This is a genomic window from Domibacillus sp. 8LH (genome assembly GCF_038806185.1).
In the GTDB taxonomy this organism is placed as follows: domain Bacteria; phylum Bacillota; class Bacilli; order Bacillales; family Domibacillaceae; genus Domibacillus; species Domibacillus indicus_A.
In genome coordinates this window covers 1-115,343 of the sequence record NZ_JAVJNG010000002.1, presented here as the reverse complement: position 1 = coordinate 115,343, position 115,343 = coordinate 1, and the positions used below count along the sequence as shown (strand labels likewise).

Here is a 115,343-nt window from a genome sequence, read left to right as displayed (position 1 = left end):
AAAACGGCCGTCTGATGAAATACGGATGGCACTGCCCTGGCTGTTTGCTGTAAAATCAGCCGGGATTGTTTTGTGGGCGTACAATTGTTCAAACGTCCCATCCTGCTCGTTAAGTTCCAGAACAAGCACTTCGTTGCTCAGCTCTGTCATCACATAAGCTACGCACTCCGTCGGGTGAAACACGATATGGCGCGGACCTGCTCCCGGCTCTGTTTTGAAAACCGCTTTTTTCAATAGGTCTTCTCCAGCCACTTCATAGGTGATAATTTCATCCGTTCCAAGATCCACCGCCACAACAAAACGCTCGTCTTTTGTCATACCGAAAAAGTGAGTATGCGCTTTTTCCTGGCGATCTGGATTCGGGCCTGTCCCTTCATGAGTCGCTACATCAAGCAAATCAATTAATTCGCCTGTTTCTGCATTGATGCTGTACATTTCCGCTGTCCCCGTATGGTACTGAGCTGTGAAAGCACGCGTGCCATTTTTATTCAGGGATACGTGACAAGGCACGCCTTCGCTGTCGAGTACGTCATTCAGTTTGTGAAGCTTTCCATTCTGAATTGAAAAAGCTGCAAGTCCGCCGCCTTTTCCGCCTTTCTCTACCGCGTATAAAAATTGTTCGTTTTCACTAATCGTGATGTATGTTGAATTGTTTACTTCTGCTGCCACCGCAGCATGTAAGAGTTCGGCTTTTTCTGTATCAAGCTCGAACGTATGAATTCCTTTTCCGTCCTGCTTTGTGTACGTTCCTACAAACCCTGTATAGATCGTCATGAAAGTGCCTCCGTTTCGTAAGTCGCTCCTCTTGTCTATGTATACGACACTTCTATTATATACTATGAACCGTAAATAAGTCTTCATGCTAATTTGTCCAAAAAATCTAAAAACGCTGAATAACAAAAAAGCACCTCCATCTGTGGAGGTGCTTTTGTTTATACATCGGCTGTTTGTTTAGCCAGGTCTTCGTTAAATGTTCCTTTGTCCAGTTCTCCTGTTACGCGTGCAGTTGTGACACCTGCTGTAATCGCGCCGTTTACGTTAAGAGCTGTCCGTCCCATATCGATAAGCGGTTCAACTGAAATGAGCACACCAGCAAGCGCGACGGGAAGGTTCATCGCAGATAGAACCAAAATGGCCGCAAATGTGGCACCGCCGCCTACACCTGCTACACCGAACGAGCTGATCACGACAACCGCGATTAACGTCACGATAAAACCAGGATCAAGCGGATTAATGCCTGCTGAAGGAGCAATCATTACGGCAAGCATTGCTGGGTAAATACCTGCGCAGCCGTTTTGCCCAATGGACAAACCAAATGAACCGGCAAAATTGGCTACTCCTTCCGGCACGCCAAGGCGCGTCGTCTGCGTGTTTAATGTCATTGGCAGTGTTCCTGCACTTGAACGTGACGTAAAAGCAAAGCTGAGTGTTTCCCCTACTTTTTTCACGTAAGTAGCCGGGCTCAAGCCGGATAAAGTCAAAATCAACAAGTGAATAATAAACATCACAATCAGCGCTACATAAGAAGCGATGACAAACTTGCCAAGATTATAAATAGCTCCAAAGTCAGACAATGCAACCGTACGGGCCATAATAGCTAAAATGCCGTATGGCGTCAAACGGAGCACGATCTTCACCACATTGATCACAAGCGAATAAAGAGCATCAATGCCTCGTTTTAGTAAAGCGGCATGCTCAGGCTCTTTCCGGGCTACCGTTAAGTATGCAAAGCCCAAAAAGGCAGCGAAAATTACAACGGCAATCGTCGAAGTCGGACGCGCGCCTGTAAAATCCAAAAATGGATTTTGCGGAAGCAGGTCTACAATTTGAGACGGCAGCGGTTTATCTGCCACTTCAGTCGATTGATCCGCAATAGACTGGCCGCGTTCTGTTTCTGCCGTTCCCTGGACAATTTGAGATGCATCCAGGTTAAAGCCGATAGCAGATGCAATTCCAACCGCTGCTGCTACAGCCGTTGTGCCAAGAAGAATACCAAGAATAAGCGTCGCCACCTTGGCAAAGTTCTTTCCGATCGTAATTTTTGTGAACGCTCCTAAAATTGAAATAAATACGAGCGGCATCACGATCATCTGAAGCAAACGTACATAGCCTGTTCCAATTAAATCAAACCAGGCTGTAGAACTTGCCAGCGTTTCTGATTCTGTTCCATATGCAAAGTGCAAAATAAGTCCATACACGATACCGAGACCAAGTCCGGTAAATACCCGTTTCGAAAACGAAACGTGGCGGCGCTGCATGAAAAACAAAAGAGCAACAAGAATCAGAAGGCCGATGATATTTAAAAGGATAAACCCGTTTTCCATAAAAAAAGCCCCCTAATAACTAAAATGTAGATTCTTACTTTAACTCCTTAATTCCGATAAGTCAAGTCGGGAATATTGTCAGAATTTTTAAATCAAATAGCTGTACATATTTTCTTTTTGAATGGACAGAAGAAATAAAGGGCAGTCTACGGACTGTACTGCTCGAGACTTCAAAGGAGGAATACACATGACACGCAACAACCGTCCAAAACCGGATAACCGTTCCGACAACGTTCAAAAGCTTCAGGAAATGGTGCAAAACACAATCGGAAACATCGAGGCAGCGGAAGAAACAATGGTTTTTGCAAACGGGAAAGAGCGAGCGGCCATCAAAGCGAAAAATGAACGCCGCGAAGAAAGTATTGAAGGAATGCGTGAAGAAATCCAAGACGAAGCGGCTGCACGCAGAAAAGACTAAGCCTAAACATGACAAAGAGGAGCGGGCTTGCTGCACGCAAGACCGCTCCTCTTTTTTTAACCGAATGGACCTTAGGACAGTTTTTTAAACTGCCCCGGTGAATGATTGGTGTACTGTTTAAAGCAAATACTGAAATACTGTGGATTACTGTAGCCGACCATGCTTGCCACTTCATAAATCTTCAGCTGTTCCTGCCTCAGCAGCTGCATGGCTTTTTTCATTCGCAAATCAAGTAGAAAATCGACAAAGTTGATTCCTTTTTCCGCTTTAAACTGCGCACTTAAATACGCTGCATTCATGTGAACATGGCTGGCTGTTTTTTGAAGTGTTAAGTCTTCTTCACAAAAGTGCTCTTTAATATAATCGACTGCCTCATCCACAACAGACCGTTTTTTGCGCTGCCCTTCTAAGGACTGTGCCATTTGTATAAATGTATGGTGAAGTTTTTCAAAAACCTCTTGAATCGTCTGAAGTCCGTTTATATCTTGCACGTAACGAACGATTTCTTTTTGACGTTCTTCTCTCCAGCTCTCTACTTCCCGTGACAGCATAATAAGCAGGTGAACAGCCGCCATTCGAACCTCCTGAAAAGGCAGATAAGCTTTTTTCAGCTGCTGAAGCCGATCCTCCGAAAAAAATTGCTCTACTTCCGACAACATTCCCATTTTGACTTTTTCGATCACTTTTTCCTGAACGAACTGCTGAAGAAAAGGCTGGGCTTCTTGAACGGACTCCCCTACATCTTCAATTGTGAAAAAGCGGTCTTTTCCGATGATATGCCGAAATTCCATAGCAGCTGATGCCTCCGAGTAGGCGTCCGATATACGCTGAAGCTCATCGCAAAGCCCTCCCGCCGTAACGGTTACAGATGTATGCAGAGACCCGCGAATAGTCGATTGAAATGCTTCAATCTGCATTGTCCAGTTTTCCATATCAGCTGGTATCGGCCAGATTACAGCAAACTCACCCGGCCTCATCTCCGTTATCGCACTTGCCGGAAAGTGCTGCTCGGCTAACGATAAAATTCGCTTCTTGATCCGTTTATTTCCAGACTGCTGATGCACCGGTTCATCCAATTTCACCAGCAGTACAGCAAGGACCGGGCTGTGCAGGGCCAGCCCCAGCTCTCTTATTTGGTCTTCCAGCCCGGTACTATCTACTTTTTTATAAAGAAGTGCCCGGATAAAATGCTGACGGCGCATAGGAAGATGATCATCAAGCTGGCGCCGGTCGTTTTGTTCTTTTTCCCATTCCGCCCGTGCTTCTTTCGCTTTTTGGAGCAGGCAATCCCGGTTGACTGGCTTTAGTAAATAATCAAATGCCCGAACCGATATGGCTTTTTGCGCAAAGGAAAAATCCTCAAAGCCTGTTAATAGAATGACTTTAATACCCGTATTCATTTCTTTAATTTTCCCGGCCATTTCAAGGCCGTCCATGTAGGGCATTTTAATATCGGAAATCACAATTTGCGGATTTGTTTCCTTAATTAACGCTAAGCCCTTTTCTCCATCTGCCGCTTCGCCTGCCAGCTCAAAACCGTGTTCCTTCCATGGAATTGCTGTCGACAAGCTGCGCCGGATAATCCGGTCATCATCTACAATTACTATCCTGCACGTCATGCCCGCTTCACTCCTTGTTCACGTTTTGGTATCGTTAATGTAATAGCCGTGCCTTTTCCTTCTTCGCTTTCTATAACGAGTCCATAGGCCGGTCCGAAATGCAGGCCAATGCGCTCATGCACGCTGTTTAGCCCGATACCAGTCGTCTGCTTTTCTGACCCCTTCTGGTAAATTTCACGTCGGATAGCCGCCAGTTTTTCCGGTGGTATCCCTTTGCCATTATCCTGTACAGAAAGAATTAACTGCTCTTCTTCTTCGCGGACCAAAACCAAAATCTTTCCTTCTCCTCTTGTCTGCTTAACCCCATGATAAAGCGCATTTTCAACGAGCGGCTGCAGGGTAAGCTTCATAATTTGATAGTGTCCCAGTCCTTCGTCCATCTGGATCTCATATGAAAAATCATCACCGTAGCGCATCTCCTGTATAAAAAGATAACTGCGAATATGCTCGATTTCCTCTGCAACAGTAATCAGTTCGCGGCCCTTGCTGATGCTGATGCGAAAAAAGTTAGACAGCGCACTAATCATGGCACTGGCTTCTTCGTTCATGCCCATATCGCTTAAGCTTTTGATCGAATATAAGGTGTTATATAAAAAGTGCGGGGTAATTTGCGCGTACAAAATAGCGTATTCAAGCCTTCTCTTTGCCTCCTGCTCGACTTTTACCTGTTCAATGAGTTTGTTTAGCTTTTGCATCATTTCTTCCATACCGTGGTTTAAAATTTTCATTTCTTTCATGACATGCCCGGAAGGCTCAGCGGGGATCGCGATATTTTGCTCGTTCACCAGCCTCATATTTTGAACGAGTGACCGGATGGGCCCGGTAATGTAGCGGGCAAAAACATTTGAAATGGCAACAGCGACAATCATTAAACAGAGGATCAACGTAATCGTTACATATTTAATGTAATTCACTTTTTGAAGTACGTCCTCCTGTGGAAATACAGCGGCCACTTTCCAGTTGTTTAACGCCATCGTATCGTAAATGACGACCATTTCTTTACCGCCTGGCTTTTGAAACTCAAACTGCCCCCGTTCAGCATCCGCTCGTTGTGCGTATTGAACAACCGTTTTATCGATCATATATTCTTCTTCAACCTGCTTGGATAAAACCGATCCATCTTCGCTAATCAAGGCGAGGTAGCCGTTTTCACCAAGCAGCGATTCATTAAAAATGCGTTCAAAATAATCACCGCGCAAGTTAAAAAGAACAATGCCGTGTGCTTTTGACTGGGCCGTTCCAACCAGCTTAAATACACTGATCACATTGTTGGGTTCGCTGTTGGTTCCATAAAAAATATCGTCTGCATGTAAATTCCGCCAGTAATAGCCCTCTTTGCTTCCTGTAAACTTTTGTGCATACTCTTCAAACTGAAAGTGGACAAAATTCGTTTGGCCGTCGTTTTTCGTCAGTTGGAATTTCCCATCATGCATGTCAACCAAAATCGCTTCAATCATAGAATTATAATTGATAAAAATTTGGTTTAAGTGATTGTTAAAAGAAATATAATCTTTCGGATCAATATCATCCGGATCATTCGCAATGATTGCATTCATTGTTGGATCATTCGCCAGCGAAACCAGCTGCTCAAACACATCGGTAAAACGGTTTTCCAAATAGCCCGTCGTCTGAAATACAGTATCATCGATATTTTTGTATGCGTTTTCTTTTATCTGGTCAGCAGCGAGAAAATAAGATACCCCGCCCATAATCGCTATAAACAAAATCATAACCGGCAGGTAAAGGCTGATAATCGTTGATTTAAAGGAAAAAAAGAAGTGTTTTTGAATAAACGCTTTCCATTTTTTTAACTGCATGCGTATTCAAGCCCTTCTCTCATGTGAACTATACTTTAACGATATCATCTTCCTGCCGGTTTGGATATTTTATTTTTTCGCTTGTTCAAGAGCCATGACTGCTAATAGAAACGCACCGACTCCGTGCAGGTCATTAGCGGACGCGGGGCGGGAAACGTAATAATCATATACGCCGGCAGAGGTCCCGATGCAAATGCCGTTCAGCTTCCACTGCCCCCCGCTTGTATCTACCATATGCTCCATCAAGCCGTTAAACGCCCGTTCCGCCTCTTTTAAGTATGAAGCGTCTGCCCAGCCGTTTTGAACCGCTTTGGCAATCGTGTAAATAAACAAGCTTGTGCCGGATGACTCCAGCCAGTTGTCCTCCTGTGCCCCCTTATGGGTAACTTGATACCATAGCCCTGTTTGTTCGTCTTGAAAAGCGAGCAGCGCCGGGATAAGGGCACGCAGTTCTTCTATTAATTCCGTGCGGGATGGATGATAGTCCGGCAGCCGTTCTGCTATATCGATAAGAGCCGTTCCATACCAGCCAATAGAACGTGACCAAAATTCCGGTGAACAGCCTGTTTCTGGGCTTGCCCACGGCTGCTGTTTTTTCTCATCCCATGCATGATAAAAGAGCCCTGTGTTCTGATCTTTTGTATGGATACGCATCAGCTTTTCCTGATAAAGAACCTGCTGAAGCAGCTCCGGCTCATGGAAATGTTCATTGTACATAAGCGCAAACGGTCCGGCCATATACAAGCCGTCCAGCCACATTTGATACGGATATTTGTCTTTATGCCAGAAGCCGCCTTCTGTCGTTTTATTGAATGACCCATACAAGCTCCGTAGTTTTTTCGCCGCAATCATGTATCTCTTGTCTCCCGTTTTCTGATACAGCGGAAACAGAAGAATTCCTACCTGTATAGCATCCAATTCTTCTCTAGCAAATAAAAAATTTCCTTCTTCGTCAACGAGCAGGTCAATATAGCTCTTTACATAATTGAAATAGTCTTCGTTTCCGGTTTGCTCATAGACACGCCGCATCCCTTCCAAAAACACACCTTGATGATAATGCCAAATACCAGCTGGCGGCAGCTCAGCCGGTGTATACGTATTCATCACAGCCCGACACGCCTGCTCTGCCGTTTCAATCATTGAAATCGTCTTCATTTCCTTTAGCCCCCTTAATAAAAATCTTCACGCTGCGGCGTAAATACATCTAAGATAATGGAATGATCCTCAAGTGCTGTAACACCATGCTGGATATTTGACGGAACGTACACGCTGTCTCCTTTTTGAAGCAGGCGAATATCACCGTTTAAGTTAAATTGGAACCGGCCCTGCACGATATAACACACCTGCTCATGTTCATGTGAATGCATTTCTCCAACTGCTCCCTTTTCAAACTCAACTTCCGCCATTGTCAGCGTGCCGCCGCAGCCAAGCAGTTTCCTCACTGCACCTTCTCCCGCATGTACTGTTTTTGTTTCGCTCCCCTTAACAAACATGGTTTCACTCCTCCAATGAAAGTAAATAAATCTGGCATTCGCCTTCCCTGTCCGAGGTAAATAAAATATGCCGGTCATCCCAGCTGAACGTCGGATGGCAGTGTGTTTTTTGTGACTGCCAGCTCGTTTTGTGCGTGCAAAGAGTTTCAATTGAAGGCTTATTACTGCTTATATTAATTAAAACGAGATCCTCTACTTCATCGCCGACAAGCAATGTACCTTCTTGGTTAGCATGATAGTGGTTGCAATAATAAGGCAAATCCATAACCCGAATCACATTTCCTTTAGAATCCGCCAGGCCGACATAAGGAACTTGACCCGGTTGCTCCAATTCAATTGTTGCCTGTGTTTTATGGCCGGTGATCGTTCCATCATGACCTTTACGCCGGTTGTCAAAAAAAATGCGGCCATCTGCTGTCCAAAATTCGTGGCCAACACAATCATCCTCTGACTGTCGAAAACAAGGCTTCACATCCCGGCTGGCTATTCGAAGCAGCCAGATGCGCTGGTGAACAAGATTCCAGGGTCCCTCGTGACAAAACATGGCGAGATCGCTGTCATGCGGCGAAAATTGAAAATGGCCAAGCCAATGGGTATCTTCAAATACATTGGTTACCGTCTCTCCATCCATTGAAATCAATGTGATCCAGCCCTTTTTTGTTGCATACATTGTTTCTTTAAATCCTTTATAATTGGCGCCGCGCTGAATAGGCGCACGCTCATTTCGCGCCAGGCCGATATATGTGCCTTCCGCGTTAATGTGCGGGTGGCCAAGGTGTATATCGCCTTGCTCCTCGTACAAAACCGTCAGATCCATCGTATCGGTCTCCAGTTTTTTCACCTTGTTCCCTGTTACATACACAATGATTTTGCTGTCGGGCGTTTTTGTATGGTAACTTGGTGTAATTCCATCCGCCTCATCTGTCAGCTGTGTCATGAGCCCTGAGTCCATATCCATTTTAAACAGGTTGTAGCAGTTTTTCGGGCCGCTTCGGTCAGATAAAAAATAAATATCTCCGCTGTTTTTCGTAAACGAGTTATCTGTAAAGTAGAAGTGGAAATTAGATGAAGATGCTGTTAGCTGCCATACTTTTCTGCCGGTTTTCTCATCCATATAACTTCTTTTTTCCGACGGATATGTTGTGCCGATCAACCTTCATTCCTCCAGTAAATGAAGGAAAAGATGCCTGACCCGGCATCTTTCCTTTTTTATTTTTTAAAGTGTTCGTCATATTGCTTTTGTGATTCTTCAATCGCACCGGCCCATTCATCTAAAAATTCTTTTACGGTCACCTTGCCGCTCATTACATTTTGAATGCCGGAATCCACAGTATTATCAAGAATAGATCGATAGTCAGGCAGATAAAACGGCGGTTTGTACAGGACAAGATTTGGGTCTTCATAGACTTCAAATGCTACTTTAATATGATCAGCATTTTTCACCCAGTCTTCCTGCAGCACGTCTGAATTGGTTGGAATCTGGCCGACCTTTTCATTCCAATAGCTTTGACTTTCGGCCGAGTTAATGAACGCAGTAAACTCCCAGGCTGCTTCCGGATACTCCGTTGATTTAAAAATAGACATACCAATCGTATTGCCGCCTTCTGCTACATATTTACCGTCTTCTGATTCCGGAAGTGCAAGCGCTTTAAATTGCCCCGGCTCAAGTGATTCGTTATGCTCCCCGTATGAGCCGACATTATGCTGTACCATCGCAACAGCTCCTGTATCAAATCCTGCGATCATTTCTTTGTAACCGTTTGTTATATCACTTTTCGGTGTAAACTTTTGATACATATCAAAATATTTTTCCAAAAACTCAACGTGTTTCGGATCGTTGATTGTACTTTTGCCATCTTTATTTACATACTCTTCAATGCCGGAATAAGCATACATAAGGCGCTGCAGCTGAAAGGAGCCCCCTGCTCCGCCACGAATCGTATAACCGTACCGATTGTTCGCTTTGTCAGTCATGTTTTCAGCAGCTGTGAAAAATTCATCCCATGTTTCCGGTGCTTTTACATTTTTCTCGGCGAACCAGTCTGGCCGGTACCATAAAATATCCAGGTTTTGTGTATACGGAACTCCGTATAATTTTCCGTCTATGACAATTTCTTTATTAAAGTCAACCGCGCTTTTATTGATTTTGCTTCCTTCTTCCCAGCTATCAAACTGCTCATCGAGCGGCAGCAGAGCTTCGCGCGCTGCAAATTCCGGCAGCCAGCTTGTCTGCACACTGCCGACATCCGGCATATCATCTGCGGCAATGGCAGCGTCCAGTTTTTGCTTCGCTGAATCCTTTGGAAGCCCTACATACTCTACATCAATGTTTTTATGCTCTGCTTCAAAGCGTGTAATCAGCTCTTCCCAAATCGGTGTCCGCTGCGGGCCGGCATTTTCATCCCAGAATGTAATTGTAATTTGTTCATTAGGATCAGATTTTGTGCCAGGACTTGATGAGCTCTCAACTTTTGTATCACCACTGTTGCAGCCCGCCAGCAGCATAGAAGCCAGCACAAATGACGTTGACATACCGTGAAATAATTTTTTTCTCATCTCAATTCCCCCCTTGTATATGTTAGCCCTTGACCGCGCCGCCCAGGCCGCTGACCAAATGCTTTTGTGCGTAAACGAACAGCAGAACCGCTGGAACAAGCGCAATGACACTTCCTGCAGCAAGAGCGCCGTAGTTTACATTAAATTCACCCATCATGTAGCTGAGCCCAACCGGGAGCGTAAACTTGCTTTGCTGATTAGTCAGCATAAGCGCCAGCAGAAACTCATTCCATGTATAAATCAAAGTGAACACACCTGTAGCTACAATGCCCGGCACAAGAAGCGGGAAGACAACATGGCGCAGCGATTGAAGCCGATTGCATCCGTCAATCATAGCCGCTTCCTCCAGCTCTTTCGGCACGTTGGAAATAAAGCCGCTCATGAGGACAGTTGTAAATGGAATTTCTACAGCGGCATACGTAATAATTAATGAAAGCGGGCTGCTGATCAATCCCAGGTTTTTGAAAATAATAAACAATGGGATAATAAGCATTGCTCTTGGAATAAACTGTGTACAAAGAAGCATCACCATAAAAGCACGTTTTCCTTTGAATTTGTACCGGCTGAGTGCGTATCCCGATAAAATAGACAGGACCAAAACAAGGGCAACCGTGCTTACACCAACAATTAAACTGTTTTTAAAGTAAGTCGCAAAGCCAACATTGCTCCAGGCAATCACAAAGTTATCGATAGTGGGTGCAGTTGGAATGTATTCAACCGGACGTTTGACAATATCTCCATCCATTTTAAAAGCGGTATTGATTGTCCAGTAAAACGGAAACATGGTGAAAATAAGCATTACCGCAAGCGGAAGCCGGAGTGTCAGCCAGCGATCCATCGTTTTATTCATCGTTCCGCCTCCTCTTTTTCATACTTCGTTACTTTCAAAAAGACAACCGCAAAAATGAGCAGAATAGCGAATGAAACGACCGTAAGCGCTGAGCCATAGCCAAAATTGCTGCCGTGCACCGCCTGTGATGCGATGTACATCGTCAGCGTCGTTGTAGATTCTGCCGGTCCGCCGCCTGTTAAGTTAAAAATCAAATCAACATTATTAAACTCCCAAATCGTACGGAGCAGCACGGTTAGGATAATTGTGTTTTTCAGCTGCGGCAGCGTAATAAAGAAAAACGTTTTTCGTCTTCCCGCCCCGTCCACTTTTGCTGCTTCATACATCTCATTTGGAATGCTTTGCAGGGCGGCTAGAAGCGTTATCGCAAAAAAAGGAATGCCGCGCCATAGTTCAGCGACCACAATTGAGCCAAAAGCTGTGCTGACATCGGATAACCATGCCTTGCTTTCGCTGATTATTCCAATCCGCATAAACAAATCATTCAGTACACCCATATGTTCATTGTACATAAGTGACCACATGACCGATGCAAGAACGCCTGAAATGGCCCATGGAATAAAAGCTGCTGCCCGAAACACACCGCGGAATTTGAACGTTTGATTTAAAAGAAGTGCTACGGCCATGCCAAAGACAAGTTGAAGGCCCACTTGTGACACGACCCATTTTAATGTAATAAGCAGACTCGGCAGAAAGGTTTTGTCCGCCGTAAAGATTTCTTTAAAATTTTCAAGACCGATAAATCCATTGTAATAAGGCGCTGATAAATCATAATTAAACAAGCTGTAATAAAACACCGTGCCAATTGGATAAAACAGAAACGCTACGACAATGAAAACGGACGGAGCAATCATCAAATATGGAACCCAGTTGATTTTGTTTCGTTTTTTTTCATGTACTTCAAATGGGTGGGCACGTCTGGCCGTATTGACATTAGACGGAGCACTCATAAAATCATCCTCCCTGATTTATTTTTCTTAGTGTAATTGAAAACGCTATCATTGGTAATTGAATATTTTTAGTAAAATGTTTAAATTTTTTGGGATTAAAAAAACGATCCGGCTGTTGACCAGCCAGATCGTTTTTTTTATATAAATGAAATGGTGTAGTTGGCTTCGAACCGGCCGCCCGGTTCAAGCTCGTTTATGCCCAGCTTTTCATCCAGCTTGCCGCTGGCATCAACTGTATCAGCGATGCCGTACCACGGTTCGATACACACAAACGGTGCCATCGTGCCGGTTTTTTTGTTGTAGCTGGACCAAATGCCGACGAAGGGAAATCCAGCCAGGTCCACTTCTACCCCGTGGCCGGTCCGGTTTGAGCGAAGTGAAACGCGGTCAATATGGCTGTATATAAAGGCGTCCTGTTCAAACAAGGAGGACTGAATGGAGATCGGCTCGATGGTTTGAACCGTCTTTTTTTCCTTTGCCATTGAATTTACCAGCTTATACTGCGTTACCTGTCTGCCCGCGGCGGGTGTAAAATTCAATGTATAGTCTTCCGCTTTTTCTTCCGCTTGAAGCGGTACGTTAAAAGCTGGATGGGCCCCGATCGAGAAATACATCTTTTCTTGATGCTCATTCTTAATTTCCCAGCAGACATTTAAAGAGTCCTCTTTTAACGTGTAATAAATCACCACTTGAAATCGAAACGGGTAAATATCTAAAAATGAATCAAGCGGGTCAAAACAAAAAGCCGCATACTCTTTTTCCTGATCCTGCACGGTAAACTCCACATCCCGCAGAAAACCATGCTGCGGCATTCTGTAAGATCTGCCTTCAAGCGCATACCGGTCTCGTTTCAGACGGCCGACAATCGGAAACAGAACCGGTGACACACGTCCCCAATACTGGCTGTCTCCGCTCCACATATAATCCAGACCTGTTTTTTTGTGAAACACCTTCCGTACTTCCGCTCCAGATGGAGAAATATGCACGGTCAGCAGTTCATTTTCGAGAACAATCATTTCAAGGCTCCTTTCCTTATTGCGGCTGCCCATCCGCTTCCCATTGAGCGATTTCTTCACGTACAACCGGCGCCACTTCTCTGCCAAGCAGTTCGATCGCATTCATTACTAAATCATGCGGCATTGTGCCAACCGGAACATGCAGCATAAAGCGGGTAATCCCGACTTTCTTACGAAGATGAATGATTTTTTGGGCCACTGTTTTCGGATCTCCTACATACAAAGCACCCTCAAAGCTGCGGGCGGCATCAAAGCTTGCCCGATTGTATGGCCCCCATCCGCGCTCCCTGCCCAGCTTATTCATCGCTGCCTGTGTAGACGGGAAAAATAAATCAGCCGCCTCCTCTGTGCTTTTTGCTAAAAAGCCGTGCGAATGCGACGCTACTGGCAGAACAGCCGGATCATGCCCGGCATGCATCGCCGCCTTTTTATACAGCTCTACAAGCGGAGCAAATTGAACCGGGCTGCCGCCGATAATGGCGAGCACAAGCGGCAGGCCGAGAAGCCCGGCGCGAACGACCGATTCAGAATTGCCGCCGCTGCCGATCCAGACTGGAAGCGGTTTTTGCACCGGACGCGGGTATATGCCGAGATTTTGAATCGCCGGCCGGTGTTTTCCCTGCCACGTTACTTTTTCAGCACTCCGAATGTTCAGCAGCAGATCCAGCTTTTCATCAAATAATTCGTTGTAATCCTTTAAATCGTATCCAAACAAAGGAAAAGACTCAATAAATGACCCCCGCCCGGCCATAATTTCTGCCCGTCCGTTTGACAGGGCGTCAAGCGTAGCAAAGTCCTGAAATACGCGTACCGGATCGGCCGAAGACAACACCGTCACCGCACTCGTCAGCCGGATTTTTTGGGTCTGGGGTGCCGCTGCAGCCAGGACCACAGCCGGAGAAGACGCCGCATAATCTTCACGGTGATGTTCCCCTACGCCAAACACATCAAGACCGACCTGATCGGCTAACACAATTTCCTCTACTACCTGGCGCAGCCGCTCAGCGTGACTGATGACACTGCCTGTCTCCACATCCGGTGTGGTTTCAACAAATGTGCTGATTCCAATTTCCATAAAAAACCTTCCTTCCGCTGCATCTAGCTCTCTCCTTTTAAAGTACCATGATCGGTTTGAGCAAGGAAATGATATGGTCTTTTTACATAAAAAAAACCGGGCAGACAGCCAGATTCTCCTTTTCCTGCTGTCTGCCCGGTTTTTTTTAACCGCTGCATTGTATTTATGAATAAAAGCCATGCCGGCAAGTTTTTTCTACAATTTCCCGTTGAATTACTGGAATCAAAGCGTAACCGCCGCCAAACGTAATGGGTGACAGCTTAAAAAAGGTTAGAAAAATATCGAATAACTGCTTCACCTTATCACCCCTGTTCTATTTTACCACTGCGTTATTCCAATTTCCCGGTTTTCTTCCGCCGCGTTAGGGAAAAGGAAAACCAGATCTTATGAAGAAAGGACTGTTTGGATGAGTGAGACGATTTACGGAAATACGCCTTGTTTTTTAGGGGCACAAAATTTAGCAGCTGAAAACCGTTTGGATGAAGTTGACGCTGTTGTGTACGGGGTGCCGTGGGAAGGCGCTGTAACATGGGGCGATTACACGGGGTGTGAACTTGGTCCAAAAGTGATGCGGTTAAGTTCAGGCCGCTATAGCGGCTATTTGCCTGAACTTGATCATATAGATGTGTTTGAACATATGAAGCTCGGAGATATAGGAGATGTAGATGTTGTACCAGCCGATGTAGAAGAAACGATGAACCGGATCACGCAGTTTACCGATCCGCTATGGAAAAGCGGCAAGTTTTTAATCGGGCTTGGCGGTGACCATGGCGTCACATTTCCAATTGTGCGGTCCCTGACGAATCAAGGAAAAAAGGTAGGCATTATTCATTTAGATGCCCATTACGATAACCTGCCGTCTCATGAAGGCGATCCATATGCACGGTGCAGTCCATTTATGCGGCTGTATGAACAGGAAGGTGTACGAAACGAAAGCATCATTCATACTGGTATTCACGGTCCCCGCAACAAGCCTGAAAGCGGCCGGAATGCCCGCGATGCAGGTGCCATCACCATTACGATTAACGATATTCGGGAGCATCCAGACTTAAGGGCACTGGCACGCCGTCTGCATGAGCTTGCATCTAGAGAAGTGGACTGCGTTTATTTGAGCATTTGCAGCGATGTTCTGGACTATGCGTTTAATCCAGGCGGTCCGGTTGATGGAAACGGGCTGACATCCTATGAATTGTTAACGCTTGTTCATGAAATTGCTAAACAGGGCATTGCCGGCATGGATTTTGTAGAAGTATACCCACAGCAAGACCCTTCACAGCTTTCTGCTCATTTGTCTTCAACTATTGTGTTATATGCGCTCGCCGGCCACATTTTAAACAAGCAGCAATCTGAGGGAGATGGCGCTGTTGGCGAAAACGCTCAAGGCCAGGCTTAAATAAATCAGTTTGGGCTCGGAGGCAGACGCTTTCTTTGGCTGTCCGTACAGCAATGATGCTTTTGTGCTCCTTTGTCCGTGCACAATCCAATTTTATTAATACGACTCACTCTATTTTAAAATATGCGTTCATGTTATTCGTCATTCTTTCTACAATGATCGGCGCCTCTGCGCCCATTGTTAATGGTCTTCTTCGTGCTTTGATCTTCATTTTTGCTTTAGCCATTGTTTATTTTATTATGCTGGCCGCACTCATCTTTAAAAGCATTTGCTTACAGCTTCATGACCCGGTCTGCTCCTTTTAAATGCTTAGACTGCCTGCATGCAAAAAGGAAGCCCCTTTACATAGGGGCTTCCTTTTTATTTTATCTTGATCGTCATCACAGGCGTTTCGCCGGCGACGGCTTTTACATGTTCATGCTTTGCCATTTGCTTTACAAGATCCCCATTAGAGATGATCAGCGGGGTGATGGTGCTCGCTGCTTTTTCGCGAACGAGTTCCAGGCTGTATGTAAGCAGCACATCCCCCTTCTTTACTTGATCTCCTTCTGAGACTTTTACATCGAACCCTTCGCCTTTCATGTTAACCGTATCAAGCCCAACATGAATAAGAAGCTCAAGGCCTCCGGCTGTTTCCAGGCCAATTGCATGCTTTGTCGGAAACACATTTAGTACTTTTGCATCAGCCGGCGCCACTACTTTTCCTTCCGATGGATTCACCGCTATGCCGTCACCCATCATTTTTTGTGAGAATACCGGGTCTGGTACTTCTTCCAAACTGATCACATCTCCGCTCATCGGGGAGACAAGAATGATTTCACCCGTATTTTGTGCTGTATTGCCTTCTTCTTTACCGCCAAAAAGCTTGCTTAAAAAACCCATACAGAACCCTCCTTTTTTGTTTGTATTCCCTAAAACACCGTCTTTAAAAACGCTTTTATTTCTTTACTAGATGGCATAGACACAGCAGTGCCTGCTTTCGTAACAGAAAGAGCCGCAGCAGCCTGTCCAAATTGAACGGCTTCTTCGATATTCATACCGCTGGTGATGGCATGCGCAAATCCGCCGTTAAAAGCGTCGCCTGCGCCAGTTGTATCGATCGCTTTAACCGAAAACCCTTCCATTTGCCGGCCTTTACCCGTTCCTTGCGATAAAAACACCCCTTTTTTGCCCATGGTAATCATGACCACGCTGGCGCCTTTTTCATGCAGGATATCGGCTGCGCGCTGGGCGGATGATTCATCTTCTACAGCAATTCCCGTTAAACCGCGGGCTTCTGTTTCATTTGGCGTTACGTATGTAACATGCTGAAGCCACTCCATTGGGAAAGCCGTATAGGGAGCAGGATTTAATAGAATGGGCACACCGCAGCGGGCGGCTTTTTGAATGGCCGCCCCAATCGCCTCAAAATGAATTTCAAGCTGAAGCACCAAAAGATCCGCTCGTTCGATTGCTTCTTCTGCCCTTTCTACATCTGCACCGCTCATCGCTCCACACGCGCCCGGTGCGATGACAATACTATTTTCCCCTGCGTCATCAACGGAAATAAGAGCCGTTCCTGTTGCTTCTTTTTCGCTTCTCTGCATAAACCGAATATCAAGCCCTTCCCGCTCGAAGTGCTGGACCGCTTCCTGTCCAAAGATGTCTGTGCCAATTTTGGTTACAAACATCACATTTGACCCGCTTCTCGCCGCTGCTGTTGCTTGATTGCCCCCCTTGCCGCCAGGACCGATTTGAAAAGGACCTCCCAGAACGGTTTCTCCCGGTGCCGGCAGATGCGGCGTCCGGATCATGACATCTGTTACGTAACTCCCTACTACGGTTACTTGCCCCATTTTATTCACCTCTATGTAAGCATAAAAGAAAGCGGCCTCAAATGCCACAAGGAGGCAGACGAGACCACTTGTTTAAGCTGGAAGCTCTTTATGGAACGCTTTCATTTTTTGAAGAAAAAAGTTCTCCTGTTCCCTTCTTTTTCCCTCTAAAAATGTATCCCGGCTAATCTCTATCACAGACGTAACCCCATTATGCTTCACACCCGGCATATGAGCAGCCTGATCCATAACCAGCACCGGTGTGTAGTGAGCTTCTGTTAATAAATATCGTGCTACACTAACCTCATTTCGCTTGCCTACATGACCATAGCGTAAAACCACCTTCCAATATTTCCATCTCATGTAAATCCCTCCGATTTTATATATTATGTGCTCTATACCCATTTCAGTCCAAAAAATAAAGATTTCATTGATAAAAACAAGCTTAAGATCAAAGAGGGACTGACAAGATCATTAAAAAAATGAAACTGATAGGTACAATATACCTACAAAAAGCAGCAAGTGAAAGGATTGAAGTCCATTGTTAAACCATTTGCATGATTTTTCGTCAATCGTCCGGGCTCTAGACCAGCGCTTTTCCATTTCGGTTACCGGTCGAGACGGCATTATTTTGTATGTGAATGACCGTTTTTTGCGCGCTTTGTAAATACGAGCAGGAAGAAATTATTGGCCAAAAGCATTCCTTATTTGACTCGGGCATGCATCCGGACGATTATTTTGATGAGATGTGGCATATGTTAAAGCGGGGACAAGTTTGGCAGAGTGAATTGCATAACCGTGCAAAGGACGGGTCTATTTACAGCATTCATGCAACGGTTGTACCGATCCAGGATGAAAATGGGCACCTTGCAAAATTCCTTTCGATTGATATGGATATTGCCGATAAAATTCAAGCAGAAGCCGCTTTAAAACAAGCATTAAAAAACGAATTTCAAACGACAGCCAGACATTTGCAAAATGCTGTATTCAAGTATAGAAAAAATGAAGACGGGCAGATTGTGTTGACGATGCTTGAAGGAAAGCTGTTAGAGAAAATGGGGCTTGCAGCTGATTGGGCCGACAAAAGTCAGCTTAAAGATATCGTTTCAAAACAGGCATCTACATACATATCCGGTTATGTGGAGCGCGCTTTTACCGGTGAACAAGTTAATTTTGAGGTAAATATACTTCATTTCTCTCTTCTCGTTCATCTTTCTCCTCTTTTTGAAGGTGAAAAAGTCACAGAAGTAATCGGCACGGCCACCGATATTACCGAGCGGAAAGAAACAGAAAGACAAGTATAAAAAATGGCTCATTATGATGATTTAACGGGGCTTGCCAACCGGCGTTAGTTTCAAAAAAACCTGGATGAAGCTCTTTCCTCTTCGTCCCGATATAATCAGTCTTTCGCCCTCATGTTTCTTGATTTGGACCGATTTAAAAATGTAAACGATACTTTAGGCCACAATACGGGAGATCTTTTACTCAGCAAAGTGCTGCCCGGCTTGGCGGTGATGAATATGCGATTTTGCTTCCAGCGATTTCACGTGAATCGGCCCAGCGCATTGCCGAACGAATACAAGAAGAGCTGAGTCACTGTTTTCTGATTGAAAACCTGGATATTTTCATTAGCACAAGCATCGGTATCAGCATGTTTCCTGAGGATGGGCTGGATGCAGAAACACTGATTCGCACTGCGGATGCTGCCATGTATTTCACCAAAGAAAGCGGCAAAAACACCTACAGGTTTTTTACAAACGATCTGCATCGCGATATGAGCAATAAAATGATGCTTGAGCGGGAAATGCACCGGGCCCTTGAAGAAAAACTTTTTCATCTGTATTACCAGCCCCAGATCGACATGAGAACAAAGCAACTCATTGGCGTGGAAGCGCTGATTCGCTGGAATCATCCTAAAATTGGGCCAGTTTCTCCAGCAGAATTTATTCCACTCGCGGAAGAAACAGGCTTAATTCTTCCGATCGGCACATGGGTGATGGAAACCGCCTGCGCCCAAAACAAAGCATGGCAGGAAGCAGGCCTCCCGCCTGTTTGTGTTAGTGTGAACGTGTCGCTTCGGCAGTTTATGCAGTTAGATTTTGCTGAACAAGTTGAGCGGATTTTAGAGCGAACCGGCCTTTCACCCGAGTGGCTGACGATTGAAATTACGGAGAGCATGACGGCTGATGCAGCTCACGCCCTGCAGATTTTAGACCGGCTGCGCAGCATCGGCATTCAGGTGAGTATTGATGATTTTGGCACCGGCTACAGTTCACTCAGTTATTTAAGCCGCTTTCCTATTACAAAGCTGAAAATTGACCAGTCTTTCGTCCGGGATTTAACCGAGAATCGCCAGGCGATCGTAAAAGCCATCATCGATCTGGCGCAAAATTTAAATTTAAAAGTGATTGCCGAAGGCGTAGAATCAAATGAGCAAGCGGAGCTGCTGCTGGCACTTAATTGTACCGAGGCACAGGGCTATTTGTATGCAAAGCCGCTTTCTCCTGAAGAAATAGAAAAACGGCTGTCCAAGTGTTAAAGGACAGCCGTTTTTTAATTAGCCTGCGCCATACGGTCGATCGCGTTATTGACCGTATACCATTTGTCGTCTGCACTATACCCATTTGTCTGTCCCGCTACTTGGTCACGCGAAAAGTAATAAAGCGGATATCCTTTGTACGTGGACTGCTTTTCCCCTGTATCCTCACGTGTAATCTCGCCAAAATCATTTGGGCTGAACCCTTCCGGCACTTTACTCGATCCAAGATAAAAAGGCGGCCATTCTTCCAGACAATGATTCGTGCAAGTAGAAACGCCTTCTTTATCCTCTATGGAAAAGTAAAGTGTCATACCGGCCGAATCTGCCAGGTACTGGCCCGTTTCTTCTTTTTTCATAACACGAAGCTGACCTGTTGGGTTTTGAGCGGCGTCCTGCGCTTCATTCATGGGTGCTGACATTTCTTCCGGTTCTTCATCTGCCATACAGCCTGCCAGCAGAGTAACCGCAATGATCCATTTCCACATTTCATCCATCTCCTTTTTAACAAGAGGATATCCCGAAAAGAAGTACTTTATTCTCTGCTTTAAATAGAACATTTGTAAGAATTTGCATAAGGAAACATTTGGATATATACTTATTTATGGAAATATAAGGGTTGGTGAAAGGGGCACTTATGAATACCTTTCCTGTGAAAATGATGGTTTTCTTTGGCTTGTCCTCTGCACTTTTAACAGCTGTCCTGTATACCGCTATTCTTCTATGGAATGGTGAAGCTCTTTTTTATTGGATGACACTTTCGTTTTTAAGTGCTGCTTCCCTTCTGCTTACAGGGTCAAGGAGGAAATGGGTGAATGCTTTACTGATTATGCAGATCATTTTGTTTCTATATGGGTGGTTTTCTTTGTTTTCTTTGGACCATTTCGCCTGGCTTGCCCTGTCAATCCTCGTTTGGATCTTTATTGGGTTTGGCATTTTTCTTTTATATCGATTGAACGTGGCTGGAAGAGAGGAAAAGGAATTAAAGCGAATCCATGCTTTTTATATTACAGCAGGGCTTTTGAGCAGCGCAGTCACACTTTTTGTTGCATTCAGCTTTTGGATCATGGCAGGTCCTTCCGTTATTCTTATTGTGTTTCTTATTCCTTTTCTGCTCTGGGCTGCGCTTTATAAAATGAGGCTGTCTGCGTTTGAAAAAAGAAGAGGTTCAAGAATTGGCTGACGGCTTTCCGTTGGCTGTCTTTCATGTCCAGCTCAATGACTGCTTTTGTTTCCCGGCTATTTCCCCAGAAAGAAGGCGATGGATTGAAAAGAAAAACAGGATGGGTGTTAGGTGTTTTTTTCACAGCATGGGCCGCCTTAATTTCGGCTGGCGTGGCTTTTCAAAAAACAGATGACGAGAAACAGAACGGCTTGACGGATGTGTTTGATCTTTCACCTGCTGAAAATATATTTTATGTGAAACATATAAACGGTATTCCTTCCTTGCGAAGCTTTTCAGAAAACACCCAAAAAGACGAGGAAATCACAAGCTTGCCAGCCGACCGGCTGATCACGGATATAGACGTGTCACCCGACGGGTCAGCTGTTGCATTTATTTCCATTCGTGAAGGCGATGTGATTGAAACGGGGAACATTAGAACCGAGGTGTATATACTGAATCTTTCCAGCGGCAGAAGAGAGCTTTTATTGGAAGGAAACCAAGCTGCTTCAAGTCTCCAGTTCTCCAAAGATGGAACCAGCCTTTACTATATTGGCTTAGCCAGTGAAAGAGCTAATTTGGACATTTTTCGGTACAACTTGGCTGACAGAACGAAAAAACGGCTGACTGCATTGAACTCATACAGCATGAGCAGCCTTCATGTCCGTTCAGACGGAACATCGGCTTTTATACTGATGCAGGATGAATCCGTAGACATGTTTCAAGGCAAAGCATCTGTTTACACAGTTTCACTTGATGGAAAATCCGTCCTGAAGCCATATACAAAGCCTGCAACATACCTTGAAGTGACCGGTTATGCTTTCCATGAACAAAACGGCGATATGGTTTATCAAGCTGTAGCAAACGAAGAAACCACCGGTATTTTTGAATATGAGCTGTTCCGCTACAACAATCAGCTGAAACAAAGACAGGCGCTGACATCTTTTGGCACATACGCGGGATCTCCTGTTTTTCATCCTTCCGGCAAAACCATTTACTTTATGACAGATCCTAACTTTGGAAATGGAGAGGCGGATTATCATTTATTTAAAATGGATCGTAACGGCTCAAACAAGCAGGAGATCGAATTACCTGAGTAAAAGCCGGCTTTTTATAAAAGTCCAACTTTTTGAAGAATAAATACCGTATACTGTTGTTCCTCCTCAAGCTGGAACACAGGATAAGCGGCATCTGCTTGAGGCAGATCAATCCAGCTGATCGCACATTGAATATTTTGAAGCTTTAAAAGCGGTAAGTCCTCCGGTGTGCGAATTAAAACTGCTTTTGGGTATGCTTCCTGTTTGTATCCTTCCACAAAGATGCAGTCCACTGAAAAGGATCGGTACAAAGCGAGGATGTCCTCCAGCGCCCACTGATCTCGCGTAATGGATACCTGCAGAATCCCGCCTCCTTCTACACCAGCCAGAACGGCGCCGGCCTGCCGGTGTCTGTCGCTGTCTTTTTGCCCGTCCGGCGCGCCCCCGTGCCCGTGGTGCTTAATCGCTGCAACGCGCGCTCCCTGCTTTGCAGCCGCTTGTATTAGTTTTTCCATCAGTGTTGTTTTGCCGCTGTTTTGATAACCCACTACTTGAAATACATTTTCCATGACAACAACCTCCGCGTTATAATAGCTCCAGGAGTGATAAAGATGAAAACAGCCGGCATTGTACTTGCCGGCGGCCAGTCATCACGATACGGCCGCCCTAAAATGTTTGAACAGTATAAAGAAAAGCCGTTTTACCAGCATAGCGTAGACGCCCTTAACGCCAACGGGCTGCATCCTATTATTCTTTCGACAAACCGCTTTCTTGCTGATAGGTTTGATTTATCCGGCGTTGAGTTGATCGTGGAGCCCACTCCTCATCAAGGACCACTTTTTGCCCTGCATCACGCCATCTCACAATTTGGGGAACCGGAGTGGTTTTTTGTGCTTTCTGCCGATATCCCGTTTGTAAGAGAAGCTTTTATTGATCAGCTGCTCCTGCACTGCCACCCCGATTATAACGCGGTTGTGCCGGCAGAAGGAGAAAAACTGCAGCCGCTTCTCGCTCTTTACCATAGACGCTGCCTTCCTTATATGAACGAAGCGCTCGGTGAGGGAAGAAGAAGTTTAATGGCGCTGTTACACAAGATTCCATTCAAGACCGTTTCATTTGAGAACGAACCATCCTTTATCAACATTAACACACAGCTTGACTTCCAAAAACATAACGAAAACAACTAAAAAAGCACTCACGCGATGTGAGTGCCTTAACGTACAGACAAGCGTCCTTTAATACCGGGCGGACAAGGGTGTTACCATTGCGGCACAAACTTTGAAGCCGGGCATTTTACAGGCCGGGTCCAAGGCTTCACTGGTCAGTTTATTGACGTTTTGAATGCCGTCCCAGTGCATCGGCATGAAAATTGTATCCTCACGAATGGATGCGGTCAGCTTGCTGCGAACAACGACTTCCCCCCGGCGGGACCGCACCTTTACAAGCGAATCATCTTTTATCTTCAAACGCCTTGCTGTTTTTGGGTGAATCTCCACGAAGGATTCAAACTGCTGGGCTTCAAGCGTCGGGCTTTGATGTGTCTGCACACCCGTTAAATAGTGCCCCAGCACCCGGCCGGTCGTTAAATAAAGGGGATAGTCTCCTCCTGCCTGTTCTTTCGGAAACTCATTCGGCACCGGCACCATGGCGGCTCTTCCATCCGGACGAGGAAACGATGCTTCGAACAAACGAGCCTCACCTGGATGCTCCGGGGAAGGACAAGGCCAATAAACCCCTTCTTCTTTCCGAAGCCGGTCGTACGTAATTCCGTAATAATCCGCAATGCCGCCCTTGCTTGCCAGGCGAAGCTCTTCAAAAATCCCTTCGGCATCTGTATACGAAAAATGAGCGGCTTTTCCTAAAGAAGCAGCAATGTCAGATAAAATCTCCCAATCCTGCTTTGCAAGACCTGGTGCCGGCCGAGCTGCTTCCCGAAGCAACACGCGGCCTTCCAGATTCGTTAACGTTCCGGTATTTTCCAAGTAAGCTGCCGTAGGCAAAATAACATCAGCCAGCTGGGCCGTCTCCGAAAAAAGCATATCGGCCACAACAAGAAAATCCAGCTTCCGCAGACCTTCTTCTACGAAGTTTGCATTGGGGTTGGAAACGATCGGGTTGGATCCCATTAAAAACAACCCCCGGATTTCCTGCGCATGCACTTTTTCCATCATTTCGTATGCAGATACACCTTTACCTGGAAGACTCTCCGCGTCAACGCCCCATATTTTCGCGATGTACGCGCGATGCTCCTCATTTTCAATCGACCGGTATCCGGGCAGCTGGTCTGCTTTTTGGCCATGCTCGCGTCCGCCCTGTCCGTTCGCCTGGCCTGTCACTGCTCCGTAGCCGCTTCCTCTCTTGCCGATTTTACCTGTGGCAAGCAATAGATTAATAAAATTCCGTACAGCCAGCGATCCGTCTGTTTGCTGCTCTACACCACGGGCAGTTAAAACCATTCCCGATGCCGCCTGCCCAAATTTCCGCCCTGCTCGTTCGATATCTTCTTGGGGCACACTTGTTAAGGCGGCGATCTCTTCGATTTTACATGAATCGATATGTGCTTTTACTTCCTCAAATCCTGTAGTGCGTGCTGCCAGAAATGCTTTGTCGATATACCCGTTATCTATAATCACTTTCAGCAGTCCATTGGCAAGCGCTGCATCCGTACCCGGCTTGACTTTCAGATGCATATCGGCCATCTCTGCTGTAGCCGTGCTGCGCGGATCGATTACAATGATAAAAGCGCCATTTTCTTTTGCATCTCTAAAGTACGGCATCAGTGTCGGCTGGCATTCGGCAATGTTGGTTCCTGCGAGAATTAAACAGTCTGATTCTCTTACTTCCGAAAGCGGATTTGTTAATCCCCGGTCAATGCCAAATGCTTGATTGCCGGCCGCTGCAGCCGCAGACATGCAAAACCGCCCATTGTAATCAATGTACTTTGTTTGCAGGGCCACACGCGCAAACTTACCGAGTGTATAGGACGTTTCATTTGTAAGCGAGCCGCCTCCATACACCCCGATCGTATTCCGGCCAAATTGATGCTGCAGAGCGGTAAACCGCTCGGCAATTTGCTTGTACGCTTCCTCCCATGAAACGGGTACAAATTCACCGTTTTTTTTCATTAAAGGTTCCGTGATTCTCTCGCCGGTCAGCGCATGCTGATAAGCGTTCATTCCTTTAATACAAAGACGGCCCTCTGAGGCTGCATTTTGCTTGGGCGCCACGTGATAGGTTGTATGTCCCTGCTCTTCTGTCTCTGTAACCGTCATTTTACATTGAACACTGCAAAAAGGGCACTGTGTTTCCATCACTGTTTTTACGGCTGTTTCCATTTTTTCACCTGCTTTACAAGGCAGTGGCTGCCTGTTGATTTTGAATGGATATCCCTTGTCGTTTTCTTTTTAATACTTCTTCTCGAATCGACGTTAAGCCAAGTCGCCCGGTCCAGCTGTCCATCTCTTCTCCATAAAAAGCGGATATACGATAATAAGCAAGCAGCGCTTCCGTCATCCAGACAGCATCGTCCGGCTTCATTGATGCGTAAAGCCGCTCACCCGACACGTACAATTCCCAGCCGCCCGGTGCCCCGATCAAGCCGACGTTTTCCCCGAGTGATCCCGCTTCATCCTCAAGACCTGAGGAAACAGCGACTGTTACCTCTGCGGGGAAAACGAATGATTCCAGCCGTTCTTCCAGATTCCTGCCAAGAGCCAGCGAGTCGTGAAAAGCGTATTTTGCATATCGGATGCCGGCACATGTACCGACAGCGCGAAGGGATGCACCATAGGAAGGCATGGAAGCAGAAAGAGCTGCTCTCACCTCAGAAATTTTCTCTTCTTTAATGCCATACAGCTCCATTCGGGGTCCAGCTGCCAGCTTGACGAGTGGAATGCTGTACTTTTCCACCACATCCGCAATCGTTCGAAGCTGGTCTGCTCCCGTTATACCACCGTACATGCGCGGAGCGGCCATGTACGTACCGTCCGCTGTCTGTTCTTCTAAAATATCCGGCACGCAGCTGCTGTGCACACCCATGTAATAGTAAAGAGCCGGCCGGCATACCGCGCAGCCTTCTGTTCTCCATCCAAGCCGGTGCATCATCTGCACCATCCCCTCATTTGGGTGAGCTTGAACCGCCTGGATGATATCTCTGTGATCCGCGTCTGTACAAGCGCAAATCGATGCTTTTTCCGCTTCCTTTTCGACTCCGTTTCTTTTAATAAAATCCAAAATATCCGCTACAACCGGGCGACAGCCGCCGCAGGAGCTTGAAGCTTTCGTGCAGGCCTTCACATCCTCCACGCTTTCGAGCGCCTGCTCGCAAACCGCTTTTACAATGGCTCCTTTCGATACACCATTGCACGCGCATACTGTGTCATGATCCGCCATAGAAGCAATGCGTTCATCTTTGCTGCCGCTGCCCTGGGCCGTTTCTTTTTCCAGGACGGCATAATGGTCTTTCTTTTGAATCATCCCGAACAGCTTAGCGCCTTCAGTAATGTCGCCAAATAGCACGGCACCTGCGATTTTGCCATCTCTTACGACGATTTTTTTATATGTGTTGTTTATTCCATCTATCCATTGCATGGACTGCGTTTCATCACTGTCCATGAATTCTCCCGCTGAAAAAACGTCCACGCCGGACACTTTCAATTGAGTAGACAGCACCGAGCCTTGATAGCCCGGATGCTCCTCTTTGCACAAAGCGGCTGCCAATGCTTTTCCCTGTTCATACAAAGGCGCGACAAGACCGTAAACAAAGCCGCGATGCTCTGCACATTCTCCAACTGCGTATACATGTGGGACGCTCGTGCGCATATAGTCGTCTACGACAATAGCCCGGTTTACTTCGATCTCTGTGCCGGCAGCCACTTGTGTATTCGGGCGGACGCCAACCGCCATGACGATCAAATCCGCTTCACGCCAGCTTCCGTCTGAGAAGCGTAAGCCTTTTACCCGTTTATGGCCGGTAATTTCTGCTGAGTTTTTTTGCAGCAGAAAATTCATCCCCTGTGCTTCTAAATCCCGTTGAAGCATGCGAGCCGCGACAGGATCAAGCTGCCGGTCCATAATGTACTCCCCGATATGCACAACGTCTACTTTCATTCCTAAATTAAGAAGACCACGGGCTGCTTCCAGTCCAAGCAGCCCGCCGCCGATGACAATGGCTTTTTCGTACTTTTTGGATGCTTCGACCATTTTCTCACAATCATATATGTCCCGGAACGCCGTTACGCCTTCTTTTTTTGCACCTGGAAGCGGCAGCATAAATGGCAGTGAACCCGTGGCAATTACCAATTCATCATAGGATACAATGCGTTCTTTAGAGGTCACCACATATTTTTCGCTTGTGTGAATTTGAACAACCGGCTCTCCTGTATAAAGAGTAATGCCGTTTGCTTCATACCATGCCCAGTCATTTAAGGTAATGCTTTCAACCGTTGTATCGCCTTGAAGGACTTTAGACAGTAAAATCCGATTATAGTTTGGATGCGGCTCTTTCCCAAATATCGTAATCTCAAATTCATTCGGCTGAATCTTTAAGATTTCTTCAACTGCACGGACACCCGCCATCCCATTTCCGATCACAACCAGTTTTCGTTTATTCATAGAAAAGTCCCCTTCCTTCTTTTTAGTCCGCTTTGAAGGCCGGGTTCTCATCCGCTTCGTTCCCCGTAAACGGTTTATGCATTGATTTGGCTGGCTCTTTGCGGGCGCTCCTATTCGTTGTCCGTGCCAGTATAACCGTTGTGATTTTCATAGCGATCACTCCTTTTATTTCGTGTCAGCTTAACTAACACAATATAAAACGTTTTTTGGAAAGTCAATCAGATTTTTTTGATTTTTTGAAATAGTTCGTAAGGTTTTCTAACAAGTATATGGAAAGTATCTTTTCACCGCCCTACACTAACGGTAAGCAACATATCACTCATTGAATGCAAAGGAGAGGAACACATGAAACTAGCGGAATTGCGAAAAAGCGGCCACGCGCCGTCTCTATTGGCGTCATTCTTGTATTTTGACATCAGCTTTATGATTTGGGTTATGCTTGGGGCGCTTGGTGTGTATATTACACAGGATTTCGGTCTTTCTCCTTCTCAAAAGGGATTAATTGTAGCAATCCCTATTTTAGCTGGTTCTTTTTTCCGGATTATTCTCGGAATCTGTACGGATCGGATTGGTCCGCGTAAAACGGCAATAGGCGGCATGCTGATCACTATGGTGCCTCTTTTATGGGGATGGCTTTTCGGAAATTCGATGACAGAGCTTTACTTCATTGGTATTCTGCTTGGCGTTGCCGGCGCAAGCTTTTCTGTTGCCCTTCCAATGGCAAGCCGCTGGTACCCGCCGCATCTTCAGGGGCTCGCGATGGGAATTGCCGGCGCCGGAAACAGCGGTACAGTGCTTGCTACACTGTTTGGTCCGCGCCTGGCAGAAGTATTCGGCTGGAATGGCGTGATGGGCCTTGCCCTTATTCCTCTTACACTTGTTTTTATTACTTACGTGCTGATTGCCAAAGACGCTCCTACGCAGCCGGAGCCACAGCCTTTAGTTAATTATTTTAAAGTGTTTAAACAGCGTGACACCTGGTATTTCTGCTTGCTTTATAGTGTAACGTTCGGCGGATTTGTTGGGCTGACTAGTTTTTTAAGTATTTTCTTTGTCGACCAGTATGGGCTGACCAGCGTCCGTGCAGGTGATTTTGTGACACTCTGCGTGATTGCAGGCAGCTTGTTCCGTCCGGTCGGCGGCATGATTGCCGATAAAATTGGCGGAGCAGCACTTCTTAAGTTCTTGTTTATTGGTGTAGCGTTGATGATGTTCGGCGTCAGCACGCTGCCTTCTTTGACAGTTGTGACAATGATGCTGTTTGTCGGCATGATGTGCCTTGGCATGGGTAATGGGGCGGTATTCCAGCTTGTTCCGCAGCGTTTCCAAAAAGAAATTGGCATGGTGACGGGGGTTGTCGGTGCAGCCGGCGGTGTAGGCGGCTTTTTTGTTCCAAATATTTTGGGTACACTCAAGCAAATGACCGGAACATATGCGGCTGGATTTACTGTTTATGCAGTAATTGGTATTGCTGCTCTTATTCTTTTAACCGTGGCGCAAATTTCATGGCGCAAAGCCTATGCTTTAAAAGAAGAATCTGCTTAATTACTTTTTCCAATACTGGCTGGCCTGTCATAGGCCTAGCCTTTTTTGTTTTGGTGCCATGTTACAGGGGGAACAGATTCATATAATAAGGAAATGATTTGATTTTTTGGAAAAGCAATCTGTTAAAGAAGCATTAAGAAAACGGGCTGTTACACTTCCGGACAGGGCAGTCGTTCCGGCACTCGGGCAGGGAACGTGGCGTATCGGAGATGATCCAGCCAAAAAAGAAGCGGAGGTGCGGGCGCTGCGACTCGGCGTTGATCTCGGCATGTCACTGATTGATACGGCAGAGATGTACGGAGAAGGCCGGTCGGAACGGGTCGTCGGCAAAGCCATTCGAGGCATCCGGGATGAAGTGTTTTTAGTATCGAAGGTTTATCCGCATAACGCAGGGCTTGATCAGATTGCTGCTTCATGTGAAAAAAGCTTACAGCGGCTTCAAACAGACCGGCTCGATTTGTATCTGCTTCATTGGCGTGGACAGGTGCCGCTTGAAGAAACGATTGAAGGAATGGAACGGTTGAAGAAAGAAGGGAAAATCGTCCGCTGGGGTGTATCAAACTTTGATACACCCGATATGAAGGAGCTTCTGCAAAAACCGGGCGGAAATGAATGCGCTGTTAATCAAGTTCTCTATCATCTTGGTTCGCGCGGTATTGAATTCGACCTGCTTCCATGGCATAAGGAACAGGGAATACCAGTTATGGCTTACAGTCCGCTTGCACAGGGCGGCTCGCTGCGAAAAGAGCTGATGAATGATTCTCTTGTTCAAAAAATCGCGCAGGCGCACGGAGCATCTCCCCTTCAAATTATGCTTGCCTGGACGATTCGCTTTCCCGACATGATAGCCATCCCCAAATCCGCACAGGAGGAGCATACAGCCGCCAACGCAAAAGCTGCTTAAATTGTGTTAACAGAACAGGAACTGGCCGAGCTGAACGAGCGATTTTCAGCTCCTGGTCGAAAAGTACCACTTGATATTATTTAAGTTTATTTGAATAATTGGATGTTTGCCGTTGCGGAGGGGACAGCAGATGCATTTACTAGTTGTATAGAAGCGTGGAGGTGAAAAATATGCGTCGTCATGTTCGTCCGATCGTCTGCCCGCCGCAGTGTATTGTAAAAGATACGTATATTAAGCGTGAAATTCCAGTTATTCATCCAGTTGTTACGATTAACCGTCAGCATATCGTCAATGTGCCACGCCACATTTATCAGCCGATCACAAGAAACGAAGTTGTGGATCCTGGTTATCCAGGAAAAGGCTGGGGTTGCGGCTGCCACTGCAAACGTTAAGAAAGAAAAATCCCGGCCTGTTCAAATAACAGCCCGGGATTTTTGAAGTTTGCTTTCAATTAAAATACCGATTCAAAAACAGCAGGTGTTTCACGTGAAACATTTTCTAGATTCTTATAAAGGCTTTAACAATATTTCGTCTTCTTTTTCAAGGTTTGCCACCATATCGTGCCACTCCTGCGGCTTATTCGATAAAACGGAATAATAACTGGTGATAAAATCGCGGATCAAACTTGCTTTAAGTGACTGAATATTTTCTTTGAATGGCTGGAAACAAAGGTCCAAATGACTGACTGCTTCCCCTTCATTTGTCCACGCAGGATGAACATACGGGAAATCAAGACGCATGTAGCCGAGGTGGGAAAGTACTTCGCGCCGTACAAATGGGTCCATCACTTTAATGCCGGCAAAGGAATGATTCTTCATACGGTACGGGTCATAAATTTCCGCAAACATGCCCATTAAATCGAGGTCGTTTTCTTCTGCCAGGCGCATTAAATCTTCATAGCGTTTTTTCGCTAAAAACGGGCCGACCCCAAGCCCTTCTTTTACGATAATCGTGAAATCGGTCATCGCCACGTTTAATTCTTTGTTGTACCGGTACTCCGTTATTCCTGCTACTTCATCGCCCTGAACTGCCAGAAATACACGAATCGTCGGGTCTTTCAGCGGCTCCGCCCACAACTCATATTCCAGTACTTCCTCCGGTGGAAACACGTCCTGCATTGTTTTATGCAGGCGCGCAAACATTGGATCATCGATGCTGTTCACTTGTACATATTCCATTTCAATACCTCCTTTTTGTTTATCAAAATGATGGTTTTGCTGCCACCAATCATACCATAAATCTAGATGCCGCCTGGACATCTCTGCTTATTCATTTTTCATATAGACGTTTACTTTCTTTTCTTCACCGCTGCTAAAAAGCGCGCCATTTCATAAAAAAAAGCTGAACCCAATAAAAGGTTCAGCTTGAGAGTGTAGACAAACTAAGAAAGCGGGCTGATTGAAAACGCCTGTCTTTCCAGGAACGCCGCCGGCTGGGAAGCGGAGTGACCTTTTCGGGGTCATGAGCATTCGCAGACGGCAAGTGACGCCGAAAGCGGGCGTTTGTCAACAGCCTGAAGCTGAACCCAATAGAAGGTTCAGCTTTTTTATACCTCTTCACTATTCATGTTATATAGAAAGCCGCGCTTATTTAGCACTTAACAGCTTTACAAAAAGAAACAGGCTAGAAAACATTCATCATACTGCTTTTTTTTGCCGTTTTTTTATTGGGCTGCTTTTTGAATTTGTTTACTTCGCAGCTGCCCGCATGCTGCATCAATATCTGTTCCGTGTTCCTGGCGTACAACACAGTTCAAGCCTTTTTTCTTCAGCGTATCATAAAATGCCATAATCGCTTCCGGCGTGCTCCGCTGATACTGGCTGTGTTCATCAACTGGATTGTAGGGAATTAAATTCACATACTGCTTTTTATCGCCAATTAATTCTGCCAGCTCAAGTGCGTCTTCCACCCGGTCATTCACGTCTTTTAACAGAATATATTCAAAGGTGATACGGCGGTTTGTATTTTCCAGGTAGTAATCGACCGCTTCCATCAGCTTTTCAATCGGAATCGCCCGGTTGATTTTCATAATTTTTGTCCGCAGCTCGTTGTTCGGTGCATGCAGAGAAATCGCCAGGTTAACCGGAATTTTTGTATCGGTAAAGTCGTAAATTTTATTAGCCAGGCCGCTCGTTGAAACGGTAATATGGCGGGCTGCAATGCCTAATCCTTTTTGGTCGATGACGACTTTTAAGAAATCGATCAGATTGTCAAAGTTATCAAACGGCTCCCCAATCCCCATCACGACAATATGGCTTACTTTTTCTCCGTTACCTGCTTCATCCAGTGCGTGCTGCACATTCATAATCTGCTCCACGATTTCACCGCTGGATAAGTCACGCGTTTTCTTTAATAAGCCGCTTGCACAAAAACTGCAGCCAATGTTGCAGCCGACCTGCGTCGTTACACAAACAGATAAGCCGAATTTATGACGCATCATCACGGTTTCAATTAAGTTGCCGTCTGTTAATTTAAACAAAAATTTAATCGTTCCGTCCGCTGATTCCTGTTTCACGTGTTCTTTTAGGGTATGAAGAACAAAATGCTCTTTCAGCAGTGCGATGCAGTCCGCGTTTACGTCTGTCATCTCGTCAAAATCGGTTACCCGTTTCCGGTACAGCCAGTCCCACACTTGCTGCGCCCGGAATTTCTTATGTCCAAATGGCAAAAGCCATGCCTCCAGCTGCTCAAGCGTCAATCCGTAAATGGATTTTTTGTTCATGTATTTATAGCCTCTTTTCGTTGCTTAAATTAAAAATGTACTACCTTCAAAAATAACGCAAATAAGCCTCCTGCACAAGTGGTAAGTTATACAGGAGGCTCTTTGCTATACGGGTTAGTTGTTCACAATAAGCGCAAGCCGCTTGTTTCGCACGTCCCGCTCTTCTTCGGATACAAGATCATATTTTTTCAGGAGATGAAACAAATCATTTAACAAATCCTGCGTCCGCTCTTCCTGCAGGTAATTGTATAAGCTTTCATAAAGATCTGACGGAAGAAATGTTTTCTGGCTTTCCACTTTTTTGATTACATCTGCATGTGAATGGTCAATGCTGCATTCGCTCATGTTCAAGCACTCCTTTATGATTGGTATTGAAAAAGAACAAACCGTTCATGCTCGTTTTTTTCGTACATTCCGCCCAATTTCACTTCATCGAGCCAGTCAAATACCGTCTGATGCTCCAAATAATACAGGTATTCGTCTGATGGATAATACAAAATGAGTGTCACCTGGCGCGGGAAGGCTTCCATTGACGCCAAAATCCGCTGTACGACCCGCATGAAAATTTGCACTGAGAACGGATTAAAAAAGTAAAAAACAGTATCTTCTGCTTTTACTTCATACTCCTGCGCCATCACACATTGAAAATCGATCAATCCGTGCCGGCGCTTTCTTTTTCTCATATACCCTATTTTGTTTTGAAGACACACATCAAAAAAAGCAGGGTTCATTTCAATCCCCGTAACCGAAGTCCGGAATCGGTCATGCACGTAAAAGGCGACCCGCCCTTTTCCGCAGCCGACGTCAACAAATCCGTCACTTGCATCCAGTGTACAGCGTTCAAAAAGCTCATCAAGCCCCGCATAGGGTGTCGGCTCGTAGCGATGATAGTGGGCAAGCTGGGGAAACCCCTGCTGATCACCCGTTGTCTGAATGGACAGCTGCTCATCATACGCTTTTTCTAGATGCTTCTCGTCCATTACCAAAGACCAAGCACCTTCCACCAGGCGCCGCCGACTCCAAGCCAGACAATTAAATGAACAATGGAAATGATCAGCCCGAGCGTCCACCATTTACTTTGTGTTACATAACCCGCACCAAAAAATACAGGTGCCGGCCCGCTGCTGTAATGAGTTAAGCAGCCGAACAAATTACTGAATACGCCAAGCAAAAGAGCAGAGGCGACCGGCGGAGCTCCGGCAGCCACGATCACAGCCAGAAAAGCGGCGTACATGGCACTGACATGAGCCGTGTTGCTCGCAAAAAGATAATGAGAGTAAAAATAAACGACAGCCAAAACGACCAGTGTCCATAGCCAGGACATGCCGCTGACGGCCCCTCTCATTGTATCCGTAAACCATGGAATCATACCGAGATCGTTTAAGAAGCTGGCCATCATAACCAAAACCGCAAACCAGACGAGCGTATCCCACGCACCTTCTTCTTTTTTAATATCCGACCAGCTCAGCACTTGAGTGATCAGCAGCGCGACAAGTCCGATAAAAGCCGTTGTTGTAGCGGTGATACCAAAGTTTGTTCCGAAAATCCACAAAGCTAAGATCAGGACAAACACACCGATCATAAACCACTCTTCTCTTTTTAAAGGACCCATCTCTTTTAATTTCTGGGCGGCCATTTGGGGTGCAGCCGGTGTTTCTTTTACTTCCGGCGGGTACAGCTTGTACAGCACATACGGAACAAGCAGCAGGCTGAGCAGACCTGGCACAGACGCAGCTGCGGCCCAACCGACCCACGAAATCGGTTCACCGGTAATGTCTCCAGCAATTTGTGCTGCAAGCGGATTGGCTGCCATCGCCGTTAAAAACATGGCGGATGTTACCATATCTCCATGAAAGGAAACCGTTGTTAAAAACGCCCCTACCTTTCGTTCCGTTCCATCTCCTGACCGGGAACCGTACGCTTCAGACAGCGACCGGACAATTGGAAGCAAAATACCGCCGGCTCTGGCTGTGTTGGACGGCATCGCTGGAGACAGAATAAGATCACTTGCCACAAGCGAATAAGACAAGCCAAGTGTTTTTTTACCGAATTTTTTCACAAACATGTACGCAACCCGGGTGCCAAGGCCGGTTTTGATAAATCCTCTTGAAATAAAAAAAGCAATGACAATCAGCCAGATCGTCGTGTTTTGAAACCCACTGAGCGCTTCTTCAATGGTCAGTGTCTGTGTTAAAACCGTTGCGGTCAGGGCTAAAACAGCCACACTGCCCATAGGCATGGGCTTAACTACAAGCCCGATAATTGTGGCTACAAAAATAGCGAATAAATGCCATGCCTGAGACGAAAGTCCAGACGGTGCAGGAACAAACCAAATAAGTGCTCCAATTAAAAGCGTTAAAAAAAGAAGACCAAGCCTTACTTCTCCCTTTCCCCGAGCAGGCATCTTGTTTTTACTCATCATTCTCTCTCCTTTCTTCTTACATTGTAAAATACTTCACAAACATAGTCTAAAAAATCTTTCCACTATATTCTTATCCTTTTGGGAAGTACCCTTAAACGCGCTTTCCAGCTGTTCCTTTTTACCTTGTCCGTTTCCTGCTGGTGATCATTCATCATAAAAAAGACCTTATACAAGCAGAAAAGACTGCAATCCGCTATGGCTTGCCAGGATTCGCACATAAAACGAACATACATTCTTGTATATGTTATACTGGCAGAAAGGAGCTGACGAATGATGGCAGATTTAAAAGATATATATAATGATGACTTTATCGATTCATTAGCCGATGCGCTTGAGCGGGCTGACTTGTCCTTTAACCGAAAAGCATTCTTAAACTGTGTGTATCAAGAAGAATGGGAGTCTCTGGCTCTTAAACAACGCGTTCGCCAGTTATCGACTGCGATGTATAGGGGGATCAATAAACCTTTTCCAAAAGCGCTCCCTGTGCTGCTAGATGCAGCTCCTCCGTTCAAACAGCTGGCAGGACTTATATTTCCGGATTATGTAGAGCAGTATGGGCTTGCCTTCTGGGAGAAATCGATGGACGCGCTTGCCCAGTTAACCGTATACTCCACTTCTGAGTTTGCCGTCCGGCCTTTTCTGCTGCATGATCAAGAACGCATGCTTTCTCAGATGATGAAATGGACAAAAAGCAGCAATGAACATATACGCCGGCTCGCAAGCGAAGGCGCCCGCCCGCGGCTGCCATGGGCACAGTCGATTCCAGCTTTTAAACAAGACCCCGCCCCGCTTTTTGCACTGCTTGAGCCGCTTATGCAGGATGATTCATTGTATGTACGAAAAAGTGTCGCGAACCATTTAAATGATATTTCCAAAACACACCCGGACCTTGTTATTGAGTTTATCCGCCAACGGTATGGACAGCATCCTTATACCGACTGGATCCTGCGCCATGCCGCCCGTACATTGCTCAAGCAGGGAAATGCGGATGTCCTCCGCCTGTTCGGTTACCCAGACAGTGAGCACGTTTCCGTTCAACGGCTCATCCTTGAAAAACAGACAGTTGTGATTGGCGAATCTCTGCATTTTTCAGTAGAACTCCATGCCATACTAGATACAAAAGTACGAGTTGAATATGCGATTGACTATATGAAAAAAAACGGCCGTCCAAGCCGGAAAGTATTTCAGCTTTCAGACACTCACCTTGCAGCTGGACAATCCAAAGTAATCGTCCGTACCCAATCTTTTCGCGATATGACAACTCGCAAGCACTATGCAGGTGAACACACTCTTGTTATTCTCGTAAACGGAGTCTCAAAAGAAAGTATGACTTTTCAGGTTACAAAATAAATATAATCAATTGGACTATTTTTCCTTTTTTACTTTTTATCATGTAAACATAGAGGCAAGTGAATCTCTAATTGAAGGAAACGGAGAAACCATACCGTTGCAGAATTAAAACAGGTGAAGGAGCCCCACACCGTTCGCTCCGTTAAAAAAAACGTTCAACTGACCGCCGCTTTTCGATACAATAAAAGAAAGATAATTGGAAAAGTGTGGTGATTCTTTGTTTAAACTGCTGCTGATTGAAGATGATGAAACACTGTTTAAAGAAACGAAGGAACGGCTGACGCAATGGTCATATGATGTTTACGGGGTTACCGATTTTGGACAGGTGATGAAAGAATTCACAGCTCTAAAGCCTGATTTGGTCATTATTGATATTCAGCTGCCGAAATTTGACGGCTTTCATTGGTGTCGAATGATTCGTACCCATTCCAATGTGCCAATTTTATTCCTGTCTTCACGCGACCACCCGACTGACATGGTCATGTCTATGCAGCTTGGAGCGGATGATTTTATTCAGAAGCCGTTTCATTTCGACGTACTGATCGCTAAAATACAAGCTGTGCTGCGGCGTGCCTACAATTACAGCACTGCCCCGTCCCTTCTTAAAGCCTGGTGCGGTGCTACAGTCGATTACGATAAAAACCTTCTTCAAAATGAGTGCGGGTCGGTCGAACTAACAAAGAATGAAATGTTTATTTTAAAACAGCTCATTGAACAAAAAAACAACATTGTCAGCCGGGAAAAGCTGATTAAAAGCCTGTGGGACGATGAGCGGTTCGTCAGCGACAATACATTGACGGTTAATGTGAACCGGCTGCGAAAAAAGCTGGATGAACTCGGGATCGGCCACTTTATTGAAACGAAAGTCGGCCAGGGGTACATGGCAGTCGAAGAGGAAAGCGTATGATCGGAACCTACATAAAAGAACGGCGCAGCTGGATTGGCTTTTTTCTCGTTCAACAGCTGCTTTTATTTCTGGTTGCATTCGTCGATACGACCATTCCCTTTTCATCCATTTTATATGTAAACTTCTTGTCTGCCCTTCTTTTCCTCGTTTTTTTCTTTGTCCGCTTTCAAAAAGAATCGGCTTTTTACCGGGAGCTGCAGGAACGGGATACCTCACTGGACGGAGAACCGCTGGCTGAGACGGAAAGCCCGTTCCAAAAAATCGTTCACACGTACTTCACAAAGCAGGTTGAACAGTATAAACAGGAGGCTTCCCGCCACCGGACAGAGCTTGAACAGGAAAAAGACGATCTGATGTCCTGGGTTCATGAAGTGAAAACCCCTTTAACCGCCATGCATTTAATGATAGACCGGATAGAGGACGAGAGGATGAAAGCGCAGCTTACGTACGAATGGCTGCGCATTCATCTGCTTTTGGACCGGCAGCTGCATCAAAAACGGATGCCATTTATTAAAAATGACTTGTACGTTGAGCACGTGGTGCTGGAGCCGCTCCTATTTACCGAAATACGGTCTCTCCAGTCCTGGTGCCTGCAAAAAGGCATCGGCTTTGATGTTGAGATAACCGGTCCGCCCGTACTGAGCGATGCGAAATGGCTGGCGTTTATTTTTCGGCAGCTGCTGACAAACGCGGTGAAATACAGCGATTCAGGCGATATTATGATTCGCAGTATTCAAAGAGGCAATCAAACAGCCATTACGGTTACCGACTTTGGCCGTGGCATTTCGCCACAGGATCTTCCACGTATTTTTGATAAAGGATTTACGGCAACCGGCAGCTTTCATCAAAACGATTCTGCCACAGGGATGGGACTTTATTTGGCCAAAAAAGCGGCTGATTCTCTATTGATTGAATTAGAAGCCGTTTCTAATCCCGGCTCTGGCACAACCTTTACACTTACGTTTCCTGAGCCGAATGCGTTTGTCCGCCTGACAAGCATGTGACGAAAATGTCACATGCTTTTGCTTTTTGTTCGCCAAATGAAAGGACTTTCTCTTCTCATCTTTTTACAATAAATGTATCAATTAAAGGAGTGAATCGATATGAGTATGTTAAAAGCGGCGAAGCTTCGCAAAAGCTACGGAAACAAATTCAATCGCCAGGAAGTGTTAAAAGGCATTGATATGAATGTGGAAAAAGGCGAGTTCGTCAGCATCATGGGTGCATCTGGTTCTGGTAAAACAACGCTTTTAAATGTCCTGTCCTCCATTGACCAGGCAAGCCAGGGAACGATCTGGATTGACGGCCATGAAATGACTCAGATGAAAGAAAAAAAGCTGGCCGAGTTCCGCAAGCACCACCTTGGCTTTATTTTTCAAGACTATAACCTGCTCGATACGTTGACGGTCAAAGAAAATGTCCTGCTGCCGCTGACGATTGCCAAAACCGGCCCAAAGGAAGCGACAGAGCGTTTTAATGTCATTGCCAATGAGCTTGGCATCTATGAAATCCAGGATAAATATCCGAATGAGATTTCCGGCGGGCAAAAACAGCGGACATCCGCAGCACGGGCATTTATTCATGAACCGAGCATGATTTTTGCAGACGAGCCGACCGGTGCCCTTGATTCTAAATCGGCCTCTGACCTTTTAAATAAATTAACGACACTTAATAAGAAACGAACCGCTACGATTATGATGGTTACGCATGATCCAACCGCGGCAAGCTTTGGGAGCCGGGTTATCTTTATTAAAGACGGACAAATGTATACCCAGCTTAATAAAGGAGAGCAGTCGAGGCAGGCTTTTTTCCAGGACATTATGAAAACGCAGGGTTTACTGAGCGGGGTGCAGCATGAGCATTAATGGTCTGATTCTCCGAAATTTAAAAAAGAATGTAAAAAACTATTATTTGTACGTGTTTGCTCTCGTGTTCAGTGCCGCGCTTTACTTTGCGTTCGTTACGCTTCAGTATGATCCGGCGATGGACGAAGCAAAAGGCAGTATGAAAGGAGCTGCATCTATTCGGACGGCTTCCATTCTTTTGATTGCCATCGTGACGGTTTTTCTACTGTATGCCAATGCAATTTTCATTAAGCGCCGCAGTAAAGAAATTGGGCTCCTGCAGCTGATTGGGCTGACGAAAGGGCAGATTTTCAGGCTGTTAAGTGCCGAAAACCTGCTGCTTTATTTCGGCTCCCTCGTGATCGGCTTGTTTGTCGGATTTGCCGCTTCAAAGCTCGTCACGATGATTTTATTTAAAGTAACCGGCGTGGATGCTGCGGCTTCCCTGTCTTTTTCATCACAGGCACTTTTACAAACCTTGATTGTCTTTACGATGATTTATGGATGTATTTTGGCCGTGAACGGGCTGTTTTTAAAGCGGCAAAATATTTTATCCCTCTTCCGGGTGACAGGTACAAGAGAAGAAAAAGGAAAACGTATTTCGATTTGGGAAATTTTCATTGGGCTTCTTGGTATTCTTTTTATCGCAGCCGGCTACTTTGTTTCCTCTAAATTGTTCGGCGGCGATTTTAGTTCGATGAACGAGCTGTTTGCAGCGATGGCGTTTATTCTCGCTTCGGTCATTATTGGGACCTATTTATTCTATAAAGGGTCTGTCCGTTTTCTGTTTCATCTCGTCCGCAAACGGAAAAATGGCTATTTACATGTGAAAGACGTACTGTCGCTTTCTTCTATTATGTTCCGAATGAAATCAAACGCCCTCATGCTGACGGTTATTACAACGTTGTCGGCACTGGCGATTGGCCTGCTGTCACTCAGCTATATATCGTACTACTCGGCGGAAAAATCAGCCCAGCAGCAGGTGCCGAATGATTTTGTCGTTCCGAATGACCAAGATGCCGCAAAGCTGAAGCAGGCGTTTGACGCAGAAAATATTGCCTATGAAGAGAAACGGATCGAGGTTATACAGGCAGTAGTGAATACGTCTGATATTCTCAGTACCAAACTTGATGAAACAACGTTTGATGCGGATAAAATGCAAATGCCCATCATTAGCGATAAAAGTATAAAAGGCATGAATCTGTCGCCAGATGACACTCTTTTTTCCGGTTATGTAGATATGCTTAGCAAGGTGATGCCGCTTGAAGATTCAGGTACTATTGAGCTGCTTGGCAAAACAGAAACCATTCCGCAAAACTATATCGGGCTCGAGCGGGACTTCCTGCTTCCGTATACCTTCACAAGCGGCGGCTTGCCGACTGCCGTTGTGGATGATACGGTATTTCATCGCTTAAAGCAGGACGCCGATCCAGCTCTTCAGAATGGTTCTTCTCTTTATATTGGACTGGATGTAACCGACGAATCGCAGCTGGACAAAGCAAATGACGTATTTTCTCAAGTATTTAATAATCCGTCTTTTGGCAGCGCTCAGCTTTCCCAGGCACAGACCGCCGAGATCCAAAAACAAAATATGGGGCTGATGATGTTTGTCGTTGGCTTCCTGGGCTTAACGTTTCTCGTGACCTCCGGCTGTATTTTATACTTTAAGCAAATGGACGAAAGCGAAGAAGAACGAGGCAGCTATACCATTTTACGCAAGCTTGGCTTTACGCGCGGCGATCTTGTGCAGGGTATCCGCATCAAGCAGTTTTTCAGCTTCGGCATTCCGCTTCTGATTGGCCTTTTGCACAGCTACTTTGCTGTGCAATCCGGCTGGTTTTTCTTCGGCGGCGAATTGTGGACACCGATGCTTATTGTGATGCTTTTATATACGGTGCTTTACTCAGTATTCGGTATTCTGTCCGTTCTCTATAGCAAAAAAGTCATCAAAGACGCGCTTTAATACCATAAAATCCTGCTCTGAAAATCAGAGCAGGATTTTTCCATTCTATCATCTATTTTAGACGGGCAAGCGTTTTTCTAAAAATTGCCTCAAGGCCTGCTGAATCGGTTACCGACTGGATCATCGCCTGCATATATTCATCATAGTCAAGCTTCTCGTAAGCCCATTCGAAGCCGAAACACTTTGCATAATGAAATAAAAAAATACGGGCCGTCCGCCCATTTCCCTCGCGGAACGGATGCAGCATGTTTAACTCGGCTTTGTAATAAGCGAGACGTTTGGCCGCCTGGACCGTCGTCAGCCCCTGCAGCGAATCATTCGTTAACTCATTGAAAATGTGAGCGGCCATGCTGCCCAGGTAAGAAGCATGGCAAAAAACCGTCGTTCCCTTTGAAATGTTCACGTTCCGGTATACACCGGCAAACGGATAAACATCTTGAAACAGGAAATGATGAAGCTGTTTAAATTCCTCTTCCGTAAAATGCTTCAGGACGAAGCCGCCTCTTTCCATTTGAGCAGCGCGTACCGTAAACGCAAAAGCTTCGGCACTGCTCAGTTCCTCCAGTGTTCTTGCACCGATTACATTGTTTTGAAGCAGATACTCGTCGTTGAGGCCGTCAAAGTACTTTCCCATGAAATTGTTCCTTAACCGATTCACTTGTAATTTCTTTTTTTGAATTTACCAGCTGAAGAGCCCTTTCCTGCAGGTGTTTACTCAGCTCTAAATTTTCAAGAGACAAGTTTTTCAAAATGCGGTTAAATTCCTTTGATGTTGCGCTTAGCTTTTTCACTTTTTCACAACCCGCCATATCCAGTTTATTTCCTTCTATTATACCACACGCACTACTCTCCAGCATGCGGCTGAGCCGGGTATGAAATTTTGACAAACTTCGACAAAAAAAGACTTTGTCACTTGTTCGAAATATTGATAACGCTTACTATTTGAAAATATCTTACTATTTAAAAAAAGCTGTTGACCTGTACGACAGAAACCGTTAGAATCTTTACATGTTTGCAGAAAGAATGAGGGTTAAGCGTGAAAAATACAGTATTTAGAAAGAAAAGTGTCGAATCGTTGTTAGGGAAAAATGGCCCTGGGCAGCTTCAGCAGACGCTTGGAGCGTTTGATCTGACGTTGATGGGTATAGGTGCTATCGTCGGAACAGGAATCTTTATCCTTCCTGGAACAGTAGCTGCTACCCACGCTGGACCGGCTATCATCTTTTCCTTTGTCGTTGCTGCAATTGTTTGTGCTTTGGCAGCTATGTGTTATTCAGAGTTTGCTTCAGCTGTACCGGTAACGGGCAGTGCGTACACATATAGCTATATTGTCTTTGGAGAATTGGTCGCCTGGCTTGTCGGCTGGGCATTGGTATTGGAGTATGGATTGGCTGTGGCAGCAGTCGCAACCGGCTGGTCTGCTTACTTCTCCGCGCTTTTAGAAGGATTTAATATTCATCTGCCAAAAGCGATTTCAGGTTCCTTTAATCCGGCAGAAGGAACGTACGTAAACGTTCCAGCTGTGGCAATTATTTTCATTATTGCCGTTCTGCTGTCGCGGGGTGTGAAAGAATCTGCCCGCTTAAATCAGGTGATGGTATTTATTAAAGTGGCGGTTATCTTACTGTTTATCTTTGTTGGTGTATTTTACGTAGAACCTGCCAACTGGCAGCCGTTTATGCCGTTTGGCGTGGGTGGTATTATGACCGGTGCTGCACTCGTATTCTTTGCGTATCTAGGATTCGATGCTGTATCATCTGCAGCGGAAGAAGTGAAAAATCCGCAGCGGAACATGCCAATCGGGATTATTGGTTCCCTGTTCGTTTGTACACTGCTTTACGTATCTGTTTCACTTGTCCTGACAGGCATGACGCCTTATACGACGTTAAATGTAAGTGACCCGGTCAGCTTTGCCATGCAGCTTGTCAACCAGGACTGGGCAGCCGGTGTGATTTCACTCGGTGCCGTTATCGGGATGATTACCGTTATCCTTGTAATGATGTATGGCGGAACGCGTCTTCTTTATGCGTTCAGCCGCGACGGCTTGCTTCCGAAAATGCTTTCTGAGGTCAATCCAATTTCCAAAACACCTGTGAAAAACACATGGGTTTTCGCCATCATTATCGCGTTTTGTGCAGGCGTTACCCCGCTTTCTAAATTGGCGGAGCTTGTCAACATGGGTACGCTCGTTGCGTTCACGATCGTTTCACTTGGTATTTTGTATTTGAGAAAAAACAAAAACATTCCATCCGGCGGCTTTAAAGTACCGTTCTACCCGGTCCTGCCGATTTGTTCATTCTTTTTGTGCTTGTTCCTTATGACCCAGCTTTCCAGCCTTACATGGATCGCATGCGGCATCTGGTTTATCATCGGTCTGTTGATTTATTTCTCTTACGGCCGCAAACACAGCACGTTGAATACAAAATAAGTATATAGAATATGCAAAAACAGCCTGTCCCTGCAGCTCAACCGCTGCAGGCCAGGCTGTTTTTTTATGCTCTCTTCCTCCCGCTGGAAATGGTTAGAAGCAAAATGAGCGGGTAGAATAAAAAAGCAAGCCTTATTTCCAGGGAGGGACTTACTTTGAATGAAAACCAAACCAGCCAAAGCAGTCAGCTCAACGACTCGAATAAGGTGCTCACACATGAACTTGAGCCCGGGCGCCCCTTCACCGAGCTTTCCTTGAAAAAGTTAAAGGATCAAGTGATCGTCATTACAGGCGCTTCAAGCGGGATCGGCCTTGTGACAGCAAGGATGGCTGCTTCCAAAGGCGCGAAGGTCGTCCTGGCAGCCCGAAACGAACATGCTCTAAAGCAGGTGACGGAAGAGCTTCGCCAGAAAGGTCATGAAGCGATATGGGTAAGAGCAGATGTTGGACATGAGGAAGATGTGAATCGTATTGCTGACACGGCTATCAAGGAATTTGGCCGCTTTGACACGTGGGTAAACAATGCAGGTGTTTCGATTTTTGGCCATGCAACCGATGTAAGCATTGAAGATATGAAAAAAATGTTTGATACGAACTTTTGGGGCGTTGTCTATGGTACACGGGCGGCTGTCCGCCATTTTAAGGAAAGAGGTGTTCCAGGTGCGTTAATTAATGTGGGAAGCCTGTTTGGTGATCGCGGGACCGTGCTGCAGTCGACTTATGCTTCTGCCAAGTTCGCCCTGCACGGCTGGACAGAAAACATTCGGATGGAGCTGGAAAAAGAAAAAGCACCTGTTTCTGTCACGCTCATTCATCCTGGACGAATTGACACACCCTATAATGAACATGCACGCAGCTACTTAAACAAACAGCCCGCTCACCGCGGCATGGTGTATCCTCCTGAAGCGGCAGCAGAAGCCATTCTTTATGCAGCCGAGCATTCAAAACGGGATATATATGTGGGCGGGCAGGCAAAGCTGTTCGCAGTGCTCGGACGGTTGGCACCGCGATTAACGGACAAGCTGGTCGAGCGCACTTTGTATGCGACCCAGCACGATGAGCGGTCAAGAAATCCCGAGAAAGATCAAAGCGCTCTGTACCATGCAGGCTATGGCCTTCACGAGCGGGGAAAGAATAAAGGCTGGATTCGAAATGGCAGCTTTTACGTAAAAGCCGTTAAACATCCGGTGCTTTCTTCCGTGGCGGCCGCCGGTCTTGGCACGCTTGCATTAGCGGCTGTTAAACGAAAATCATAACTATAACCGAACTCTTAGAAAGAGTTCGGTTTTTCATTTTTCCTTTAATCTTTTTGCCTGTCACACTAAATAGCTTAATGAAAAAGCATGCGCATATAGATAAGTGACTACTTTTCATGAGGAGGAACTTATGTTTAATGCGAAAAAGCATACAGCGAAGCCTTATTTGCGGACGCATCGCCTGCAGCCAGAAAACCAGGAAACACCCATTCACTTTTTGCAGACAGATACGGTAAATCACCCATTGTTTTACCGGAGAAACCATTTTTCTTATCCTTCCCTTTCCTATTCTAATTACTGGCTCTCTATAAATGGATGTGTGACTAAACCTGCCCTTCTTTCCATACAAGATCTTCTCCAACTTCCATCTAAAACGGTTCAAGTTGTGCTGGAGTGCTCAGGGAACAAACGAAGTTTATTCCATCCTAAAGTATTCGGTGAGCAATGGGAAAAAGGAGCGATCAGTCAAGGTATGTGGAAGGGTGTTCCGCTGCGCCTTCTGCTTGAAAGAGCCAGAATAAAAAAAGGAGCGAAAGAAGTAATAGTGGAAGGGTATGACTATGGAAAAAGAGCCGACTCAAGTAAAGTGTATACGTATGCCAGGAGTTTACCTATCGAAAAGGCCCTTCACCCTGATACCCTCATTGCTTATGAATATAATCACCAGCCGATTCCTTTTAAGCACGGGTATCCATTGCGGCTCATCGTTCCACAATGGTATGCGATGGCTTCCGTTAAATGGATCAAACAAATCACAGTTATAGACGATCACTATACAGGTCCTTTTCAATCCGTCGACTATATGTATTATCCGCACAAAGAAACAAACAAAGATGCGTTCCCCGTTACCCATATCAATGTCAATTCGACGATTCAAAAACCGCTGAATATGGATATCTTAAACGCTGGAACGCATATGATACGAGGAATTGCCTGGACCGGCAAAGGCTTGATCACAAAAGTAGAAATCAGCTTCGACCGCGGGCAAACATGGCTGACGGCAAAAAAGGAGGCTGCCCAGATGGGTTATGGATGGGTTTCCTGGTCATATGAATGGAAAGCACAGAAAAAAGGAGAATATACGATCATGTCAAGAGCGGTTGACTCCTACGGACGAACACAGCCGGCCTCCCCGTTTTGGAACCGGAAAGGCTACGGATACAATGCCATTGATCACATTAAAGTGAAAGTCGAATAATGAACTGCTTACAAGTCAATAGAGCAGATTCAGCGGATACTTTCTGCTCTATTTTTTTATTACATATACGTTGTATGGACCTGAACAGGTTGGAAATAGTAAGAGTATCGTTTTTTACACGCAGGAGGAAACAAATGAACTTACATTCTGGAACGTATTACTGGCCGGCCACTTTCCCTGATGCCCCGTCCTATCCTTCTCTGGACCAGGATCTTAACTGTGATGTCTTAATTATCGGGGGCGGAACTTCTGGTGCCCAGTGCGCTTACTACCTTGCTTCCCACCGTTTAGATGTAGTGGTGGTGGAAAAAGGAAAAATCGGCTTTGGCAGCACGATTACGAATACAGCCTTGATTCAATATTCAGGCGAAAAAATGTTTACAGACCTGATTTATACATTCGGAGAAGAATATATCAGCCGGCATGCCCGCTTGCTGAAAGAAGCCATTGATGAAATCGAAGAAGCCTCCAAAACGGTCGACCTTGATTTTGAATTCAGCCGGCGGGACACTCTATACTCCGCCAGCTCCAAAGAAGACGTTTCACCCTTAAAGAAGGAATATGAATGGCTGAAGCAGCAAGGCTTTAAACTGGGTTTTTGGGATAAGGAAAAAATTGAAGCTCACTATCCGTTCAGCCGGGAAGCCGCGATTTATTCTTACGACGATGGCGAACTGAATCCATTTAAATTTACCCACGCCCTGCTCGGGTGGGCAGCAAAAAGAGGCACTGAGGTTTACGAAGAAACAGAAGTGAATGGCCATCATTACGACCGTGAGCAAAAACGTATGGTTGTGTCCACAAAAACGGGGCACTCGATCCGGGCACGCCGCGTTATTTTCGCAGCGGGATATGATGGCATAGACGTGAAAAAGGAGAAAAAAGCTTCTTTCGTAAGCACCTATACCGTTACAACCAGCCCGGTCGATGACTTATCCGCCTGGCATAACCGTACGCTGATTTGGGAAACCGCCCGTCCCTACTTGTACCTGCGGACAACAGCGGATAACCGGATTTTGATCGGCGGTCTCGATGACAATACAACGTATCCCGAAGACCGTGACAGCAAGCTGGTGCATAAAAAGAAAAAGCTGATTGAGGAACTGGAAACGTTATTCCCGGGCCTGAATGTAAAGCCTGAGTATTATTCCACGGCTTTTTATGGAGGAACTGTCGATGGTCTGCCGATTGTCGGCCGATACGATGATTACCCGGACAGCTACTTTTTATTCGCCTTTGGCGACAACGGAACTGTATACAGCCAGCTGCTCGCTAAACTGATTGCCGAGGATATACGGGATGGCCACAGTGCTGATTTAGACCTGTACCGGCAGGATCGGCCCCTGCTTGGGAACCAATAAAAAAAGGAGCGGCTCCGCTCCTTTTTTTATTGGTCTTATTTTTAAAAAATCAGTGAGAGTACAAATGTCCAGATGCAGACAAATGCCAGCAGGCCGAAGCTGTATTTGATCGTCATTTTTGTCAGCGCAGCTTCATTCCCCGTTTCACCAACCGCAGCTGTTGCAATCGCAATGGACTGTGGCGACACGAGCTTTGCCATGACTCCGCCCGCTGTGTTTGCTGAAACGAGCAGAGATGGATTTGTACCGATAATATGACCGGCTGTAGCTTGAATCGGCGCAAACAGTGTGTTGTTGTTTACAACAGATCCTGTCATAAACACGCCGACCCAGCCCAATATAGGCGATAACAGCGGGAACACCTGGCCGGTTGTTGCCACCGCTTCCCCCAGTGCCACCGTTAAGCCTCCGTATGTCATCAGCTTGGCAATCCCAATAATGGCACAGATCATCAAAATGGGAATCCAAAATTCAGCTACTGTTTTACGTAACAGCCCCACACTTTCTTTTAATGAAATCGCTCCTGTTGAAGCGGTTGTTGTTAATCCAGCGAGCAGGATCGCTGTCCCTGTTGCACCAATCAAATCAACACTCATTCCAATAGATGATCCTGGTATCACAAATTTCAAGACCGATTGGGCCAGCATTCCTCCTTCGGCAAACAAACCTTTAAAAACAGGCAGGCTCCAGATCAGGACAAAAATCGTTAATAAGTAAAATGGCGACCACGCTTTGATCACTTCACCTGCAGAATGCTTTTCTGTTTTCATTTCCCGGCCGTTCAGAAGGAAAATATGTTTTGGCTGCCATTTTTGCAGGAATAAAGCAAGTAAGCCCATTGCCAGTAAAGATGGAATAATATCAGCAAGCTCCGGTCCTACAAAAACCGTCATCAGTGCCTGCGCGACGGTATACACCGTTGATGTAACCAAAATAGCTGGCAGTACTTCTTTAATCCCTTTGAAACCATCGATCAGCCAGATCAAAAGAAATGGAATCGTAAAGTTGATGATAGGCAGTGTCAGAGCTGTCATCATCGATACATTCATGGATGTTACCCCGTCAAGGCCAAAGGTGCCGACAATACCAACCGGGATGCCAATGGCGCCAAAAGCGCCGGAAGCCCCATTTGCGATCAAGCAGAGCATCGCTGCCTGCAGAGGCTTATAGCCAAGTGAAACGAGCAGCACGGCACAAATGGCAATCGGTACGCCAAACCCTGCCGCTCCTTCCAAAAAGGCGTTAAAACAAAAGCCGATCAGCAGCAGCTGAATGCGCTGGTCCTGCGAAATCCCGACGATACTGCCGCGCAGCACATCAAACTTTCCTGATTTCACAGCAATTTTATACAGCCAGACTGCCATGACGATAATATAGCCAATCGGCCAAATGCCCTGAATAATGCCTTGAATCACACTGCCAACAGACTCGCCGATGGGAAGCTTGAAAACAAACAGGGCGATCAAAAAGGTTACTGCTAAATTCACCAGCGCTGCATGAATGCCTTTCATCTTTAAGACGGTCAAGCATAGTAAAAACAATAAAATTGGAATCGCAGCAACAGAAGCGGAAAGTGCCAGATTATGAAACGGATCAAACGTGCTGACTAACATAAGAAGGACTCCCTTGTGTAAAATACTTAGACGTTACTCTCCTGCCAAATAGCTCCTTGAATATCTTTTAATGTTTGAACTGACCGGGCCAGCTTTTCCCGTTCACTTTCGTTCAAGTTAAGTTCAACCACCCTTTTCACGCCGCCACGGTTAATCACAGACGGAATACCGATATATACGTCGCTGTGTCCATTCTCACCTTCAAGCAGCGCACCGACTGGCAAAATCACATTTTCATTTCTCAAAATCGCTTTTGTAATCCGGGCAAGCCCTGTTGCAATTCCGTAGTAAGTCGCTCCTTTAGCATTGATAATGTCGTAAGCAGCATCACGCACGGCCACTGCCATTTCTTCTTTTCTTTCTTCTGTTAACAATGGTGCCACTGGTGTGCCGGCAATACTTGCTGAGCTCCAAACTGGAAGCTGGGAATCACCGTGTTCCCCAATAATGTAGCCGTGAACGCTTGCTGGTGCTGTATCAAATTCTTTTCCTAATGCAGAACGGAACCGGGCAGAGTCAAGCACTGTTCCTGAACCGATAACCCGCTCTTTTGGAAGGCCGGAAATTTTCCATGTTGCATAAGCCAAAATATCGACCGGGTTTGTTGCGACTAAGAAAATACCGTTAAAACCCATTTGCATAATACTGCCAACGATGGATTCAAAAATTTTCACGTTTTTGCTGACAAGGTCTAATCTTGTTTCTCCCGGCTTTTGCGGGGCGCCTGCACAGATGACAACAAGGGCTGCATCTGTGCAGTCTTCATATGTGCCGAACTTAATCGCCATTTCCCCAGGTGCGTATACAACACCGTGATCAAGGTCCATTACATCGCCTTTTGCTTTTTCTTCATTTAAATCAACCAGCACGAGCTCATCGCAAATGCCTTGATTCAACAACGCATATGCATAGCTTGATCCAACTGCACCTGTTCCAACTAAAACGACTTTATTACCTTGTGTAAAATTCATGATAATGTCCTCCGGTTTTATTATTTGTGAAATATTTCACATGTTTTTGTATAAAAAATTGTATGATCGCTGTTTTGAATGGTTGACCTGAGAAATGATCAGCCGTTCCTTTTCTTTAAGTATTGTGAATCTTTTCACATAAACTGATAAAAAATATAATTTGTTTCTTCGAAATTGATTGTGAACCATTTCACAATTAGATTGTACTACAGGAATTCTTTCTGTACAATAGGCAAATTCATTTTTATTGAGAAAAAAATAAAGCCTGCCTACAGCCGAAAAAAAGTGCAAAACAGGCTTTCTTTTCTCATCTTTATTAATCAAAAAACGCTTCATTCATACGGATAAGCAGATCGCCAAATAGTTTTTTTTCATCGGCTGACCACTCACTCGTGATGCTTTCAAATCGTTTCAGCCGCATTTTTTTATCCGCTTTCAATTTTTGCTTGCCAAGCTTGGTAACCGTAAATAAACTGACTCTCCCGTCTGCAGGATCCGAAAAACGGATGATCAGCTCCTTTGCTTCTAAAGCCGCTGCCTGCCTTGAAACGGTTGAAATATCTAATTTAAATGATTCTGCCAGCTCTTTTACACGTGCCGGACCAAACTCATCCAAGTGCCTTAATAATAAGTAAGAAGATCGCTCCAAGTTTCCGATTTTCTTTTCCGAGTTATCGAGATAAACCGCCCGCCGGATAAATGTAGTCAGTTCATACTCGATGCGTTCAACCGGGTTTCGCTTTTCCACTTTTCTTCACTCTCCTCCCTGAGTATACAGGCTTTCCCTTCGTTGACAAAGTGTTATATAGTTGTATAATGCAACTATATATATTTGTATCGTACAAGTAAATAAACAGAAAGTAAAGAAAATTCTCACATTATAATTCAAAGGCCCGGACGGCCGGAAAGGAGGACGTTGTTCTTCATCTAAAGAGCAGCATCTTACATTGAAAGCTATAAAAGTTGTGTTGCAGATCGCCATTTTATATGTCTTTTCCGTACTCGGAGAAACCATTCATCAGCTGTTTCATATACCGATTCCAGGAAGTATTATCGGTTTAGTGCTGATGCTTCTTTGTTTAATTTTTAACATCATCCCGGTTAAAATGATTGAAAATGGCGCTGGTTTTTTGTTGTCGTTTCTTCCTCTTTTGTTTATTCCGGCCATGACGGGTGTCATCAATTATCCGTCTCTTTTTTCCAGCAGCGGCGCTGTGCTTCTTTTCGTTGTAGTGCTGAGCACAATCGTTACCATGGCCGCAGCAGGAATTGTCAGCCAGCTGCTGGAAACGCGGGCCAATAAACGAAAGGAGAAAAAAACATGCCGCAATTCTTTCTCGCAGTCCTGATCATTTTACTTACCGTTGCTGCTTATTTAGTAATGATGAAGGTGTATCAGCGGTTTCCTTATCCATTTTTTCTCCCAGTCCTGACAACGACCGTGTTGATTATTGTACTGCTGAAAGCTTTTCACATTTCGTATAACGGCTATATGGTCGGCGGCCAGTGGATTAGTTCCCTGCTCGGCCCAGCCATTGTGGCCCTTGCGTATCCACTTTACAAACAGCGTTATGTGCTGCTTCAATACGGCTTTCCCATTCTCGGGGGCGTACTGGTCGGACTTTTTTCAGGAATGATGAGCGGGCTTTTATTTGCCGAGGTATTCGGAGTGGACCGTGATTTAATTCTTTCGATTATACCGAAATCTATTACCACACCCGTTGCGATTCAAATCGCCACCGGAATTGGCGGTGTGCCATCTATGACCGTTGTATTTGTAATGATTGCTGGATTTTCCGGTGTTTTGCTCGGACCGATGGTTTTAAAGTGGGTGCGTATTCGCAGTTCGTTAGGAAAGGGGATCGCCTTTGGGAGCGCCTCTCACGCTTTAGGCACTTCAAAAGCATTTGAATACGGGGAACTTGCCGTGTCCATGAGTTCGGTCTCTATGACGCTCAGCGCTGTGCTGGGCTCCCTGTTTGGGCCCATTGTCGTCTGGCTTTTTCAAATTTAAACCAACACGCAAAAAAGGAGGTCTCTAAGCCGGAAAAACCGACTGCTGAGACCTCCTTTTTGTATGGCCGGAAAAAAGAGAAGCCGGTCATACTGCAACATTTTCCGGCCCAAAAGAGAAGCTTTGAAATCATTTCTTCAATTTCTTTAAGCGGTTTACGCTTCCAGCACTGTTTTTCCGGTCCATTCTCCTGTAAATTCCACTTCATCGTAAGCAAAAAAGCGTTTTAAAATCGTGTCTTGATCATCAAGAAAAAGCTGGTCAGCTACCGCGGAGACAATTTTAGGAACCCCATATTTCATACCGGAAAGAGCAGAAGCTGAAATACCGCAGCTGATTAACGCTGCATAATTAAAAACAAAAAGGCCGTGCAGCTTTTTTTGTGCTTCTTCATCCCGTCCCATAAACGCAAAGCCGGGGCTGAGATACGGATGCGTATCAATAAGCGGGTTTGCGCGTTCAGCAGGCGCTTTATAATAATCGCTCCAGCGGGCAATTCCGTTTTCAATGAGCTTCAGCTCCGGGCGCAGCGCCGGATCGGTCACAAGACCGGTGCTGATGATCAAATAATCAAACGAAAACGTGCCATGCGGTGTTGTGACCAATGCTTTGTTCTCTTTGCTTTCCACCTCAAGCCAGGGTGATTCAAGGTGCAAATGAAATCCCGGCCATGAAGCGGCACGCTGGAATGTATCGTTGGTCGGCGGCTGATTATGCTTGAAAAAATGAGCCATCACCGCGTACTTTTGTTCGTCCGATAACGCATGGAAGCGCTCAATGATCCCGGAGCCTTCCATCTGGCGAATCGGATTAATTCTTGGCATTTCTTTACGGCGGACAAATATATGAGCCTCGGCCACTCCCTCCGTTAAAGCAAAGTTTGCATTATCAAAAGCAGAAGCACCGCCTCCTAAAACGGCTACTTTCTTTCCTTTCAGTGCGTTAAAATCAATTGTTTGGGATGTATGGGCATAAAGATTAGGGGGCAGCTTCTCAGAAATCATTGGCGGCACATGCCACTCACCGCCTCCTTGAATCCCCGTCGCTAAAATAACTTTGCGCGCGAGCAGGGCGTTTGAAGGGGTGCCGGCACCTTCAATATGCATCCGGTGAATCCCTTCCTCCATTGGCTCAATGAGCTTAAGCTTCACTTCGTTTATCACGGGCAGCTGCAAAACTTTCCGGTACCAGCGTAAATAATTCATCCAGTCGCTTCGGGGAATTTTATCGACAGCTTCCCAGCCCTCCGGCCCGAATTGCGCTTCCCACCAGGAACGGAACGTTAAAGAAGGAACGCCAAGGTCAATGGATGTTAAATGTTTCGGTGTCCGCAGTGTCATCATCCGCGCATATGTGACCCATGGTCCTTCATATCCTTCTTTATTTTCATCGATAATTAAAATATTAGAGATGCGCTCACGCAAAAGACCAAAAGCAATCCCTAACCCGCTTTGCCCGCCGCCCACAATGACAGCATCATACACGTGGCCTTCAGAGTGACGGGCCGGATGCACCCAGCCCTCTCTGCCAAATGCCAGATAAGAAAGATCTGTTTTTACTCGTTTATTCAACGCTTCTATACTCATGGTTCTCATCTCCTTTAAATAATTAAAACGAAATCGTCAGCTTCCACGGTACACTTGATAGCCCCATGGCGAAACAAGCAGAGGAACATGATAATGCGGCGATGAATGATCGAGCCCGATTCGTACGGAGACCTTTTCCAAAAAAGCAGGCTGCGGCAGCTCGAGCCCTTTTTTTCTAAAATAATCACCAATCCAAAACAACAGTTCATATTCTCCTGTCCGCATGCTGTCCGAGGAAAGAAGCGGAGCATCCAGACGACCGTCTGAGTTGGTCTGTGCACGGTTTAAAAACTGCTTTTCGGAGCCGTTGAGTTCAAAAAGCTCAATCTTTACATTCTCAGCAGGGCGGCCATGCGCCAGGTCTAGTATGTGGGTGGTTAATCCAGTCATCGAATCAGCTTCCTTCTTCTTTTATTTGGTCTTCTATTCTAAAGCGGATAATGTGGCTGATCTCGGCCAGCGCCCGGTCGCGTTCCTGTTTCTTTGAATGCTGCAGCCTTTCTTGTATAGAGGCGAAAATCTCTTCTTTGTTTTTGCCCCGGACTGCCAGGATAAAAGGAAAAGCAAACCGCTCAACATACGCTTTGTTTAATTCCAGCAACTGCTCGTATTCATCTTCCGACAGCTCATTTAACCCGGCGCCTTTTTGCTCGCTTTGAGAAAACGAAGTCATTTTTTTTCGTGTTCCCAAATGAGGATGTGCTTGAATTAAGTTCGTTTTTTCTTCTTCATCCGCTGTTTGAATAATCGTCATGATTTGCTGATAAAGAGCTTCGCGGGATTCAAATGGCCGATGCTCTCCGACTCTTTGAATCACCCAGGGGGAGTGCTCAGCCAAGTCTTTTAATGTTTCGGTAAATACCTGTTTTGACATGTTGTTTAACGCTTCTATGGTCACCATTTCTTCCTACCGTCCTTTTCTTTGTTATGAAATGCGTGCTTTATCCGCTTCCTCCTGGCGGGCAGCGCCTGAACCTAAAACGCTCCGGAAATGAAAAAACACATTCAGCAAAATAGCGCACAGGCTGCCAGTTATCACACCATCACTCACTAGAATGCGCATTGCGTTGGGCAGCTGGCTGAACAACTCGGGTACAACCGTCGCCCCAAGCCCCAGTGAAATCGAGCAGGCGACAATCAGTCCGTTTTGCTGATCGCTGAAATCCACTGAACTTAACATTTTAATGCCAGAAGAGACGACCATTCCAAATAACACAACCGTCGCGCCGCCCAGCACAGGAGCAGGAATAATCGTGGCCAGGGCTGCTACTTTCGGAATTAATCCAAGCAAAACAAGAATAAAGCCCGCTGCCACAACGACATTTGCTGATTTGTTCCTTGACAGCTGTACAAGCCCTACATTTTGAGCAAACGTATTGTACGGAAAAGCATTAAAGATTCCGCCAATCATAATCGCCAGGCCTTCTGCCCGGTATCCCCTGGCAAGGTCTTCCTGCGTAACGGGTCGGTCACAAATTTTTCCTAAAGCGAAAAAGACGCCTGTTGATTCCACAATAATGACCAGGCCGACAATGAGCATTGTCAAAATCGGTCCGATTTCAAAGACAGGCATACCGAAATAAAAGGGTTGCGGTAAGTGAAACCAGGACGCTTCTGCTACTTCCTGAAAATGAACTCTTCCCATAAGAAATGTGGCTATGGTGCCTGCCACAATGCCAAGCAGCACAGAAAGAGAGCGGAGATAGCCTTTTAAAAAGCGGTTAGCTAAAAGAATGACGCCGATAACACCCATGGACAGCACCAGGTTTTCCAGGCTGCCAAAGTCCGGACTTCCTGCACCGCCCGCCATGTTTCGAATGCCAGATGGAATGAGTGACAAACCGATAATGGTTACCACTGTTCCGGTTACAACAGGTGGAAATAGCTTGACGAGCTTGCCAAGATAACGGGCAAACAGAAGAATAAAAAGGCCTGCCGCTATAATCGATCCATAAACAGCCTGAAGGCCGTACTCAGAACCGATGGCAATCATGGGCGAAAGAGCGACGAAAGAGGCACCAAGCACGACGGGAAGGCCGATTCCAAAATACTTGTTTTTCCATGCCTGCAGCAGTGTAGCGATGCCGCACGTTAATAAGTCGATGGCTACGAGATAAGCCAGCTGCTCTGAAGAAAGATTTAACGCTCTTCCGACCAGCAATGGAACGAGAATTGCTCCTGCATACATGGCCATTACATGCTGAAATCCTAACGATATGACTTTTGAATTCATTTGTTGCTCCTCCTTTTCTATAAAAAAGAGCCGTAGAAATAAAAGGAGACTTCTCCTTCTGTTTCTACGGCTCTTATATGACGTATAACGACATGTAAGCTTCCGGCTTTTTAAAAGAATGCTGGTGAAGAAAAATGATAAATCAAATTTCTCCAGCAGTTTCCTTATTTATGGGATGTATCAAGTGGTTCTTTTACATAAATGACGGTGCAGGCATGCTGGCTTACCGCGTCGTAATCTTTAAAAATAGCTGTCACTGTCAGTCCAAACTGTTCTTCAATCCGTTCTTTTAAGCTGTGTTTGTATTCCATCGCTAAAGCCCCGTCGACAGACAGTGTTAACTCCGGATAGCGCCTGCCTAAAGCGGAAATCAAAGGCGAACGTTTTGTTTGAGCAAAAATGACAATGCGGTTTTCTACAACGTCTATTTTTTGCTTGCTTACGCCTGTACTGTAAATTTCTTGATTCACTTCATTGTACAGCTGGGACAGCTGTTTTTTAAAAGAGGCATTCACCGTTCTTCACCTACTGGTTATTCTTTCATTTATCGTATAAAAATTCCGATAAATCGTCACTTTCTATGTCAGAAAATCTAACAATTTATTTTGCATTCGCGAATGAGCAAAAACGAAGAAACTGTTTTTTTGACCTTTTAGAGCCCGGTAATTAAACATACACACAACCCTGCACGCTGACCGTTTTAAGCAGAAGCCATTAACCAGAAAGCAGGATTTAAAGGAAGTATAAAAGGAAAGTGAGACCATTGCTCCTTGCCAGCAGAAAAATAACAATGATTGTGTATATCAGATAAAGGATATAGAAATCATGGATAATGGCTTGCTTCAAAAGATAAGCTGCTGTAAAAGGAAATAAACGATTGCCGTAAATAATGAAGCCTTACAATCCATTGTTCAATGAACGGTATGGTGAACGAAAGAAGAGATATTTGAAGGAAAGGATGTGTTTAGTGTGGAATTTTTTCATGGCCAGGAAACCCTCTCTGTCGTTGAATGGATGCTGCGAGCGGCGGTTAGTTTTTTCTTTCTAGTAGCAGTTGCCAAAGCTTTAGGCCAGCGTGCCATTTCTCAATTAAGGGTTCTTGATTTTGCTGTTGTCCTGGTCATTGGAAATATCATTGCCCATCCTTTATCCAATGAGAGCCTTGCGCTGAATGGATCTGTAACAACGACAGTGGTATTGGTCATATTGTACCTGACCGGTATTTATCTGAACCTTAAGTGGTCCTGGTTCCGAAACCTGGTCAATCATTCTCCTATTACAATTGTTCAAAATGGTGAAATTCTTTATACAGGTCTGAAAAAAGCAAGAATCTCCATTGATGTGTTATTAGAAGAACTTCGAGAAGAAAAAGTAGAAGATGTGAAGAAAGTAGCACTGGCCATTTGGGAAGCGGACGGAAAAATTTCGTTTTTTTTAGATCCTAAATACGAACCTCTTACCCCTGCTTCTCTCAAAATGAAAACAGAACCTTTCGATTTGCCAAGAACGATTATTAAAGAAGGGAAATTAAACTCACATGAGTTAAAACAACTGGCTAAAGATGAAAGCTGGGTTGTTTCCCATTTAGAACATGTATTTCACACGGAAGTAAAAGATGTGCTGCTTGCTACCATTGACCAAAAAGATAACTTGAACGTTTTTTTGTATAAATAATACTTGAAGCCTTAAACGAATGAATTAATGCACATTCGTTTAAGGCTTCATTGGCATTGCTTTGAGTGATCGCTTTTCGTTTTATAAACCTTACTCTGATTCTAATTGATTCAGTTCAATTCGGTATAAGTCACGGCGCCGGTCGCGCAGCTGTCTAACCGACCCGGCGTTCCGGGATCTTCTCAGCTTTTCCAGATCCACATCCCCTACCACGACCGTGTCTACGTTCGCATCACATTCTCCTACAATTCCGTCTCTTGCAAATCCGAAGTCAGAAGGAGAGAAAATAGCCGATTGGGCGTACTGAATGTCCATATTTTCTACATGGGTTAAGTTGCCGACCGTTCCGGCAATACAAATGTAGGCCTGGTTCTCGACAGCCCGCGCCTGGGCGCAATAGCGGACACGAAGATATCCTTGGCGGTCGTCTGTACAGAATGGAACAAAAATAATGTTGGCTCCCTGGTCGACGGCAATGCGGGCAAGCTCCGGAAATTCAATATCATAACAAATTTGGATCGCAATTTTTCCACAATCCGTATCGAATACTTCAATTTTGTTTCCTTCCGCAATTCCCCACCACTTTTGCTCATTTGGCGTCGCATGAATTTTTTCCTGTTTTTCAATGGTTCCGTCGCGGCGGAATAAATAAGCTACGTTGTAAATATTGCCTTCGCTTTCAACGAAGTGGGAGCCGCCAATAATGTTTACGTTATAGCGGACAGCCAGCTCCGTAAACAATTCGATGTACTGGTCTGTGTACGTAGCCAGACGGCGGACAGCGCGGTCCGGTCGCTTTTCTTCGAGAAACGACATTAATTGTGTCGTAAACAGCTCTGGAAAAACAGCGAAGTCAGATCCGAAATCAGCAGCCACATCTACGTAGTACTCTACCTGGCGGGCAAAATCCTCGAAGGAATCAATTTTTTTCATCATATATTGGATCGCGCAAATTCTTACCGGGAAAGACGCGCGGTATACACGCCGCGACTTGGCCAGGTAATCAATGTTGTTCCATTCCATTAATGTAGCAAAAGAATCGGACGCTGCATCATCAGGAAGATATCGCGTATTAATACGCTTAATCGTAAATCCTTCAAGAAGCTGGAAAGATAAAACCGGATCATAAATGCTGTGCTTTTCAACAGCCGCCACATACTCACGCGGTGTCATCTCCGCTTTGTGTTTATGATAATTCGGAATTCGCCCTCCGATAATGATGCTTTGAAGATTTAACTGGCGGGCGAGCTCTTTCCGTGCTTCATAAAGACGGTGCCCGATTTTCATCCGGCGGTATTCAGGATCTACCATCACTTCAATACCGTATAAGTTAAAACCATTGGGATCATGGTTTGTAATATATCCATTGTCTGTAATCGTGTTCCACGTGTGCTGGTCGTCGTACTCGTCAAAATTAACAATCAGGCTTGAGCAGGAGCCCACAATTTTATCCTCATATTCTACACAAAACTGACCTTCAGGAAAAATGTGGATATGACTTTCCAGCTGCTCCCGCTTCCATGGCTCCATACCCGGGAAACAGCGGCCCCACAGCTTCATGATTTCATCAATGTCTTCATAACGTATATTTCGCACGATAATTTTTTTCTCGTATTTTGACATATCGGTCTCTGACACGTTTCCACGTCCTTTTTCAGTCTATAACGCTTGTAAGCCTGTCCTTGATTGAGTAAAATAGGCCTGTCTTTACCTACCCTCTTTTCCGTGGACATAAACTTATATTCTCTTTTGTTTTCACAAGGAAATTTACGCCAAGAGATACTGACAGCCCACTCCTTTTCTTTTCTCCGTCCTCCCTTTCCATACCTTCTCTTTTGAGCAAACTATTTTCCTTTCGCCCGTTCATTATTTATACTGATGATCATCATAATCCATCCACTCATGGGCACAATATGTGGGTAAAAAACATGCTATAAAAAGGAGTATTCAAGTATATGAGCCAGTCTTCTATTACACACCAGGACATTTTAAAGGCTTTCGAATTTAGACATGCCACAAAAGAATTTGATCCAACGAAAAAAATACCGAAAGAAGATTTTGAGCTGATTTTAGAAGCAGCCCGCTTATCTCCAAGCTCTGTCGGCTATGAACCTTGGAAGTTTTTGGTGATCCAAAATCCAGAGCTGCGTGAAAAACTGCGTGAAGTTTCCTGGGGAGCACAAGGGCAGCTGCCGACCGCAAGCCACTTTGTCGTGATTTTGGCAAGAACAATCAAAGATACAAAGTATGATTCAGACTATGTGAAGAATCAAATGCTGAACGTAAAGAAATTTCCGCCTGAGCTCTTTGACAAAATTAAAGAACGGTACAAATCTTTTCAGGAAGAAGATCTTAACCTTTTAGAAAACGAGCGTACCATGCTGGACTGGGCTGGGAAACAAACGTATATTGCGATGGCCAATATGATGACGACTGCCGCTTTGATCGGCATTGATTCATGTCCAATTGAAGGCTTCCATTTTGAAAAAGTACAAAAGCTGCTTAAAGAAGAAAATCTGCTTGAAGATGATCATTTAGCGGTTTCTGTTATGGTCGCATTCGGCTACCGCAAGAACGAGCCGCGTCCAAAAACAAGAAAAGACATGAATGATATTGTTCAGTGGATTGAATAAAAAAGCTGTGCAGCAAAAAGCCGCCTGTGGGTTTTCTTCCACAGGCGGCTTCTTATTTAAGTGCACTCCTGACTTTATATAACTATGGCCGATTATTTTTTTATACAACACAATGAAAAGCGTCGAAAGAACTTTTCCAACAGTCTGAAAAATTACCAGAAAAGATGATAATTTTCCATTAAATTTAGGTTTAAGTACGATTTAACAAAAGCATCCATGTTTTCACTCAACTCAACCCAGCCGGCAATCAAGTACGCTTGGCATTATTCTTCATAGCCTGAGCGAACCGCTTGCCTGTATCCCGCTTGCTGCCGTCGTGCTGACACTATTCAGCTTCCAGTCACCGGATCTCGTAAAGGATGCCCTTGACCAGATTGGATCTGTCACATCCGGCATTGCGCTATTTGCTGTCGGTGTCACAGTTGGTATCCGCAAAATCAGCTTTAAAGCCATTTCATTTGGTATTTCTATTTTAAAGGTTGTGGCGATTCCATTATTCATGATTGCTGTAGCCCATATGGTTGGTATTAATCATGCAGATACAGTAAAAGCTATTTTGCTTGTGTCATTCCCGGGCTCCGCTGTGGCAGCCATGATTTCAACCCGTTTTGATTCGTTGAGTACAGAAACGGCTTCTTCTTTTGTTATTAGTACCGTTTTATCCCTAGTTTCCTTGCCGGTTTACATCTCTTTATTGATGTAGGGCATAAACATTGTCTTGCTTCCTCACAATAAGTTATCTGTTTGTTTTTGATTAGAACCATTATGTCTTTTGAAAATACATTGACTGAAAGAAGGAAGAAGTATGGCCGCAGATCTTGGATTATTAATCATTCGACTTGTGATTGGATTAACTTTTGTCGGACACGGTGCCCAAAAGCTGTTCGGCTGGTTCGGAGGTACGGGTATTACCGGAACGGGAAGCTGGCTCGAGTCAATCGGCATCAAAGAGGGCGCAAAAGTGTGGGCTACCTTGGCAGGACTGTTTGAATTCATTGGCGGCTTGCTGTTTGCTGCCGGCTTTCTTACCTGGCTCGGTGCAATTATGATTGTAATTGTAATGATTGATGCCATTTTTGCGGTTCATGGCAAAAACGGCTATTGGATGACAAACGGCGGGTTTGAATACAATCTCGTTTTGATTGCAACAGCCATGGGCGTGGCTTTAATCGGGCCGGGTGAGTACGCTTTAATTTATACTCCGTAATAAAAAGCTGACCGAAAAAGGTCAGCTTTTTGTTGTTTTTTTCCGGTTAAGCGCCGACTCCTGTACGTTCTCTCTTTAAATAAAACAATGTAAAAGCCCTATCGTTTTGCTGAATGTGTAGTTGAATGCAAAATTTTTATTTCCATATATATATGAACCCTAATCCTAATTTTATTGTAAGAGAAGGGTTCTTGTGAAAAATTGGCTTTATAATCCATGATTCATTGGCAGACACTACTGTTAAGACCAATGAACGCTCTCAAGAGGATATAAAATTGTAGTGAGCATAAAATACTATATCTCTCAGTTTTTCGTAATGTATTTACCTATTACTTTTATGCATCATAATTTTCGGGTATAAAGAGACCCTAATGATGATGGAGGTTGTGCAATCCTCATGTTTTTATAATTCTGACTTAAGAAATAAGCTTGAAGGGAGAATTTTCCGTGAAACTTTATCAAATAAGAAAAGGACTGCTTGTATATTATAACAATGAGCTACACCGGATATACGGGGTTAAACAGATGTATAAGCAATCCGTTCATGCGATCAGAATGAGGGATTTAACACAGGTGTTAACGACGGCAGCGAGTGTAGAAAAATACAAACCAAAGGAACATGACAGTTTTGTATTCAATCGTCATGTTTATACGCTCAGCAAAAGGACTGCTGAGGAAGGCGATCATGTTTTAATACATAATCCGAAGCCCGATTCCTTGGACACATACTCGTTGAATGAAATTGATGTGGTGGAATCATCAGATAAAAATGGGGTCACTACGAATAATTCCCACGGGCTCAAGCATTACGAATACCTTGTAATGGAACCCGGCCGTGCTGATGGCAGTAACCCTATAGATTACCAAAACACGGAAGGTGTGGATGCGGAGAACTTAGATGACAGCGCGCTCGGTCCTGTCATTACCACCAGCATTGAGCAGCTGCCAAGAGTAGGAAGCATTTATCGAAAGAAAGGCGACGATGAGTTATTGGAAGCGATGGTTATCGCAATCAAGGGCCAAACGATATATCTTGGAGGCGGTTTAGAAGTTCCGCTGGATGAGTTATCGGACGCAGATAAATGGGAAGTTGTTTATCATCTTCTCGATGTATGATTAATCTCACACGCTGAGATTAAGGCCTGTTAACTACTAGGAGGTTTCTATGGGCAGTAAAAAACAGACTGGTAATACTGTTTTTATTATTTCTTTATTAATCACGCTAATCTTTATTATTTGGGGCGTCTTTTTTAAAAACAGTCTCGCTGATGTAACTAATATCATCTATACTGGGGCAATTGACTACTTTGGATGGGTTTATCTTGGTGCGACTCTATTCTTTGTAATCTTCTCCATCTATATACTCTTCTCTAAATACGGCAGTATCCGTCTTGGTAAAAAAACAGATAAGCCGGATTTTAACACCGGATCTTGGCTTGCTATGCTGTTTGGAGCTGGAATGGGAGTTGGGATTGTTTACTGGAGTGTTGCCGAACCAGTAACCCATTATACAAATCCTCCCACTGGGGAAGGGTTTACAGCTGAAGCAGCCAATACCGCAATGAAATATACATTCTTCCACTGGGGTTTGGATCCATGGGCGATCTACACTGTAATTGGGTTGGCACTCGCCTTTTTCCAATACAACAAAAAGCTTCCAGCAGCGATTAGTTCCGCATTCTATCCTGTATTAGGTGACAGAATTTATGGACCGATCGGAAAAACAATTGATATCCTGTCCATTTTCGCAACGGTCTTCGGTATCGCAACCTCTTTAGGCCTTGGTGCCATGCAGATAACGGCCGGAATGCATCACATATTCGGAGTTCCAAATGAATTATTCGTGCAGCTGATTGTTATTGCTGTTGCAACGGTCATTTTTATCATTTCAATCAATACGGGGTTAGATAAAGGGATCCAATACTTATCTAATGGCGCTATGATCCTATCCTTTTTGATTATGCTGATGGTTTTGATTGTCGGTCCTACCTTGACTATTGTTAAAGTCTTCTTTAATACAACGGGCCTTTATCTCAGTGATTTTCTGCATCTAAGCTTAAGACTAACACCATTTAGTGAAGGAGACGGCTGGATTGCCTCCTGGACATTATTCTACTGGGCATGGTGGATCGCCTGGGCACCATTCGTCGGTATGTTTATCGCACGTGTTTCAAGAGGACGCACCGTCAGGGAGTTTGTTATTGGCGTGTTGATTGTTCCAACCCTTGGAACATGCTTGTGGATGTCTATTTTTGGCGGCTCTGCGCTTGATCTTGTACAAGGAAACAATGACCTGGCAACATCCATCGCAAATAACGTAGATTTGTCTATCTTTACATTCTTTGACCAGCTTCCATTAGGTTCTCTGTTAAGCGTCATCGGTTTTACCGTTGTAGCCATTTACTATATAACAGTTGCCGATACTGCAACCTTTGTGTTAGGAATGCTAAGTGAAGGCGGCACATTGAACCCTTCCAACAGAATCAAAGTAACATGGGGCATTATTCAATCGGCTGTAGCAGCTGTATTGCTTTTCGCTGGCGGACTAAACGTCCTGCAATCTGCGTCTCTCGCAGCCGCTCTCCCATTTGCTATTATCTTGATTCTCATGTCCTTCTCTCTGCTCAAAGGTTTAAAGAGCGAGTATGATACACAGAATAGCCGTAAGTGAAAAAGCGCACTTTTTAAAAGGTAAATAAAAAATCTTCCTGACTTTTCGTGTAGGTCAGGAAGATTTTTTATTTCATAGAAGCTGCGGGATTGTCGCCGAGTTTGCTTTCTCTTTTACTTACGATACAGTTCACCATATTCATTGGTAATACATACAAACTTATTTTTCATTATTATGTATAATAAAGTTAGGAGAGAATAAAGTTGTCTATCATAGGATTATATTATGCAAAAAATAATTCTACCAATTTTGTTATACATGCAAGAAGGGACCATTTTTAATGGCAGGGAATTGACCAACTGTTCATAAAAACATTTTCAGATGGTAAAGCTCTTTAAAAAGGGAGAAATATGTAGTGGAAACTAAAATGATTCAAAATGTCGTAAAAATTGGTGTACCTGTTAAAGACTTAAATAGAGCACTAGATTTTTATAAAGAGAAATTAGGTCTTTCGCTTTTATTTAACACTGATATTATGGCATTTTTTGATTGTAATGGGCTGCGACTCATGTTAACACATCCAGAAAAAGAGGAATGCTCCCGTTCAAGTTCAGTTACTTATTTTCAATTCAACAATATTAAAGATACTTATGCGCAACTAGCAGGTAAAGAAGCTACTTTTATCGACGAACCCTATGTTGTAGCAAAAATGAAACAAACAGAACCGTGGAGGGTGTTCTTTAAAGATACAGAAGATAATACTCATGCATTAATGAGTGAAATACAGATTAAAAAAACTAAAGGGGACCGTATATGTTATAGTCGGTCTCCTTTAGTTTAAGCCTCTTTAATATTTCTTTGTCTAGAGGTACTTCTACTGGCTGATTTACCATTATTTATGATACGGTTCACCGCGGTTTATCCGAAAACTCCGGTATACCTGCTCAACCAAAACGAGTCTCATAAGCTGATGTGGAAAAGTCATTGGAGAAAATGACAGCTTGTCATCTGCCCGTTTTAAAACGGCGTCACTCAGTCCGAGTGACCCGCCGATCACGAAAGCAATCTTGCTTTTGCCATAAGTGGCGAGCTTATCAAGATCGGCAGCAAGCTGTTCAGAAGATTTCATTTTTCCATTGATGGCCAAGGCGATCACGTAGGTGTCCTGGCCGATTTTGGCAAGAATGCGCTCGCCTTCCTTTTCTTTCACCTGTTTCATTTCCGCGTCACTTAATATTTCCGGCGCTTTTTCATCCGAAACTTCGATGATATCGGTTTTTGCATAAGCAGATAATCGTTTCACATATTCATCTATGCCTTGCTTCAAGTACTTCTCTTTTAGTTTTCCTACTGTTATAATCGAGATATTCACAATTTGACCCCACCTTACAAACAATTTACAAACAGCTTATCCACAGAAGTTATCCACATATTAACATTCCTTTTGCTCACCCTTATTTTATCATACTATCCACATGTGAATATCTTTTCCTGCGGCGTTTCCTTTTTTTATTTACCAGGAAAAAAGAACGAATTTTTCGTCTTTTTTGATAACTTATTTTTTCCTTCACACTCTGTTAATAATCCCCTGACAAAATAAAGAAGCAGTTTATTTGAGGAGGGATTAGGATGAAAAAGAAAAAAATTGTTCCATTGTTTTTAGCTTCTGGTTTTTTATTAAGCGCAAATGGAGGGGCACCCGTCCACACCCTGGCAGCAGAGCCTGTTTTACAGGAATCCTTCGATACATCTTCACTGCCCGCTGGCTGGGAAGTGATTCAGGGACAAGCTTCTGTTCAAAACGGTGCCCTTGTTTTGTCATCTCCCTCTTCTTCAAAGCCCGCTCGCGTGCTTGCACCTTCGTCTGTTTCTGGCGGTGACTATGTGATTGAAGCCGATATGACGTTTTTTTCCACTGTTGAAGATACGCGTTGGGCATCGATTATGTACCGCGTACAGGGCAAAGACTATCCTTATTATCAAATGGCTGTCCGCCGCGGTGCCCAGGCCCTAAATGGCGTTGAATTTGCCCTTCGTAATGCAAACAATCAGTGGTCTGTGCTGAACAAAGCTCCTTACAGCGAGGCTTTTGCTTACAACAAAACGTACAAGCTGAAAATCATCTCAAAAGGAAACCGCGTGCAGCAATTTATAAATGGCCAGCTCGTTATCGACACAGATGCGGCAACAGCGCTTCAAAACGGCCGAATCGGTTTTCAGGCATCAGGCGCCACTGTTCAATTTGATCACATCCGCATTACTGAACAAACGGAAGAACTTCCTTCTTTGGCCGAAAGCGGTGCTTTTCTTGGCGATCAGCCGGAAACCAACCTGCTTAATGCACCGACCGTGATTTCGTCAATGCCTCAGCTCCAACAAATGGAGGGTGTTTCATCTATGCTGCTTCAGCCTGAAGCTGATTTGAAGGTGAAAGATATACCCCTTCGCACTTATTTGGAAGAAATGGCAGGCGAAACGATTCCGGTCATTCGACTGGAAGAAGCTGAAACGGCTGAGAAAACAGCCAAATTGCTTCAAGAGTTGTCCATCCAGGACATACATATTCTTTCCAGTCAGCCAGATGTGTTAAAAGCCGTTCGAGAAACAGTGCCGTCCGCACGCGGCGCACTCCTCTACAACCGGTCTTCGCTTAATAATCACGACGTGAACCGCTTTATTCAGTCCATTCACGCATCTGGCGCTAAAACAGCGGTATTGCCGCAAAAACTGCTTTCAGCGGACCTTGTTCATGAGTTTCACCGCCGTGCTGTGGCGGTTTGGGGAGAGATGGAAGGTGCATCAGAGCTGGACGCACATGCTCTTATTCATGCAGGAGTCGACGGCATGATTGCGGGTGACACTATGCTGGTAACGGCTGCATTCAGCCGTTACCCGGAAAACACACTCGTTCAGCGCCCCATTGTTGCAGCGCATCGCGGTATCCCGTCATTAGCCCCAGAAAACACAATGGCCGGCTACCGAATGGCGTATGAACTTGGCGCGGATTTAATTGAAACAGATGTGCAGAAAACGAAAGACGGCGAAATCGTCATTATGCACGACTATACAGTCGACCGAACGACAAACGGAACAGGCAATGTGAAAGATTTGACCTTGAAAGAAATCCAGTCTCTTGATGCAGGCTCTTATTTTAGCAGCCAATTTACCGGTGAGCGAGTGCCGGCCTTCCGTGAATTCCTTCAGGAGTTTAAGGGGAAAAATGTCATTCTTTTAGTGGAACTAAAAGCAGATGGCATTGCGGAAGATACCATTCGGATCATTAACGAAGAAGGAATGGCAGATCAAGTTGTCCTGCAAAGCTTTCATTTAAACAGCGTTACCCAGTCAGTGGCTTCTGCACCGCATATACCGTCTGGCTACTTATACTCTTCATCTGTTCCAGGCGGGGAAGCAGCACGGCTTAATGATGCCCGGAGCATGCTTCAATATGCTTCGCGTATCAATGTCACTCTTAACGCCAGCTACAGCAGCTTATCGCCGGAATTTACATCTTATCTTCGCCAGCGCGGCATGATCAGTTTTCATTGGACTTTCCGCAATGAAGCAGATTTTGGCAGCCAGCTGCAAAACGGCATGATTGGACCGATTACGGATTATACACAGTGGCTGACCGATGCACCGATTCGGATTGAAACACCGATTCAAAAACGACATTTGCGTGTCGGACAGACCACAGAGATTCAAGCAAAAGCTTTTCTTAATTACCGTACAGAGAAAAAGGAAAATATTGAAACTACTCTTTTTTCTCCACATGATGGCTTAACCATTAGAGGAAATACCATTCAAGCGGTGAAAACGGGCACTTTTTACGTTTTTGCCCAGCATACATTTAACATGCTTGGGCAAGAATGGCGAATTGTCTCCCAGCCGATTGAAGTAGTGGTAAAATAAAGAAAAAATTCCCGTTATCAACATGTTGATAACGGGAATTTTCTGACTTTATCCACATACCCACAGAATTAATCCACATTTTGAGGGTAACGATTAGCTGCCCACAACATATAGAGCCACGTTTTGACAAAATTCGCAGGATGCAGGTTCTTCTGCTCTTTGCATAACCGGCGCCGTTTCCCATTCATCCACGGCTATATCAAGCGCCAGTTCCACGTGCTCCAGACAGCACGTTATTTCTTTTTTTTCCATTACAAATCACTCTCCGCAACGAGCGTCATCTTTGTTTCCCGCTGCTTTCCATCACGATAGTAGGTTACGTTTACAGTGTCGCCCTCTTTTTTATTGTTGTACATATATTTACGCAGGGCAATAACATCCTGAACAGGCTTGCCGTCAAGAGCTGTGATTACATCATACTCCTGCATGCCCGCTTTTGCTGCCGGAGAATTTGTTAACACCTGCTCAATAATGACGCCTTCTTTAATATCTTTAGGCAGCTTTAATGTTTCTTCCTGATGATAAGATGGCAGTTCGCTTACATTCTGCAGGGTAACACCCATTGCCGGACGCTTTACTTCGCCATATGATTCAAGGTCTTTGATAATAGGCAAAGCCGTATCAATCGGAATGGACAAGCCAATGCCCTCCACTGCACTCTCGGCAATTTTCATAGAGTTGATCCCAATAACCTGGCCTGCAATATTAACCAGCGCGCCGCCGCTGTTGCCAGGATTAATCGCTGCATCTGTCTGCAGGACTTCTGCCTGCCAGTCATTCACCATGTCTCCATTTAAATCAACGGGAATAGCCCGCTCCAGTCCTGACACAACCCCTTGTGTAACAGACCCGGAAAATTCAAGTCCAAGTGGATTCCCAATCGCAATGACTGGTTCACCGATTTTTAGCGCTCCTGAATCCCCGAATTCGGCCGTTTTTTTCACATTGGCGCCTTTAATTGTTAAAACGGCAAGATCCGTCCATACGTCGCCGCCAAGCAGTTCCGCCGGTTCTTTTGTGCCGTCCGCCAAGGTTACTTCAAGCTGCTGGGCACCTTCGATAACGTGATAGTTCGTCACAATAAAAGCCGTATCATCGCTTTTTTTATAAATGACACCACTGCCGCTTCCAGCTTCCTGAGGACCAGATTCTGATCCGAAAAAGTCCATAGAAGCCTGGATATTGGTGATCCCGACTACCGTATCTTTGGCTTTATCCACAGCTTTCGTTACGTCCGTTGTTACATCAAGTGATACCTGCTCAGCGTTTTCATTTTGGACAGACTCATTCTCAGAAACAGAAACGCCTTCTTTGTTTTGATACTCCACAATAGATGGAAGCGTGCCAACTACAAGACCAGCCCCGATCACCACACCGGCAAGTCCTGATAAAAAGTAGCCGCCTTTGCCGCTTCGCTTGTTTCTTCCTGTGCGCCCTTCATCATAATAGCCCAATACGATTCATCCTTTCTGCCAACTTATTGTTTCACCATTTCTCTCATCTATTCTAAAAAATTATACGCTTTTGCCAAAAAGAAGGGCAACTCATATGCCGCCTGCTGTGTATAACAGGCAAATAGAAAAGGTTGAAAGAAATCAAAAGCCGGCAGAAAAAAGCCCGCAGCTGTCTGCCACGGGTGTGGATTAAATAACCGCAAGCGGTGTTGGCACTTTCGGGTCCGTGTCATACAGGTGAAACTGATGGCCGACCCCTGTGTCTTTTTGTTCAAGCGTCTGCGTGACACTCATTTTTGCAAGTTCCTTCATATTATTATCTGCACTTAAATGTGCTAGATAAATACGCTTTGTCTGCGGGCCGATTACATCTGTCATCGCAAGCGCCGCATCTTCGTTTGATACGTGTCCTACATCGCTTAAAATGCGCTGCTTCACGCTCCAGGGATAGCGCCCCATCCGAAGCATTCCCACATCATGATTACTCTCAAAAACGTATGCATCGGCATTGGAAATAAGACCTTTCATCCGATCACTTACGTATCCCGTATCCGTGATCAAAACAAGCTTTTTGCCGTTGTTGTGGAAAATATAAAACATCGGCTCGGCTGCGTCATGTGAAACACCAAAAGATTCAATATCCACAGCGCCGAATGTTTTCACTGTTTCCGTTTCAAAGACGAATTTCTGGCTGTCTTCAATTGTACCGGTGAGGCGATCCATCGCCTGCCATGTTTTTTGGTTTGCGTAAACCGGCAGCTTGTATTTTCTCGCCAGCACGCCAAGTCCTTTAATATGGTCGCTATGTTCATGGGTAACAAAGATACCGGATAGATCGGCTATCTTGCGCCCAATCGATGAAAAAAGCTCTTCCATCTTTTTACCGGACAGGCCGGCATCCACAAGAAAGGAATGGCCGTCTGATTCCACGAAAACCGCATTGCCAGTGCTTCCGCTTGCCAGTACACTAAATTGCATTGTCATGCTGTTCACTCCAGTTAGATTGCTACGATTCTTTTTGCTGTGGATTAATGGACCCGTCAAACGCATTTACATATACTTCCTCGATTTTATCACCTTTTTTAAGCTGAAAATACCAGGTCGGTGACAGTACCTGCTGTACCTGCGATTCTTCGAGCTGCATTTGCTGAGACTCATCAATCTGCACGACGGTGTAGTATCCGAGCTCTGCGTCACTGATTTCACTGTCGAGCTGAATAAGGCCGTTTTTATAAAGCGAATCAATGGCCTGCAGGGCAGGCAAAATCGTTTCCTTATTTCGGTTGTCATCCACACTTGAAAGCATTGTTTGAGAATAACTCACAATATCTTTATCGTTATTAAGCTGCACAGTCAGCATGCCGGCTGCATTTTCAAACAGTTTTTTACCGGCAATCTTCTGATAGTAGATAACGGTGTTGGCTTCTTGATTTCGTTTCCAATAAGCGTATTCCCCGCCATGCAGCACATTGTTTTTCACAAAGGCATTTAATTTGCTGCGTGCTGCTCCATCGGTTTCATATGGTTCTTCGAGCAGGCTGACAATTTCCGTTCCATTTTTTTCAATCGCCCATTTTTGTTTCGTTAAAAAAAACAGTTCTTTCTCTGTAAATGTTTTTGGTTTTGCGATGATCATAGATCGTTCACCTGAGTCATCAGGCATTTCTTCGTGTTTGACCCCGTCTTGTTGCAGCTTTTGTTCAATAGATGTTTTTTTAATTACTTCAAACCGGGAAGTTCCATATTTATTAAAAAACATCACGGCTAGAAAAATATCCAGGACGAGAAACACGGCGATAAAAATGGTTTTTGTTTTATTCCAATCCATCCACTCGTCCTCCTTCGTCCGTGACAAGCTTTTGCCATCCACCGTCATACTGGTAGTACCAAAACGGCTCGAATGCTACCACTACTTTTGGTGATTCCTGTTTCAGCGTCATTTCATATCCAATCCGCATATCCGTCAACAGCTTCGAGTCTACTGTCTCTAGTTCCAATACTTCATTGAGCGCTTCCTGGCCGCTTTTTAGTTCTACGGTTCCTGTTCCTGGAGAAACCGGTTTGTCCAGCTCCACAATAAAAGAAGAACGGTCGTACTGATAAATACGCTCCCGGCCCCAAATTTGTGAAAGCTCCGTCATGCTGGCCATTCCCGGTGGACTGAATACTGGGAAGTCTCCTAAAAACAAACGATAGCTGATTTCCGTTGAACCTGGTTTTGTTTGAAACAAGCGGTAGCTATCTACCCAGCCATGGTGCTCGTTCACAAAATCAATGCTTTTTTCAATGAGCTGGTCCAGCGGCATCGGTTCAGGTACAACAGACGGATTTACATATCGGACTGTGCCTGTACTGCTGTTGATCCGCATAAAGCTCGTTCCGTCTGTTATATATCCTTCTCCTTCACCACTTGAACTCCGCTGTACGTAGCTTGGATCGTTAAAAAGCGCCCGTTTAAACGTGTCTGCATCAATCTGCTCTGGCAAATAGCTTTGAACAGTTAAAACAGGCGGCTCTTTGCGCACGTATAAACGAGCACCATCAGGAACTTGATAAGAGATATATGGCTCCAGACGGTCATGGTTTTCTACATAGCGCTGCTTGAATTCACGCAAAGATCCCGTTTGAACCTCACTTTTGAACACAAGCCTTTCTTTAACCGAAACAAAATAAACAAACACTTTGTTTTTTTGCTCTGCTTCCGTGATAACCATTCGGTTAAACACCGCATTCGGAACGGTTTTATCACTAAATGAAACCATTGTTTTAAATGTATTGAATGGAATAGACGAGGAAAAAAACAGCTCTACATGTGAATCACTGGACAACAGCTTTGAAAATTCCGCTTCATTTAAGGAATTGGATATGTTTTCAGGCTCCATAAACGTCCATTCCCTCATTTCCTTCATCACCCAGTCCAAATCCTGCTTGGCAATGGTTCCATAGTGGCTTCCCTCCTGGTGGGAGATAAGCCGGGAAGGCTTTAATAAATCGGAAATTTTGCGCTCCTCGCCCATTTCCACTTCTGTTACGATATTTTCACCCGCACTATCTGTAATGGTTTGATAGGAAGGCTGGTAGTTCCAAATACCCCATGTCAACGCCAGACTGATCAAGACCAGCAGCGCGAGCGCTGCGGATTTGATTTTTTCATAATTCATTCCCAATCATCCTCTTCGGAAAGATCCGCCGGCAGTGTAAAGAAAATCGTTGTCCCTTTCCCTTCCACACTTGTCGCCCAAATGTGGCCACCGTGCGCGGTAATGAGTTCTTTCGCAATGGCAAGCCCGAGACCGGTGCCGCCCATTTTTCTTGAACGGGCTCGGTCTACCCGGTAAAAACGTTCGAAAATACGCTCCAGGCTTTTTTTCGGAATCCCCATTCCCTGATCACTGATGCTGACTTGAATGGTATCTCCGTGTTCCTCCACTTTAAAAGAAACAAGGCCGCCTTCCGGTGAGTATTTGAGCGCATTGGAAATAATATTATCAATCACCTGGGTAAGCTTATCCTGATCGATCGTTACATAAATCGGATAGCGCGGCAGCTTGCGCTGAAACGTTACTTCCTGAGATTTTGTCATTTCAAAGCGGTCAATAATTTTATTGAAAAACTCAATAAAATCAGTATCCTTTTTTATTAAATTGTATTCCTGGCTGTCAAACTTTGAAAGCTGCAGTAAATCGTTCACAAGCCGAATCATCCGCTCCGTTTCCGTCTGGGTGACCTCAAGGAAATTCGGTGCGATGTCCGGGTCCTGCCAGGCACCTTCCGCGAGTGCTTCGAGATAGCTTCGCATCGTTGTCAGCGGTGTCCGCAATTCATGTGAAACGTTCGTTACAAACTCGCGGCGCTCCATTTCAATTTTTTCCTGCTCGGTAATATCGTGCAAAACGGTAATAAGCCCGTTCACAAAGCCTGTTTCTTTTTGAATGACAGAAAAGTTCGCGCGCAGCACATAAGGCCGGTCATGCGTACTGTAGTCCAAAATAACGGAATCCTGCTCATTCAGTAAATCATCAAAGGAATAGTCCTCTTCCAGATTGAGCAATGAAACAATCGGCTGTGAAATAACTGTTTCACGTGAAACATTCAGCATTTTGGATGCGGGCTCATTAATTAAAATCACCCGGCCGCGCCGGTCGGTCGCAATCACGCCATCCGTCATATAAGAAAGAACCGATGATAGCTTGCGCCGTTCCCCTTCTGTGGTGGCTTGGGCTTCCTGAAGGCGTTTCGTTAAGTTATTAAAGGTAACGGCCAGTTCACCAATTTCATCCTGCCCGTACACTTTTACTTTACGGGAGAAATTCCCCTTCCCAAGCGCCACTGCCTGCCGTCTCATATCGGTGATCGGCCGAGTGATCGTCCGTGCCAGCGTGATCCCTAAAACAGCAGTAATCGCCAGCGCCAGAATGGCAGCTGAAAACAGAATTTCATTAATGTCATCGAGCTGGCCGTACACCGTCTCAATATCTGCAACGAGATAAATGGCACCTTTCACTTCGCTGTTGTACGAAATCGGTGAAGTCCGCTCCCAGATACGCTTGCCGGCATCCACATACATTTTATCTTCTGTGGCTCCTGCTGACAGCGCCCTTTTCACGGAAATATCCGGCTGGCGCTGGCCGACGAGGTCACGTTTATTCGAATCGGACGTACCGATAATGCGGCTGTTTACATCGATCACCCGCACTTCAATAACGTCACCCGCTGAAAAATCTTCTAAAATAGTGCGTATATCTTGCTCGAGCGTTTTCGACTCTTCATCCCGCTCTTTTAATATTTCTTCACGCACGTTATATTCCAGTAATTCAACCCGCTGTGCCAAAGACTCTTTAAAGTTATTGGTGAATTTTTCTTCAAGAGAATTAACAAAATAAACACTGATAATCTGCATCGCGAATAAAATAAGCAGCACATAAATCAGCACGAATTTCATTTGTATCGAACGAAAAAAACCTACCCGTTTCATTCACGTTACTCCTGTTCAGGGTTGCGCAAATAGTAGCCAACGCCTCTTCGTGTTACGATCCAGGATGGGTGGCTCGGATTGTCTTCAATCTTCTCACGAAGGCGTCTGACTGTTACATCTACTGTTCTAACATCTCCGTAGTAATCATATCCCCAAACCGTCTGCAGCAAGTGCTCGCGTGTCATTACCTGTCCAATGTGCTTAGCCAAGTAATGAAGAAGTTCAAATTCACGGTGAGTTAACTCAATTGTTTCCCCGCGTTTTGAAACGATGTAGGCATCCGGATGAATCGTTAAAGCCCCTACCGCAATCTCGTTTGTATCAACCTCTTCTTCTTCTGGCGCCGGCGCTGCTTGATGGCGGCGAAGATTTGCTTTTACCCTTGCAATCAGTTCACGTGTAGAAAACGGCTTTGTCACATAATCATCCGCCCCGAGTTCCAGTCCAAGCACTTTATCAATCTCGGAATCCTTCGCTGTCAGCATGATAATCGGCATTTCGTATTTTTTACGCACTTCCCGGCATACTTCCATCCCATCACGGCCTGGAAGCATGATGTCAAGCAGCACCAAATCTGGCTGCATGTTCTCTACCATTTCAACTGCCTGGTCGCCATCGTATGCGCATTGCACGTCATATCCTTCTTTTTTTAAATTAAACTGCAAAATATCTGCAATGGGTCTTTCATCATCGACAACCAATATTTTCTTTTGCATCATGTATGTCCCTCACTTTTAGTTTCAAAGAATAAAAGATGGCTTCAAATATTATATTTTATCACATTTTTGCCCTTTACGCTTTTCTTTACTTTACCATGGAAGGAAGACTGCGGCATCTGGCAATAGGCGTTAGAAATAACAAAAAGCACCACGGGAGCGAAATCACCGCGATGCTTTTTCTATGGCTCAGGACGGAATCGAACCGCCGACACAAGGATTTTCAGTCCTTTGCTCTACCAACTGAGCTACTGAGCCGGAATTAAACAATATGTTTATACATAGGTTATTACGTTTTTACTGCCAGAAGTGCATGAAGACTAAATTTTCAAAAAACACAGCGGCCGTTTTTTCGTGAAGGACAATTCAAAGATGCGGACGGCCGCCATCAAGAACATAACGATAGATAAGGTTAAAGTAAAGTAAAAATGGCGGTCCGGACGGGACTCGAACCCGCGACCTCCTGCGTGACAGGCAGGCATTCTAACCAACTGAACTACCGGACCACTTTTAGCGCTGTTTCCCAGCAACGTTGTTAATAGTATCATATGGGGGGAAGGGTGACAATACATTTTCACCATATTTGTCGAAAAAAACGAACAAAATAGTGAAATTTCGACAATTTCATGCCTTTTCCCAAACATTCTAAGGGAATAAATACAAAATCATACATTTTTATCTTATATAGGGAGGATTTGCGGGAGGACCATTGACATAGACAGATAGAAAAAAGCAGGACAAAACTTAGAAAAATAAAATCTTTTGGCAAAGTATCTCTTTGTTTCTTTTTTTCCAAGAAGTGCGGCAGTTCAGATGAGAGCCGATAAGGCGGCACAGGTTAAAGAACACATGCCCTATCACCAAAGCGGTAAAAGTGCATGTGAAGATGCCTCTTTGCGGCTTCCCTATCGGCTCTTTTTTTAGAACTGATAGACTCCTGCCCATTTTCGGCGGCAAAACTTTCATAAAAAAAGACTGACGACAAAGTCGTCAGTCTCAAGCTGCCCTATCTTAAGGCAGCTTTTTTTATTATTAACTCCACACACTGCGGACTATATTTGTCTGGTTGCGGTCTGGGCCTACTGAGAAAACAGACAATGGGATACCAGTCAGCTGCGACACACGCTCGATGTAATGACGTGCATTTGCCGGCAGCTCACTTAAATCTTTAACACCTGTAATATCTTCTGTCCAGCCTGGAAGCTCTTCATATACCGGCTCACACTCTGCAAGTACGCGAAGATTCGCTGGGTATTCTGTGATTAGCTCGTCTTTGTAACGGTACGCTGTACAAATTTTCAACGTTTCAATTCCTGTTAGTACGTCGATTGAGTTCAATGAAAGATCTGTGATTCCGCTCACACGGCGTGCATGGCGTACAACAACACTGTCAAACCAGCCAACACGGCGCGGACGGCCTGTTGTTGTACCGTACTCACGGCCCACTTCACGAATTCGATCTCCGATTTCGTTGTTCAGCTCCGTTGGGAACGGACCATCGCCGACACGAGTTGTATAAGCTTTGGATACGCCAACAACGTGTGTAATTTTGGATGGGCCGACACCCGAACCAATTGTTACACCGCCGGCAACTGGATTCGAAGAAGTAACAAACGGGTATGTTCCCTGGTCGATATCAAGCATAACGCCCTGGGCGCCTTCAAATAGAACGCGGCGGCCTTCATCAAGCGCATCGTTAAGGACAACGGATGTATCACAGACAAGGTCTTTGATTTGCTGTCCATACTCATAATATTCGTCCAAAATATCTTCCACTTTAAAGCCTTCTGTTTCGTAGAAGCGCTCAAGCAGGCGATTTTTTTCTGCAATGTTATGCGTCAGCTTTTCTTCAAATGTTTCGCGATCCAAAAGGTCAGCCATGCGGATTCCCATCCGTGCAGCTTTATCCATGTAAGCAGGGCCGATGCCTTTTTTTGTTGTGCCGATTTTATTGGCGCCTTTGCGCTCTTCTTCCACTTCATCAATTTTCAAGTGGTATGGCAAAATCACGTGCGCACGGTTTGAAATGCGCAGGTTATCTGTTGACACGCCATGTCCATGCAAATATTCCAGCTCTTTTACAAGCGCTTTTGGATCTACAACCATACCGTTGCCGATTACACAAATTTTATCCGAATAAAAAATACCAGATGGAATCAAGTGAAGTTTGTATGTAACACCGTTAAATTTAATTGTATGACCTGCGTTGTTACCACCTTGGTAACGGGCTACGACTTCTGCGTTTTCAGAAAGAAAATCGGTTACTTTCCCTTTTCCTTCATCGCCCCATTGCGTTCCTACTACAACTACTGATGACATTTTTTGCACCTCCGAAGGTTCATGAAAAACGTTTTATCAAACACGTTTATTTTACCAGCAGAAAACGGAGCCGTCAAACTAAAAGACGAACATTTTAAACTTAATCAGATTTTTTTATTCGTTTTTATTCCAAAAGTACCGGTTGCTTCAAGTAAGAGAATGCTTGAAAACGCATAAAAACAAAAAAAGCCAGCAATCGCTGGCTTTTTTATGCTCCGGGCGGCGCTCCCATTTCATCCATGCGCCGTTCCACATTTACGAATTTATTGTATTCCTTCACGAAAGCGAGCTCGACTGTTCCAGTCGGGCCGTTCCGCTGCTTGGCAATAATGATCTCGATCATATTTTTGTTTTCGGTTTCTTTATCGTAATAATCATCTCGGTACAAGAACGCTACAATATCGGCATCCTGCTCAATCGATCCAGATTCCCGGATATCGGACATCATTGGACGCTTGTCCTGCCGCTGCTCCACGCCACGGGAAAGCTGGGAGAGCGCAATAACCGGCACTTCCAGCTCACGGGCGAGCGCTTTTAGGGAACGGGAAATTTCCGATACTTCCTGCTGGCGGTTTTCGCCGGAGCGCCCATTCCCTTGAATGAGCTGCAGATAGTCGATCAAAATCATGCCCAGTCCCTGCTCCTGCTTCAGCCGGCGGCATTTGGAGCGGATTTCTCCGATGCGTACACCCGGCGTATCATCAATATAGATACCTGAATTAGACAAGCTGCCCATTGCCATTGTCAGCTTGCGCCAGTCTTCATCCGTCAGGGTGCCTGTCCGCAAGCTTTGCGCATTAATATTTCCTTCTGCGCAGAGCATCCGCATAACCAGCTGCTCTGCCCCCATCTCAAGACTAAAGATCGCAACCGTTTCGTCCGTATTCGTTGCGACGTTTTGTGCAATATTAAGAGCAAATGCCGTTTTCCCGACAGACGGACGTGCGGCAACAATAATTAAATCATTTCGCTGGAACCCTGCGGTCATCCGGTCCAGCTCGGCAAATCCGGTTGGAATGCCGGTTACATCGCCTTTTCGGTTGTGAAGAAGCTCAATATTATCATACGTGCGCACAAGCACGTCCTTAATATTGTGAAAGGCACCCGCATTTTTCCGCTGGGCCACTTCCATAATGTTTTTTTCCGCTTCGCTCAGCAAGCCTTCCACTTCATTCTCACGCTCATACCCGTCTGTGGCGATGGTAGTCGCCGTGCGGATCAATCGGCGCAGAAGCGATTTTTCTTCTACGATGCGGGCATAATATTCAATATTAGCCGCTGTTGGGACGGCTGCTGCCAATTCACTCAAATACGAAATACCGCCGACATCTTCAATCAATTTATGAGCAGCCAGGTCTTCGGTGACCGTCACTACGTCCACTGCTTTTCCGTGGTCGCTGAGCTTCAGCATCGCTAAATAAATCTGCTGGTGGGCATTCCGGTAAAAGTCTTCCGGAATTAATATTTCCGAAGCGACTGTTAACGCGGACGGCTCCAAAAAGATCGCCCCCAGCACAGCCTGTTCTGCTTCAATATTTTGCGGCGGTACACGGTCCGTTAATACATCGCTCATTGTTACCCTCCTCGCGAAAAAAACATGTGATCAGAGAACTCTGACCACATGTTTTTCTATTATTTTTCTTCTGTTACATGTACCTTAAGTGTAGCTGTGACTTCATTATGCAATTTAACCGGCACGTTTGTGTAGCCAAGACCGCGGATGCCGTCCGGAAGATCGATCTTCCGTTTATCAATCTTAATTTTATGTGTTTTGTTTAATTGATCTGCCACTTGTTTAGCTGTTACAGAACCGAAAAGCCGGCCGCCTGCACCTGTTTTAGCGTGCAATTCAACAGTCAGTGCTTCAATCGTTTCTTTCAGGCGCTTTGCTTCCTCCAGCTCTTCTGCTGCAAGAGCTGCTTGTTTTTTCTTTTGAGCATCAAGCGCGTTTTGGTTGCCCGATGTTGCTTCAACTGCATAACCGTTTTTAATTAAAAAGTTATGTGCATAGCCGTCGGCTACATTTTTAATATCGCCTTTTTTGCCTTTGCCTTTTACGTCCTTTAAAAAGATTACCTTCATTCTTCATTTCCTCCTTCAGTGACTTCATCAATAACGCGGCACAGCTCCATTTCAGCGTCTTCTACAGAAGCGTCCCGAATTTGCGTTGCAGCATTTGTTAAATGGCCGCCTCCGTTCAACTGCTCCATAATGATCTGTACATTGACTTCACCAAGTGAGCGGGCACTGATCCCGATCGTTTCTTCGGACCGGCGGGCAATCACAAACGATGCCTGGACCCCATTCATGGTCAAAATCGTATCCGCTGCCTGAGCAATCAAGACAGAATCATACACATAATCATCACTGCCTTTGGCAATCGCCAGACCGTCTTTATAAAAATAAACCGTTTCAATCAGCTGGCTGCGCTGAATGTAGGTGCCAATATCTTCTTTTAAAAACTTTTGAACTAAAATCGTATCCGCACCGTTCGTACGTAAATAAGCAGCTGCGTCAAACGTGCGGGCTCCAGTCCGCAGTGAAAAACTTTTTGTATCGACAATTATACCAGCAAGCAGAGCCGTTGACTCAAGCATCGATATTTTTTTTGTTTTCGGCTGATATTCCAACAGCTCTGTGACAAGCTCTGCCGTAGAAGAAGCATAGGGCTCCATATAAACAAGAAGCGGGTTTTTAATAAATTCTTCTCCGCGCCGATGGTGATCGATCACGACCACTCGTTCCGCTCTGGAAAGCAGTCTTCCTTCAATGACAAGCGACGGCTTATGGGTATCTACCACAACAAGCAAGGTCCGATTCGTTGCAATTTCAAGCGCTTCTTCTGGTGTAATAATTCTTGAATGAAGTTCAGGATTCTGTTCTTTCAGCTCGTTAAGCAGTCGTTTCACTGCCGTATCGATTTGTGCAGGATCAACGACAATATAACCTTCCCGCCCATTTAATTCTGCAACATGGCGAATACCCATTGAAGCACCCACTGCATCCATATCCGGATACTTGTGACCCATCACGATCACTTTGTCACTCTCAGTTACGATGTCACGAAGCGCGTGTGAAATCACGCGGGCACGCACCCGTGTCCGTTTCTCGGTTGGATTTGTTTTCCCCCCGTAAAACTTTACTTTCCCGTCTCCCTGCTTGATGGCAGCCTGGTCACCGCCGCGTCCAAGAGCCAGATCCAAACTGGATTGAGCGAGATCGCCCAATTCCGGCAGCGGAACAACTCCCTGTCCGATACCAATGCTCAATGTCAGTGGGGCATAATGCTTAGCCGTTTCTTCACGCACTTCGTCCAAAATAGAAAATTTATCTTCTTCAAGTTTGGCTAAAATACGCTCGTTCATCACAGTAAAAAAGCGCTCCGACGACACACGTTTTAAAAACATGCCATGTTTTTTCGCCCAGCCATTGAGCATAGAAGTAACCAGGCTGTTTAAGCTGCTTTTTGTTTGATCATCCATCCCCTGTGTTAAATCATCGTAGTTATCGAGAAAGATGATGCTGAGCGTGGTTTTTTCTTCTCTAAACTGGCGGGCGATCCGTTCTTCTTCGGTCACGTCAAAAAAGTAAAGAAGCCGTTCATCTGGTTTTGACACCACCCGAAAGGTTTTGTCGTTTAAATTAAGCATGGCTTCTTTGCCGCTTTTAATAGCTGAAAGCAAAGGTTCCGCTACTTCATAAAGCGATTCGCCAACAAGGGTTTCCTCTTGAAAGTAAGAGGTTAAAAAAGCGTTCGCCCATTCGATTGTATACTCCTTATTATAAAGCAGAATGCCAATCGGCAGCTCCTGAAGCGTTTCTTCACCGACTTTTTGAAGGCGGTACGATAAAGTGGCCACATACTTCTGTACATCTTCATGCATTTTTCTTTCTGCCAAATATAAAAAGAGGAGCAGAAAAATCGTCAATGTAAGCAAGCCGGCGCCGGCAGCCCAATTGTAGGAGAACAGCCAGGCCGACGCGGCCACAAGCACAAGCGTAATGACAATGATCGGTACTTGAATCATCCGCCTGTTATAATACGAAAGCATTCGCTTCAGCTCCTCGTTCTAAAGCTCCACCTTTTGTGCTCGATGGAGCTAATTTTAAAAAGCATCTTACCGCTTTTTTTGCATCCGTTGTCTTAAGTCGAACCCTAAATCAATTATACCTAATAATCGGATAAGATAAAGAAGCGGAATTAGAGGAATTGATAAAAGGGCCACTAAAACCGGGATGGCTTTTGGCCATTTTTTGCTGTGGGCAAAGAAAAAAACAAAAGACAAACCTTGTATATATAAGCATGCCTGCAAAATAAACAGCACGTTCACATAAATATCATACCAGCTTGTACCGGGCTCCGGCTGAACAAAAATAGCTCCTGCCATTAAAAGGAGATAATACCAAAGGATTGTCCGGGGCAAACGTACTGTCCGGAATGGCTGAAGCGGTTTTATTTTGACGCCGAGCCGTTTGGCAATCGGGTAATTCACCGTTCTTAAAAGCAGCACCGTAAGAAAAGCCAGCGCTGTGAGAATCGCCGGTAAAATAGCGTTCATATAGTCAATCAGCGTATTGATTTCCTCGCCTGTGTAAGGCACTTCCTGTCCGAGGACGCGGCTTGTTTCGGCTGCTGACTCCTTAAAGGCTTTACTGAATTCGTCTGCAAACGAAATATCAAAAAGCCACATGGCTGCCGCATACTGCACAATCAAATTTAATAAAAATACGAGACTTCCGCCCATATAAACAATCCAGCCATCTGACTGCCTGCGGATCAGTGCCCCCATCATCAAGCCGGTTGTTCCGTACATAATCGCCAGAGGCACAGAGATTACGCCTCCTATAATAAAAGACAGCGCTACCGCACAAGCAAGCAGCCCAAACGCCGGCCCGACCGGATATTTAGCACTGTATACCAAAAAAGGAAGCAGTAAAAAAAGCGCGCCGACAATAGAGATAATCGGTACGTAGACGGAGACCGCCAGTAGAATCGCAAAGATGGCCAGCATCATTGCTCCTTCTTTTATGACTTTTGTTCTTTCCACTTTAACACTCCGTTCATTTACCAAGCATTTCGGCATTCTCCCCCCTTATTCTACATTCCTTTAGTCCCCCATTCAACTTTAAAACAAAAAAGTCCGAACAAAAGATCGGACTTTTTCACTTATTTTTCATATTTGAAATTGGCGTATTGCTTGAATCAATTCTTCATTAAGTAAAGACAGCTGTTCGGAAGCCGCCGCTACGCCCTCAATGGCCAACAGCTGCGTCCGCGTTCTTTCCTGGGCTTCTTCACAGGAAAAAGCTGAAACTTTGGCTTCTTCCGCCAGCTGGCCGGCCGTGTACACAACTGTATCTTTTTCCTGATCGGCTGTATGAATCCCTTTGACCATTTCGGCAATCGCTGCCTTCATTTTCTGCACAACTTCTTCCTGATGAACAAATACTCCTTCGGTTTCCTGTACCGCTTCTGTTTGCGCGGTAATGTATCCGCCTGCTTCCGTTACCGTCTGGATCGCTTCAATGGACCCTCCCTGCACCGCCGCAATTTTTTTATGTATCTCACCGGCCGCCTTGCCCGACTGCTCAGCAAGCTTTCTCACTTCCTGGGCAACCACTGCGAAGCCTTTACCGTGGCTGCCTGCCCGCGCTGCTTCAATCGATGCATTGAGCGCCAGCAGGTTTGTCTGAGCGGATATCCCTTCAATCACATGCACAATGTCTTCAATCCGTTTAATGTCCTCTGCCAATGTGCTAATAGACTTCATCGCCGCGTCCATTCTTTCAGCGGAAGCACCCATAGATTCTGCCATCACCGACACATGCCTTGCTCCTGTTTCAGCTGCCTGGGCTGCCGTGCCAGCAAGCTGGGTCATGGCATCTGCTTCACCCGATATGGAGCTGATTAACGTACCCAGCTCCCGTGAACGATCCGCCGCTTTTTGCGAGCCGTTTGCGGATCTTTCCGTTCCATGAGTTAATTCATCCAGCGCAGACGCTGCTGCTGTTCCGGATTCATTGATTTCCTGTACGGCGATATTTAAATTCTCAATGGATTCCCTTACATTTTTCGCTGCATCTTCTGTCACCCCGACAATGCTGCGCATTTTTACGACCATTTCATTAAAATTGCGGCTTAGTTCCGCTGTTTCGTCCCTTCCTGAAACATAAACGTGTGTTTGCAAGTTGCCTTCTGCCACTTGTTTCACAGAGGCTTTCAATGTTTGAAGCGGCTTTGTAATGTTTGATGTCAGCCAAAACACAACAAGCATCACAATCGCAAGTGCCGACAGCGCTGTAAGAGTCAGAATTTTTTTCATTTCGTCTGAAACGCTGAACAAATGGCTCTTTTCGTAGACCGCTCCGATTTTCCAGCCGGTCTGTGCAGCTGTATCGTAAACAACCAGCTGGTTTTCTTTTTCTAAAATGCCACTTTCTTTGCCACCAGCTAACATCGCTCCCATCAGCGCATCTTTTGATACATCTTTGCCTTTTTGAGATGGGTGAACAAGTGCCCTTCCTTGCTCGGATAGGACAACCGGGTACCCTTCGTAGCCGACGTTCAGCTTGTTCATTCGATTGGTCATGCTCGTTAAATCAATATCAACCCCAATGACGCCGAGCACTTCTGAGCCGCTCATAATGGCTTTGGAGACTGTAATAATATCGTCTCCTGTTTCGCTTTGATACGGTTCACTCCACACCGGCTGTCCACTTTCGGCTGCCTGCTTATAGGAGAGCTCTTCTAACGGGTTAAAATCTTTTGGAAGCGATGTGGCAGGTGCCATTTTAAAGGTGCCGGCTGCTGATGTATAGTAAACGCTTAGTGTTTCTTTATAAATATCGGTGTACCGGTTAAACACAGCCTGCAGCTCCCTGTCTGCTTCGCTATCCAGCTGTTTATCTGACTGCGCCAGCTGGGCATATCTGAGTACTTGTGCGCTTTCGGATAAAAGCAGAATACTTTCTTCGTACTTTTGCAAAAAGGCATCCGCAGAATTGTTTAATTCTTTTACAAACTCTTTTGTTTGGGCGGCTGCATTTTTTTCAATCCGCTGTTCTGTTTTTAATCCAGTAAAAAAAATAACAAAAGCAAAGGCACTGATCAGAATAATCGCAATGGGAAGCATAAATTTCATTCGAATTGATTTCATTTCACTACACCTTTCTCCCTACATCCGCCCCCATTATAGTTTCATAGTCCTAACACAGTATTAAGATAATGTAAAAAATTTATTAAAAAAAGGACGCCGGTACTAGCCGGCATCCTTTTTATAGTTTAAATTGATCTACAAGTCCTTTTAATTCCGCACTTAACTCCATCAGCTGCTCAGAGGAATCTGTCACGGTCCGAACCGCTCTTAATTGCTCTTCGGCCGAAGCACTGACTTCTTCACTTGCAGCGGCAGACTGCTGGCTGGCCGCGGCAATACCGGTCATCGTATGGATCACTTCATCCTTTGTGACTCCTACTTCTTTGATTTCCTCATTGATTGTGGCAATGGACGAATCAATCGTACTGACAAGAGACGAAAGCTGGTGGAAAACCTTGCTTGTTTCTTCTACCGCTTCCGTTTGCTCATCGAAATTGCTGCGTGTTTTTTTCATTTGCTCAACGGCTGTACGAGAGCCGGATTGAATGTCGAGAATCGTTCGTCTTACTTCATCTGCTGCTTCGCTGGACTGCTCTGCCAGCTTGCGGACTTCTTCTGCCACCACAGCAAATCCTTTTCCGTGCTCGCCGGCTCTTGCCGCTTCAATCGATGCATTGAGCGCTAGCAGATTCGTCTGGGCGGAAATGTCAGTAATGGCTCCAATCACAGCCTCGATCGAGTTCATTTTCGATTCCAGCTCTTCAATTACCATTTGCATACCGGAAATGTATGTTTTCGTTTCATTGTTTGAAGCGCGAAGCTGTTCAATTTGCCCGGCTCCTTTTTGGTTTGCCTGCTCAGCCTGGGAAGCGGCGTGCGCCATGTCTCCTGCCTGGCCGGTAATCACATCGATTTGGCTGCCTAAGCTGTTTGAGCGCTCAGTTGCCTCAGCAGAATCTTCTGCCGAACGGGAAACCCCCAAGGTAATTTCATTGATCGCATGGGTCATTTGTTCGCTGGACGCACTTGTTTCTTCCGATACGGCACTTAAGCTTTCAGCAGATGCTTTTACATCCTGTACCGAGTCATTCACTTTTTGCAAAATGTTTCGCATGTTGGCGGTCATTTTATTAAATGCTTCGGACAGCTGTCCTACTTCATCCCTCGTTGTGACCGGCACCTGCACCGTCAAGTCACCTTCAGCAATTTGAGAAGCAGATCGTTCCAAATAGCGGAGCGGGTTCACGATTTTTGAGATTACAAACAGCATTACGGCACTGATCAACAAAAGCAGCGCGATGCCGGTCCAAAGCAGAGACTTACCAATAGATTGAGACAAACCGAGTAAGTCAGCCTGGTTATAAACGGCTGCTGTCGTCCAGTTCACACCGGGCACATTGTTAAATACGATAATACGGTTTTTCCCGTCCAGCTGATAGTACTTTCTGCCGGATGGAGAGGAACCATCGATAATGCTTTTAATAACCGGAATCTTTGTTAAATCTTCTCCCTGTCTATCCGGATGGACAATGCCCATGCCTGCTGTTGAAAACACAACGGGGTAGCCCTGATAGCCAAGATCTGTTTGTTTGACCCGTTCTGTTAGGACGGTTAAATCAATATCAGCACCTATGACACCAAGTAACCGGTCATTATCGTCATAAAGGGCTCTCGACACCGTTACGACTGAAGAACCGGTGGCCTGGTCTTCATACGGTTCGCTCCAAACCGCTGCTTTTTTATTTTCAGCTTGTGTATACCATTCTCTTTCCCGGGGATCGAAATCTGCAGGAAGCTCAATTACCGGGGAAATAATGGTCGTTCCATCTGCTGAACCAAAATAAACACTCGACACATCCTGATACGTATCCAAATAATTGGTAAAAAGAGTTTCTATTGACTGGCGGTTCGCTTTGTCTTGGGCTAATTCATTTTTTGCGTAAGATTGAATCGTATCGTCGAAAACAAGCAGATCAATACTTTTCTCATGTTGGTCCAAAAATGACTTTACCGTACCTGACAAACTTTCTACTGTACCCTCACTTTGATCGATCACGCTTTTTTCCACACTGTTTTCTGTTTGCCAACTGATAAATATAATAATAAAAGCAAACGCCAAAACAAGCGCTGCAATAATAGGAATAAGCAGTTTCGTGCGAATAGATTTGATGCCTTTCAACTGTGTACCTCCTTTTGTAGTATAAATAACCTATGCTTATTTTACCTATTAATGAATAAATATCTACCCTTTTCTTTTATTTCATTAAAAAATTAATATTTTCTTCCTATTTAAGCCATATATTTATACACAAAAAAGCACAGTCCTGAATGATCAGAACTGTGCTTTTTCTTATATAAAAGATCTTATCTTTCTTCTCCAACGAATGGAAGAAGTGCTACCTGACGCGCACGTTTGATTGCAATTGTCAAACGGCGTTGGTATTTAGCACTTGTACCTGTTACACGGCGTGGAAGAATTTTTCCACGTTCAGATACGAACTTTTTAAGCAAATCAACATCTTTATAGTCGATATGTGTAATACCGTTAGATGTGAAATAGCAAACCTTTTTACGCTTACGTCCACCTCTGCGTCCTGCCATGAGTTTCCCCTCCTTGCTTGAATTAGAATGGAAGATCGTCGTCTGAAATATCGATCGGCTGTCCGTTATCTGCAAACGGATCTTCATTCATTTTAGAATAACCGGCATTGTTATTGCCGCGCTGTTGATTCTGCTGTGGCTGACCAAATGGAAAGTCCTGATTGCTTTGCTGGCCGCCATAACCGCCACCTTGCTGCTGGGGAGCATTGCCATACTGCTGGCCGCCTCCACCACCTCCGGATTTTGGTTCAAGAAATTGGACACTGTCTGCCTGGACTTCTGTCACGTATACACGCTTTCCATCCTGGCCTTCATAACTACGTGTTTGAATGCGCCCTTCTACGCCGGCAAGGCTTCCTTTTTTGAGGAAATTTGCCACGTTTTCAGCCGGACGACGCCAAATCACGCAATTAATAAAATCCGCTTCCCGGTCGCCTTGCTGATTCGTGTACGCGCGGTTCACCGCGAGCGTAAACGTTGCAACAGCTGCACCAGCTGGCGTATAGCGAAGTTCAGGATCTTTCGTTAAACGGCCCACTAAAACCACTCGGTTTATCATCAGAATCAACTCCTTTTCTTTTAAAATGTTTCAGCTTGAAACATGATGAAAAAGATGTATATTTAGTGCGTTTCGATTACTTTGCTTCTTCTTTAACAATAATATGACGGATAATGTCATCGCTGATTTTCGCAAGACGGTCAAATTCATTTACTGCAGCTGCATCTTCAGCGTTAGCATGAATAAGTTGGTAGAAACCTTCGCGGAAATCGTTGATTTCGTACGCTAAACGGCGTTTACCCCATTCTTTTGAATCGATGATTTCAGCACCGTTTGAAGTAAGGATGTTGTCAAAACGCTCAACTAGCGCTTTTTTCGCCTCATCTTCAATGTTCGGGCGGATAATGTACATGAATTCGTACTTTCTCATCTTTGTTCACCTCCTCGTGGACTATGCGGCTGTCGCCTTCCCTTTCCGGGCTCGACAGCAAGGAGCAAATTTTCATTACTCACAAGTTGAAATTATAACATGAATCTCTCAACAGCGCAATATTTTTCGCAATACAATAAAACAAAAAGGGACTTATGGCGATTCAGGTGATACTCCCTTATTATAGAACATATGTTTGAAGTGTGCAAGTTTAAAACATTCTTTGCTTGAAAAAAGCAGGGTATGCAAGGAAAGAAACAATCATAGCCGTAATCGCCGTGTTGCCAAATGTGGTTAAGGCAATGACAAGCTGATACTTTACAGCGACAACAGGTGAAGCACCGGCGATAATGGCTCCTGTCATCATGCCTGGAAGCTGCACAAGGCCGATGGTTTTCATTCCTTCCATGCTCGGAATCAAAGCGGCTTTGACCGTTGCCTCAATCAATTCCTGTGATGCCTGGCGGCGCGTAGCACCCAGCGCCAGCTTTCCCATAATCAATTCTTTTGTCGAATCAAATTCCCGCTTCAGCCTGTCAAACACGAGACTGACAGCCACCATAGAACTGCCGATAATCATGCCGCTCATTGGCAGAACGTACTGGGCTTCAAAATCTACAATATCAAATGTTACCCAGATTACAACAGAAGCCGCTTCCGCTGCTACTAACGCAGCGAAGGCAATCCAGAGGGAACGTTCAAAGGCATCCCCCCGCTTGGCGGATGTCCGGGAAGCAATGACAATCATAATAAAAATAATAAATAAAAACAAAATCGGGTTTTCAATCGAGAAGACAAATGTAATGATATACCCGATCACCGTCAGCTGAACAAAAGCCCGAATCGAGGCTGTCATCATTTCTTTTGAAATACCAAGTTTTTGTTTGTACGAAAGCCAAAACGGAATAAGCATAAATAAAAAAGCGGCCAGCAGGGCTGCATAACTGATATCTTTCAATCCAAACACCTCCTACAAAAAAACTCCACCGGTTATCTGGTGGAGTCATTGTACTTGTCTAGCTGCAGATGTTTTAGGCCCGCGGGATGATAAGCCTGGCTGGCTTTTACATGCCGCTCCTTCCAAACGCTTTTTGCTTAAACGTTAAAACGGAAGTGAACAACATCTCCGTCTTTCATGACGTATTCTTTTCCTTCAAGACGGACTTTGCCGGCTTCTTTCGCTGCGGTCATCGAGCCGTTCTCAACAAGGTCATCGTACGAAACCGTCTCAGCACGGATAAAGCCCCGCTCAAAGTCTGAATGGATAATGCCGGCACACTGTGGTGCCTTCATGCCTTTACGGAACGTCCAGGCGCGTACTTCCTGCACGCCCGCTGTAAAGTACGTTGCAAGCCCTAAAAGCGAGTACGCAGCTGTGATCAATTGATCCAGGCCGGATTGTTCAATGCCAAGCTCTTCAAGGAACATGGCTTTTTCATCATCATCAAGCTCGGCAATTTCTTCTTCTACCTTCGCGCTGATCACAATGACTTCCGAGCCTTCACCAGCCGCGTATTCACGCACTTTTTGCACATGCTCATTGCCTGATGGGTCCGCGATTTCTTCCTCGCTCACATTGGCCACATACAACATTGGTTTAGCTGTTAACAAGTGAAGCTGCTTGACGATTTTTTGCTGCTCTTCAGTGAATTCCACAGAACGGGCAGGCTTGTCAGACTCAAGCGCTTCTTTCACCAAGACAAGCACGTCATGCTCGGCAACAGCGTCTTTATCTTTTTGCTTAGCAAGCTTTGCCACGCGCGTAAGACGTTTGTCCACCGATTCAAGATCTGCCAAAATAAGCTCAAGGTTAATAACCTCAATATCATCAATCGGGTCTACTTTTCCAGATACGTGCGTGATGTTTTCATCATCAAAGCAGCGTACGACCTGACAGATCGCGTCTACTTCACGGATGTGGGACAAAAACTTGTTTCCTAAACCTTCACCTTTGCTGGCACCTTTTACGATCCCGGCGATATCCGTAAATTCAAACGCCGTTGGAATGGTTTTTTTCGGTGTTACCATTTCCGTTAGTTTCGCCAGACGCTCATCCGGTACTTCCACGATGCCGACATTCGGATCAATTGTACAGAATGGATAGTTGGCTGATTCGGCACCTGCTTTTGTAATTGCGTTAAACAAAGTCGATTTTCCCACGTTTGGAAGACCGACGATTCCTGCTGTTAATGCCATATAATTGGTTCACTCCTTGTTTTCTGTAAACACGTACATAGTATTCTAAACCTTTCCCCATTATATGGACTAAGGCGGAAAAAGGCAACGTAAGAAAAGCGCAAGCCCAAGGTCAGGACGAAATACCAGGGGAAACATCTTCTATTCTAAAACGTCTTTTTGCTCCAAAAGAAAGAGCGGCTTACTCGCCGCTCTCGGTTACTACTTTTTTCATTTTTTTCGCAAATTCACGCCGCGGCAGCATGACACTGTGTCCGCATCCTTCACACTTGATTCGAATGTCCATGCCAAGACGAATGATTTTCCAGCGGTTTGTTCCGCAAGGATGGGCTTTTTTCATTTCTACCACATCGTGCAACGCAAACTGTTTCTCTTCCATTTATGCCGTTCCCCCGCTTTTTGCCTGTTTTGAGCCTGCTTGTGCTTCCTGCTCCGTTCTTGAGTACATCACCATGCGCGGATATGGAATTTCAATTCCGTTCGCATCCAGACATTCCTTGATATCTTTGCGCATCATTCGAGCCACATACCAGTGATTCATCGGCGTTGTTTCCGCTGTAATCCGAAGAGTCACATCTGACGGTCCCAGCATTTGAATGCCGAGCAGCTTCGGTGTATCGACAATTTCAGGATACTTGTCTTTTAATGTCTCAAGAAGCTCGTTAATCACCTTCTCAGCTTTTTCCACATTTTCCTCATAGGCAATACTGATGTCAACGACGGCCACACTGTTATGAAGAGAGAAGTTCGTGACTTCTATAATGCTTCCGTTTGGCAAGATATGAATTTCACCCGTCCATACCTTCAGCTTTGTTGTGCGCAGGCCAATTTCCTCGACTGTTCCTTCAAACTGGCCGATTCGGACAAAATCTCCTACTGAAAACTGGTCTTCAAAAATGATAAAAAAGCCCGTAATCACATCTTTTACCAAGCTTTGAGCGCCAAAGCCAATCGCAAGCCCGAGCACCCCGGCTCCAGCGATGAGTCCTTTTACATCAAAGGTTAGAACCCCAAGTATATTCACAAGCGCAATAAAGTACACCACATACGCCAGCACATTTTCAATCAATTTGAGCAATGTGTTTTCCCGCCGCTCAGAAAACGTCAATGGTGCTTTTGAGCGAAGAGCAAAAAAATTGCGGATGGCGATTTTCCCAACTTTTACAATAAACCACGCCACCAGAATCGTCAGGATAATTTTAATAGCGCCTTCTCCGAACGCAAGCCACGTTTCTTCATTGGTAAACTTTCTCCACAACGATTCGAGGGCGCGCTGATAGGTTGATAATGATTGATCGTCCAAAAAAAGCCCTCCTTCTGCTGGTTTACATAAGTCGTTTCCATTTTAACAGGAGAAAACACTTTTTCACAGAAAATTGAATTATGCGTGTGTCCGCTTATAGTAAGTGAGCGCCAGGGCAAAAGCAAGAACGGACCCTTTTACAATATCCATCGCATAATAAGGGACAGACATCATCACGAGCCCATTTTGCAAAATACCGATTAACACCGCACCAACAAAGGTGCCGAGCGCGTTCGGCTTGCCGGCACCGAGAACGGATAATCCAATAAACGCAGCGGCTACCGCATCCATTAAGTAAGGGCCACCTGCGTTTATTTCAGCCGTCATCACGCGGGAAGCTAATACAATACCGCCAAGCGCGGCTAAAAGTGCTGACAAAATATAAGCGGCTACTTTGTATTTGTTCACAGGAATGCCGGACAAGCGGGCAGCTTCTTGATTGCCGCCAATCATATACATAAACCGGCCGTGCTTTGTCAGTGAAAAAAATCCTTGAACGGCTAAAACGACTACGACCATGATGACGATAATCCAGGGAAGCTGTCCAAGCTTGGCAAAAACAGGGCTGATCACACCTTCTGCATAAGATCCATCAGCCATGACCATGTTTTCAGAAATGGTTGCTCCTTTTGTATATGTTAAAGCAACGCCTTGAATGATAAACATCATCGCCAATGTAGCCAGCATATCTGAAATTCTCAGTTTAACGATCATAATGGAGTTTAATATACCGATGAGCACAGCACCGAGAAGGGCTGCCAGCAGCGCCACCACAAAGCTCTGCGAAAACCAGACAAACATAGAGATCACCACAGCACTTGCCAGGGAAGCGGATGAGCCGACCGATAAATCAAATCCATTTATCGAAAGTGACACTGTAACCCCTACAGCAATAATCGTGACAATGGAAATCGAGCGTAAAATGTTCAAAACATTGTCGCTGCTTATAAAAGCAGGATTTAGGGCGGTAAAAACAGCGATTAACACAATAATGGTTAAGATCGTGCCGTATTTATAAAAAAAATCAAACAACTGAAACGGTTTTTTCTGAGACACTTTATTTTCCTCCTGTTGAATAATACATAACTTCTTCTTCTGTCGTGAGCGCGGTTTCTTTTTCCATCACGGCCTGTCCATCGTAAATCACATACAGCCGGTCTGTCATACCAAATATTTCAGGCAGTTCACTTGATGCGTATAAAATGCCTTTTCCGCGCGCGGCAAGCTCGGTGATTAAGTCAAAAATTTCCCGCTTCGCCCCGACATCAATGCCTTTTGTCGGCTCGTCAAAGATATATACATCCGCTTCGGCAAGCAGCCATTTTCCAATCGCAATTTTTTGCTGGTTTCCGCCTGACAGGTGGCGGACCTTCGTTTCAGGAGACGGTGTCCGCACATCCAGCCGCTCGATAACAGAAACAGCCGTTTCTTTTTCTTTTTTAAAATCAATCCAGGCACCCGCTCTCAGCATCGACTTCAGCGTGGTGACGGTGATGTTTGAGCGGACGGATTCTGACACAAATACACCTTCACGGCGCCGTTCCTCCGGCACAAGTACAAGGCCGCTGCGGACTGCATCGTAAGGCGAACGAAGCGATACCGGCTTTCCTTTTACTTGAATGTTTCCCGCTTCCACTTTGGATTCCCCAAACAGCGCTTTGCATATTTCCGATTTGCCGGCACCGACAAGCCCCGTTAAACCGACCACTTCCCCGGCGTGAACGGTTATATTCGCACCGTTCACACCGGCTGCTGAAAGGCTGGATGCTTGAAGCAGTACCATTCCTTTTTCAGATTTGCGGACTGGAAACTGCTCGTCCATTTTCCGGCCCAGCATGTTTTCGACTACTTCATTTTGCGTCGTGTCTGCTATGCGTTTTTTTGAAACAAGCTCCCCGTTGCGCATAATCGTAATGTCGTCGCAGATTTCAAACAATTCTGGAAGGCGGTGTGAAATAAAAATGATGCTTACATCCTCTTGCTTCAGCTGCCGCACAATCCGGAATAATTCATCAGTTTCTGCCTGGCTGAGCGGAGCGGTCGGCTCATCTAAAATTAAAAAGCGGCAGTCATTTGAAATGGCCCGGGCAATCAGCACCATCTGCTTTTCTGCCAGTGTCAGCTCACTTACCTGCTTTGTTGGAGAAAGAGAAAGGTTCATTCTTTCCAGCAGCGCAGCGGACTTTTCCCGGAGCTTCCTCCAGTGGATCCATCCGCTTTCCCCTTTGCCGTTTACAAGCTGATCCATCATAATATTTTCACCAACGGTTAAATGAGGAATAAGTGCTGTATCTACTTCCTGATAAACCATTTGAATACCATACTTTTTTGCATCAGCCGGCTGACGGACATGAATAAGCTCTCCGTTTATCGACAGCTCTCCTTCATAATGGCCGTAGGCACCGGATAAAATTTTCATAAGCGTTGATTTCCCGGCTCCGTTTGCGCCGATTAATGCGTGAACTTTCCCTGTCTGCGCCTGAAAATCCACTCTGTTCAGCGCTTTTACACCGGGAAAGGAAATCGAAATATTTTTCATATCAAGTGTTGTAGTCATCTTGTATCCTCCTTTCGACGACAGAAAAGGAGGAAATCTCTTTTAAAGAGATTTCCTCGGGTCCTGTTCTTATTTTGCATAATGTTCTTTTAACGTTTTCATCCAGTCTTCTGTGAATTCATCCGACTGTCCCCAGCCTTCCACAACATCGGACAGGCTTTCCATGTTCACTGCGCCATCAGCGGATTGAAGCTGCTCTTTTGAAATAAGCGATGGCTCAAGCGCATATTCCTGTGGTGTTTCTTCACCAGCGATCTTTTTCGCCAGAATACGCATATCGATTGAACCAATTAGTGCCGGGTCTACGGCAGCTGTGTACTGCCAAGGGCTTTTTGGATCTTGAATTTCCTGCAAATCTGCATTGGAAACGTCAATACCGTAAATCTTTACATCATCCCGTCCTGCTTCTTGCACGGCGCGTGCGGCACCGATAGCGAAAGCATCCCATGTTGCAAAAATAGCATCGAGTTTGCCTTCTGGATATTTTTTCAGCATGGCCTGCACGGCATTTTGTGTTTGAACCGTTGTATCAGCAGCGGCTACACCGAAACGGTCCACTTCCTTAATACCTGGGTTTTCACTTAGCTTTTGCTCGTATACGGCATTGCGGCGTACCATTGGCGGGAACCCGTCTACCCATAAATAAGCAATGTTTGCCTTACCCTTTGTATCTTTAATCAATTGGTCAAGAGCCAGTGTTGCCAGTACTTCGTCATCCTGGGATGTCAGGGTCACGCCTTTCACATTTTTTAGTTCCTCATTAGAATCAAATGTAACAACGCTTTTTCCTGCTTCCACAAGCTTTTTCACTTCGCTGACTGTTGCTGCATCATCGCCGTGTGAAATAATAAAGCCGTCGTAATCCTGTGTGAGTCCTTGATTAATCGCATCATGGAATTTAGCAGAATCACCGTTAGCGGTGAATGTGTCTACTTGAAACCCAAGCGATTCGCCTTCTTTTTGTGCGCCCGCTAAAAACTGGGCCGTATGGTCGTCACCGCCAATTTTGCGGATTACTTTAATTTTAACCGGATCTTCTCCGTTTACCTGCTCGGGTACGTTTTCAACAGGTGTATGGCTTCCGCCTGATGAAGCATTTTCGCCGCCGCAGCCTGCTAGAAAAAGTGAAAGTGCTACAGCCGAAAGGCCTAATGTTTGTTTTAACTTCATTGAATCCGCACAGACTATCCTGTGCTGCCCCCTTCCATTTCAATAACCTTATAATTCTTATGTAATAACTAGGATTATTACATGGGAAGGAGCAGGTGTCAATGAGTTTTTTGAAAAATGAAAAAAGCTCCTCCGAAGAGAAGCTTACGGCCAAATCGTTACAAACAAGGCGACGAAGGCAATTGCCGGCAGCAGATTGGCAATGCGTATATTGGTAATTTGAAGCAAATTCAGACCGATGGCAAAAATCATAATCCCCCCGGCTGCCGTCATTTCTAAAATAAAGGCATCCATCCATTCCTGCGAAACAAAACGGTCAATTTGCGTCGCAAACAGGGCAATAAGCCCTTCATATAGAAGAACAGGGACAGCGGAAAATAAAACACCGATGCCAAGTGTAGTCGTTAAAATAAGAGCCGTAATCCCATCGATCAGTGATTTTGTAAACAGCACTTCATGATTTCCCCGGATGCCGCTGTCAAGCGCGCCAATGACACCCATTGCCCCAATGACAAAAATAAGGGTCGCCGTTACAAACCCCTGCGAAATGCTGCCGCTTCCTTTTGAACCTACTTTCTGCTCAAGCCAATTGCCAAGATCATTCAGCCGTTCATCAATTTTAAGTAGCTCGCCCACTACAGCGCCAGCTGTAAGACTCAGAATTACGAGCAGAAAATTTTCGCCCTTCAATCCCATCTGTAAGCCAAGCACTACTACCGCCAGCCCAATCGCGTGCATGACTGTTCCTTTTATTCCTTCTGGAATCCGCGCCATAGAGGCGCCGAGCAATGCACCGGCGCCAATGGCAATTCCATTCACGAGCGAACCTGTTATAAACATCGTTTAACCTCTGTTATCAAGCATTTCCAAGATGCGGTTTAAGTCTTCGGTAGACATATATTCAATTTCAATTTTGCCTTTTTTGCCGTTTTTAGATTGGCGTATTTGCACGGATGTACCGAACCGCTCCCGAAGGACTTCTTCTTGATCTAAAATAAAAATATCTTTTTTAACCGGCTTTGTTTCACGTGAAACTTTTTCTTTTTCTTCTCGGATCCAACTTTCAAGTTGGCGGACGGTCCAGTTTTCTGAAACTGTTTTTTCAGCTGCCTTTAGCTGCTTTGCTTTCGGCTTTACACCGAGCAGCGCCCGGGCATGTCCCATCGATAGTTTTTCATCTGAAATCATATCTTGAATCTCACCCGGCAAATCAAGCAGCCGGACGTAGTTGGCAATATGCGGACGGCTTTTGCCGATCCGCGTGGCAAGCTCTGCCTGTGTAACGTTAAGCTTGTCCATAATCAGCTGATAAGCTGCCGCTTCTTCCATTACGGTTAAATCCTCGCGCTGAAGGTTTTCCAGCAGAGCAAGCTCCATCATTTGGGCTTCTGTTAATTCTTTAATGATCGCCGGCACAGCTTTCATGCCAGCCGCTTTAGCAGCCCGGTAACGCCGTTCTCCGGCTACAATCTCGTATCCTTTTATGCTTTTTCGAAGCACGATCGGCTGCAGGATGCCGTGTGACTGTATAGACTGCTTTAATTCTTCAATTGCTTCTTCTTTAAACTTTTTCCGCGGCTGATGCGGATTCGGGCGAATCTCTTTAACGGAAATATCCTGCACAGTGCTGTTTTTATCATCAGCGCCCAAATCTTTAAAAAGTGCATCCAAACCTCTGCCGAGCCCTTTAGCCATGTGCTGCCACCTCTTTCGCAAAATCAAGATACACTTCTGCACCGCGTGAACGGGCATCATACAGTAAAACCGGTTTGCCGTGGCTCGGTGCTTCACTTAATCGGACGTTACGCGGTATGACAGATTGGTACACCTTGTCATGAAAATACTTTTTCACTTCTTCTGCCACTTGAATACTTAAATTGGTCCGGGCATCAAACATGGTTAATAGAACACCTTCTATGTAAAGGTCTTTATTTAAATGCTTTTGAACGAGCCGTATTGTATTTAACAGCTGATTTAATCCTTCAAGCGCATAATATTCACATTGAACTGGAATTAAAACAGAGTCCGCTGCCGTCAGCGCATTGATCGTTAACAAACCAAGCGATGGCGGACAGTCGATAATAATATAATCAAAGCTTTCACGGAGCGGCTCGAGTGCTCTTTTCATTCGAAGCTCGCGGGAAATAGCAGATACAAGTTCAATTTCAGCACCCGCGAGGGCAATGGTTGCCGGCGCGACAAACATGCCTTCCGCTGTTGTAGGCTTAATGACATCAGCCAGTTCCACATCATCCACAATGACGTCATAAATGCATTGATCTACGCTTCTTTTTTCAATGCCGGCACCGCTTGTTGCGTTTCCCTGCGGATCAATATCAAGAAGAAGCACCTTCTTGTCAAGAGAGGCGAGTGATGCCCCTAAATTTACTGATGTTGTTGTTTTTCCAACGCCGCCTTTTTGATTGGCGACCGCAATTACTTTTCCCAAAAGAAGCCACCTGCTTTCGTCTGTCGGTGTTATCTGTTTTTTATTTTATCAAAATTGGCGCGTTTTGGCTTTTACGCCGTAAAAAAAAAAGCCGCTTTTTATCAAAACGGCTGAGAGTGTAGACAAAGTAAGAAAGCAGGCTGATTGAAAACGCCTGCTCTTTCCAAGAACGCCGCCGGCTGAGAAGCGGAGTGACCTTTTTTAGGTCATGAGTATTCGCAGACGGCAAGTGACGCCGAACGCGGACGTTTTTGGTCAGCCTGAACCGTTTTTTATCAAAACGGCATTGTTTATGATTGCTTTGGTTTTTTCGGAATTTGAATCGTAATCCGATAGAAATCTTCATGGTCTTCTTCATCTTGTTCCACGTGGATGCCGCTTTTCTCTACAAGCACAAGAGACTGGCGAATCGTATTTAACGCAATGCGAATATCACGGCTGACCGCTTTTGTGCGCGGGCGCGGCGGTTCTTTTTCAAGCATTTTGACCACGCGGTCTTCTGTTTGTTTTACATTCAAACCTTTATCGAGCACAATACGCAGAAGCTCACACTGCCATTCAGGCTTTTTCAGCGGCAGCAGCGCCCGAGCATGGCGTTCGGTAACTTTTTTTTCAGCAACCGCCTGCTGCACTTCGTCCGGCAGCTTTAACAGCCTCAGCTTATTCGCAACAAACGACTGGCTTTTTCCGACCATTTGGGCAAGAGACTGCTGGGTTGTATTATTTATATGAAGAAGGCTTTGATAAGCGCTTGCTTCTTCAATTGGAGACAGCTCTTCCCGCTGTATATTTTCAATCAGCGCTGCTGAAGCGGTCTGCTCGTCCGTAAACTGACGGACAATAACGGGTACCGTTTCATGCCCAAGGCTTTTGGCTGCCCGAAAACGGCGCTCCCCTGCTATAATTTCATATTTTTCTTCCTCGATCTCCCGGACAACAATCGGCTGAATAATGCCATGAACGGCAATAGTTGACGCAAGTTCTGCTATTTTTTCTTCTTGAAAGATAAAACGTGGCTGAAATTGGTTCGGTTCCAGAGAGTCTACCGGTATTTCTTTGACTTCATCTACGGGAAACATCATGGCTGTTTCACTTTTTCCGCCAAACAGACGGGAAAAAGGACGCTTCATGTTTACACCACCTTTTCATTCTCCATTCTGATAGTATTCGCCATGAGGCGCCCTGTTCCTGCTTAAGAACTATTCAATTGGTGTTTTATTCGGTGTGCCCGGCTTTCGCGGGTACTTTTTCGGCGTTTCTTTTTTCTTCCGAATCACGATAATCGTCCGCTCACTGTTTTCAATCGGCAGGCGGAAAGAGAAAACCTCTTCCGTTTGACCGCCAAGTGTTCCGATTGCTTTTGCAGCTGTTTCCATTTCATCCGCCGCACTCGCTGCTTTCATGGCAACAAATGTACCGCCCTTTTTCGCAAACGGCAGGCACAGCTCAGACAGGACAGACATGCGGGCAACGGCACGTGCCGTTACGATGTCATACTGTTCGCGATGCTCCGGGTTCCGTCCCATTTCTTCTGCACGTCCGTGAACAAATTGAACATGTTCAAGCTTCAGCTCGGATGCCAGATGATTCAAAAACGTAATACGTTTGTTTAATGAATCAATAATGGTAACATCCAAATTCGGAAAAGCAATTTTCAATGGGATGCTTGGAAAGCCGGCGCCGGCGCCGACATCACAAATCCGGGCTGGTTTTGTTAAATCGGTATAGATGCCAGCTGTAAGTGAATCGTAAAAGTGCTTCATATACACTTCTTCCTGCTCGGTAATCGCAGTGAGATTCATTTTTTCGTTCCACTCTACAAGCAGTTCATAGTAGCGCTGAAACTGGCCAAGCTGTTCTTCAGACAGCTCAATGCCGTTTTTGGCAAGTTCGGATTGAAATTGGTCGATTTTCATGTTTTCGTTCCTTTCTTATTCGCTGACGGTCCGTGCAACACGGCCCTGCTCAATGTAAACAAGCAAAATGGAAATATCGGCCGGGTTCACGCCTGAAATACGTGAAGCCTGTGCGATGGAAAGCGGACGGACTTCTTTTAAGTTTGTCCGTGCTTCATTGGCGATACCGCTCACTGCATCGTAATCAATGTCAGCCGGAATTTTTTTGTTTTCCATCTTCTTCATCCGGTCCACCTGTTGAAGGGACTTTTCAATGTATCCTTCATATTTAATTTGAATTTCCACTTGCTCTTCCACTTCTTCATCAAGCGGAGCATCTGCCGGGATAAGCTGCTTGATTGCCTCATACGTCATTTCCGGACGGCGCAGAAGGTCTGCTCCTCGAATGCCGTCTTTCAGCTCGCTTCCACCCGCTTCACGAATAAGCGCCTGTGTTTTTTCGTCCGGTTTAATAATCGTTGCTTTCAACCGGTCGATTTCAGCCGCAATCGCTTCTTTTTTCGCCAGGAAAGCTGCATAGCGTGCTTCAGAAATCGTGCCGATTTTGTAGCCGATTTCTGTTAAGCGGAGATCCGCGTTGTCATGACGAAGAAGAAGGCGGTATTCCGCACGGGAAGTGAGCAGGCGATATGGTTCGCTCGTTCCTTTTGTGACAAGGTCGTCAATCATAACACCGATATAAGCGTCGGAACGGCTCAGCACTACTTCTTCTTTGCCAAGCACACGGCACGCAGCGTTAATACCGGCCATTAAACCTTGTCCAGCTGCTTCTTCATAACCGGATGTACCGTTAATCTGCCCAGCTGTGTACAAGTTTTTCACTCGTTTTGTTTCCAGTGTCGGCCATAGCTGTGTCGGCACAACTGCATCATACTCAATCGCATAGCCCGCACGCATCAGCTGTGCTTTTTCAAGGCCCGGGATTGTCCGAAGCATCCGGTATTGTACATCTTCCGGCAGGCTTGTAGAAAAGCCCTGTACGTATACTTCTTCTGTATTCCGTCCTTCCGGCTCAAGGAAAATCTGGTGGCGCGGCTTATCATTAAACCGGACTACTTTATCTTCGATTGATGGACAATAACGCGGTCCGCGTCCTTTAATGACGCCAGAGTACATCGGAGAACGGTGCAGGTTTTCACCGATAATATTATGTGTTTCTTCATTTGTATACGTCAGCCAGCATGGCAGCTGATCCATGATAAATTCTTTTGTTTCATAGCTGAATGCACGGGGAACATCATCACCCGGCTGAATTTCCGTTTTGGAATAGTCGATTGTCCGGCTGTTGACACGCGGCGGTGTCCCTGTTTTAAAGCGGACAAGTTCAAAGCCAAGCTCATCTAAATGCTCGGATAGCTTTACAGAAGGCTGCTGATTGTTCGGGCCGCTGGAATATTTTAAATCACCGAGAATGATTTCACCACGCATAAATGTTCCGCTCGTAATAATTACAGCTTTTGAACGATAAATGGCACCCGTTTGCGTGATGATACCGCGGCATTCTCCATCTTCCACGATTAACCGCTCTGCCATTCCTTGAACGAGCGTTAAATTCGGCTCGTTTTCAATCGTTTTTTTCATTTCCTGCTGGTACAGCACTTTATCCGCCTGCGCGCGCAGCGCCCGCACAGCCGGTCCTTTTCCTGTATTCAGCATTCTCATTTGAATGTGTGTTTTATCAATATTTTTAGCCATTTCACCGCCAAGCGCATCGATTTCCCGGACAACAATTCCTTTTGCCGGTCCGCCGACAGACGGGTTGCATGGCATGTAAGCGATCATATCAAGGTTAATGGTAATCATTAACGTTTTGGCGCCTGTCCGTGCAGAAGCAAGCCCTGCTTCTACTCCAGCATGGCCCGCCCCAATAACAATGACTTCATATTCGCCTGCTTCATAGTAATTCATGCTGTTTTTCTTCCTTTCCGTTCATTATTTCCCGAGGCAAAATTGTGAAAACAGCTGATCAATCAAGCTTTCGTGGACGCTTTCGCCGATAATTTCCCCGAGCAGCTCCCACGTTCTTGTTAAATCAATTTGAACGATATCAATTGGCACGCCTGCTTCTACTCCATGAATAGCGTCTGTTATAGAGCGGCTTGCCTGGTTTAATAGGGCAATGTGCCGGGAATTAGACACATACGTCATATCCTGCGCACCAACTGCACCTGAGAAAAACAAACCGGCAATCGCTTCTTCCAATTCATCAATTCCTTTTTCCTCAAGAAGCGACGTCGTCACAAGACGGCTGCTGCCAGCCAGTTCTTTTACACGGTCCATATTTATTTTCGGCTCAAGATCCGTTTTGTTCACAATGACAATAACATCCATACCGCTTGCTGCTTGAAACAGCTTTTCATCTTCCGGCGTCAGCTCGTCAGAATAGTTTAATACAAGCAAGATAAGATCCGCTTCTTTTAGTACTTTTCTTGAGCGCTCCACCCCGATTCGTTCCACAATATCTTCTGTTTCGCGAATACCCGCCGTATCAACTAGACGGAGTGGCACGCCGCGCACGTTCACGTATTCTTCAATTACATCACGTGTTGTGCCGGGAATATCCGTGACAATCGCTTTGTTTTCTTGTACGAGCGCATTTAAAAGTGAAGATTTACCGACATTCGGACGCCCGATAATAACTGTCGACAACCCTTCACGTAAAATTTTACCTTGTTCAGCTGTCCGGAGCAGACGTTCAATTTCAGATTGAACAAACTGTGATTTTTCAAGAAGCACACGGTGTGTCATTTCCTCCACATCGTCATATTCCGGATAATCAATGTTCACTTCCACATGAGCCAACGTTTCAAGAATCTCCTGGCGAAGCCGCCCAATCAATCGGGACAGCCGCCCTTCCACTTGGTTTAATGCCACGTTCATCGCCTTGTCTGTTTTGGCACGAATCAAGTCCATTACAGCTTCTGCCTGTGATAAATCAATACGGCCATTTAAGAAAGCACGTTTTGTGAATTCACCGGGTTCGGCAAGACGCGCTCCTTCATTTAAAACAAGCTGCAGTACACGGTTAACGGCTGTAATGCCTCCGTGACAGTTGATTTCCACGACATCTTCGCGGGTGAATGTTTTTGGCCCTTTCATTAAAGAAACCATCACTTCCTCCGCGACACGTCCTGTGGATGGATCCACTAAATGGCCATAGTGAATTGTATGACTCGGCACTGTGGACAACTGCTTTTGTCCAGGTGCACGAAACACTTTATCCGCAATGGAGATCGCCTGATCGCCGCTTAATCGAACGATTGCAATAGCCCCTTCTCCCGGCGGTGTTGAAATAGCTGCTATTGTATCAAATTCCACGTTGTTCACCTCTTTCATATTTATGTTGATATATGTGATTGCCTATTCGCTTTTATTTGATTCCCTAAATAAATAGAATATCACAGCTGTTCACTGAAAAAAAGGCATATGTTCATCCACATGTTGATAACTTTTTTCTTTAAACGCACGTTTATGTATGGAAAGATAACCCTTTTTCTACATAAAAAAAAGACATTGCGATGTTAGCAATGTCTTTTCTTCTACTCATTATTAAAGGCCAGCATCCTGAACCGGCTTGTTTCTGCCAATAATTAACGTTTGAATAATCATAAAAATACTGCCGACTACCCAATACAAAGCAAGTGCCGACGGCAACGTAATCCCGAACACGATGATCATGATCGGCATTAAGTACAGCATCATTTTCATTTGCGGATTATCACTTGCAGGTCCTGCCATCATTAGTTTTTGCTGAAAAAAAGTAAAAACACCAGCTAAAACAGATAAAATAATATCCGGCGAGCCTAGATCGAACCATAAAAAAGTGTGGTTTTTAATTTCGCCCGTCCGCATAATGGCTTGATAAAGCCCAATGATGATCGGCATTTGCACTAAAATTGGGAAACATCCAGCCAGCGGGTTTACCCCATGCTTCTGGAACAGCGCCATCGTTTCCTGCTGCAACTTTTGCTGTGTCTGCGCATCTTTTGATTTGTATTTTTCTTGAATTTTCTTAATTTCAGGCTGAATCTCCTGCATCGCTTTAGCACTTTTTGTCTGCTTAATCATAAGCGGCAAAATAATGATCCGAATAATGATCGTAACAACGATAATACCAAGACCGTAGCCGCCTACGAGGTCAGATGTAGCGGTAATAAATTGTGAGAGCGGATAAATGACGTATTCATTCCAGAATCCTTCACTTTCTGCTGTAATTTCTTGGTTTACTTCCGTACATCCTGCCAGCAGGACGGAAAAAAGAGCCACGACCAAGAATGAAAGCGTTCTTTTCTTCAAGCGGTTGCTCCCCCTGTCATTGGCTGAATTCCTGCTTATTCATTTGGATTATTTTCGCTGAAGCGCTCGCGCCAGTTTCAGTACATGTATTAAGCTTGTTTTTATTTCTGCGCAGGACATGTCCACTGCCGGCTTACGGGCAATAATAATAAAATCCCAGCCAGGCTGAATTTCTTCTTTTAATTCCGTAAAGCTCTGTCTGATGCAGCGCTTAATGCGGTTGCGCATCACAGCATTGCCCAGCTTTTTGCTGACAGACAAGCCGATCCGGAACGGAACATTCTGCTCTTTTTTATACATATATACAACAAATTGGCGATTTGCGAACGACTTCCCTTTGCTGAAGACCGTTTGAAAATCATTGTTTTTTTTGATGCGGAATGATTTTTTCATTTATGCCACCTGCCGGCTTTTCATTCATATAGAACAAAGGCGGACTTGACAGCTTTCTGCCACGCCGCCTTTGCGGACCATTTCTAGCAATCCTAAAAAAAGACCACTGAAATGGTCAGTGGTCTTATGCAGATAGTACTTTTCTGCCTTTAGCACGGCGGCTTGCTAAAACACGGCGGCCGTTTTTAGAACTCATGCGTGCACGGAAACCATGAACTTTGCTTCTTTTACGTTTGTTAGGCTGGTACGTTCTTTTCATATTAAAACACCTCCCTGAGGTTTTCGAATTCATATTTTCAAAACAGTCTTTGTTAATTATAAGGACCAGAGGCCATCCTGTCAACCACCTTTTAAAAGCCTCAAAGATCCAAATTATTTTACTGTCTTTTTGATGAGGAATGCAGGTTATACAAAAAGTATCATATCTTGCCCCATTTTCCATCTGTGGACAGCAATCGACGGCATTTTCGATTATCCACAACTTCTTCAATGGTTCTTTCACAAGTCCTCACCCTGTGGACAAACATTTTCACAAGGAGAAAAAGCCTGTGGATAATTCATTGAAGTGATTGCAGAGTCTCATTTTTTCTGCTATTATTATTTTGTTTTCACTCTGGATAACTAAATTCGACATATTATCTATCCACAGCTGTGGATAATATGTGGAAAAACAATAAACAGGGTGTTTTTATTTTTATCCACAACCTGTAGATTTTGTCGAAAAACTAGTTTTATCTTATTATATATTTATTCACAAACATTGTCATGCATAATTATGAATTCTTAACGGAATGGGTTGTACAAACATTAAACAAACTGCACTGACAGTCAGTAAGGAGGGGCCAATGGAGAACATCGATGATTTATGGAATAAAGTGCTGGAGCGTATCCAGGCGCGAATTAGCAAGCCAAGCTACGAAACGTGGGTGAAGTCAACCAAAGCGCATTCGCTTCACGGAGACGCTATTGTAATAGCGGCACCTAACTTTTTTAATCGTGATTGGCTTGAGGGGCATTATACGCATTTAACGTCCGAAATTATTGATGAATTAACAGGCGAAAAGCTTGATGTTTACTTTATTTCGCCAGATGTTCACGACATGGAATCATATGTACCGCCTTCGCATCGGGCTGTACAGCCGGCTCCACCGCCAAAGCCAAGCGGGGAATCAACCATCCAAAGTATGCTGAATCCAAAATATACATTCGACACGTTTGTCATCGGATCCGGCAACCGGTTTGCCCATGCAGCTTCTCTTGCAGTAGCAGAAGCACCGGCCAAAGCGTATAATCCACTGTTTATTTACGGGGGAGTAGGATTGGGCAAAACACACTTAATGCATGCAATCGGGCATTACGTGCTTGAGCATAATCCCGACGCTAAAGTGGTGTATCTGTCCTCGGAGAAGTTTACGAACGAATTCATTAATTCCATTCGAGACAATAAAGCGGTGGAGTTCCGTAATAAATACCGCAATGTTGACGTCCTGCTTATTGATGATATTCAGTTCTTAGCCGGAAAAGAACAAACACAGGAAGAATTTTTCCACACATTTAATACGCTGCATGAAGAAAGCAAGCAGATTATCATTTCCAGCGATCGGCCGCCAAAAGAAATCCCGACTCTTGAAGATCGACTTCGTTCCCGGTTCGAGTGGGGGCTTATTACAGACATTACACCGCCGGACCTTGAAACGCGGATTGCCATTTTGCGCAAAAAAGCCCGCGCTGAAAACCTTGACGTGCCAAATGAAGTGATGCTGTATATCGCCAATCAAATTGATACGAATATTCGTGAGCTTGAAGGCGCATTGATCCGGGTCGTTGCTTACTCTTCTTTAATCAACAAAGAAGTGAACGCGACAGTAGCAGCAGATGCTCTAAAAGATATTATTCCAGGGGCTCGTCCAAAATCCGTGACCATTCCGGATATTCAGCGGGTAGTCGGGGAGCAGTACGGCATCCGCCTGGAGGATTTTACAGCCAGAAAGCGGACAAAATCGGTTGCTTTTCCAAGACAGGTAGCCATGTATTTGTCACGCGAATTAACGGATTTTTCACTGCCTAAAATTGGCGAGGAGTTTGGAGGACGTGATCACACGACCGTTATTCATGCCCATGAGAAAATTTCAAAGCTCATGGAAACAGATCCTGCTGCCGCTCAAAAAATAAATGAAATTATCACCATTTTAAAAGCTTAATAAATTGTGAATAAAAAAGGGCGCTCATCAACAGTCTGTCCACATGTGGATAGGCTGTTGTTTCTTCGTTTTTGCATACTTATCCACAAATCAACAGCACCTACTACTACGTCTATTATTTTTTTAATATAAAAATACTAAATTCGCAGTTAAGTGAATTGTTATATCAAAATAATTTCGGAGGGATCCCCATGAAATTTTCGATACAAAAAGACCGGCTTGCTGCTGGCGTACAAGATGTCTTAAAGGCAGTGAGCTCAAGAACAACCATTCCCATTTTGACCGGTATTAAAATTCATGCGTCAGATGAGGGGATCACCTTAACCGGAAGCGACTCCGATATTTCGATTGAATCGTTTATTCCAAGTGAAGAAGGGGATGTATCCATTGCCTCGATCGAGCAAACAGGGGGCGTAGTTTTAAATGCCCGTTTTTTCAATGAGATTGTCCGCAAGCTGCCGGCTTCGACGATCGAATTTGAAACGTCCGCTTCTTTTCAAACGATCATTCGTTCAGGACATGCGGAATTCAGCTTGAACGGCCAGGATGCAGATGAATATCCGCATTTGCCGCAAATCGATGACGAGAATGTTTTTAAACTGCCGGCTGATCTTGTTAAAACATTGATCCGGCAAACGGTATTTGCTGTATCTACTTCAGAAACGCGTCCGATTTTAACGGGTGTAAACTGGAAAATTGAAAATGGCACGCTTATTTGCACCGCTACGGACAGCCATCGTCTGGCTCTTCGTAAAACAGCGGCAGAAGGGCTTCCATCAGGAGAATACAACGTCGTGATTCCTGGAAAAAGCTTGACGGAATTAAGCAAAATTTTAGATGACACAAATGAGCCGGTTGAAATCGTCATGACAGAAAACCAAGTATTGTTCCGTTCAAAGCATGTTTTGTTTTTCTCGCGGCTGCTTGACGGCAACTATCCTGACACAACCCGCTTGATTCCTGATGAATACAAAACAAAAATTGATTTAAATACAAAAGAATATCTGCAAGCGGTAGACCGTGCTTCTCTCTTAGCGCGGGAAGGGCGGAACAACGTCGTGAAAATGAGCAGCGAGGACGGCGGGATGGTTGAGATTTCATCGAACTCACCAGAGATCGGAAAAGTAACCGAGCAGGTAAACAGCTTGTCGTCTGAAGGAGAGGAATTGAAAATCTCATTCAGCGCAAAATATATGATGGATGCACTCAAAGCAATTGAGGGGAACGAAATTGAAATTCAATTTACAGGCGCAATGCGTCCATTTGTGATTCGTCCGCTTCATGATGATTCAACACTTCAGTTGATCCTGCCGGTGCGAACGTATTAATTCAAACTCCGGAAAAGCGGGGCATATTTGCGCCGCTTTTTTTGTATTTATGTTAAAATAAAGTACTAAGATGTTTACGGAGGAAACCACATTATGATGACAAAAAAAGCTGAAAACGAGGAATTTATCACCCTTGGCCAATTTCTGAAACTGGCTGGCATTATTCAAACTGGCGGCCAGGCAAAATGGTATCTAAGTGAACACGAAGTATACGTTAACGGAGAGCTTGATGACCGAAGAGGAAGAAAGCTGTATGAAGGGGATGAAGTGGAAATTCCTGGAGATGGTGTATATGAAGTAGGATTTGGAACAGAGGAAGAAAGTGATTAAGGGCCGTCGAAAGGTGTTTTTGCATGCACATTGAACAACTGGCTTTAGAGAATTACCGAAATTATGAATCACTCCTCGTTGAGTTTGATAATACTGTAAATGTCATCATTGGCGAAAATGCCCAAGGGAAAACCAATATCATCGAATCCATTTACGTGCTGGCTATGGCTAAATCGCACCGGACTTCGAATGATAAAGATTTAATTCGCTGGGAAGCGGAGTATGCTAAAATAAAGGGAAGAGTGCAGAAAAAGCACCAATCGCTCCCGATTGAGCTTCTGATCTCCAAAAAAGGCAAAAAAGCCAAGGTTAACCACTTGGAGCAGACGCGTCTCAGCCAGTACATCGGCAACATGAATGTCGTGATGTTTGCCCCGGAAGATTTAACATTAGTAAAAGGCAGTCCGCAAGTAAGAAGGCGGTTTATTGACATGGAAATCGGTCAAGTATCGCCTGTGTACCTGCATGACTTAAGCCTTTATCATAAAGTGCTGCAGCAGCGGAATCATTATTTAAAACAGCTGCAGACGAAAAAAGCATCTGACTTGACGATGCTTGAGGTTTTAACCGAACAGCTTGTTGAGCTGGCAGTAAAAGTAACAAAAAAGCGCTTTGAGTTTATTCATCTGCTTCAAAAATGGGCTGGTCCGCTTCATGCCGGTATTTCAAGAGGGGTTGAAGAGCTGGCTATTGTGTATGAGCCGGCCGCTGGGATAAAAGAGGAGCAGAGTGACGAGCAAATAAGGTCGGCTTTGCTGGATCTTTTCCAGAGAAGCCGGACGAGAGAAGTAGACCGGGGTGTGACATTAACCGGTCCGCATCGCGACGATCTCCTTTTTTATGTGAACGGAAAAAATATTCAAACGTTTGGATCGCAAGGGCAGCAGCGGACAACGGCGCTTGCTGTAAAGCTTGCTGAAATCGAGCTGATTCAATCGGAAATTGGTGAATACCCGATTTTGCTGCTGGATGATGTGCTATCTGAGCTTGACGATTACCGCCAGTCACATCTGCTGAATACGATTCATGGAAAAGTGCAAACGTTTGTTACAACAACAAACACGGACGGCATTGAGCATGACACGTTAAATGCCGCCTCTGCCTATAGCGTTACCGCTGGGGCAGTAACCAAAATAAAGTAAGATTATTTTACCGAAAGAGAAGGTGACTGGATTTGACTATGGACCCGCAAAATACGACACCTTCCTATGATGAAAATCAAATACAGGTGCTCGAAGGACTTGAAGCTGTCCGAAAACGTCCTGGTATGTATATTGGTTCAACAAGTGTAAAAGGACTTCATCATCTCGTCTGGGAAATCGTTGATAACAGTATCGACGAAGCACTGGCCGGGTATTGCGATGAAATCAACGTCATCATAGAAGAAGACAACAGCATTACTGTAAAAGACAATGGACGCGGCATTCCGGTCGGGATTCATGAAAAAATGGGACGCCCGGCGGTAGAGGTAATTTTAACCGTCCTGCATGCCGGAGGTAAATTTGGCGGCGGCGGCTATAAAGTATCCGGCGGACTTCATGGTGTTGGTGCTTCTGTTGTAAATGCACTTTCTACACTTCTAGAAGTATATGTACACCGTGACGGAAAGATTCATTACCAAGCATTTAAACGCGGTGTGCCGCAGGGAGATTTGAAGGTAGCAGGCGAAACAGATGTTACCGGTACACACATTCACTTCCGTCCAGACAGTGAGATTTTTACAGAAACACTCGTGTATGACTACGATACGCTTGCTCAACGGCTTCGTGAACTTGCTTTCTTAAACCGCGGTATTAAAATTACGCTCGAAGACAAACGTGGAGAAGGCAAGAAAAATGAGTATCATTACGAAGGCGGTATTAAATCATACGTTGAACATTTAAACCGTTCCAAAGAAGTGCTTCATGAAGAAGCGATCTTTATGGAGGGCGAGCGTGAAGGAATTCAAGTTGAAGTAGCCCTTCAATACAACGACGGCTATACAAGCAACATTTATTCATTCGCCAACAATATCAGCACGCACGAAGGCGGAACGCATGAATCTGGCTTTAAAACGGCTTTAACACGTGTAATCAACGACTATGCCCGGAAAAATGGCCTTGCAAAAGACGTTGATGCCAATTTAACAGGAGAAGATGTCCGTGAAGGTTTAACGGCCATTGTTTCCGTGAAACACCCGGATCCGCAGTTTGAAGGTCAAACGAAAACAAAGCTTGGCAACTCAGAAGCAAGAACGGTGACAGACAACGTTTTTGCCGGCCGTTTTGAAACATTTATGCTTGAAAACCCGAATACGGCTCGGAAAATTGTTGAAAAAGGCATGATGGCAGCTCGGGCAAGAATGGCTGCGAAAAAAGCGCGGGAGCTGACGCGGCGCAAAAGTGCGCTCGAGGTATCCAGCCTTCCTGGTAAACTGGCTGACTGCTCATCACGCGATCCGAAAATCAGCGAATTGTATATCGTAGAAGGAGACTCTGCCGGCGGTTCAGCCAAGCAGGGGCGTGACCGCCACTTCCAGGCTATCCTGCCGCTGCGCGGAAAAATCCTGAACGTTGAAAAAGCGCGTCTTGATAAAATTTTGTCAAACAATGAAGTGCGGGCAATGATTACAGCACTCGGAACAGGGATCAGCGAAGAGTTTGACTTGGAAAAAGCACGTTACCACAAATTGGTTATCATGACGGATGCGGACGTGGATGGCGCCCATATCCGCACGCTGTTGTTAACATTCTTTTTCCGCTACATGCGTCCGCTTATTGAAGCGGGGTATGTGTATATTGCCCAGCCGCCGCTTTACAAAGTACAGCAGGGCAAAAATATCAGCTACGCATACAACGACCACGAGCTGGATGAAATCATGAAAGACATCCCGGCAAATGCAAAACCGAGTTTGCAGCGTTATAAAGGTCTTGGAGAAATGAATCCGGCGCAGCTATGGGAAACGACCATGGATCCATCCACACGTACACTGCTCCAGGTAACCCTGACAGATGCGATGGAGGCCGATGAAACATTTGAAATTTTAATGGGCGATAAAGTAGAACCGCGCCGTAATTTCATTCAGGACAACGCACGCTACGTTAAAAATCTTGATATATAAGTTTAAAAAGCGCCCGTAAGCCGCGGGCGCTCCCGCTTTTTAATAACACCTAAGTTCTAGGCGCCAATCGGCTGAAAGCTCATTGAATATGGGCGGCAAGGACAGGCTTGTCCCATGCTTGTCACCGATAAATGGGCGCCTTGTACTTTTCTTAAAAGGAGGATTTTTCATGGCTGATACGCCACACTCGAACGTAAAAGAGATTAATATAAGCCAGGAAATGCGTTCATCGTTTCTTGATTATGCGATGAGCGTTATCGTATCCCGGGCACTTCCGGACGTGCGCGATGGCTTAAAGCCGGTGCACCGCCGTATTTTGTATGCGATGAATGATCTCGGCATGACAGCCGATAAAGCGTATAAGAAGTCTGCCCGGATCGTTGGTGACGTTATCGGTAAATATCACCCGCACGGGGATTCAGCTGTATACGAAACGATGGTACGGATGGCGCAGGACTTTAACTACCGCCATATGCTGGTTGATGGACACGGAAACTTCGGTTCAGTTGACGGCGATGCGGCCGCGGCGATGCGGTATACAGAAGCCCGCATGTCCAAAATTGCCATGGAGATCACACGTGATTTAAACAAAGACACTATTGATTACAAGGACAACTACGATGGCTCTGAGCGTGAGCCCGTTGTGTTACCGGCGCGTTTTCCGAATCTGCTTGTAAACGGCGCTTCCGGTATTGCGGTCGGTATGGCAACCAACATTCCGCCTCACCACCTTGGAGAAGTCATTGATGCGCTGCTTGCTGTCAGCAAAAACCCGGATATGTCTGTTCTGGACTTAATGGAATTTATTCAAGGACCTGATTTTCCAACAGCAGGTATTTTAATGGGCCGCAGCGGCATCCGCCGTGCCTATGAAACAGGCCGCGGTTCGATTATTTTGCGTGCCCGTACGGAAATTGAAGAAAAAGCAAACGGTAAAGAAACGATTATCGTGACAGAAATCCCGTACCAAGTAAACAAAGCAAAGCTCATTGAACGTATTGCGGAGCTTGTCCGTGAAAAGAAAATCGACGGCATTACCGATCTTCGTGACGAATCAGATCGTGAAGGTATGCGAATTGTGATGGAAATTCGCCGTGATGCCAATGCGAGCGTTGTATTAAATAATTTATATAAATACACAGCTATGCAGACAAGCTTTGGTATTAACATGCTGGCGCTTGTAGACGGCCATCCAAAAGTACTCAGCTTAAAAGAGTGCTTAAAGCATTACTTAGCGCATCAGCAGGAGATTATCCGCCGGCGTACGCAATTTGAATTAAATAAAGCCGAAGCACGCGCACACATTTTAGAGGGTCTTCGTATTGCTTTAGATCACATAGATCGCATTATCGCATTGATTCGCGGCTCGCAGACAACAGAGGCTGCCCGCGAAGGCTTGATGGAGCAGTTTGGTTTATCTGAGAAACAAGCTCAAGCCATCTTAGATATGCGTTTGCAGCGCTTGACCGGCCTTGAGCGTGAAAAAATCGAAGAAGAATATCAAAACCTTCTTGCAGTGATTAAAGAATTAAGAGCCATTTTAGCGGACGAGGAAAAAATTCTTCAAATTATCCGTGAAGAGTTGACTGAAATTAAAGACCGGTACGCCGACAAACGCCGGACAGAAATTACCGATGGAGCGCCTGGTGATTTGCTGGATGAAGATTTAATTCCGGTTGAAAAAGTTATTATTACATTAACCCATAAAGGATATATTAAACGTCAGCCAATCTCGACTTACCGGAGCCAGCGCCGCGGAGGCCGTGGTATTCAGGGGATGGGAACAAATGAAAATGATTTTGTTGAGCAGCTTCTGACAACCTCAACCCATGATACGATTCTGTTCTTTACAAACAAAGGGAAAGTGTATCGATTAAAAGGCTATCAGATTCCAGAATTCAGCCGGACGGCAAAAGGAATTCCGCTTGTGAATCTGCTTGGCGTCGAGCAGGATGAGTGGGTGAATTCGATGCTGTTTGTCGAAGAATTCACAGAGGATTCGTTCCTGTTCTTTGCAACGAAGCAGGGAATTGTAAAGCGGACACCATTAATGGATTACGCGAATATTCGAACAAACGGCTTGATCGCTTTGAATATCCGGGAGGAAGACGAGCTCATTTCCGTGCGGCTTACAAATGGTGAAAAACATATTGTAATGGGAACACGCGATGGCATGCTGATCCGTTTCCCGGAAGACAATGTCCGTTCCATGGGACGCACATCAACAGGGGTAAAAGGCATTACCTTATCTGATGGAGATTACGCGGTTGGAATGGAACTCGTAGAAGAAAATGATTATATTTTAATTGTTACCGAAAATGGATACGGCAAATTAACGCCTGAATCTGAATATCGCATTCAAACACGTGGTGGAAAAGGGCTTAAAACGCTGAATATTACCGGCAAGAACGGGGCACTCATCGCAGTTAAGACGGTTACAGGTGAAGAAGACCTGATGCTTATGACCATGGGCGGCGTCATGATCCGGATGGATATTGCCAGCATTTCCGTTACTGGCCGAAACACGCAGGGGGTTAAGCTGATCCGCCTTGGTGAAAATGAAACAGTGGCAACCGTAGCAAAAGTGGAAAAAGAAGAAGAATCGCTCGAAGAAGAAGAAGAAATAGAAGAATAAAAACACGGCACAGGTATTTCAAAATACCTGTGCTTTTTTGTCTATCATTTGTCTGTGATTTTTCTTATAATTAGGTACAAAGATGTAAGAGGAGGCAGGGAATGTACATAAAAGTTGAAGACATCAAGCCCGGATACCAGGTGAAAGAAGCCGTCATGGCTGCGACAGTCAATCCCATCATTGCGGCTGGAACGATTTTAACAGATCAGCATATTCGTTTTTTGCACGCTTTTTCTATAAAATCCATTGATGTACTAGCAAAGGAAGAGCAGCCAGAGGCGGTGCTGCATTCTTCAGATTCATTCAATCGTGTACTGCAGGCTGCAGATCGGATAGAGCAGCTTTATTTTAAGACATTAAAAAGTGTAAAAGAAGAATTTCAGCGGTGGCAGTCAGGGATGAATGTAGATATTGCTCGAATACGTACAATCATCCTGCCTATACTTGAATACATGTTAGAACATCCGGGGGAACTTGAAAAAGTCTCATCATACTCTAAAAAAGACGAGTATCTTTATCACCATACATTGGCCGTCAGCCTGCTGAGTGGACTGATTGCCCAAAAACTCCAGTACGATAGAGGATTGATTGTTCAGGCAGCATTAGCCGGATTTTTAGCTGACTGCGGGATGTCAAAAATAACAACCTCCTTATTAACAAAAAAAACGGCCCTGACAGAGGGTGAATACAAAGAGATTCAAAATCATCCAGTGGTCAGCTACAAAATGGTGAAAGACTTAAAACTTCTCAAACCGGAAGCAAAGCTGGCTGTTTATCAGCATCACGAGCGGATGGACGGATCTGGTTATCCGGCAGGTACGAAAGGAAAATCAGTGCATATACTTTCACAAATAGTAGGACTGTCTGATACCTTTCATGCTTTAACAACAGATCGATTATTTAAAGGCAGGCAGTCTGTATTTAAAGCAGTTGAAATTATCCAGCAGGATTTGTTTGGCCAGTTTGATCTGTCGATTACAGAAGTATTGTTTTCGCTGACAGTCGAGGTTTCACAAGATATGCAGGTGACGTTATCAGATGGCAGCAAGGGCAAAGTCATCTTTGTGCCGCCTGGGAATAAAACAAGACCGATGATTCAACTTCCAAATGGAGATATTATTGATTTGGTTCAAAGGAGAGATTTATACATTGAAACAAGAGACTAAAAAACAGCCATGAAAAAAAGGCTGTTTTTTTTATAAAAAAGCTTGCTCTTTGTTTTTATACATGGTATATTATTTAAGTCGCCAGATGATGACGGCAAAACAAAGCGAATTGAACATTGAAAACTGAACAAAATCAATAAAAACGTCAACGTTTTAATTTTTATCTTCCATTAAAAACACCCCGT

Annotated in this window: 108 protein-coding genes, 2 tRNA genes and 3 pseudogenes (1 of these 113 running past the window's edge); 39 read left to right on the top strand and 74 right to left on the bottom strand. The window is 45.0% G+C overall.

Annotation, left to right across the window (positions count from 1 at the left end):
- Together RG959_RS04065 and RG959_RS04060 are read right to left on the bottom strand one after the other, a co-directional pair.
- Positions 1 to 774, bottom strand: partial view of a lactonase family protein gene (locus tag RG959_RS04065; RefSeq protein WP_342796056.1) — the 5' portion only. The gene continues 276 nt to the left of window position 1, outside the view; the window shows 774 of its 1,050 coding nt (coding positions 1-774); the start codon lies at positions 772 to 774; its stop codon lies beyond the left edge, outside the window.
- A gap of 158 nt (positions 775 to 932) precedes the next feature.
- Positions 933 to 2,324 carry an L-cystine transporter gene (locus tag RG959_RS04060; RefSeq protein ID WP_342796055.1) on the bottom strand — a complete coding sequence of 464 codons (1,392 nt, stop codon included), beginning with the start codon at positions 2,322 to 2,324 and terminating at the stop codon, positions 933 to 935.
- A 187-nt stretch (positions 2,325 to 2,511) separates the two neighbouring features.
- Here RG959_RS04060 and tlp point away from each other — a divergent pair, with 187 nt between their 5' ends.
- Positions 2,512 to 2,742 (top strand): small acid-soluble spore protein Tlp, encoded by a 231-nt coding sequence (gene tlp, locus RG959_RS04055; protein WP_315693780.1) that lies wholly within the window; start codon positions 2,512 to 2,514, stop codon positions 2,740 to 2,742.
- Positions 2,743 to 2,813: 71 nt separating this feature from the next.
- Here the strand turns inward: tlp and RG959_RS04050 are convergent, their stop codons facing one another.
- From RG959_RS04050 to RG959_RS04000, 11 genes are all read right to left on the bottom strand, one after another.
- Complete coding sequence (locus RG959_RS04050) at positions 2,814 to 4,361, bottom strand: response regulator (protein WP_342796054.1); 1,548 nt, start codon at positions 4,359 to 4,361, stop codon at positions 2,814 to 2,816.
- On the bottom strand, positions 4,358 to 6,178 hold the full coding sequence (locus RG959_RS04045) for a cache domain-containing sensor histidine kinase (RefSeq protein WP_342796053.1): 1,821 nt from the start codon (positions 6,176 to 6,178) through the stop codon (positions 4,358 to 4,360). Before RG959_RS04045 ends, RG959_RS04050 begins: the two co-directional genes overlap by 4 nt.
- Positions 6,179 to 6,247: 69 nt before the next feature.
- A complete protein-coding gene (locus RG959_RS04040) occupies positions 6,248 to 7,333 on the bottom strand; it encodes a glycoside hydrolase family 88/105 protein (protein WP_342796052.1) in 1,086 nt (361 codons plus the stop codon).
- Between the two features lie 14 nt (positions 7,334 to 7,347).
- Positions 7,348 to 7,671 carry a cupin domain-containing protein gene (locus RG959_RS04035; protein ID WP_242232562.1) on the bottom strand — a complete coding sequence of 108 codons (324 nt, stop codon included), beginning with the start codon at positions 7,669 to 7,671 and terminating at the stop codon, positions 7,348 to 7,350.
- A gap of 4 nt (positions 7,672 to 7,675) precedes the next feature.
- A complete protein-coding gene (locus RG959_RS04030) occupies positions 7,676 to 8,824 on the bottom strand; it encodes an oligogalacturonate lyase family protein (protein WP_342796051.1) in 1,149 nt (382 codons plus the stop codon).
- A gap of 56 nt (positions 8,825 to 8,880) precedes the next feature.
- A complete protein-coding gene (locus RG959_RS04025) occupies positions 8,881 to 10,227 on the bottom strand; it encodes an ABC transporter substrate-binding protein (RefSeq protein ID WP_342796050.1) in 1,347 nt (448 codons plus the stop codon).
- Positions 10,228 to 10,249: 22 nt separating this feature from the next.
- A complete protein-coding gene (locus tag RG959_RS04020; RefSeq protein WP_242232559.1) occupies positions 10,250 to 11,077 on the bottom strand; it encodes a carbohydrate ABC transporter permease in 828 nt (275 codons plus the stop codon).
- Positions 11,074 to 12,027, bottom strand: coding sequence for a carbohydrate ABC transporter permease (locus RG959_RS04015; protein WP_342796049.1), 954 nt, complete (start codon positions 12,025 to 12,027; stop codon positions 11,074 to 11,076). The genes RG959_RS04020 and RG959_RS04015 overlap by 4 nt, the downstream gene beginning before the upstream one ends.
- 137 nt (positions 12,028 to 12,164) lie before the next feature.
- Positions 12,165 to 13,043: an aldose 1-epimerase family protein gene (locus RG959_RS04010; RefSeq protein WP_342796048.1), complete on the bottom strand. Its 879-nt coding sequence runs from the start codon at positions 13,041 to 13,043 to the stop codon at positions 12,165 to 12,167.
- Between the two features lie 16 nt (positions 13,044 to 13,059).
- The gene (locus RG959_RS04005) at positions 13,060 to 14,118 is read right to left on the bottom strand and encodes an LLM class flavin-dependent oxidoreductase (protein ID WP_342796047.1); all 1,059 of its coding nucleotides are present in this window, start codon (positions 14,116 to 14,118) and stop codon (positions 13,060 to 13,062) included.
- Between the two features lie 163 nt (positions 14,119 to 14,281).
- Positions 14,282 to 14,416 carry a chromate transporter gene (locus tag RG959_RS04000; RefSeq protein WP_342796046.1) on the bottom strand — a complete coding sequence of 45 codons (135 nt, stop codon included), beginning with the start codon at positions 14,414 to 14,416 and terminating at the stop codon, positions 14,282 to 14,284.
- A gap of 108 nt (positions 14,417 to 14,524) precedes the next feature.
- On the opposite strand from RG959_RS04000, the gene RG959_RS03995 reads away from it, so the two are divergent.
- Positions 14,525 to 15,511 carry an agmatinase family protein gene (locus RG959_RS03995; RefSeq protein ID WP_342796045.1) on the top strand — a complete coding sequence of 329 codons (987 nt, stop codon included), beginning with the start codon at positions 14,525 to 14,527 and terminating at the stop codon, positions 15,509 to 15,511.
- Positions 15,512 to 15,546: 35 nt separating this feature from the next.
- Entirely contained in the window at positions 15,547 to 15,816 is a 270-nt protein-coding gene (locus tag RG959_RS03990; RefSeq protein ID WP_342796044.1) for a hypothetical protein, read from the top strand.
- A 55-nt stretch (positions 15,817 to 15,871) separates the two neighbouring features.
- Here RG959_RS03990 and RG959_RS03985 read toward each other — a convergent pair whose 3' ends face one another.
- The 3 genes from RG959_RS03985 to RG959_RS03975 form a co-directional block, all read right to left on the bottom strand.
- Positions 15,872 to 16,393: a PTS sugar transporter subunit IIA gene (locus tag RG959_RS03985; protein ID WP_342796043.1), complete on the bottom strand. Its 522-nt coding sequence runs from the start codon at positions 16,391 to 16,393 to the stop codon at positions 15,872 to 15,874.
- A gap of 29 nt (positions 16,394 to 16,422) precedes the next feature.
- Positions 16,423 to 17,346, bottom strand: a complete 924-nt coding sequence (gene rbsK, locus RG959_RS03980) for a ribokinase (protein ID WP_342796042.1) — start codon at positions 17,344 to 17,346, stop codon at positions 16,423 to 16,425.
- A gap of 72 nt (positions 17,347 to 17,418) precedes the next feature.
- The gene (locus RG959_RS03975; protein WP_342796041.1) at positions 17,419 to 17,688 is read right to left on the bottom strand and encodes a hypothetical protein; all 270 of its coding nucleotides are present in this window, start codon (positions 17,686 to 17,688) and stop codon (positions 17,419 to 17,421) included.
- A gap of 178 nt (positions 17,689 to 17,866) precedes the next feature.
- On the opposite strand from RG959_RS03975, the gene RG959_RS03970 reads away from it, so the two are divergent.
- The 4 genes and pseudogenes from RG959_RS03970 to RG959_RS03955 all read left to right on the top strand — a co-directional run bounded on the left by RG959_RS03970 (position 17,867) and on the right by RG959_RS03955 (position 19,864).
- Positions 17,867 to 17,992 carry a hypothetical protein gene (locus RG959_RS03970; RefSeq protein ID WP_342796040.1) on the top strand — a complete coding sequence of 42 codons (126 nt, stop codon included), beginning with the start codon at positions 17,867 to 17,869 and terminating at the stop codon, positions 17,990 to 17,992.
- Positions 17,967 to 18,629 carry a PAS domain-containing protein gene (locus tag RG959_RS03965; RefSeq protein ID WP_342796039.1) on the top strand — a complete coding sequence of 221 codons (663 nt, stop codon included), beginning with the start codon at positions 17,967 to 17,969 and terminating at the stop codon, positions 18,627 to 18,629. The genes RG959_RS03970 and RG959_RS03965 overlap by 26 nt, the downstream gene beginning before the upstream one ends.
- A 60-nt stretch (positions 18,630 to 18,689) precedes the next feature.
- Positions 18,690 to 19,015 (top strand): annotated as a pseudogene (locus RG959_RS03960) (diguanylate cyclase domain-containing protein); the annotation flags it as partial.
- A gap of 18 nt (positions 19,016 to 19,033) precedes the next feature.
- Positions 19,034 to 19,864 carry a putative bifunctional diguanylate cyclase/phosphodiesterase gene (locus tag RG959_RS03955; protein ID WP_342796414.1) on the top strand — a complete coding sequence of 277 codons (831 nt, stop codon included), beginning with the start codon at positions 19,034 to 19,036 and terminating at the stop codon, positions 19,862 to 19,864.
- A gap of 14 nt (positions 19,865 to 19,878) precedes the next feature.
- On the opposite strand, the gene RG959_RS03950 is transcribed toward RG959_RS03955, so the two are convergent.
- The gene (locus RG959_RS03950) at positions 19,879 to 20,349 is read right to left on the bottom strand and encodes a COG4315 family predicted lipoprotein (protein WP_342796038.1); all 471 of its coding nucleotides are present in this window, start codon (positions 20,347 to 20,349) and stop codon (positions 19,879 to 19,881) included.
- 149 nt (positions 20,350 to 20,498) lie between these two features.
- Between RG959_RS03950 and RG959_RS03945 the strand changes: the two genes are divergently transcribed.
- Both RG959_RS03945 and RG959_RS03940 read left to right on the top strand, forming a co-directional pair.
- A complete protein-coding gene (locus RG959_RS03945) occupies positions 20,499 to 21,044 on the top strand; it encodes a hypothetical protein (RefSeq protein ID WP_342796037.1) in 546 nt (181 codons plus the stop codon).
- Positions 21,045 to 21,127: 83 nt separating this feature from the next.
- Positions 21,128 to 22,123 carry a TolB-like translocation protein gene (locus RG959_RS03940; protein ID WP_342796036.1) on the top strand — a complete coding sequence of 332 codons (996 nt, stop codon included), beginning with the start codon at positions 21,128 to 21,130 and terminating at the stop codon, positions 22,121 to 22,123.
- An 11-nt stretch (positions 22,124 to 22,134) separates the two neighbouring features.
- On the opposite strand, the gene mobB is transcribed toward RG959_RS03940, so the two are convergent.
- Positions 22,135 to 22,629 carry a molybdopterin-guanine dinucleotide biosynthesis protein B gene (gene mobB / locus RG959_RS03935; protein ID WP_342796035.1) on the bottom strand — a complete coding sequence of 165 codons (495 nt, stop codon included), beginning with the start codon at positions 22,627 to 22,629 and terminating at the stop codon, positions 22,135 to 22,137.
- Positions 22,630 to 22,671: 42 nt separating this feature from the next.
- Here mobB and mobA point away from each other — a divergent pair, with 42 nt between their 5' ends.
- Complete coding sequence (gene mobA / locus RG959_RS03930; protein WP_342796034.1) at positions 22,672 to 23,247, top strand: molybdenum cofactor guanylyltransferase; 576 nt, start codon at positions 22,672 to 22,674, stop codon at positions 23,245 to 23,247.
- A gap of 48 nt (positions 23,248 to 23,295) precedes the next feature.
- Here mobA and nasC read toward each other — a convergent pair whose 3' ends face one another.
- Genes nasC through RG959_RS03915 form a run of 3 tightly spaced genes read right to left on the bottom strand, consistent with a single transcriptional unit; the run spans position 23,296 to position 27,824 of the window.
- Entirely contained in the window at positions 23,296 to 25,395 is a 2,100-nt protein-coding gene (gene nasC, locus RG959_RS03925) for an assimilatory nitrate reductase catalytic subunit NasC (protein WP_342796033.1), read from the bottom strand.
- A 13-nt stretch (positions 25,396 to 25,408) separates the two neighbouring features.
- On the bottom strand, positions 25,409 to 27,673 hold the full coding sequence (gene nirB, locus RG959_RS03920) for a nitrite reductase large subunit NirB (protein WP_342796032.1): 2,265 nt from the start codon (positions 27,671 to 27,673) through the stop codon (positions 25,409 to 25,411).
- Between the two features lie 22 nt (positions 27,674 to 27,695).
- Entirely contained in the window at positions 27,696 to 27,824 is a 129-nt protein-coding gene (locus RG959_RS03915) for a hypothetical protein (RefSeq protein ID WP_342796031.1), read from the bottom strand.
- Between the two features lie 194 nt (positions 27,825 to 28,018).
- Here RG959_RS03915 and RG959_RS03910 point away from each other — a divergent pair, with 194 nt between their 5' ends.
- From RG959_RS03910 to RG959_RS03900, 3 genes and pseudogenes are all read left to right on the top strand, one after another.
- On the top strand, positions 28,019 to 29,218 hold the full coding sequence (locus RG959_RS03910; RefSeq protein ID WP_342796030.1) for an MFS transporter: 1,200 nt from the start codon (positions 28,019 to 28,021) through the stop codon (positions 29,216 to 29,218).
- A gap of 106 nt (positions 29,219 to 29,324) precedes the next feature.
- Positions 29,325 to 30,206 (top strand): annotated as a pseudogene (locus RG959_RS03905) (aldo/keto reductase).
- An 86-nt stretch (positions 30,207 to 30,292) separates the two neighbouring features.
- Positions 30,293 to 30,514, top strand: a complete 222-nt coding sequence (locus RG959_RS03900; RefSeq protein ID WP_342796029.1) for a hypothetical protein — start codon at positions 30,293 to 30,295, stop codon at positions 30,512 to 30,514.
- A gap of 114 nt (positions 30,515 to 30,628) precedes the next feature.
- On the opposite strand, the gene RG959_RS03895 is transcribed toward RG959_RS03900, so the two are convergent.
- From RG959_RS03895 to RG959_RS03875, 5 genes are all read right to left on the bottom strand, one after another.
- A complete protein-coding gene (locus tag RG959_RS03895; protein WP_342796028.1) occupies positions 30,629 to 31,300 on the bottom strand; it encodes a GNAT family N-acetyltransferase in 672 nt (223 codons plus the stop codon).
- A 485-nt stretch (positions 31,301 to 31,785) separates the two neighbouring features.
- Positions 31,786 to 32,844, bottom strand: coding sequence for a dual-specificity RNA methyltransferase RlmN (rlmN, locus tag RG959_RS03890; RefSeq protein WP_242232540.1), 1,059 nt, complete (start codon positions 32,842 to 32,844; stop codon positions 31,786 to 31,788).
- A 114-nt stretch (positions 32,845 to 32,958) separates the two neighbouring features.
- Positions 32,959 to 33,189 (bottom strand): group-specific protein, encoded by a 231-nt coding sequence (locus RG959_RS03885; RefSeq protein WP_242232539.1) that lies wholly within the window; start codon positions 33,187 to 33,189, stop codon positions 32,959 to 32,961.
- Between the two features lie 14 nt (positions 33,190 to 33,203).
- Positions 33,204 to 33,824: a class I SAM-dependent methyltransferase gene (locus RG959_RS03880; RefSeq protein WP_342796413.1), complete on the bottom strand. Its 621-nt coding sequence runs from the start codon at positions 33,822 to 33,824 to the stop codon at positions 33,204 to 33,206.
- Entirely contained in the window at positions 33,824 to 35,263 is a 1,440-nt protein-coding gene (locus RG959_RS03875) for an anion permease (protein WP_342796027.1), read from the bottom strand. The genes RG959_RS03880 and RG959_RS03875 overlap by 1 nt, the downstream gene beginning before the upstream one ends.
- A 276-nt stretch (positions 35,264 to 35,539) precedes the next feature.
- Here RG959_RS03875 and RG959_RS03870 point away from each other — a divergent pair, with 276 nt between their 5' ends.
- From RG959_RS03870 to RG959_RS03850, 5 genes are all read left to right on the top strand, one after another.
- A complete protein-coding gene (locus RG959_RS03870; protein ID WP_342796026.1) occupies positions 35,540 to 36,616 on the top strand; it encodes a DNA alkylation repair protein in 1,077 nt (358 codons plus the stop codon).
- A 217-nt stretch (positions 36,617 to 36,833) separates the two neighbouring features.
- Positions 36,834 to 37,523 (top strand): response regulator, encoded by a 690-nt coding sequence (locus tag RG959_RS03865; protein WP_342796412.1) that lies wholly within the window; start codon positions 36,834 to 36,836, stop codon positions 37,521 to 37,523.
- Positions 37,520 to 38,527: a sensor histidine kinase gene (locus RG959_RS03860; protein WP_342796025.1), complete on the top strand. Its 1,008-nt coding sequence runs from the start codon at positions 37,520 to 37,522 to the stop codon at positions 38,525 to 38,527. The genes RG959_RS03865 and RG959_RS03860 overlap by 4 nt, the downstream gene beginning before the upstream one ends.
- A gap of 99 nt (positions 38,528 to 38,626) precedes the next feature.
- Entirely contained in the window at positions 38,627 to 39,388 is a 762-nt protein-coding gene (locus tag RG959_RS03855) for an ABC transporter ATP-binding protein (protein WP_342796024.1), read from the top strand.
- Positions 39,378 to 41,330 carry an FtsX-like permease family protein gene (locus RG959_RS03850; protein ID WP_342796023.1) on the top strand — a complete coding sequence of 651 codons (1,953 nt, stop codon included), beginning with the start codon at positions 39,378 to 39,380 and terminating at the stop codon, positions 41,328 to 41,330. Before RG959_RS03855 ends, RG959_RS03850 begins: the two co-directional genes overlap by 11 nt.
- Before the next feature lie 52 nt (positions 41,331 to 41,382).
- Here the strand turns inward: RG959_RS03850 and RG959_RS03845 are convergent, their stop codons facing one another.
- Positions 41,383 to 41,964: a Fic/DOC family protein gene (locus RG959_RS03845; RefSeq protein WP_342796022.1), complete on the bottom strand. Its 582-nt coding sequence runs from the start codon at positions 41,962 to 41,964 to the stop codon at positions 41,383 to 41,385.
- Entirely contained in the window at positions 41,948 to 42,121 is a 174-nt protein-coding gene (locus RG959_RS03840; protein WP_342796021.1) for a Zn-dependent hydrolase, read from the bottom strand. The genes RG959_RS03845 and RG959_RS03840 overlap by 17 nt, the downstream gene beginning before the upstream one ends.
- Positions 42,122 to 42,366: 245 nt before the next feature.
- On the opposite strand from RG959_RS03840, the gene bcaP reads away from it, so the two are divergent.
- The 4 genes from bcaP to RG959_RS03820 all read left to right on the top strand — a co-directional run bounded on the left by bcaP (position 42,367) and on the right by RG959_RS03820 (position 47,573).
- On the top strand, positions 42,367 to 43,758 hold the full coding sequence (gene bcaP / locus RG959_RS03835; protein ID WP_342796020.1) for a branched-chain amino acid transporter BcaP: 1,392 nt from the start codon (positions 42,367 to 42,369) through the stop codon (positions 43,756 to 43,758).
- A gap of 206 nt (positions 43,759 to 43,964) precedes the next feature.
- On the top strand, positions 43,965 to 45,014 hold the full coding sequence (locus tag RG959_RS03830; protein WP_342796411.1) for an SDR family oxidoreductase: 1,050 nt from the start codon (positions 43,965 to 43,967) through the stop codon (positions 45,012 to 45,014).
- Between the two features lie 130 nt (positions 45,015 to 45,144).
- The gene (locus RG959_RS03825) at positions 45,145 to 46,212 is read left to right on the top strand and encodes a sulfite oxidase (RefSeq protein WP_342796019.1); all 1,068 of its coding nucleotides are present in this window, start codon (positions 45,145 to 45,147) and stop codon (positions 46,210 to 46,212) included.
- Between the two features lie 134 nt (positions 46,213 to 46,346).
- Positions 46,347 to 47,573 (top strand): NAD(P)/FAD-dependent oxidoreductase, encoded by a 1,227-nt coding sequence (locus RG959_RS03820; protein ID WP_342796018.1) that lies wholly within the window; start codon positions 46,347 to 46,349, stop codon positions 47,571 to 47,573.
- A 41-nt stretch (positions 47,574 to 47,614) separates the two neighbouring features.
- Here the strand turns inward: RG959_RS03820 and RG959_RS03815 are convergent, their stop codons facing one another.
- From RG959_RS03815 to RG959_RS03805, 3 genes are all read right to left on the bottom strand, one after another.
- Positions 47,615 to 49,186 (bottom strand): L-lactate permease, encoded by a 1,572-nt coding sequence (locus tag RG959_RS03815; RefSeq protein ID WP_342796017.1) that lies wholly within the window; start codon positions 49,184 to 49,186, stop codon positions 47,615 to 47,617.
- A 26-nt stretch (positions 49,187 to 49,212) separates the two neighbouring features.
- Positions 49,213 to 50,157 carry an L-lactate dehydrogenase gene (locus RG959_RS03810; RefSeq protein WP_342796016.1) on the bottom strand — a complete coding sequence of 315 codons (945 nt, stop codon included), beginning with the start codon at positions 50,155 to 50,157 and terminating at the stop codon, positions 49,213 to 49,215.
- Positions 50,158 to 50,473: 316 nt separating this feature from the next.
- A complete protein-coding gene (locus tag RG959_RS03805) occupies positions 50,474 to 50,905 on the bottom strand; it encodes a MarR family winged helix-turn-helix transcriptional regulator (RefSeq protein ID WP_342796015.1) in 432 nt (143 codons plus the stop codon).
- A 199-nt stretch (positions 50,906 to 51,104) separates the two neighbouring features.
- Here RG959_RS03805 and RG959_RS03800 point away from each other — a divergent pair, with 199 nt between their 5' ends.
- Both RG959_RS03800 and RG959_RS03795 read left to right on the top strand, forming a co-directional pair.
- Positions 51,105 to 51,506 (top strand): CidA/LrgA family holin-like protein, encoded by a 402-nt coding sequence (locus RG959_RS03800; RefSeq protein WP_342796014.1) that lies wholly within the window; start codon positions 51,105 to 51,107, stop codon positions 51,504 to 51,506.
- The gene (locus RG959_RS03795) at positions 51,479 to 52,171 is read left to right on the top strand and encodes an LrgB family protein (protein ID WP_342796013.1); all 693 of its coding nucleotides are present in this window, start codon (positions 51,479 to 51,481) and stop codon (positions 52,169 to 52,171) included. Before RG959_RS03800 ends, RG959_RS03795 begins: the two co-directional genes overlap by 28 nt.
- A 155-nt stretch (positions 52,172 to 52,326) precedes the next feature.
- On the opposite strand, the gene RG959_RS03790 is transcribed toward RG959_RS03795, so the two are convergent.
- The 5 genes from RG959_RS03790 to RG959_RS03770 form a co-directional block, all read right to left on the bottom strand.
- Positions 52,327 to 53,757: an NAD(P)-binding domain-containing protein gene (locus tag RG959_RS03790; protein WP_342796012.1), complete on the bottom strand. Its 1,431-nt coding sequence runs from the start codon at positions 53,755 to 53,757 to the stop codon at positions 52,327 to 52,329.
- Between the two features lie 36 nt (positions 53,758 to 53,793).
- On the bottom strand, positions 53,794 to 54,147 hold the full coding sequence (gene uraH / locus RG959_RS03785) for a hydroxyisourate hydrolase (protein ID WP_342796011.1): 354 nt from the start codon (positions 54,145 to 54,147) through the stop codon (positions 53,794 to 53,796).
- Between the two features lie 4 nt (positions 54,148 to 54,151).
- Positions 54,152 to 54,658 carry a 2-oxo-4-hydroxy-4-carboxy-5-ureidoimidazoline decarboxylase gene (uraD, locus tag RG959_RS03780; RefSeq protein WP_342796010.1) on the bottom strand — a complete coding sequence of 169 codons (507 nt, stop codon included), beginning with the start codon at positions 54,656 to 54,658 and terminating at the stop codon, positions 54,152 to 54,154.
- A 24-nt stretch (positions 54,659 to 54,682) separates the two neighbouring features.
- A complete protein-coding gene (locus RG959_RS03775) occupies positions 54,683 to 55,990 on the bottom strand; it encodes a nucleobase:cation symporter-2 family protein (protein WP_342796009.1) in 1,308 nt (435 codons plus the stop codon).
- Between the two features lie 164 nt (positions 55,991 to 56,154).
- Positions 56,155 to 56,505 carry a Na-translocating system protein MpsC family protein gene (locus RG959_RS03770; RefSeq protein ID WP_309090499.1) on the bottom strand — a complete coding sequence of 117 codons (351 nt, stop codon included), beginning with the start codon at positions 56,503 to 56,505 and terminating at the stop codon, positions 56,155 to 56,157.
- A 454-nt stretch (positions 56,506 to 56,959) separates the two neighbouring features.
- Between RG959_RS03770 and RG959_RS03765 the strand changes: the two genes are divergently transcribed.
- Positions 56,960 to 57,664 (top strand): DUF421 domain-containing protein, encoded by a 705-nt coding sequence (locus RG959_RS03765; protein WP_342796008.1) that lies wholly within the window; start codon positions 56,960 to 56,962, stop codon positions 57,662 to 57,664.
- 90 nt (positions 57,665 to 57,754) lie between these two features.
- Here RG959_RS03765 and RG959_RS03760 read toward each other — a convergent pair whose 3' ends face one another.
- Positions 57,755 to 59,302: a GNAT family N-acetyltransferase gene (locus tag RG959_RS03760; RefSeq protein WP_242232517.1), complete on the bottom strand. Its 1,548-nt coding sequence runs from the start codon at positions 59,300 to 59,302 to the stop codon at positions 57,755 to 57,757.
- Positions 59,303 to 59,619: 317 nt separating this feature from the next.
- Here RG959_RS03760 and RG959_RS03755 point away from each other — a divergent pair, with 317 nt between their 5' ends.
- The 6 genes and pseudogenes from RG959_RS03755 to RG959_RS03730 all read left to right on the top strand — a co-directional run bounded on the left by RG959_RS03755 (position 59,620) and on the right by RG959_RS03730 (position 64,956).
- Positions 59,620 to 60,297, top strand: coding sequence for an NAD(P)H-dependent oxidoreductase (locus RG959_RS03755; protein ID WP_342796007.1), 678 nt, complete (start codon positions 59,620 to 59,622; stop codon positions 60,295 to 60,297).
- 253 nt (positions 60,298 to 60,550) lie between these two features.
- Positions 60,551 to 61,000 (top strand): annotated as a pseudogene (locus RG959_RS03750) (AEC family transporter); the annotation flags it as partial.
- A gap of 102 nt (positions 61,001 to 61,102) precedes the next feature.
- Positions 61,103 to 61,504: a DoxX family protein gene (locus RG959_RS03745; protein ID WP_342796006.1), complete on the top strand. Its 402-nt coding sequence runs from the start codon at positions 61,103 to 61,105 to the stop codon at positions 61,502 to 61,504.
- A 447-nt stretch (positions 61,505 to 61,951) separates the two neighbouring features.
- Positions 61,952 to 62,620 (top strand): hypothetical protein, encoded by a 669-nt coding sequence (locus RG959_RS03740; RefSeq protein WP_342796005.1) that lies wholly within the window; start codon positions 61,952 to 61,954, stop codon positions 62,618 to 62,620.
- A 49-nt stretch (positions 62,621 to 62,669) separates the two neighbouring features.
- Positions 62,670 to 64,175 (top strand): glycine betaine uptake BCCT transporter, encoded by a 1,506-nt coding sequence (locus RG959_RS03735; RefSeq protein WP_342796004.1) that lies wholly within the window; start codon positions 62,670 to 62,672, stop codon positions 64,173 to 64,175.
- A 355-nt stretch (positions 64,176 to 64,530) separates the two neighbouring features.
- Positions 64,531 to 64,956, top strand: coding sequence for a VOC family protein (locus RG959_RS03730; RefSeq protein WP_342796003.1), 426 nt, complete (start codon positions 64,531 to 64,533; stop codon positions 64,954 to 64,956).
- A gap of 51 nt (positions 64,957 to 65,007) precedes the next feature.
- On the opposite strand, the gene rlmH is transcribed toward RG959_RS03730, so the two are convergent.
- Complete coding sequence (gene rlmH / locus RG959_RS03725) at positions 65,008 to 65,487, bottom strand: 23S rRNA (pseudouridine(1915)-N(3))-methyltransferase RlmH (protein ID WP_342796002.1); 480 nt, start codon at positions 65,485 to 65,487, stop codon at positions 65,008 to 65,010.
- Between the two features lie 257 nt (positions 65,488 to 65,744).
- On the opposite strand from rlmH, the gene RG959_RS03720 reads away from it, so the two are divergent.
- A complete protein-coding gene (locus tag RG959_RS03720; RefSeq protein ID WP_342796001.1) occupies positions 65,745 to 68,027 on the top strand; it encodes a glycerophosphodiester phosphodiesterase family protein in 2,283 nt (760 codons plus the stop codon).
- A 93-nt stretch (positions 68,028 to 68,120) separates the two neighbouring features.
- Here the strand turns inward: RG959_RS03720 and RG959_RS03715 are convergent, their stop codons facing one another.
- The 36 genes from RG959_RS03715 to rpmH form a co-directional block, all read right to left on the bottom strand.
- Positions 68,121 to 68,279 (bottom strand): CxxH/CxxC protein, encoded by a 159-nt coding sequence (locus RG959_RS03715; RefSeq protein ID WP_342796000.1) that lies wholly within the window; start codon positions 68,277 to 68,279, stop codon positions 68,121 to 68,123.
- Positions 68,279 to 69,481: a S1C family serine protease gene (locus tag RG959_RS03710; RefSeq protein ID WP_342795999.1), complete on the bottom strand. Its 1,203-nt coding sequence runs from the start codon at positions 69,479 to 69,481 to the stop codon at positions 68,279 to 68,281. The genes RG959_RS03715 and RG959_RS03710 overlap by 1 nt, the downstream gene beginning before the upstream one ends.
- A 189-nt stretch (positions 69,482 to 69,670) precedes the next feature.
- Entirely contained in the window at positions 69,671 to 70,465 is a 795-nt protein-coding gene (locus RG959_RS03705) for an MBL fold metallo-hydrolase (RefSeq protein WP_342795998.1), read from the bottom strand.
- 22 nt (positions 70,466 to 70,487) lie between these two features.
- Positions 70,488 to 71,309: a two-component system regulatory protein YycI gene (locus tag RG959_RS03700; RefSeq protein ID WP_342795997.1), complete on the bottom strand. Its 822-nt coding sequence runs from the start codon at positions 71,307 to 71,309 to the stop codon at positions 70,488 to 70,490.
- Entirely contained in the window at positions 71,296 to 72,642 is a 1,347-nt protein-coding gene (locus RG959_RS03695; RefSeq protein ID WP_342795996.1) for a YycH family regulatory protein, read from the bottom strand. Before RG959_RS03695 ends, RG959_RS03700 begins: the two co-directional genes overlap by 14 nt.
- Positions 72,639 to 74,456, bottom strand: a complete 1,818-nt coding sequence (gene walK, locus RG959_RS03690; protein ID WP_342795995.1) for a cell wall metabolism sensor histidine kinase WalK — start codon at positions 74,454 to 74,456, stop codon at positions 72,639 to 72,641. Before walK ends, RG959_RS03695 begins: the two co-directional genes overlap by 4 nt.
- 5 nt (positions 74,457 to 74,461) lie before the next feature.
- Positions 74,462 to 75,172, bottom strand: a complete 711-nt coding sequence (gene yycF / locus RG959_RS03685; RefSeq protein ID WP_242232813.1) for a response regulator YycF — start codon at positions 75,170 to 75,172, stop codon at positions 74,462 to 74,464.
- Positions 75,173 to 75,357: 185 nt separating this feature from the next.
- Positions 75,358 to 75,430: transfer RNA gene (locus RG959_RS03680), tRNA-Phe, on the bottom strand.
- Between the two features lie 171 nt (positions 75,431 to 75,601).
- Positions 75,602 to 75,678: transfer RNA gene (locus RG959_RS03675), tRNA-Asp, on the bottom strand.
- Positions 75,679 to 76,204: 526 nt separating this feature from the next.
- Complete coding sequence (locus RG959_RS03670) at positions 76,205 to 77,491, bottom strand: adenylosuccinate synthase (RefSeq protein ID WP_251271171.1); 1,287 nt, start codon at positions 77,489 to 77,491, stop codon at positions 76,205 to 76,207.
- A gap of 208 nt (positions 77,492 to 77,699) precedes the next feature.
- Positions 77,700 to 79,064, bottom strand: a complete 1,365-nt coding sequence (gene dnaB / locus RG959_RS03665; RefSeq protein ID WP_251271170.1) for a replicative DNA helicase — start codon at positions 79,062 to 79,064, stop codon at positions 77,700 to 77,702.
- 59 nt (positions 79,065 to 79,123) lie between these two features.
- Positions 79,124 to 79,573, bottom strand: coding sequence for a 50S ribosomal protein L9 (gene rplI / locus RG959_RS03660; protein WP_242232497.1), 450 nt, complete (start codon positions 79,571 to 79,573; stop codon positions 79,124 to 79,126).
- Complete coding sequence (locus RG959_RS03655) at positions 79,570 to 81,543, bottom strand: DHH family phosphoesterase (protein ID WP_342795994.1); 1,974 nt, start codon at positions 81,541 to 81,543, stop codon at positions 79,570 to 79,572. Before RG959_RS03655 ends, rplI begins: the two co-directional genes overlap by 4 nt.
- Before the next feature lie 66 nt (positions 81,544 to 81,609).
- Positions 81,610 to 82,575: a YybS family protein gene (locus RG959_RS03650; protein WP_342795993.1), complete on the bottom strand. Its 966-nt coding sequence runs from the start codon at positions 82,573 to 82,575 to the stop codon at positions 81,610 to 81,612.
- Between the two features lie 90 nt (positions 82,576 to 82,665).
- Complete coding sequence (locus RG959_RS03645) at positions 82,666 to 84,648, bottom strand: methyl-accepting chemotaxis protein (protein WP_342795992.1); 1,983 nt, start codon at positions 84,646 to 84,648, stop codon at positions 82,666 to 82,668.
- A 118-nt stretch (positions 84,649 to 84,766) separates the two neighbouring features.
- The gene (locus RG959_RS03640) at positions 84,767 to 86,767 is read right to left on the bottom strand and encodes a methyl-accepting chemotaxis protein (RefSeq protein WP_342795991.1); all 2,001 of its coding nucleotides are present in this window, start codon (positions 86,765 to 86,767) and stop codon (positions 84,767 to 84,769) included.
- 185 nt (positions 86,768 to 86,952) lie between these two features.
- A complete protein-coding gene (gene rpsR, locus RG959_RS03635) occupies positions 86,953 to 87,189 on the bottom strand; it encodes a 30S ribosomal protein S18 (RefSeq protein ID WP_046176393.1) in 237 nt (78 codons plus the stop codon).
- Positions 87,190 to 87,211: 22 nt separating this feature from the next.
- A complete protein-coding gene (gene ssb, locus RG959_RS03630; protein ID WP_251271159.1) occupies positions 87,212 to 87,748 on the bottom strand; it encodes a single-stranded DNA-binding protein in 537 nt (178 codons plus the stop codon).
- A gap of 76 nt (positions 87,749 to 87,824) precedes the next feature.
- Positions 87,825 to 88,118: a 30S ribosomal protein S6 gene (rpsF, locus tag RG959_RS03625; RefSeq protein WP_242232491.1), complete on the bottom strand. Its 294-nt coding sequence runs from the start codon at positions 88,116 to 88,118 to the stop codon at positions 87,825 to 87,827.
- A 211-nt stretch (positions 88,119 to 88,329) separates the two neighbouring features.
- On the bottom strand, positions 88,330 to 89,076 hold the full coding sequence (locus tag RG959_RS03620; RefSeq protein ID WP_342795990.1) for an ABC transporter permease: 747 nt from the start codon (positions 89,074 to 89,076) through the stop codon (positions 88,330 to 88,332).
- A gap of 137 nt (positions 89,077 to 89,213) precedes the next feature.
- Complete coding sequence (gene ychF, locus RG959_RS03615) at positions 89,214 to 90,314, bottom strand: redox-regulated ATPase YchF (RefSeq protein WP_242232489.1); 1,101 nt, start codon at positions 90,312 to 90,314, stop codon at positions 89,214 to 89,216.
- A 181-nt stretch (positions 90,315 to 90,495) separates the two neighbouring features.
- Entirely contained in the window at positions 90,496 to 90,693 is a 198-nt protein-coding gene (locus RG959_RS03610) for a DUF951 domain-containing protein (protein ID WP_242232488.1), read from the bottom strand.
- Positions 90,694 to 91,617: a mechanosensitive ion channel family protein gene (locus RG959_RS03605; protein WP_342795989.1), complete on the bottom strand. Its 924-nt coding sequence runs from the start codon at positions 91,615 to 91,617 to the stop codon at positions 90,694 to 90,696.
- Between the two features lie 78 nt (positions 91,618 to 91,695).
- Complete coding sequence (locus RG959_RS03600; protein ID WP_342795988.1) at positions 91,696 to 92,673, bottom strand: ABC transporter permease; 978 nt, start codon at positions 92,671 to 92,673, stop codon at positions 91,696 to 91,698.
- A 1-nt stretch (position 92,674) separates the two neighbouring features.
- Positions 92,675 to 94,174, bottom strand: a complete 1,500-nt coding sequence (locus RG959_RS03595; protein ID WP_342795987.1) for a sugar ABC transporter ATP-binding protein — start codon at positions 94,172 to 94,174, stop codon at positions 92,675 to 92,677.
- Between the two features lie 69 nt (positions 94,175 to 94,243).
- Positions 94,244 to 95,344: a sugar ABC transporter substrate-binding protein gene (locus RG959_RS03590; RefSeq protein WP_342795986.1), complete on the bottom strand. Its 1,101-nt coding sequence runs from the start codon at positions 95,342 to 95,344 to the stop codon at positions 94,244 to 94,246.
- A 144-nt stretch (positions 95,345 to 95,488) separates the two neighbouring features.
- Positions 95,489 to 96,184: a DUF554 domain-containing protein gene (locus tag RG959_RS03585; protein WP_342795985.1), complete on the bottom strand. Its 696-nt coding sequence runs from the start codon at positions 96,182 to 96,184 to the stop codon at positions 95,489 to 95,491.
- 3 nt (positions 96,185 to 96,187) lie between these two features.
- Positions 96,188 to 97,039, bottom strand: coding sequence for a ParB/RepB/Spo0J family partition protein (locus tag RG959_RS03580; protein ID WP_251271148.1), 852 nt, complete (start codon positions 97,037 to 97,039; stop codon positions 96,188 to 96,190).
- On the bottom strand, positions 97,032 to 97,793 hold the full coding sequence (locus tag RG959_RS03575) for a ParA family protein (RefSeq protein WP_342795984.1): 762 nt from the start codon (positions 97,791 to 97,793) through the stop codon (positions 97,032 to 97,034). The genes RG959_RS03580 and RG959_RS03575 overlap by 8 nt, the downstream gene beginning before the upstream one ends.
- Before the next feature lie 290 nt (positions 97,794 to 98,083).
- Complete coding sequence (gene noc, locus RG959_RS03570; protein WP_483298845.1) at positions 98,084 to 98,923, bottom strand: nucleoid occlusion protein; 840 nt, start codon at positions 98,921 to 98,923, stop codon at positions 98,084 to 98,086.
- A 69-nt stretch (positions 98,924 to 98,992) separates the two neighbouring features.
- Positions 98,993 to 99,709: a 16S rRNA (guanine(527)-N(7))-methyltransferase RsmG gene (rsmG, locus tag RG959_RS03565; RefSeq protein WP_342795983.1), complete on the bottom strand. Its 717-nt coding sequence runs from the start codon at positions 99,707 to 99,709 to the stop codon at positions 98,993 to 98,995.
- 15 nt (positions 99,710 to 99,724) lie between these two features.
- Positions 99,725 to 101,617 carry a tRNA uridine-5-carboxymethylaminomethyl(34) synthesis enzyme MnmG gene (gene mnmG / locus RG959_RS03560; RefSeq protein WP_342795982.1) on the bottom strand — a complete coding sequence of 631 codons (1,893 nt, stop codon included), beginning with the start codon at positions 101,615 to 101,617 and terminating at the stop codon, positions 99,725 to 99,727.
- Positions 101,618 to 101,641: 24 nt separating this feature from the next.
- A complete protein-coding gene (mnmE, locus tag RG959_RS03555; RefSeq protein WP_309090559.1) occupies positions 101,642 to 103,027 on the bottom strand; it encodes a tRNA uridine-5-carboxymethylaminomethyl(34) synthesis GTPase MnmE in 1,386 nt (461 codons plus the stop codon).
- A gap of 231 nt (positions 103,028 to 103,258) precedes the next feature.
- Positions 103,259 to 104,005, bottom strand: a complete 747-nt coding sequence (gene spoIIIJ, locus RG959_RS03550) for a YidC family membrane integrase SpoIIIJ (protein ID WP_342795981.1) — start codon at positions 104,003 to 104,005, stop codon at positions 103,259 to 103,261.
- A gap of 48 nt (positions 104,006 to 104,053) precedes the next feature.
- The gene (gene rnpA / locus RG959_RS03545; RefSeq protein ID WP_251271143.1) at positions 104,054 to 104,398 is read right to left on the bottom strand and encodes a ribonuclease P protein component; all 345 of its coding nucleotides are present in this window, start codon (positions 104,396 to 104,398) and stop codon (positions 104,054 to 104,056) included.
- A gap of 124 nt (positions 104,399 to 104,522) precedes the next feature.
- Positions 104,523 to 104,657 carry a 50S ribosomal protein L34 gene (gene rpmH / locus RG959_RS03540; RefSeq protein ID WP_046180646.1) on the bottom strand — a complete coding sequence of 45 codons (135 nt, stop codon included), beginning with the start codon at positions 104,655 to 104,657 and terminating at the stop codon, positions 104,523 to 104,525.
- A 586-nt stretch (positions 104,658 to 105,243) separates the two neighbouring features.
- Between rpmH and dnaA the strand changes: the two genes are divergently transcribed.
- The 7 genes from dnaA to RG959_RS03505 all read left to right on the top strand — a co-directional run bounded on the left by dnaA (position 105,244) and on the right by RG959_RS03505 (position 115,158).
- Positions 105,244 to 106,599 carry a chromosomal replication initiator protein DnaA gene (gene dnaA / locus RG959_RS03535; RefSeq protein WP_342795980.1) on the top strand — a complete coding sequence of 452 codons (1,356 nt, stop codon included), beginning with the start codon at positions 105,244 to 105,246 and terminating at the stop codon, positions 106,597 to 106,599.
- Positions 106,600 to 106,790: 191 nt separating this feature from the next.
- Positions 106,791 to 107,927, top strand: coding sequence for a DNA polymerase III subunit beta (gene dnaN, locus RG959_RS03530; protein ID WP_315693672.1), 1,137 nt, complete (start codon positions 106,791 to 106,793; stop codon positions 107,925 to 107,927).
- Positions 107,928 to 108,020: 93 nt separating this feature from the next.
- On the top strand, positions 108,021 to 108,257 hold the full coding sequence (yaaA, locus tag RG959_RS03525) for a S4 domain-containing protein YaaA (protein WP_050180215.1): 237 nt from the start codon (positions 108,021 to 108,023) through the stop codon (positions 108,255 to 108,257).
- 23 nt (positions 108,258 to 108,280) lie between these two features.
- Complete coding sequence (gene recF / locus RG959_RS03520; RefSeq protein ID WP_342795979.1) at positions 108,281 to 109,399, top strand: DNA replication/repair protein RecF; 1,119 nt, start codon at positions 108,281 to 108,283, stop codon at positions 109,397 to 109,399.
- Positions 109,400 to 109,437: 38 nt separating this feature from the next.
- Positions 109,438 to 111,357 (top strand): DNA topoisomerase (ATP-hydrolyzing) subunit B, encoded by a 1,920-nt coding sequence (gyrB, locus tag RG959_RS03515; protein ID WP_342796409.1) that lies wholly within the window; start codon positions 109,438 to 109,440, stop codon positions 111,355 to 111,357.
- Positions 111,358 to 111,526: 169 nt separating this feature from the next.
- A complete protein-coding gene (gyrA, locus tag RG959_RS03510; RefSeq protein ID WP_342795978.1) occupies positions 111,527 to 113,992 on the top strand; it encodes a DNA gyrase subunit A in 2,466 nt (821 codons plus the stop codon).
- Positions 113,993 to 114,093: 101 nt separating this feature from the next.
- Positions 114,094 to 115,158, top strand: a complete 1,065-nt coding sequence (locus tag RG959_RS03505; protein WP_342795977.1) for an HD-GYP domain-containing protein — start codon at positions 114,094 to 114,096, stop codon at positions 115,156 to 115,158.
- Positions 115,159 to 115,343 lie beyond the last annotated feature (185 nt).

Bases quoted from the DNA above. Each gene is read 5' to 3' on its own strand.
- RG959_RS04060 (WP_342796055.1), bottom strand. From the start codon at position 2,324: ATGGAAAACGGGTTTATCCTTTTAAATATCATCGGCCTTCTGATTCTT.
- tlp (WP_315693780.1), top strand. From the start codon at position 2,512: ATGACACGCAACAACCGTCCAAAACCGGATAACCGTTCCGACAACGTT.
- RG959_RS04050 (WP_342796054.1), bottom strand. From the start codon at position 4,361: ATGACGTGCAGGATAGTAATTGTAGATGATGACCGGATTATCCGGCGC.
- RG959_RS04045 (WP_342796053.1), bottom strand. From the start codon at position 6,178: ATGCAGTTAAAAAAATGGAAAGCGTTTATTCAAAAACACTTCTTTTTT.
- RG959_RS04040 (WP_342796052.1), bottom strand. From the start codon at position 7,333: ATGAAGACGATTTCAATGATTGAAACGGCAGAGCAGGCGTGTCGGGCT.
- RG959_RS04035 (WP_242232562.1), bottom strand. From the start codon at position 7,671: ATGTTTGTTAAGGGGAGCGAAACAAAAACAGTACATGCGGGAGAAGGT.
- RG959_RS04025 (WP_342796050.1), bottom strand. From the start codon at position 10,227: ATGAGAAAAAAATTATTTCACGGTATGTCAACGTCATTTGTGCTGGCT.
- RG959_RS04020 (WP_242232559.1), bottom strand. From the start codon at position 11,077: ATGAATAAAACGATGGATCGCTGGCTGACACTCCGGCTTCCGCTTGCG.
- RG959_RS04015 (WP_342796049.1), bottom strand. From the start codon at position 12,027: ATGAGTGCTCCGTCTAATGTCAATACGGCCAGACGTGCCCACCCATTT.
- RG959_RS04010 (WP_342796048.1), bottom strand. From the start codon at position 13,043: ATGATTGTTCTCGAAAATGAACTGCTGACCGTGCATATTTCTCCATCT.
- RG959_RS04005 (WP_342796047.1), bottom strand. From the start codon at position 14,118: ATGGAAATTGGAATCAGCACATTTGTTGAAACCACACCGGATGTGGAG.
- RG959_RS03995 (WP_342796045.1), top strand. From the start codon at position 14,525: ATGAGTGAGACGATTTACGGAAATACGCCTTGTTTTTTAGGGGCACAA.
- RG959_RS03985 (WP_342796043.1), bottom strand. From the start codon at position 16,393: ATGGGTTTTTTAAGCAAGCTTTTTGGCGGTAAAGAAGAAGGCAATACA.
- rbsK (WP_342796042.1), bottom strand. From the start codon at position 17,346: ATGGGGCAAGTAACCGTAGTAGGGAGTTACGTAACAGATGTCATGATC.
- RG959_RS03975 (WP_342796041.1), bottom strand. From the start codon at position 17,688: ATGAGATGGAAATATTGGAAGGTGGTTTTACGCTATGGTCATGTAGGC.
- RG959_RS03965 (WP_342796039.1), top strand. From the start codon at position 17,967: ATGACCGTTTTTTGCGCGCTTTGTAAATACGAGCAGGAAGAAATTATT.
- RG959_RS03955 (WP_342796414.1), top strand. From the start codon at position 19,034: ATGTATTTCACCAAAGAAAGCGGCAAAAACACCTACAGGTTTTTTACA.
- RG959_RS03950 (WP_342796038.1), bottom strand. From the start codon at position 20,349: ATGTGGAAATGGATCATTGCGGTTACTCTGCTGGCAGGCTGTATGGCA.
- RG959_RS03945 (WP_342796037.1), top strand. From the start codon at position 20,499: ATGAATACCTTTCCTGTGAAAATGATGGTTTTCTTTGGCTTGTCCTCT.
- mobB (WP_342796035.1), bottom strand. From the start codon at position 22,629: ATGGAAAATGTATTTCAAGTAGTGGGTTATCAAAACAGCGGCAAAACA.
- mobA (WP_342796034.1), top strand. From the start codon at position 22,672: ATGAAAACAGCCGGCATTGTACTTGCCGGCGGCCAGTCATCACGATAC.
- nasC (WP_342796033.1), bottom strand. From the start codon at position 25,395: ATGGAAACAGCCGTAAAAACAGTGATGGAAACACAGTGCCCTTTTTGC.
- nirB (WP_342796032.1), bottom strand. From the start codon at position 27,673: ATGAATAAACGAAAACTGGTTGTGATCGGAAATGGGATGGCGGGTGTC.
- RG959_RS03915 (WP_342796031.1), bottom strand. From the start codon at position 27,824: ATGAAAATCACAACGGTTATACTGGCACGGACAACGAATAGGAGCGCC.
- RG959_RS03910 (WP_342796030.1), top strand. From the start codon at position 28,019: ATGAAACTAGCGGAATTGCGAAAAAGCGGCCACGCGCCGTCTCTATTG.
- RG959_RS03900 (WP_342796029.1), top strand. From the start codon at position 30,293: ATGCGTCGTCATGTTCGTCCGATCGTCTGCCCGCCGCAGTGTATTGTA.
- RG959_RS03895 (WP_342796028.1), bottom strand. From the start codon at position 31,300: ATGGAATATGTACAAGTGAACAGCATCGATGATCCAATGTTTGCGCGC.
- rlmN (WP_242232540.1), bottom strand. From the start codon at position 32,844: ATGAACAAAAAATCCATTTACGGATTGACGCTTGAGCAGCTGGAGGCA.
- RG959_RS03885 (WP_242232539.1), bottom strand. From the start codon at position 33,189: ATGAGCGAATGCAGCATTGACCATTCACATGCAGATGTAATCAAAAAA.
- RG959_RS03880 (WP_342796413.1), bottom strand. From the start codon at position 33,824: ATGGACGAGAAGCATCTAGAAAAAGCGTATGATGAGCAGCTGTCCATT.
- RG959_RS03875 (WP_342796027.1), bottom strand. From the start codon at position 35,263: ATGAGTAAAAACAAGATGCCTGCTCGGGGAAAGGGAGAAGTAAGGCTT.
- RG959_RS03870 (WP_342796026.1), top strand. From the start codon at position 35,540: ATGGCAGATTTAAAAGATATATATAATGATGACTTTATCGATTCATTA.
- RG959_RS03860 (WP_342796025.1), top strand. From the start codon at position 37,520: ATGATCGGAACCTACATAAAAGAACGGCGCAGCTGGATTGGCTTTTTT.
- RG959_RS03855 (WP_342796024.1), top strand. From the start codon at position 38,627: ATGAGTATGTTAAAAGCGGCGAAGCTTCGCAAAAGCTACGGAAACAAA.
- RG959_RS03850 (WP_342796023.1), top strand. From the start codon at position 39,378: ATGAGCATTAATGGTCTGATTCTCCGAAATTTAAAAAAGAATGTAAAA.
- RG959_RS03845 (WP_342796022.1), bottom strand. From the start codon at position 41,964: ATGGGAAAGTACTTTGACGGCCTCAACGACGAGTATCTGCTTCAAAAC.
- RG959_RS03825 (WP_342796019.1), top strand. From the start codon at position 45,145: ATGTTTAATGCGAAAAAGCATACAGCGAAGCCTTATTTGCGGACGCAT.
- RG959_RS03820 (WP_342796018.1), top strand. From the start codon at position 46,347: ATGAACTTACATTCTGGAACGTATTACTGGCCGGCCACTTTCCCTGAT.
- RG959_RS03815 (WP_342796017.1), bottom strand. From the start codon at position 49,186: ATGTTAGTCAGCACGTTTGATCCGTTTCATAATCTGGCACTTTCCGCT.
- RG959_RS03810 (WP_342796016.1), bottom strand. From the start codon at position 50,157: ATGAATTTTACACAAGGTAATAAAGTCGTTTTAGTTGGAACAGGTGCA.
- RG959_RS03795 (WP_342796013.1), top strand. From the start codon at position 51,479: ATGCCGCAATTCTTTCTCGCAGTCCTGATCATTTTACTTACCGTTGCT.
- RG959_RS03790 (WP_342796012.1), bottom strand. From the start codon at position 53,757: ATGAGTATAGAAGCGTTGAATAAACGAGTAAAAACAGATCTTTCTTAT.
- uraH (WP_342796011.1), bottom strand. From the start codon at position 54,147: ATGACTGGATTAACCACCCACATACTAGACCTGGCGCATGGCCGCCCT.
- uraD (WP_342796010.1), bottom strand. From the start codon at position 54,658: ATGGTGACCATAGAAGCGTTAAACAACATGTCAAAACAGGTATTTACC.
- RG959_RS03775 (WP_342796009.1), bottom strand. From the start codon at position 55,990: ATGAATTCAAAAGTCATATCGTTAGGATTTCAGCATGTAATGGCCATG.
- RG959_RS03755 (WP_342796007.1), top strand. From the start codon at position 59,620: ATGAGCCAGTCTTCTATTACACACCAGGACATTTTAAAGGCTTTCGAA.
- RG959_RS03745 (WP_342796006.1), top strand. From the start codon at position 61,103: ATGGCCGCAGATCTTGGATTATTAATCATTCGACTTGTGATTGGATTA.
- RG959_RS03735 (WP_342796004.1), top strand. From the start codon at position 62,670: ATGGGCAGTAAAAAACAGACTGGTAATACTGTTTTTATTATTTCTTTA.
- RG959_RS03720 (WP_342796001.1), top strand. From the start codon at position 65,745: ATGAAAAAGAAAAAAATTGTTCCATTGTTTTTAGCTTCTGGTTTTTTA.
- RG959_RS03715 (WP_342796000.1), bottom strand. From the start codon at position 68,279: ATGGAAAAAAAAGAAATAACGTGCTGTCTGGAGCACGTGGAACTGGCG.
- RG959_RS03705 (WP_342795998.1), bottom strand. From the start codon at position 70,465: ATGACAATGCAATTTAGTGTACTGGCAAGCGGAAGCACTGGCAATGCG.
- RG959_RS03700 (WP_342795997.1), bottom strand. From the start codon at position 71,309: ATGGATTGGAATAAAACAAAAACCATTTTTATCGCCGTGTTTCTCGTC.
- RG959_RS03695 (WP_342795996.1), bottom strand. From the start codon at position 72,642: ATGAATTATGAAAAAATCAAATCCGCAGCGCTCGCGCTGCTGGTCTTG.
- walK (WP_342795995.1), bottom strand. From the start codon at position 74,456: ATGAAACGGGTAGGTTTTTTTCGTTCGATACAAATGAAATTCGTGCTG.
- yycF (WP_242232813.1), bottom strand. From the start codon at position 75,172: ATGCAAAAGAAAATATTGGTTGTCGATGATGAAAGACCCATTGCAGAT.
- RG959_RS03670 (WP_251271171.1), bottom strand. From the start codon at position 77,491: ATGTCATCAGTAGTTGTAGTAGGAACGCAATGGGGCGATGAAGGAAAA.
- dnaB (WP_251271170.1), bottom strand. From the start codon at position 79,064: ATGAGCGATGTATTAACGGACCGTGTACCGCCGCAAAATATTGAAGCA.
- rplI (WP_242232497.1), bottom strand. From the start codon at position 79,573: ATGAAGGTAATCTTTTTAAAGGACGTAAAAGGCAAAGGCAAAAAAGGC.
- RG959_RS03655 (WP_342795994.1), bottom strand. From the start codon at position 81,543: ATGCTTTCGTATTATAACAGGCGGATGATTCAAGTACCGATCATTGTC.
- RG959_RS03650 (WP_342795993.1), bottom strand. From the start codon at position 82,575: ATGCCGAAATGCTTGGTAAATGAACGGAGTGTTAAAGTGGAAAGAACA.
- RG959_RS03645 (WP_342795992.1), bottom strand. From the start codon at position 84,648: ATGAAATCAATTCGAATGAAATTTATGCTTCCCATTGCGATTATTCTG.
- rpsR (WP_046176393.1), bottom strand. From the start codon at position 87,189: ATGGCAGGACGCAGAGGTGGACGTAAGCGTAAAAAGGTTTGCTATTTC.
- ssb (WP_251271159.1), bottom strand. From the start codon at position 87,748: ATGATAAACCGAGTGGTTTTAGTGGGCCGTTTAACGAAAGATCCTGAA.
- rpsF (WP_242232491.1), bottom strand. From the start codon at position 88,118: ATGAGAAAGTACGAATTCATGTACATTATCCGCCCGAACATTGAAGAT.
- ychF (WP_242232489.1), bottom strand. From the start codon at position 90,314: ATGGCATTAACAGCAGGAATCGTCGGTCTTCCAAACGTGGGAAAATCG.
- RG959_RS03610 (WP_242232488.1), bottom strand. From the start codon at position 90,693: ATGGAAGAGAAACAGTTTGCGTTGCACGATGTGGTAGAAATGAAAAAA.
- RG959_RS03595 (WP_342795987.1), bottom strand. From the start codon at position 94,174: ATGACTACAACACTTGATATGAAAAATATTTCGATTTCCTTTCCCGGT.
- RG959_RS03590 (WP_342795986.1), bottom strand. From the start codon at position 95,344: ATGAAGTTAAAACAAACATTAGGCCTTTCGGCTGTAGCACTTTCACTT.
- RG959_RS03585 (WP_342795985.1), bottom strand. From the start codon at position 96,184: ATGTTTATAACAGGTTCGCTCGTGAATGGAATTGCCATTGGCGCCGGT.
- RG959_RS03580 (WP_251271148.1), bottom strand. From the start codon at position 97,039: ATGGCTAAAGGGCTCGGCAGAGGTTTGGATGCACTTTTTAAAGATTTG.
- noc (WP_483298845.1), bottom strand. From the start codon at position 98,923: ATGAAGCGTCCTTTTTCCCGTCTGTTTGGCGGAAAAAGTGAAACAGCC.
- rsmG (WP_342795983.1), bottom strand. From the start codon at position 99,709: ATGAAAATCGACCAATTTCAATCCGAACTTGCCAAAAACGGCATTGAG.
- mnmG (WP_342795982.1), bottom strand. From the start codon at position 101,617: ATGAATTACTATGAAGCAGGCGAATATGAAGTCATTGTTATTGGGGCG.
- rnpA (WP_251271143.1), bottom strand. From the start codon at position 104,398: ATGAAAAAATCATTCCGCATCAAAAAAAACAATGATTTTCAAACGGTC.
- rpmH (WP_046180646.1), bottom strand. From the start codon at position 104,657: ATGAAAAGAACGTACCAGCCTAACAAACGTAAAAGAAGCAAAGTTCAT.
- dnaA (WP_342795980.1), top strand. From the start codon at position 105,244: ATGGAGAACATCGATGATTTATGGAATAAAGTGCTGGAGCGTATCCAG.
- dnaN (WP_315693672.1), top strand. From the start codon at position 106,791: ATGAAATTTTCGATACAAAAAGACCGGCTTGCTGCTGGCGTACAAGAT.
- yaaA (WP_050180215.1), top strand. From the start codon at position 108,021: ATGATGACAAAAAAAGCTGAAAACGAGGAATTTATCACCCTTGGCCAA.
- recF (WP_342795979.1), top strand. From the start codon at position 108,281: ATGCACATTGAACAACTGGCTTTAGAGAATTACCGAAATTATGAATCA.
- gyrB (WP_342796409.1), top strand. From the start codon at position 109,438: ATGGACCCGCAAAATACGACACCTTCCTATGATGAAAATCAAATACAG.
- gyrA (WP_342795978.1), top strand. From the start codon at position 111,527: ATGGCTGATACGCCACACTCGAACGTAAAAGAGATTAATATAAGCCAG.
- RG959_RS03505 (WP_342795977.1), top strand. From the start codon at position 114,094: ATGTACATAAAAGTTGAAGACATCAAGCCCGGATACCAGGTGAAAGAA.